We start from the raw sequence: 115,100 nt of genomic DNA on the forward strand, positions 1-115,100 counted from the left end.
CTAAGGTGTCATGTAGGGTGCGGCCTGATGCCCTCACCCTGACCCTCTCCCACGGGGAGAGGGAACAAACATTAAAAACGGCAACCAGGTTGCCGTTTTGCTTTTACCTCGCCACCCGGCTTTTTTTAGCGATTAAGCCACTCGGCAATTTCTGCGAACGTCCCGCGATAGACAATCTTCTCCGCTTTCTTCTCCAGCTGATAGCCGTACATCGGGTCGTAATAGTCCTTCAGCAGCGGTACAAGCCAGCTGAAGTGCGCGTCGGTGCTGCCCATTCGCTGTTGTTCGGCAAGGGCCGCGTCCAGCAGCGCTGTAAATTCCGCAAAACGCTGTAGCCCAAGCCGACGGCGAATGGCAAACAGGCCGTGGTGCAGGTAATCGCTGTACTCCTTCCAGCCCGCCTCCTCACCGTACGCGGCAGAAAAATCCGCCCACATGTGGTCAAAATACTCTTCGCGCAGGCGCTCAAGTCGGATTTCAAACGGGTCTTCGACGACAACGATAGGGGCGTCAACCATGCAGTCGCGCAGGCACTCCGGCAGGTGGTTGGAGCCAATCATCCGGCCCTCGTCCTCCAGCACCCAGCGCGCGGCGTCTTTTTTCAAAAGCTCAACCGCAAGGTGATTCTCAAAGCTCGCCTGGGAAAGCTGCGGCGTAAGCGTGCGGCCAAACGACGAGCCGCGATGGTGCGCCAGCCCTTCCAGATCGATGCCCTGCGCGTGCTGCTTCACCAGCAGCGTTTTACCGTTGCCGGTACAGCCGCCAATAAGCACCATCGGCTTTTGCGACTGCTCAATGGTGACCTGAATTGCCGTCTGGCGCAGGGCCTTATAGCCGCCGCGGATCAGCGGGTAGTCGATGCCAGCCTCTTTCAGCCAGGCCTGAGAGATATGCGAGCGCTGACCGCCGCGCGCGCAGCAGAGATAGCCCTCGGGGTGCGCAAGGCTGGCTTCACGCCAGGCGTTAATGCGCGACTCCCGCGTCTCGCCGCTCACCAGGCTATGGCCGAGCGCCAGCGCGGCGTCGGATCCCTGGCGCTTATAGCAGGTACCGACGGCGGCACGCTCGTCGTCGTTCATTAAGGGCAGGTTGAGTGCGGCGGGCATCGCACCCTGGGCAAATTCGATCGGCGCGCGAACGTCGATTAAAGGGGTATCAGACGCGAGGATCGCGCGATAGTCCGTTCCATCGTTCATGGTGATTCCAGAAGAAAACTCAGCAGCAATGGGCGGGGATTGTACGCCGGGGAAGGGGAAGGTCAACTCCCCGGCGCAGATGTCTTACTTGAGCTTTGACTGTGCCCAGACAATTCCGCTCGCGTATTCTGGCGGCAGGAGAGGAACGATCGCCTCCAGGGTGGCGCTCAGGCGGTCGGTATCGCTGTCGTTCAGGTTGAGATGACCCACTTTACGACCCGCGCGAACCTCTTTGTCATACCAGTGCAGATGCACCAGCGGCAGCTTCAGCCAGTCGTAGTTCAGATCGGTCCCGATCAGGTTTATCATCACCGACGGGCTGTTAACGACGGGCTGTGGCAGCGGCAGGTCGGTGATGGCACGCAGGTGCAGTTCGAACTGGCTGATGGAGGCGCCGTTTTGCGTCCAGTGGCCGCTGTTGTGCACGCGCGGCGCCAGCTCGTTGATCAGCAGGCCCGACGGCGTGACGAAGCACTCCATCGCCATCACGCCCACGTAGTCCAGCTCGTGCATGATGGCGGAGAGCATCTCTTCCGCCTGCGCCTGCTGGTCGGCATTGGCGTGCGGGAAGGCGACGCTGGTGCGCAGAATGCCGTCCTGATGCAGGTTATGCGTCAGCGGGTAAAACACCGTGCGGCCATCGTGCCCGCGTGCGCCAACCAGCGACACTTCGCCGCTGAAGTTGATGCCCTGCTCAACGATGCACTCGCCGTAGCAGTCGTCCGGCAGCTCGGCGGTGTCGCCTGCGCGCAGGCGCCACTGGCCGCGGCCGTCGTAGCCACCCACGCGGCGCTTCACGATCGCCAGTTCGCCCAGCATGGCGAAGACGTCATTCCACTCGCTTTTATCAGACAACAGCTGCCACGGGGCGGTTGCGAGGCCCAGCTTGTCGAACAGCTGCTTCTGCGTCAGACGGTCGGCAATGATCGGGAACACGTCGCGGTTCACAAAGGCGTTATGGCGCGCCAGCTCGCGGGTCAGGGCGGTTTCCGGCCAGCGTTCAATTTCGGCGGTGATTACGCTCTGATGGAACGGCACCGCTTCCGGCTCGGCGTCCAGCCCGACGGGCCAGACGGCAATCCCCAACGGTTCGCCAGCCTGACGCAGCATGCGGCCCAGCTGGCCGTTGCCGAGGACGCAAACCTGCTTCATGCCGCACCCCGCGGGTCCGGATTATCCAGCACCTCGTCGGTCTGGGCTTTACGCCACTCCGCCAGGCGTTGGTGTAAATCTTTGTCGTGCGTTGCAAGAATTTGCGCGGCCAGCAGGGCGGCGTTCGCCGCGCCCGCTTTGCCAATTGCCAGCGTGCCGACAGGAATACCGCGCGGCATCTGGACGATGGAGTAGAGGCTATCGACACCGCTTAACGCGGCGCTTTGAACAGGGACGCCCAGAACCGGCACCAGCGTTTTGGCGGCAATCATGCCCGGCAGATGTGCTGCGCCGCCCGCACCGGCAATAATCACCTCATACCCGTTCTCTTCGGCGCTTTCGGCGAAGCTGAACAGTTTGTCCGGCGTACGGTGTGCGGAAACCACTTCAACGTGGTGCGGAACATTCAGGATTTCAAAGATTTCGGCGGCGAACTGCATGGTAGCCCAGTCGCTTTTGGACCCCATCACGATGGCGACACGCGCCGGATTATTGCGGGAAGACATGCGTCTTAAAACTCCTGTGGTGCGAAACACACTGCTTTCGAGGGCACAGAGAATAGCATGTTATACGGGCAAGGAAAACGGTTGCGTGGCTGAGAAACAAGCGAAACGACGAGAAAACGTTAAAACGGAAAAGCGATCAGTTCGACACTGTCGGGAGTGACTTTGACCATCGAACCCTCAGTATGCCATGCGCCCAATACCACGCGATGGGCCGGTTCACCGTTGGCGCTCAGAGAATGCACGTCAGGGCGATGGGTATGACCGTGGATCAGCCACTGAACGCCATGCTTTTCCATCACGCTCACCACAGCTTGCGGGTTGACGTCCATGATGGTCAGGGATTTGCTGCTGTTGGCGGCTTTGCTGCCCGCACGCATTCTGGCGGCGATGCGGTTGCGGATAAACAGCGGCAGGGCAAGGAACACCTTCTGGATCCACGGGGTGTGGACCTTAGCGCGAAACGCCAGGTAGCCGGTATCGTCGGTGCAGAGCGTATCGCCGTGCATGATGAGTACCTTGCGGCCATAGAGATCGAGCACCTGTTCTTCCGGCAGCAGCGTCATACCGCTTTCGCGGGCGTAGCGCTTGCCGAGCAGGAAATCACGGTTGCCGTGAATGAAGTAGCAGGGGACGCCGGAATCTACCAGCGTTTTAATGGCGGCAGCCATTTCACGATGCAGCGGGTTAGGATCGTCGTCGCCAATCCAGGCTTCAAACAGATCGCCCAGGATGTACAGCGCGTCGGCGCTTTTCGCTTCACCGCGTAAAAAACGCAGAAAACCGGCGGTTATCGCCGGTTCTTCTGTTTGCAGATGCAGATCCGCAATAAAGAGTGTCGCCACGAATTACTCGCTGACGGTCACGCTTGTAATCACAACGTCTTCTTTAGGAACGTCCTGGTGCATACCGCTGCGGCCGGTAGAGACGGCTTTGATCTTATCGACCACGTCCATCCCTTCAACCACTTCTGCGAACACGCAGTAGCCCCAGCCCTGCAGGCTTTCGCCGGAGAAGTTCAGGAAGTCGTTGTCCGCTACGTTGATGAAGAACTGCGCGGTGGCAGAGTGTGGTGCCTGAGTACGGGCCATTGCCAGCGTACCGCGGGTGTTTTTCAGGCCGTTGTTCGCTTCGTTTTTGATCGCCTCTTTGGTCTCTTTCTGGCGCATGCCAGGCTCGAAACCGCCGCCCTGGATCATAAAGCCGTTGATCACGCGGTGGAAAATAGTGTTGTTGTAGAAACCTTCGCGGCAGTAGTCCAGGAAGTTTTTAACTGTTTCAGGCGCTTTGTCATCAAAGGTCTTGATTACGATATCGCCATGATTAGTGTGGAAAGTAACCATTTTTGCATCCTGTTCCGTTATTGTGGTACGTCGACCCGCCTTCGGGTCATATATAGGGGCTTGTTATAGCATAACCACAGGACGCGATCACCTTGCATTGTGTGCTGATCCTATTCCGAATTATGGGTATTATAGGGAACAAACAACTCACACACGTGTTTACATGGAATCTTCGATGTTAAAAATCTTTAATACAATGACGCGCCAGAAAGAGGAATTTAAACCTATCCATGCCGGGGAAGTCGGCATGTACGTGTGTGGTATTACGGTTTACGATCTCTGTCATATTGGCCATGGCCGTACCTTTGTCGCGTTCGACGTGGTCTCTCGCTACCTGCGCTTCCTGGGCTATAACCTGAAGTACGTGCGTAACATCACCGACATCGACGACAAAATCATCAAGCGCGCTAATGAAAACGGCGAAAGCTTTGTTGCGCTGGTGGATCGCATGATTTTTGAGATGCACAAAGATTTTGATGCCTTAAATATTCTGCGTCCGGACAGCGAGCCGCGTGCGACCCACCATATCCACGAAATTATCGAGATCACCGAAAAGCTGATCGAACGCGGTCACGCCTATGTGGCAGACAACGGCGACGTGATGTTCTCCGTCCCGACGGACCCAACCTACGGCGCGCTTTCCCGTCAGGACCTGGACCAACTGCAGGCCGGCGCGCGCGTGGACGTGGTGGACGTGAAGCGTAACCCGATGGACTTCGTGCTGTGGAAAATGTCCAAAGAGGGCGAGCCGAGCTGGCCATCCCCGTGGGGCGAAGGCCGTCCGGGCTGGCACATTGAATGTTCCGCGATGAACTGCAAGCAGCTGGGCAACCATTTCGACATTCACGGCGGCGGTTCGGATCTGATGTTCCCGCACCACGAAAACGAAATTGCACAGTCCACCTGCGCCCACGGCGGCGAGTACGTTAACTACTGGATGCACTCCGGGATGGTGATGGTTGACCGCGAGAAGATGTCGAAATCGCTGGGCAACTTCTTCACCGTGCGCGACGTGCTGAAGTATTACGACGCGGAAACCGTGCGCTACTTCCTGATGTCTGGCCACTATCGTAGCCAGCTGAACTACAGCGAAGAGAACCTGAAGCAGGCGCGCTCGGCGCTGGAGCGTCTGTACACCGCGCTGCGTGGCACCGACAAATCTGTGCCTGCGGCGGGCGGCGAAGCGTTCGAAGCGCGCTTCGTTGAGGTGATGAACGATGACTTCAACACCCCGGAAGCCTACTCCGTACTGTTCGACATGGCGCGCGAAGTGAACCGCCTGAAGTCAGAGGACATGGCGGCGGCGAATGCGCTGGCATCTCATCTGCGTAAGCTCTCTTCCGTGCTCGGCCTGCTGGAGCAGGAGCCGGACGCGTTCCTGCAGAGCGGTGCGCAGGCGGACGACGGTGAAGTGGCGGAAATTGAAGCGCTGATTAAAGCGCGTCTGGAAGCGCGTCAGGCCAAAGACTGGGCGGCGGCGGATGCGGCGCGTAACCGTCTGACCGAGATGGGCATCATTCTGGAAGACGGCCCGCAGGGGACGACCTGGCGTCGTAAGTAAGTCTGTAACGCCCGGTGGCGCTAACGCTTACCGGGCCTACTTTTACCTTCTTTTCCACCACAACATCCCCATCAGCACCCCCCCCGGCAGCCACACCCACAGCAGTTCCGAGATAATGACCTCATGCCCGTACGGCGTGGCGTAGCGCGACAGCGCAAACGGCGCGACCTTAATCACCTGCCACGGCGCAAAGAAGCGCTCGTCTGACCACGGCCACAGCCAGCCGACGCCTTTTCCGCCGGTGGTAACGGAATCCAGCAGGCTGTGCGACAGCAGTGAAACGGTTAAGAACAGCCAGCAGCGCGTCAGGCTGGCCCGGAACCATCGTCGGCCAATCAGCACGCAGAGTATCGGTACCGCAAAGGCAAACAGCAGCGAATGGGTAAAGCCGCGGTGGCCGAAAATATTCCCGTAGGCGACGCCGAATTTGAACGCCAGCACGTCGGCGTCCGGCAGCATGGCGAGCACGATCCCGGCAAACAGCAGGCGGGGAGGGATGACTTTCGTTCCCAGACCTAAGCCCAGGCAAAGGGGAACAGCAGCGTGAGTGATAACGGTAGGCATTGCAATTATCCATGGCAAATCACAGCAATATAGCAGCGAATTCACTGCAGCAAACCTGTGTCAAATTCTGATTTTACGCCGACTCGCGGGCGATAAGCTGCCCGGACAGCGTAATGCGCTGGGTTTGCAGATCCGGCTCCTTCAGCTTGCGGATAATCAGCCCCGCCGCCTGTCGTCCGGTTTCATCGCTGGCCGAGGAGACGTAGGTGAAGGAAGGGGAGGTGAGGTTGACGTGGAGCATATCTTCAAAACCGATCAGCGCCACCTGCTGGGTCAGGAACACGTCTTTCCCCACGGTGCGACCCACCTGATGAATGCCGGAAATGGAGCCGATCATCGCATCCGGGGAGTGGCAAAGCAGGGCGGTGATGGAGCTGTTTTTCTCCAGCAGCTGGCGCGTTGCCATCGCGGCGGCCTGGGTGTCGTCGCTGCAGGCCGGTGAATAATCATCGCGCCAGACCAGCCCGTTTTGCGTCATCGCGCTGCGAAAGCCGAGCAGGCGCTGCTCGCGGATAAGACAGCCCTCGCGCCCGCCAATGTAGGCGATCGTGCGGTGTCCGCGTTCGATAAGATAGCGTGCGGCCAGATTCGCCGCCTGGCGATTATCGCGCATGACCAGATTGCATTTTTCGTCCAGCAGAGACTGCGAGACCGCCACCAGCGGCAGCGGGCACTGGCGGATCTGCTCCGGTAAAGCGTCGTTACGGGTGTCAGACGCCAGATAAATAACGCCCGCGACGCCCTGCTGCTTAAACGACAGCAGGGTCCGTTCCAGATGTTCCTGGTCGTTCAGCGGCTGGCCGAGAAACACCATATAACCCTGCTTCTCCAGCTCCTGAACGATGCTCGCCATCACCTTGATGGAAAAGCTGTCGCTGAAGTCGCGCAGGATCAGGCCGATAAGATTGGAGGTGTTGGCGCGGAGGTTGGCAGCGGCAACGTTATGAACATAGCCCAGCGTCGTGATGGCGGCATTGACCTTCTCGATCGTCGCCTCTGAGATTTTCCCTTTCTGACGTAGCACCAGCGACACGGTAGAGACCGAGACGCCCGCGTGCTTTGCGACATCAATGATGCTGACTTTCTTCAAAACCGCTCCCTGAAATTTACCGATTATCAGCCGGATAAGACACGTCTCCCAGCGTACAGGAGACGTGTCGTTCAGGCATCTTATTATTTGCCGATCATGGTGGACATGGTCTGGGCGATAAACTGTGCTCTGGCACCGAAAATCACCTGGATCCCGTTGTCGCCGACGAAGACCACGCCGCGTGCGCCAAGCCCGTTCAGTCCGTCCCTGTCCACCGCATCGCTCTTCGCGACTTCCAGACGCAGGCGGGTGATGCAGGAGCCGACGGAGTCAATGTTCTGCGCGCCGCCCAGCAGGCCGATGATTTCGGTGGCAAGTTCGGAATCGGACTTGTCATTCGCGCTGGCGGTCACCTCCGTACGGCCCGGCGTTTTCACGTCGAAGCGACGGATCACGAAGCGGAACGTGAAGTAGTAAATCAGCGCCATCGGAATGCCGATGATAATGGCACTCAGGAAGTTGGTCTGATAGCCGTTAAACGACGGCAGGATCCCGAACGACAGGTAGTCGATAAAGCCCGCCGAGAACGATTTGGCGATATGCGCGTGCAGCAGGTACATGGTCATGTACGCCAGGCCCGCCATGATGGCGTTGAAGACGTACAGAATCGGCGCCACGAAGATAAAGGTGAACTCTACCGGCTCGGTGATCCCCGTCAGGAAGCAGGTGAGGGCAGCGGAGAAGAGAATACCGGCCGCGATTTTCTTATTCTTCGTATGCGCTTCGTGGTACATCGCCAGGCATGCCGCGGGCAGCGCGAACAGCATCAGCGGGAACTCGCCCTGCATGAACTTACCGGCGTTCTGGTAGGTGTCGCTGCTGAAGGATTTCACCCCCTCTTCGAGCATTTTGAACCAGATGGTCTGGTCACCGTGGATCACCTGGCCCGCCTGGGTGGTGTAATCCCCGAACGAATACCAGAAGGACGGATACCAGATGTGGTGCAGGCCGAGCGGGATCAGCGCGCGCTCCACCAGCCCGAAGATAAAGGTTGATGCCGCCTGGTTATCACCGTTTACGATCACGGAGAGCGCGTCGATACCGGCCTGAATATGCTGCCAGACGTACGGTAGCAGCAGCCCCATCAGGAAAGAGAGGAACGCCGTGGCGATCGCCACAAAGCGCTTCCCGGAGAAGAAGCCGAGGAACTCCGGGAGCTGCATGGTGTGGAAGCGGTTGTAGCACCAGGCTGCGAGAATACCGCAGATAAGCCCGCCGAAGACGCCCATCTGCAGCGTCGGGATGCCGACCACCATGGCATATTTTCCGCCCTGTGAGGCCATTTCCGGCGTAATGCTCAGCACGGTGCTGATGGTGATGTTGGTGACAAACACCGACACCGCCGCCGAGAGTGCTGCAATGCCGGATTCCGAGGCCAGACCGACAGCAGAGCCGATGGCAAACAGCATCGGCAGGTTATCAAAGATAACCCCGCCAGCGTTCATCATCAGCGGCAGGTGGAACTTATCGCCGAAGGCCAGCAGCAGGCCCGCAGCGGGAAGCAGTGAAATTGGCAGCATTAAGGCGCGACCAATCATCGATAACTTAGACAGCGATTTAACAAACCCTGATATCAGACTCATGCTGATTTCCCCCGAGTAGCGCTTTTTAAGCGCTGTTATAGTAAGTAGAACGTTTTAGTAGAACGTTCTACTTATCGTGGGGAAAGAGTGAAAAACGCGCAACTGAAATCTCACCTTTCAACAGATGAAATAGTGATTATTTGAAGTTGATCGATAAATAACCGTGATGGTTGTGGGGGATTTTTATCCCCTCTCCCTGTGGGCTGAGGAATCCCCACAAAATAATACCTGCACGGACAACCCCCTCTCCCTTGAGGGAGAGGGCTGGGGTGAGGGGGAACATACGGCTCTGGTGGTCATTCCGTTCACTTTATGTTACTTGCTACTCTGTAAGGACATGGCCGGTGAACGTGCCAGGGCGGCTCAATCGCCGCCGCCCTGGCGACCCGGGCTCCCGGCGGTAAATCGCCGCTTCGCGGTGCCTTCGGCTTATTCCTTTCGGCTTGTCGGAGGCGGGCGGAGGTAACGTCCCTGTAAAGCCCGCCCTCTCGGCGCATCCATGCGCCTCGCCCCGGCCTACAGGAAACGCCTCAGCGATTTACAGCCGGACCAGGACATCGCTGTAAGTTATTCATTTCTCTGAAGCAATGTTCATCGCTTCAGGAAAAAATTACTGGGGATCCCTCTCCCTGTGGGAGAGGGTTAGGGTGAGGGCATCAAACAGCTCAGCCAGTAACGGTCACGCTCTGCCCTTCAAAGCTCACGGTCTGGCCGGCGACAATCTTGCAGCGCTTGCGGGTTTCCACCACGCCGTCGACTAAAACCCGCCCGTCGGCGATAACGATTTTCGCCTGCGCGCCGCTTTCGCTCCAGCCTTCAAGCTTGAGCAGATCGCACAGCTCAACGTGCGGGTGTTTGCCTAATGAAAATGTGGCCATCTTATGCTTCCTCTACATCGTGGTACTCTTCGCATGCCTGCAAAGTATTCTGAATCAGCGTTGCTACAGTCATCGGGCCAACGCCGCCCGGCACTGGCGTAATGTAAGAGGCGCGAGCCGCCGCATCTTCGTACACCACGTCGCCGACCACTTTGCCGTTTTCCAGACGGTTAATCCCGACGTCCACGACAATCGCGCCCTCTTTGATCCACTCGCCCGGAATAAAGCCCGGCTTGCCGACCGCGACGATCAGCAGATCGGCGTTTTCAACGTGGTGACGCAGGTTTTTGGTAAAGCGGTGGGTCACGGTGGTGGTGCAGCCGGCCAGCAGCAGCTCCATGCTCATCGGACGGCCCACGATATTGGACGCGCCGATGACCACGGCGTTCAGGCCGTAGGTGTCGATGTTATAACGCTCCAGCAGCGTCACGATGCCGCGCGGGGTGCACGGGCGCAGACGCGGCGCGCGCTGGCACAGGCGGCCCACGTTGTACGGATGGAAACCGTCGACGTCTTTATCTGGCGCGATACGCTCCAGCACCTTCACGTTGTCGATGCCCGCAGGCAGCGGCAGCTGAACCAGAATGCCGTCGATCTCTTTATCGGCATTCAGGGTGTCAATAAGTTCCAGCAGTTCCGCTTCGCTGGTGGTTTCCGGCAAATCGTAAGAGCGGGAGACGAACCCCACCTCTTCACACGCTTTGCGTTTGCTGCCGACATAAATCTGTGATGCCGGGTTGCTGCCAACCAGCACAACGGCCAGCCCGGGAGCGCGTTTTCCGGCGGCTTTACGCGCCTTCACTTTTTCCGCGACCTCAGAGCGCACCTGCTGCGCAATCGTTTTACCGTCAATAATCTTTGCTGCCATCAGAGAGAAGATTCCGTCTGTAACGTTTGAAGGGGGGATTGCCTGTATTTTGTCAGAAGCGAGCGCCGCTGTCAGTCACCCTTTACGAGTTTTCATCCGGGAGGCGCAAAAACCCTTCTTAAGGGATGGTCAATTTCTTAGACGGGATTAGGATGTGACCTGGCGAAATGGCAGTGTTTTGACATATTTAAAAATTACATCCTGAGCTACTTTGTCTCCTCCGAAATAAGTTTTCAATTATGCAATTGAACGTATTTCTTATTCCCGATTTTTCGCGGGAAGGGTTATTTACATTTTAAAGGAATAGACATGAAACTCAGCAACATTGCTTCTTCTGTTATTGCAACACTGGCCCTGGTCGCGGGTGCCGCTAATGCAGCCGATCCCGTTACGCCGGTTACCGTAAATGGCGGTACCGTGCATTTTAAAGGTGAACTGGTTAATGCTGCTTGTTCAGTAAATACCGATTCTTCCGAGCAGACGGTTAATCTCGGTCAGTATCGTACCGCGAAATTCACCAAAGTCGGCGACACCACCTCTAATATTCCGTTCAACATTGAACTGAATGACTGCGATCCACTGGTTGCGAAAACCGCTGCCGTTGCTTTCACCGGCCAGATCGACGCGACCGACAAAACCCTGCTGGCCGTGACGTCCGGTAACAACGACAACACCGCGAAAGGCGTGGGTATCGAGATCCTCGACAGCAAATCCAGCGTGCTGACCCCGGACGGTGCCACCTTCTCTGCCGCGAAAGACCTGATTAAAGGGACTAACACCCTGCAATTCACCGCGCGCTACAAATCAACGGCTGCAACCACCGAGCCAGGCCAGGCGAACGCTGACGCCACCTTCGTAATGAAATACGAATAATACCCTCGCACAGGGATGTTCAGGCCTCAGGGACGAGGCCCGTCATACGCTACTGCCAGGAACGAAGGATGACAAGGACTGGAACACTACTGCTTTTAACCCTTGCGATGGCCTGCCCGGCATCGGCGCATACCGTGGTGATCGAAGGCGGCAAGGTGCATCTTCGTGGGGAGCTGGTAAACGGCGGCTGCGCCGTGGCGCCCGACAGCCAGAATATGCGCATCGACATGGGGCAGTACCGAACCAATTCATTTTCCGGTGTGGGCAGCTTTTCAACGGTTAATGTGCCGTTCACCGTGCGGCTGCTGGACTGCAGCGTGGATGTCTCCCGCATCGTGGGGATCCAGTTTCAGGGCGTGACGCCTGCGGAAGATCCGCAGGTTTTTCTGGCGACATCGCGGCCAGGTGAAACGCCTGTCAGCAGCGGTGTAGGGCTGGCGCTTTTTGATGAGCAGCAGCGTCAGATTATCCCGAATGCGACGGCCGTCAGCTGGTTGCCCGTGAATACCAGCGAGCTCGCATTTCATTTTAGCGCCCGCTATCGCGCTATTTCCGAACACCTCGTGCCAGGCAATATTCAGTCGGATGTCTGGTTTACGTTGATTTATCCATAACACCTGCGAACACATTATTAAAGGTACGGTTTTGATGAATATGCTAATTAAACCAGGACTGCTTTTATCGTTTATTTTAATGATGGTTTCTGCTTGCGCGAATGCTTCCGGCGGTATTGCGCTGGGGGCCACGCGCGTTATTTATCCGGCGGATGCGAAGCAAACGTCGCTGGCGATCACCAACAGCAATAAACAAGAACGCTACTTAATTAACGCGTGGATCGAAAATGCCAGCGGGCAAAAGGAAAAAACCTTTGCCGTCACGCCGCCGCTGTTCGTTAGCGAGCCGGACAGCGAAAACACGCTGCGTATTATTTACGCCGGGCCCGCGCTGCCCGCCGATCGCGAATCGCTCTTTTACATGAACGTGAAGGCGATCCCGTCAGTGAACAAAGCGAAAACGGAAAATAATAACGTGCTGCAGCTGGCGATCCTTTCGCGCATCAAGCTGTTTGTGCGCCCGAATAACCTGGCGATGCAGCCGGATGAGGCGCTTTCCCAACTGCGCTTTGAGCGCGTGGGGAACCATCTCAAAGTCAGCAACGCCTCGCCGTATTACATCACTCTGGTCAACCTGAAGCTGGGCGGTCAGACGCTGGAAAACCTGATGGTCGCGCCGAAAAACTCGGCTCAGCAGGTGCTGCCCGCCGGGGCCGGCGGTACGCTCTCCTGGCAGAGCGTGAATGACTACGGCGCCATTACACCGGCGCGCAGCGTCAACCTGTGAGCAGAGTCAGGGCGATGAAAAACCACCAGGGACGTTACTGCCCGGTTGCACTGGCGCTGATGGCCGCGCTCTGGCCGCAGGCTGGCTGGAGCGAAAGCTACTTCAACCCGGCCTTCTTATCCGACGACACCGCCAGCGTGGCGGATTTGTCGCGTTTTGAACAGGGGCACCAGCAGGCACCCGGCATCTATCGCGTGGATATCTGGCGTAACGATGAGTTTATCGGCACCCAGGACGTGCGTTTTGAACAGGCCGAGAACACGCCGCCGGTGGCGGGCGGCCTGTCGCCGTGCATTACGCGCGCGATGCTCGATCGCTTTGGCGTCAACGTTGCCGCATTTCCCGAGCTGGCGAAGGTGCAGGGTGAAACGTGCGTTCCATTGACCACGGCCATTCCCGGCAGCGAAACGGTATTTAACTTTGCTTCACAGCGCCTGAACGTCAGCCTGCCGCAGGTGGCAATGCAAAACAGCGCGCGCGGCTATATTCCGCCTGAACAGTGGGATGAAGGCATTCCCGCCGCGCTGGTGAACTACAGCTTTACGGGCAACCGGGGAAGCGAAGACGACAGCTATTACCTGAACCTGCAGAGCGGGCTGAACTATGGCGCCTGGCGTTTACGCAACAACGGCGCATGGCGCTACACGCAAAATAACGGGAAGCGGCGCAGCGAGTGGCAGAATATTGGCACCTGGGCGCAGCGCACCGTTATCCCACTGAAAAGTGAGCTGGTGCTGGGCGACAGCAACACCGGGAATGACGTTTTCGACAGCGTCGGTTTTCGCGGCGGGCGGCTCTATTCGTCTGACAGCATGTATCCCGACAGCCTGCAGGGTTACGCGCCGACCGTGCGCGGTATTGCCCGTACGCCTGCCAAAGTGGTGGTTCGCCAGAACGGCTACGTTATCTATCAAAGCTACGTCCAGCCCGGCGCGTTCGCCATTACCGATCTTAACCCGACCTCCTCCAGCGGTGACCTTGACGTCACGGTGGAAGAGAAAGACGGCAGCCAGCAGCGCTACACCGTGCCGTACTCCACCGTGCCGCTCCTGCAGCGTGAAGGGCGCTGGAAATATGACCTCGTGGCGGGGGATTACCGCAGCGGTAACAGCGACCAGGATACACCGTTCTTCGCCCAGGGCACCCTGATTACCGGCCTTGCTAACGGCTTTACGCTCTATGGCGGTACCCAGCTGGCGTCACGCTATACCGCAGTGGCCGTCGGGGCCGGAAAAAACCTCGGTGACTGGGGCGCAGTCTCCGTCGATATCACCCACGCCCGCAGCCAGCTCGCGGACGACAGCAAACATGAAGGTCAGTCCCTGCGTTTTCTGTATGCAAAATCGCTGAACGGGTTTGGCACCAACTTCCAGCTGCTGGGCTACCGCTACTCAACGAAGGGGTTTTACACCCTGGACGACGTGGCCTGGCGCTCAATGGAGGGCTACCAGTATGCCGATAGCCAGGACGATAACGATGTGCCGGACGTGCAGAGCTATCACAACCTGACGTGGAATAAAAAAGGCCGCTTCCAGCTCAATATTTCCCAGTCGCTGGGGGATTACGGCTCGGTCTATATCTCCGGGAGTGAGCAAACCTACTGGGGGACGGACGAAACGAACCTCTGGTATCAGCTGGGCTACGCGGGGGGCGTTAAGGGGATCAACTACTCCCTGTCATGGTCGTGGAACAAATCCGTCGGGATCGACGGTACCGACCGGATCGCGTCGTTTAACGTCTCCGTGCCGTTTAGCCTCTTTACCCGCCAGGGCTATCGCCGGGACAGCGCGATCGATCGCGCCTATGCCACCGCATCCGCCAGCCGAAACAGCGATGGCGACACGAGCTGGCAAACCGGCGTCAGCGGCACGCTGCTTGAGGACCGCAACCTGAACTACAGCGTGACCCAGGGACACGCCAGCACCAACGGCTCAAGCGGAAGCGCCAGCGCCAACTGGCAGGCAACCTACGGCACGCTGGGCGTGGGCTACAACTATTCCCGCGATCAGCACGATCTCAACTGGCAGCTCTCCGGTGGGGTAGTTGGCCATTCAGACGGCGTGACCTTCAGCCAGCCGCTGGGCGATACCAACGTGCTGATTAAGGCGCCGGGGGCATCAGGCGTCAGCGTGGAAAACCAGACCGGCGTGAAGACCGACTGGCGAGGCTACGCGGTCATGCCGTACGCCACCGTCTACCGCTACAACCGCGTGGCGCTGGATACCAATACCATGAGCAACAACACCGACATCGAAAACAACGTGAGCAGCGTGGTGCCGACCAAAGGCGCGCTGGTCCGCGCCAGCTTTGATACCCGCATTGGCGTGCGCGCCCTGCTGACGGTAACGCGCGGCAACCAGCCGGTGCCGTTCGGCGCCGTGGTGCGCGAAACCCAGAGCGGCGTGACCAGCATGGTGGGGGATGACGGGCAAATTTACCTGAGTGGGCTGCCGCTGGAAGGCGAACTGCTGGTCCAGTGGGGTAACGGGGCGCAGTCCCAGTGCCGTGCGCCTTACAGCTTGCCTGAAAAGAGCCTGCAACAGGCGATCACACTTAAGGGGATCCGCTGTGATTAAAATCCATATCTTTGCCTTGTCGCTTCTGGCAATCCTGCCCGCGACAAACGCGTTAGCCACCGTGTGCGTCAATGAAAAGGGCGTGCCGACGGAGGTGCATTACGACCTGACGGATAAATTCAACAGCTCGAATAACCAGGTTGGGCAGGTTGTCACCCTCAGCGAGAAATCGCAGTGGGTGGGGGTAAACGCCGTCTGCCCGAAGGGCACCGTCGGGAATACCACCAAGCGCAGCTACGTGACGGATTACCCGATCACCGGGACCAGCGATGGCTATCAGTATCTGAAGCTTAACGACTATCTGGACGGGGCGATGAAGATCACGGACAGCTATGCTGGCGCGTTTTATCCACCCAAAAACTATATCCAGATGGGGAGCCATCCGAACGTTTCAAAAAACAAACCGTTTGGCGTGCAGGATTCCAGCCTTATTTTCCGTCTTAAGGTGACCCGACGCTTTATCAATATGGTGGTGATCCCGCGTGCCACCATGTTCCGCGTTTACGTCACCACCACCTCCTCCGATCCGTTGACCACGCCGGTCTACACCATCAGCTACAGCGGAACCATTCAGGTGCCGCAGAGCTGCGCCATCAACGCCGGCAATGTGGTTGAATTTGATTTCGGCGACATTGGCGCCTCCCTGTTCAGCAAGGCGGGCGTGGGTAACAAGCCGGAGGGCGTCTCATCGCAAAGTAAAACCATCGCGATTAAATGCACCAACGTGGAGGCAAACGCCATGCTGACGATGCGCGTCGAGGCTGAAAAGGTCTCCAATAATGTGGTGGTGTCGGATAACCCGGATGTGGGGTTTATCATTGCCAACGAGAGCGGTGCGCCGCTCACGCCTAACAACCTGACGAGCAAAATTCCGTTCCGCCTGGACGACAGCGCGCAGGCGCAGGTGGGGATCCGGGTCTGGCCGGTGAGCGTGACGGGCAACAAGCCAGCGGAAGGACGCTTTACCTCGCGCGGATATTTGCGTGTGGATTACGACTAAGGAGCAGACATGCGAAACGGGATCCGTTTTATCACCGTGGCGCTCTTTGCGCTTTGCACCCAGGCTCAGGCGGAAACCGCATTGGGCGAAATTAATATTCGGCTCTACGGCAATATCGTCGATTTTACCTGCGTGGCAGAGGGTAACGATAGCGACAAAACGGTCACGCTGGGCACCTGGCCCACGAAGCAGCTCAACACCACGGGGAGCCGCACGCAGCCTATGCCCTTCACGCTGAAGCTGACCGGCTGTCCGCCCGGGGCGGCGTCCATTACGTTCTCGGGTAAGGCAGACGGGAGCAATAGCGGGTTGCTGGCACTGAATGATGCCAGTACAGCGAGCCACGTCGCCGTCGAGATCAGGGATGCGGATAAAACGCGTCTGGCGCTTCAGCAGGCCAGCCAGCCGGTCACGGTTGATGCACAGGGGAATGCGACCCTATCATTTTATGCCAATTATATTGCCACGGCCGATAACCCTCAGCCCGGACGGGCTGATGCGGATGCTACCTTCATGATTAATTATAATTAGCGCTGACCGCACTCCCTGCAGCTCGGATAAACTGCAGGGAGTGAATTCAGGTTATAGCAGCTCGTGCGCTTTGGCGTAATCTATTAATTCCACGATGCTTTGTACGCCAAGCTTGGAATAAATATTGGATTTGTGCGCACTGATGGTCTTATTGCTCAACAGTAACTGTTCAGCAATCTCCTTATTGGATAATCCATTCGCCAGATAACGTAATACCGTGACCTCGCGATTCGATAATGGCATATCCGCTGCCATCCCTTTTCCCGAACCCATATGGTTTATAAAATTCAGCGTTTCCGACGGGAAAAAAGAATAACCCATCAGAATCATCTCTACGGCGTTGTAGATCTCACCCAAATCTTTTCGTTTACTGACGAAGCCGTTGGCCCCGGCGCGAATCGCACGACCCGCGTAAAATAACTCTGATTTAGAGGAGAGGAACAGAATCTTGATGTCTTTGTTTAAGTTTCTGATTCTCTTCAGTAAAGCGAAGGCGTCTGTGCCCGTAAGTTCGATGTCAAGGATCACCAAATCGATAGGATGATTGCGAATGCAGTCAAGAACTTCATGGCTATCGCCAGACTTAAGCTTGACTGTGATATTTTTATTTTTCTGTAGCAGGACCTCTATCGACATTCTGACGATAGGATGTTCGTCCATAATGATAACGGATGCCGGTTTCATTTTTAATGCCTCAGATTGTTAAAAGCGTTATGCAGAGTTTTGTAAAACTCTCGAAATGCCGGAAGGATATAAAGTGCAGATCCCTATACCGTAGTATTTCCCTGGAAAGAGCGAAAGCATCCTTGTTTACGTAATGAAAAGAACAGTGCCTCAGCGCGGTCATCTCATTTGGCTGGTGTTGGCAAAAAGATTTTTCTTATTCAGATTTGGTACGCATCTTATTATACAGAGTAAGTTTTTTCCGAAAACCCTCTAAATTAGTCTCCGCTTATTGGTTTGTATTATCTTCTGGATCTTAATGGCTATTTTTTTAAATTTAGCGGAAATATCCTGTTATCCCATTTACCGCATCTTTTCATCTTTATGTAATAACAAAAAATAACAGATGTCTCTTTATGTTGCGTAATTGTTAATAAAAAAGGCCGTCGATTCGGCGGGCGACCCAGGGTCAAAGAGGCGAAAAAGTGCCCTCGCAAGGTGTCAAACCTTCATCTGAAAGTGCTTAAGGCGCATCAACGTCACGCCATCATCGCGCAGGAGAACATGCTATCCACTTTGCTTTCCGCTCCTGAAGAGTGAAGCGAAGCTGCTTGTTTTTACATCATTATCATCTTATTAACGCATTCTGCATTCACTTAACGGATGGAGGAAAGTGCTGCCTTTGGTTCATTCTGTGACATTTCACATGGTTCCGAACCATAAATTAGGAATAGTTATAAAATCGAATACATTGTTAAAATTTAACCATTTCATAACATGCGTGGTAAGTAAATTCCTAAAGCGCTTTAGGAAATAAGAAGTTAGTGCGTAAGTTAAAACGTGCAGTCAGAGAGGTTATTAAGAAGGTGTAACAATTCCTGGCGATGGCTCAGCCCCAGCTTAAGCAGGATGCAGCTAAGACGATAGATAATGCGGCTATAGGGGCGATTCTGCAGAAGGGCAATCTGACGCAGCGTCTTACCGCGGGCAAGCTCCTGCAAAATGGGCCATTCATTGCGGGAAAACCAGTCTTTATCGGACCCCTGCGGCGGGCGGGCATCCATCAGGCTGTGTTGAAGCCCTGCCGCGTTCATCTGACGTTCCAGCACGTGAAAAGGCCCCGCCGCTTTGCAGAAGAGGCGGGTATCATAATTATCTGCCCGGACCAGTAGCCACGGCGTCAGGAAGGGGGGATACAGGCTATGCCTTCTTAACTGATCCAGTTGATCAATCAGCCCGGTGGAACGGCTTTCTACATCCACCACCAGACGCGCTGAAGGCCATTGTGCCTGAGCGCCGAGCGCATCATCCAGTGAAATATAGTCGCAACAGCTGCTCAGGGGAAACTGCCCATTGAGAAAACCGGTGCGCAGAAAATGATCCTCCGTGACAAGAATGATAAACGGAGCGTCGGTTTTTCGGGGCTGGCTGATGGACTGGCTCAAAAACTCGAGCCGGTCGAAAAAGGGGGGAGCAAAAGGTGAGTGCGTAAATCCCAGTGCATCACTTCCTGTACGCCGCCGCCGGTAACGGCGCACTGTCATTCGCATGGTCTCCCTCCTGGAAATGGCTCTTTAATCCTCCGGCCATGTCCAGGACGGCCAGTAATATCCCTGGCCGAGATCTGCGCCTGCCTGCAGTGCCCAGGTGCGATCGCGTTCAGTCTCAATACCTTCGATGAGCACGCTCCCGGCCAGCTGAAAGCAACGTGAAACCAGCTGCCTCAGCGCGGGTGTGGCGCGTAAACGCCAGAATGCGCCCTTATCAATTTTGATGCCGTTCAACGGTAATCGACAAAATAAAAACGGCTGAATGACCGTTTCGTCGATGTCATCCAGCCATATACTGTGCCCCTGTTCCCGGAGTTTCGACAGGTTTTGAATGACGCGCTGCTTCTGTGCGGCAGAGAACGCCAGAAAGGCAGAGAGGTCAACAATCTCGATATTCAGCGGCGTGTTTTTCAGATTGATGAGCCGCTGAAAAGACGCTGGCTCTGTCAGAACGGTTATCGGCAGATTAATAAAAAGGTTATTACCGTGCGGCGTCTTTTTTAGTGCGGCAAGCTGCGCTTCAAGCAGCGTCATTGACCAGCCTGCCGACTGATGGCGGAAAAAATCCTCGCTGTGCTGCGTTTCGGACAGAATGCTAAGCACCTCCACGCCAACCTGACGCTGAGAGGTGAGGGCGACGACAGGCTCCAGTTTGATGCCGACGATGTCCTGAGAAATAAACTGTAACCGGGGGGGCGTATCGAACGGGTTTTGCGCTGTCACTCCATTGTCCTGTTGTCTGTCAGCCTCCAGGCGGCCGGGAAACCTCGCTCTAGTGTGACGAGCCGACGAGCAGGAAAACAGCAGGCGTTACTTAAATGCAACTAAGCCTTTTCGCAGCGCTAAATTTTACGGTGAAACAGCGAGAAATGTTGAGAAAATAGCCGTATTTACAATCGGCTAGCGGTAATTGCCCCCGAAAACGGAAAAGGCATTGACTCACCTGACATTGACCGTATAATTCTTCGCGTTTCACCACCGCGAAGTTCACTCTTCTCAGTGCGCCCTTAGCTCAGTTGGATAGAGCAACGGCCTTCTAAGCCGTAGGTCGTAGGTTCGAATCCTACAGGGCGTGCCATTTAGAAACAGGCACTTACGCCAGTTTCAAACCAGCCTGATTTTCTCCTTGTGTCGTATTTGCGTCATGGTTGCCAAAATGGCCTCAATTTTCCGTGCGTGTTCACTTAAATGGTTCAGCGCAAGGTGAGCATCCCCTTTTATCACGCATTAACTTGAGCAGGATCCTGCAGAGATTTGCGCTTGCCAAAGCATAGATAATGCGTATAGTTCTCATTTGCATTGCAACCAATATATTCTAAGGCCCGTCCACGGGCTATTTTTGCGCGCACTTTCAAACGAGTTAACGATGAACAACACCAAAATGCACAAAACGCTGCTGGCGCTCGCCATTGGCGCGGTTACACATTCCGCCTGGGCGGCAGAGGATAAAAAAGAAGACACCATCGTTGTGCAGTCTGCACCTGCCGGCGACTTTAAACCCGGTGGCGACCAGCTGGTGCCGGCCTTCCTTGACGGACAGGTGGCGAACGGCGGGCGAATGGGGATGCTCGGCCAGCAGAACGCCATGGACGTGCCGTTCAACATCATCAGCTACACCTCAAAGCTGGTGGAAGATCAGCAGGCGAAAACCATTGCTGACGTGGTCGCCAACGACGCGGGCGTGCAGTTTGTTCAGGGTTACGGCAACAGCGCAGAAACCTTCCGCATTCGCGGCCTGAAGTTTGACGGCGACGACATGACCTTCGGTGGCCTCTCCGGCGTGCTGCCGCGTCAGGTGGTGGATGCCCAGATGGTTGACCGCATTGAGATCTTCAAAGGGGCCAACTCCCTGATGAACGGCGCGGCAAGCTCGGGCGTGGGCGGGATGATTAACCTTGAGCCTAAACACGCGGGCGACACCCCGCAGGCGAAAGTGGGCGTGGACTACACCTCGGATTCCCAGATTGGCACCACCCTGGATGCGGGCCGTCGCTTTGGCGATAACGACCAGTTCGGCGCGCGCGTGAACCTCGTGCATCGTGAAGGGGAAACCGGCGTACCGAACGACCGCCGCCGCACCACGCTGCTCTCTACCGGCCTGGACTACAAAGGCGACCGCTTCCGCACCTCGCTGGATCTGGGCTATCAGAAGAAAACCTTCCACGGCAGCCCGACCAGCGTCAACATCTCGGCGGTGGACTTCGTGCCTGAACCACCGAAAAACGATCGTAACTTCTCGCAGAAGTGGGCCTACAGCGATATCGAAAACGAGTTCGGGATGTGGCGCAGCGAGTATGACATCACCGATAGCTGGACGGCCTATACAGGCCTGGGCGCGCAGCACGCGCACGAAGAGGGGATCTACAGCGCGCCGAAGCTGGTGGACAAGAGCGGTAACGCAACGGTCAGCCGTCTGGATACCAACCGCATCAGCGATTCCGTCAGCGGGATGGCGGGCATTCGCGGTAACTTCACTACCGGCTTCGTATCGCACAAGGTCAACGTTGGCTATTCCGCGATGACCAAAAACGAAAAAATCGCGTGGAAAATGTCGGCGGCGAAGGATAACCCGACCACCAACATCTACCACAACACCGGCGTGGATATGCCGGACAGCACCAACTTCAACGGCTCCGGCGGTAAATACAGCGATCCGCTGACCAGCGGGCGCACCCGCACCCAGGGCTGGCTGCTGAGCGATACCCTGGGCGTGCTTGATGACAAGCTGCTGTTCACCGCAGGCGCGCGCCATCAGAAAGTGGTCGTTCGCGGGTATAACAAAATTACCGGCGCAGAGAACGACGCGGACGGCTTCGACGGCAGCCGCTGGATGCCAACCTACGGCGTGGTTTACAAACCGTGGGAAGAAATTTCCCTCTACGCCAACCACACCGAAGCGCTGCAGCCGGGCAAAACCGCACCTAACACCGCCACCAACTACGGCCAGAGCACCGGCATCGTTCACTCTAAGCAGAACGAAGTGGGCGTGAAGGCGGACTTCGGGCGCGTGGGCGGCTCTCTGGCGCTGTTTGAGATTAAAATGCCCTCGGCGATCCTCGATGCTAACAATCACTACGGCCTGGATGCGGAGCAGCGCAACCGTGGCGTGGAGCTAAACGTCTTCGGCGAGCCGATGCTCGGGATGCGTCTGAACGCCAGCGCCACCTGGCTGCAGGCGGAGCTAACCAAAACCAAAAACGGCGTGAATCAGGGCAACGATGCAATTGGTATTCCGAACTTCTACGCCGTGCTGGGCGCGGAGTACGACATCAAGCCGGTTGACGGCCTGACAGCGACCGCGCGCGTGAACCACTCCGGCACGCAGTATGCCGACCTCGCGAACAGCAAAAAGCTGGATAGCTACACCACGCTGGATCTGGGCATGCGCTATCGCTTCGCGGTGAACCACAACGCAAACCAGATGACCGTGCGCGCGGGCATCGACAACGTGACCAATGAGAACTACTGGGCCAGCGTGGACGATTCCGGTACCTACATCACTCAGGGCGAACCGCGTACCTTTAAGGTCTCGGTTGGCTACGAGTTCTAAGCGTTCCACCTCGTTATCCGGGGCACGGATGCCCCCATCCTTCCGTCATCGTGTTATAAAATTGTAATAAAAGCTTCTTACACTGGTCGCCAACTCTTTACCTCTTGGCCAATGACAGGAAGCCGCTATGGGCAGACCCCTCAAATCCGTTTTTAAAAAAGAACATCGCGACGACATCGCTAACCGCAGCGCAAACCCGGTATTCTCCGAGGTGGCAGAGGTGTTTCTCTCCCGCCGCCGTTTTCTCCAGATGGGGGCCGTTGCGGGGGCCGCCGTATCATTCCCGTTTCTGATCAAACCTGAGAACGCCATTGCCGCGGTATCGAAACCTTCCGCGCTGGCAAAAGCAGTTTCCCTGGGCTTTACCAGCATCGACGTCTCCACCGAAGATACGGTCAGGGTGCCGGAAGGCTATATTGCCCGCCCGTTCTATCGCTGGGGTGACCCGACGGGGATCAAAAACAACATGCCGGCCTTTAAGCCGGACGCCAGCAACACCACGGACGAACAGGCCGTGCAGGCGGGCATGCACCACGACGGCATGGCGTGGTTTAGCCTGCCGCAGGGGGAGCAAAACCCGGAGCATGGCCTGCTGGCGATGAACCATGAATACATCGACAACGGGATGCTGTTTACCGACGGTACGGCGAACTGGAGCCTCGACAAGGCCCGCAAGGGGCAGAACGCGATGGGCGTGTCGGTAGTGGAAGTGAAAAAAGCGGGCAGCGACTGGCAGGTGGTACGCCCGTCTTCATATGCCCGCCGCATCACCGTCAATACGCCGATGCAGCTTACCGGCCCGGCGCGGCATCAGGACTTAATGAAAACCGCCGCCGACCCGCAGGGGGAGCGCGTGCTGGGCACCATGCAAAACTGCGCTAACGGCCACACGCCGTGGGGCACCTATCTTACCTGCGAGGAAAACTGGTCGGATATTTTTGTCAAAAAAGCCGATCTCAATCCGCTGGAAAAACGCTACGGCATCAGCGACAGCGATGAATCCTACCGCTGGAACGAGGTGGACGAGCGGTTCAGCGTGGATAAAACCCCTAACGAACCCAACCGTTTCGGCTGGGTGGTGGAGATCGATCCCTACAACCCCACCTCCACACCGCGCAAGCACACCGCGCTCGGTCGCTTCAAGCATGAGGGGGCAGCCGTCACGCTCGCCGCCGATAACCGCGTGGTGGTCTACATGGGGGACGATCAGAAGTTTGAGTACATCTATAAGTTTGTCTCGGACAAAAAATACGATCCCGCGAACCGTGAAGCCAATATGCAGCTGCTGACCTCCGGCACGCTGTACGTCGCCAGGTTCAACGAGGACGGGAGCGGAGACTGGCTGCCGCTGATCTTCGGGCAAAATGGCCTGGATAAGAGTAAAGGGTTTGAAAGCCAGGGCGATCTGCTGATTAAAACTCGCCTGGCGGCCGACGCGGTGGGGGCGACCAAAATGGATCGCCCCGAATGGATAGCCGTCGATCCGCACGCCAGCGGCAGCGTCTACTGTACGCTCACCAACAACAGCGATCGCGGGAAAGAGGGGAAAGCGCCGGTGGATGCCGCCAACCCGCGCGCCAACAACGTGTTTGGGCATATCATGCACTGGCACGAAGACGGCGCGGACCCTGCTGCCGCACGCTTTAAGTGGGATATTCTGGTCATGGCCGGACGCACCGACGGCGACGATCCGAAGGCCAAAGGCTCCATGCAGGGCGCGGCATTCGGCAGTCCGGACGGACTCTCTTTCGATCATCAGGGCGTCCTGTGGATCCAGACCGACGTCTCCTCCAGCACCATCAATAAGAAAGCGTATGAGGGGATGGGCAATAACCAGATGGTGGCGACCATTCCGGGCACCAACGAGTATCGCCGTTTCCTGACCGGGCCGCGCGGGTGTGAGATCACCGGCATTGCGTTTACGCCGGACAACCGCACGCTGTTTATCAACATTCAGCACCCAGGGGAGGGCGGGGATGATATTACCGACCCGGCCAATCCTCGCGCCGTCTCTAACTGGCCGGACGCCAGTCCGAACGGACGCCCGCGATCGTCCACGGTGGTGATCGTTAAAGCAGACGGCGGAATTATCGGGTCGTGACGTTTATCCGCCGGGCGCACGCGCTGGCCCGGCGTTAAGCTTGCTACCACCAGCATGAAGTGTTAAAACGTGCCCCTTCTAAAAAAGAGACAGGGGTAGGGCGTGAAAGACGCGTCATCCGCTTCAGGCCATGGTCGCGCTGAAGCCTCGTCGGATCAGAATCCGACGCTGCAACGTGGTTTGCAAAATCGACATATTCAGTTAATTGCCCTCGGTGGCGCAATCGGTACCGGGCTGTTTCTCGGCATCGGCCCCGCCATTCAGATGGCCGGCCCGGCGGTTCTGCTGGGTTACGCTATCGCCGGGATTATCGCCTTCCTGATCATGCGCCAGCTCGGCGAGATGGTCGTTGAAGAGCCGGTGTCAGGCTCCTTCGCGCACTTTGCCTATAAATACTGGGGCCCGTTCGCAGGCTTCCTCTCCGGCTGGAACTACTGGGTGATGTTCGTGCTGGTGGGGATGGCGGAGCTGACCGCTGCAGGCATCTACATGCAGTACTGGCTGCCGGACGTGCCCACGTGGATCTGGGCGGCGGCCTTCTTCATCATCATTAACGCCGTTAACCTCGTCAACGTGCGCCTGTACGGTGAAACCGAGTTCTGGTTTGCGCTGATTAAGGTGCTGGCGATTATCGGCATGATCGGCTTTGGCCTGTGGCTGCTGTTCTCCGGCCACGGCGGCGAGCGGGCCACTATCGACAACCTGTGGCAGCACGGCGGCTTTCTGGCGACCGGCTGGAAAGGGCTCATCCTCTCGCTGGCGGTGATTATGTTCTCCTTCGGCGGTCTGGAGCTGATTGGCATTACCGCGGCCGAAGCGCGCGATCCGCACAAAAGCATTCCTAAAGCGGTCAACCAGGTGGTGTACCGTATTCTGCTGTTCTATATCGGCTCGCTGGTGGTGCTGCTGGCGCTTTACCCGTGGGTGGAAGTGAAGTCCGACAGCAGCCCGTTCGTGATGATTTTCCACGATCTCAACAGCAACGTGGTCGCTTCGGCACTGAACTTCGTCATTCTGGTGGCCTCTTTGTCGGTGTACAACAGCGGGGTCTACTCCAACAGTCGTATGCTGTTTGGCCTCTCCGTACAGGGCAACGCGCCGAAGTTCCTCACCCGCGTCAGCCGCCGCGGCGTGCCGGTGAATTCGCTGTTCCTTTCCGGCGCGATTACGTCTCTGGTAGTGCTAATTAACTACCTGCTGCCGAAACAGGCCTTTGGCCTGCTGATGGCGCTGGTTGTGGCGACGCTGCTGCTGAACTGGATCATGATCTGCCTGGCGCACCTGCGCTTTCGCGCGGCGATGCGCCGCAAAGGGCGCGAAACGCAGTTTAAGGCGCTGCTCTACCCGGCGGGGAACTACCTCTGTATCGCCTTCCTTGGGCTGATTCTGGTGCTGATGTGCACCATGGATGAGATGCGACTTTCAGCAATGCTGCTGCCGGTATGGGTGGTGTTCCTGTTTATCGCGTTTAAGCTTTCACGCAAAAAGTAGCGCGGTTTTCTCCCTCTCCCTGTGGGAGAGGGCCGGGGTGAGGGCAACAGACCGCACCTGCCTTCACGCCCGGTGGCGCTGCGCTTACCGGGCCTACAAAACACTGCTTCATCTTTATCGTGACCCCCCTCCCAAATCTTCTACGATCCACAGGATCTTTATTTTGTAATCGATTACTTTTCATCTGAGTTGTTTTGTAATCGATTGCTTTTTCCGGGTGAGGCTTATCATGGTGTCAACTGAAAGTAGTGAAAAGGCGATAACACAGCACCGGCTGCTGGTGCCGCGGCTGTCGCTGATGATGTTTCTGCAATTTTTTATCTGGGGTAGCTGGTCGGTCACGCTCGGCCTGGTGATGACCCAGCACAACATGTCTCTGCTGATTGGCGATGCCTTCTCCGCCGGGCCCATCGCCTCGATTCTTTCGCCGTTCGTGCTCGGGATGCTGGTGGACCGCTTCTTCGCTTCGCAGAAGGTGATGGCGGTGATGCACCTCGCGGGCGCGGCGATCCTCTGGTTCGTGCCGGGGGCGCTGATTGCCGAGAACGGCGCGCTGCTGATTGGCCTGCTGTTTGGCTACACGCTCTGCTACATGCCGACGCTGGCGCTGACCAACAACATCGCGTTCCATAGCCTGGCGAACGTGGATAAAACCTTCCCGGTGGTGCGCGTGTTCGGCACCATCGGCTGGATCGTGGCGGGCATTTTCATCGGCGTCACCGGCGTGGCGTCCAGCGTTACCATCTTTAAGGTAGCGGCGGCCAGCTCCGTGCTGCTGGCGCTTTACAGCCTGACGCTGCCGCACACGCCTGCGCCCGCGAAAGGCCTGCCGGTGAAGGTGCGCGATCTCTTCTGCGCGGATGCCTTTGCGTTGCTCAAAACCCGCCACTTTTTCGTCTTCTCCGTCTGCGCGATGCTGATCTCCGTCCCGCTCGGCACCTATTACGCCTACACCGCCTCGTATCTGGCGGATGCAGGAATTGCCGACGTCAGCACCGCCATGTCCTTCGGGCAGATGTCCGAGATCTTCTTCATGCTGGTCATTCCGCTGCTATTCCGCCGCCTGGGGGTGAAGGTCATGCTGCTGATCGGCATGCTGGCGTGGTTTGTGCGCTACGCCATGTTCGCGCTGGGCGTCAGCGAGGAGGGGCGCATTCTGCTGTATCTCGGCATTCTGCTCCACGGCGTCTGCTACGATTTCTTCTTTGTCGTCGGCTTTATCTACACCGACCGGGTGGCAGGCGAAAAGGTCAAAGGCCAGGCCCAGAGCATGATCGTGATGTTCACCTACGGCATCGGCATGCTGCTCGGCTCGCAGATTTCCGGCGCGCTCTATAACCGCCTGGTGGCAGGGCAGACCGTGCCGCAGGCGTGGGTGACATTCTGGTGGATCCCGGCGGTAGCGGCCGCGGCGATCGCGCTGATTTTCCTTCTCACGTTTAAGTATGACGATGACAAGGCGTAACGTTCAGGAGGTGGTATGAGGACGATGAAAGGACCCGGCATTTTTCTGTCGCAGTTTATTGGCGCAGAAGCGCCGTTTAATTCGCTCGACGGGCTGGCTGAATGGGCGGCAGGTAAAGGTTATAAGGCGGTGCAGATCCCCTGCAACCATCCGCACATCTTTGACGTCGAGAAAGCCGCAGAGAGCCAGGCCTACTGCGATGACATCGCCGCTACGCTGGCCGCGCACGGGCTGGTTATCAGCGAGCTGTCTACCCATCTGGAAGGGCAGCTCGTGGCGGTGAACCCCGCCTACAGCGACGCGTTTGACCACTTCGCGCCCGCATCAGTGCGCGGTAACGATGCTGCCCGTCGGGCGTGGGCCACGGAGAAGCTGAAGCAGGCGGCGGTCGCCTCGGCAAGATTAGGTCTGAAAGCGCACGCCACCTTCTCCGGCTCGCTGGCGTGGCCGTTTTTCTATCCGTGGCCGCCGCATAACGAGCAGCGTTTTCAGGAAGCGTTCGAGGAGCTGGCAACCCGCTGGCGGCCAATTCTGGATACCTTTGGCGAGCAGGGGGTGGACGTCTGCTTTGAACTGCATCCCGGGGAAGATCTGCACGACGGCGTGACCTTCGAGCGTTTTCTGGCGCTGGTGGATAACCATCCTCGCTGCAACATCCTCTTTGATCCGAGCCATATGCTGCTCCAGCAGATAGACTATCTGGCCTTTATCGACATCTTCCATGCGCGTATTAAAGCGTTCCACGTGAAGGATGCCGAGTTTCGCCCCAGCGGACGCAGCGGCGTGTACGGCGGCTACCAGCCGTGGATCAACCGCGCCGGTCGCTTCCGTTCGCCCGGTGACGGGCAGATCGACTTTAAGGGCATTTTCAGCAAGCTGACCCAGTACGACTACGACGGCTGGGCGGTGCTGGAGTGGGAGTGCTGCCTGAAGGATGGTGATACCGGGGCGAGTGAAGGCAGCGAATTTATTCGCCGCCATATCATTCCCGTTTCCGGACGGGCGTTTGACGATTTCGCCGCAGGGGGCAGTCATGATTAACGTCGGGATCGTCGGCAGCGGGTTTATTGGCCCGGCACATATCGAGGCGCTCAGGCGCCTCGGGTTTGTTCAGGTGGTCGCGCTGTGCGACGGCTCGCTCGTTAAGGCGCAGGAAAAGGCGCGCCTGCTAAACGTACCGCACGCGTACGGCAGCGTTGAGGAGCTGCTCGCGCACCCTGATTTGCACGTGGTGCACAACTGCACGCCGAACCACCTGCACGCACAGATTAACCGCCAGATCCTGCGCGCGGGCAAGCACGTGTTTTCCGAAAAGCCGTTGTGCATGACGCCTGAGGAGGCGCGCGAGCTGGTGGCGCTGGCGGAGCAGGCGGGCGTGGTGCATGGCGTGAGCTTCGTCTATCGCCAGTTTGCGATGGTGCGTCAGGCGGCGAGCATGCTGCGCGCAAGCAGCCTCGGGCGGATTTTTGCCTCACACGGCAGCTACCTACAGGACTGGATGCTGCTGGAAACCGACTACAACTGGCGGGTGGATGCCGCGCTCGGCGGCGCATCGCGCGCGGTGGCGGATATCGGCTCCCACTGGTGCGACACGGTGCAGTTCGTCACCGGGCGGCGCATTACCGAGGTGATGGCTGATTTATCCATCGTCTGGCCGACGCGCAGGGCCAGCAAGGGCGGGAATCAAACCTTCTCCCATGACGAACAGGCGGAGTATGAAGACAAACCAGTCACGACCGAAGACTTTGGCTCGGTGCTGTTCCGCTTTGACGACGGCAGCAAAGGCAGCTTTAGCGTCTCGCAGGTAAGCGCCGGGCGAAAAAACCGTCTGACCTTTGAGATCAACGGCAGCGAGCGGTCGGTGGCATGGGATCAGGAGATCCCGCAGCAGCTGTGGATCGGCCATCGCGACCGGGCAAACCAGACGCTCACCGACGATCCGGGGCTGATGAACCCTGACGTTGCCGACAGCGCCCATTTCCCTGGCGGGCATATTGAAGGCTGGCCGGATGCCTTCAAAAATATGATGGCGCAGTTCTACCGCGCCGTGCAGGCGGGCGCAATGCCGGAGACGCCGCAGTTTGCGACGTTTCACGATGGCGCAAACGTGATGTATATCATTGATGCCATTGTGAAAAGCCATCAGCAGCAGCGCTGGGTGCGCGTGGAATGCTGACGCATTGCCCGGTTCGCCGGGCAACAAATTTATGGTAGCCTGCACAAAACGCTAACCGCAGGATGTATCGTCGCTATGTCAATTCAGAAAATCGCTCAGCTGGCCGGGGTTTCCGTGGCGACGGTCTCCCGCGTGCTGAATAACAGCGACACCGTGAAGGCGAAAAACCGCGAGCGCGTTCTGCAGGCGATTCAGGAGAGCAACTACCAGCCAAACCTGCTCGCCCGTCAGCTGCGCACCGCCCGCAGCTATATGATCCTGGTGATGGTGTCCAACATCGCCAACCCGTTCTGCGCCGAAGTGGTGAAGGGCATCGAAGCCGAGGCGGAGAAAAACGGCTACCGCATTCTGCTGTGCAACTCCGGCTCGGACATCGAGCGCTCCCGCTCGGGCTTGAGCCTGCTCTCCGGCAAAATCGTCGACGGCATTATCACCATGGACGCCTTCTCGAAGCTGCCGGAACTTGCCGCGCTGATTGGTTCTGCACCGTGGGTGCAGTGCGCCGAATACGCCGATGCGGGCGCGGTCTCCTGCGTCGGCATCAATGATGTGGACGCTTCACAGCATGCCGTCAGCCAGCTGGCCGACGGCGGCCGCAAGCGTATCGCGATGATCAACCACGATCTCAGCTACAAGTATGCCCGCCTGCGCGAACGCGGCTACAAGAGCGTGATCCACCTGCGGGATCTGGACTATCAGGCGGTGGAGTATGCCAGCGATCTCAGCTCCGGGGCGGGCATGGCGGCGATGCAAAACCTGTTAAAAGATAATCCGCCGGATGCAGTATTTGCCGTTTCCGATACGCTGGCGGCAGGCGCGCTGCGCGCCATTCAGCAGGCAGGTCTGCGGGTGCCAGAGGATATTGCCGTGGTCGGCTTTGACGGTACGGAGCTGGCGGACATGATTTCACTCACCACCATCGAACAGCCGTCGCGGGATATCGGGCGCAAGGCGGTCAATCTTCTCTTAAACAAAATCGACAACCCGGATGCGCCCACGGAAAGGGTGATGATGGACTGGCGCTTTATTTCCCGCGCCAGCACCTGATTATCTGGCAATAACGCCTGCCAGGGAGCGAATATCGTTCCCGGTCGGCGACTGGTGAATACGCAGGCCAAACTCATCCACTACCGCGAAAATATGGTCGAAGATATCGGCCTGAATATCTTCGTATTCCGCCCAGATTACCGTATTGGTAAAGGCATATATTTCAATCGGCAGCCCGTTGGCATCCGGCGCCAGCTGACGCACCATCAGCGTCATATCTTTACGAATACGCGGATGGTTACGCAGATATTCATTCAGGTAGGCGCGGAAGGTGCCGATATTGGTCATCTTGCGCAGGTTTAATACCGATTCCCCTTCGCCGTTCTGCTGATTCCACAGGCTGATTTCCTCATGGCGCGCGGCCAGATAAGGCTTCAGCAGTTTTGCCTGAATCAGCTTCTGCTGCTCCTGCTCGTCGAGAAAATGAATGCTGGTGGTATCGATATTCAGGCTGCGCTTGATGCGTCGCCCGCCGGAGGCGGACATCCCGCTCCAGTTGATAAAGGCGTCGGAGACCAGCGCCCACGTCGGAATGGTGGTGATGGTGTTATCGAAGTTGCGTACTTTAACGGTCGTCAGGCCGATGTCCGTCACCGTACCATTAGCGCCGTACTTCGGCATCTCCAGCCAGTCGCCGAGCTTGAGCATATCGTTGGCGGAAAGCTGAATACCCGCCACAAGGCCGAGTATCGGGTCTTTAAACACCAGCATCAGGACGGCGGCCATCGCACCCAGACCGCTGATCAGAATCGCCGGGGACTGGCCGATCAGCAGGGAGATAATCAATATCCCCACCAGGATAGCGCTCACCAGCTTGATGCCCTGGAAGATCCCCTTCAGCGGCAGCTGCGAGGCGGTCGCCATCTTTTGCGACAGATTAAATATCACGTCCAGCAGCGAGAAGAAGGAGAGCAGGGCATACACCATCACCCACAGCTTCGCGCAGGTGGTGAGTATTTCCGCCGCTTCGCTGCCTTTTTGCAGCCACAGTACCGCCTGAACGTTGACGATTATCCCCTGCAGGGTAAAGGCCAGACGGTGAAATAATTTATTCTGGGTAATGATTTGCAGCCATAAATGGCTACTGGCCTGCGCGCGTTTCTCGAATGCGCGCAGCACCAGTTTGTGCAAAATAAAATGAACAATGATGGCGGTGAGAAAAATAATACCAAAGATAATCACTAAAGAGGTGGTGTGATTAATTTCAATCCCTAACTCTTCAACCTGAGCAATTAATTCCTGCATAACGTCTCCTGTATTGTTGCAGCCCCATAATGGCGGCTGCGGATCTATTATGCAAATTCACAGGGTTATTTGGCGGCCTCACAGACCTTCACTACCGGCAGGCAGAGACGATGACGCATGCGCAGCGTCGCCAGCGCCAGGATAACCATCAGGCCGGTTTCCACCGCCAGGAAAAGGTTAATCGCCTGCGCGTAATCCCCGTAGTAATGCTGCAGCCCGTGCAGCAAAATCGCCCCGAAAATGGCCGGTCCCAGACCCAGCGCGGCCTGCTGCAGCGTGCTGAGAATGGCGCTTGCGACCCCTGCGTCGTCAGGCTGGATGTCGCGCATCCCGATGCGGTAGAAGCTGTTTACAATCAGCGCCTGACCGTAGCCCACCAGCCCGGTGGCAGGGGCCAGCGTCAGCGCGGTATTGTTCACGCCCCAAAGCCGGAACGTCGCGATGAGCGCCAGCAGGCCGATTATCTGAATTGCCAGACCCGTCAGCAGAATCGTGCTGGTACTGTAGCGGGCAATTAACCGTGGCGCGAACCAGGCAGAGATAAAATAGGTCACGCCCAGGGCGATAAAGCTGTTCCCGGACTGCCACGGCGCCATCCCCAGACCGGTCTGCATGGTCAGCGCCATACAGAACATAAACCCGGACCAGACGCTGAAAAAGAGCAGCGCAATCACGATGCCAAAGCGAACGCTGCGAAGCTGAAGCAGGCGTGGCGGGATCAGCGGATGGGCATTCTCTCGCTCCTTTTTGCGTGCGTTCTGCGCCATCAGCCAGGCCAGCGGAATAATGGCAAGAAGCATAACCTTCAGCGACCACGGCCAGTGCCACTGCGGACCGAGCGCCATCGGGAACAGCAGGCAGCAAAGAATGAGGGCCAGCAGCACGGTGCCTGTCCAGTCGATGCGCGACGGCGTTTCACGTCGGGTTTCCGGCACGTAGCGGCGGCTTAACGCCAGCACCACCAGACAAATCGGCACGTTGATAAAGAAGGCGTTACGCCAGCCCAGCCCGGCAATATCCGCCGACACCAGCCAGCCGCCGCCCATCTGCCCGACGATAAACGCAATCCCGCCAATGCCGCCAAACAGGCTAATGGCTTTCGCGTGGGCGCTCCCTTTTAGCGTGACGTGCAGCGTGGCGAGGATCTGCGGCATGATGAGCGCTGCCCCCGCGCCCTGAACGATGCGTGCGGCCAGCAGTAGTTCAATATTTCCCGCCATCCCGCACAGCAGCGAGGCCAGCCCAAAAACTGCCACGCCCCACATAAACAGGCGACGGCGGCCACGGTTATCCCCCAGCTTGCTGCCGAGCGCAAGGCAGACGGCAAAGGCCACGCCGTAGAGAGCGACAATGAGCTCCAGCTCGGTGGCGGTGGCGTGCAGCGAGTGGGTGATGGCGTCCAGCGCCACGTTGGTGATTGAGGTATCAATCATCGGCAGCATCTGGCCGGTTAACAGCAATATCAGGCCTGCGCGACCCGGTGAAACAACTGACGTATTCATGGTAACTCCATTGCGTCATTCATCAGATGGTCGTAGCATCAACCATCTGATAAACGGGTACCAGTTCTTGCTTATACTGGTACTGGCACTACCATGCAGGGGGATTTATGGCCTTGATGTCTGAACCCGTCACCTCACTTCAGGATGACACCCGAAAACAGCTGGGGGCATTTTTACGCGCCCGGCGGGAAAGCCTCGATCCCCAGCGTCTCGGCCTGCCGCGCAGCGGTCGGCGGCGCACGCCGGGCCTGCGCCGGGAAGAGGTGGCGATGCTCGCTGACGTGGGCGTGACCTGGTACACCTGGCTTGAGCAGGGCAGGGACGTCAACCCGTCCAGCGCAGTGATGGCCGCCATCGCAAAAGCGCTGCAGTGCACCCCGACCGAGGCCCGGCATCTTTTCGTGCTCGCCGGCTTGCCGCCGGGTGAAGCCCCGCAGGCGGTCTGCTGCGAGGGCATCAGCGAAGGCACGCGCCGACTGCTGGATACGCTGATGCCAAAACCCGCCAGCATTCAGAAGCCCAACTTCGACATCGTCGCGTGGAATGACAGCTTCGGGCATCTCATGGGCGTCGATTTCAACGCCATCCCGCCGGAAGACCGCAACTGTATTTACCTGTTCCTTACCCATCCGGCGTGGCGTGCGCGTCTCGGCAGACGCGACGACGTGCTGCCGATTTTCGTTTCCTATTTCCGCGCGGCGATGGCCGAGCACCGGGGCGACCCGCGGTGGGAAGCCAAACTGGCGCGCTTCTTCGCGGTGTCCGAAGAGTTCAAAACCCTGTGGCACCAGCGCAACGACGTGCGCGGCGTAGAGAACCAGCTCAAGCTGTTTACCCATCCAGAACTGGGAGATTTTACGCTGCAGCAGATGTACTGGTACTCCGCGCCGCGAAACGGATCGCGGCTACTGGTGTATCTCCCGGTGGATGAGGCGGGGGAAAGGGCGATGGAATGGCTGGCGGCGCAGGGGAAGTAAGTTTTTTGCGAGGCGCTTTCAGGTAATCAAAGCGGCTCCGGTTCTTCCTGTTAAAAAATGGGTAAGGTGGGACACGAAAAGCTAAATTAGCCTTTAATGCAAATTGCCTTATATGCTAATATCATCAGGGATGAAATATCGTGTTCAGACTTATCGTTCATGAGGCGGTAAGGGAAGAGATTCTCTTACTACCTGCTGGGGTGAAGGCGAAGCTGATTCGCCAGCTTGATAAATTGCGTTTAAACCCGACGGCTCTTCGGGAACCTGACAGCAAACCATTGCCGCATGGCCTGTTTGAAATAAGGACCGTTGGGCTGATCCATACCCGAGGTATCTATGTTTACCAGCGGGAAAAGACGATTTTTCTTTTGCGCGTGTTTGTTAAGAAGACGCAAAAAACGCCCTCTGCTGAACTTCGTCTGGCACTGAAGCGACAACAGGAGATGTTGGATGAGCAAGAAGATTATTGACTGGGATGAACTCAGGGCTGAACTGTTAAGCGATTCAGAGGTTCAGGCTTCCTTTGATGCAGAAGAGCGCAAGGAGCGTTTGCGGGAGATGCTGGCGCAATGGCGCAATCATGCTGGCCTGACGCGCGCCCAGGTGGCGGAGCGGATGGGCGTCAGCGCACCAACGGTATCAAGAATGGAAGCGAATATTACCCGGGCGAGTCTCGATACATTAACGCGTTATGCGCTGGTGTGCGGGATAAAGCATCCGCAGATTACGCTCTATTGATGCTTAATCAACTTGCTGAATTTACGCGATTTCTATTGGAAGTTAAGTTGACTATACTTATGCGATGAGAAACAACTAATGTCGCCACTAATGATTGATTCCGCAGAGTTCAGCCAAAAACTCGGGCTTATCTCCCGAAACGTCGAACATACCGAAGCATTTCTGGCGCGGGGTACTGCGGATTTTCATCTGCCGGGGTTCTTGCTGCCTGTCGGATACCGGCTTTTAAAATCGCGTTATGGTGATGAATATCGTCTCGTGACTACCGATGACGGTAAGCCTTATACGGCGTATGCCGTGAAGCTTACATTTCATAAAGAAAATACCTTTCCCCACGGTGCCGCCACGCAGGTGATGGTATGGCGTACCCCGCGCGCCGTCCACCAGCGCGTAATAAGCGGATTACCGCAATTATTTTTCCAGTGGGTGCTCAGCGAATACGATATCGTAGTCTCAGACAGCGAGCAAACGGGGGACGGGCAACGGTTCTGGCTGCGCATGATCGACTGGGCGTTCACCATGAACTATCGCATTAGCGTAGCAGACGGTACAGTGGGAGAAGAATGGACGTTAACGCCCGTAAACTCTTACGCCGAGCTGGAAGAGCGCTGGATTGCCTTTGCCTGGGGAAGCGATCGCGATGTACATCCACACCGCAGGCTGGTCATCAGTAAAACGTAACGGGCCGCGTGCAGCGGCCCGTTTGAATCAGCACTCGGTCACAATCGTGCTCAGCGGCAGACGAGACTTCGGCAGCATGGCGTTAAAATCTTCCACGCTGTGATGCCCAACTGGCACCACCACCAGGCTGGTGAAGCCTTTCTCTTTCAGGCCAAACTCTTCATCCAGAATCGCCGCGTCAAAGCCTTCAATCGGCACCGCGTCCAGACCCATCGCGCCCACGCCCAGCAGGAAGTTACCGACGTTCAGGTAAACCTGTTTCGCCATCCACTGGTCGTCATCTTTCAGATCCACGCGGTGCATATCGGCGAAGTAGGTGCGGCCCTTATGGTTCGCGGCTTTAGCTTCCGGCGTGTTGAAACGGCCATCGGCCTCTTCCTGGTCGACAACGCGTTCCAGCCAGGCGTCGTCCATCGCGGTTTTCGCGCAGAAAACCACCACGTGAGAGGCGTCCAGCATTTTGCGTTCGTTGAACACGTAAGTGCCCGCGGCGGATTTCGCCACGCGGGCTTTACCTTCCTCGGTGCTGGCCACAATGAAGTGCCACGGCTGGGAGTTGGTGCTGGACGGGCTGTACTGCAGCAGGGTTTTGATTTTCTCTGCTTCTTCAGCGGTCAGTTTTTTGGTTGGGTCGAACGCCTTGGTAGAGTGGCGTTTCAGGGCGACAGAAATGATATCCATAACTACTCCTGGTAATGAAATTCGCCCGTGCGCGGGCGCGAAAGGAGAGCAGATTACCGCGCGAAGCGGCAAAAGATAAGTGCGATTCGAGCGGTTATACTGTTCGGCACAGACGAACAATCAGGCAGGGCGTATCCATTTCTGGTCTTTTTTCGGCAGCTTATCGACGACCAGGTTCCACGAATCCTCGATCAGGTCGGCGACCAGTTCTGGCGTGATGTCCTCGGTGCCGTAGAGCGAAATCCAGCGTTTTTTATTGAGGTGGTAGCCCGGCTCAACGCCACGGTAAATCTGCTGATTTAACAGGGATTTTTCCGGGTCGGATTTCAGGCTAACGTGGGGGCGTCCGTGAGCGGTGGCCATCAGCATAAAAATTTTCCCGCCCACCTTAAACACGTCGTACTCGGGGCCAAACGGCCAGCAGTGTTCGGTGAAAGGCATCTCCAGCGCGACGCGTTTTGCGTGCGCCTGCAGGGATTTACTGTCCATCGTTATCCTCCTGAGCCAGCCCGCGCCACATGGCTTCAAAACCCAGCGCTTTAAAATCGGTGGCGCGGGACGGATCGCGGGTGGCAAACTCCATGGTGGTTTCCGCCAGCGATAAGAAAAGCGCATCGCCAAACGTTTTGAATTCATCGGACATAAACACCGGGCGCACCGAACGGCGGCATAGCTCGTGAAGTTCCGGGAACATCTCTTTCACCGCCTGTTCCGTTTCAGCGCTTAGCTTTTCACTCACGCCAATCTGGCGGATCGCCGCATGCGCCACGGGGTTACGAATCCCCCAGTCCACGTAGCTGTTCCAGATATTGCGGGTATGCTCTTTAGGAAGCGTGAGGGTGCGATCGAGGTTCGCCAGCATGGTCTGGCAGAGATCCTGCTTGAGGTGCAGGTAAAGGGCATTCAGCAGATCGTCTTTTGTAGCAAAGTAGCGAAACAGCGTGCCTTCAGCGACGCCCGCATTACGGGCAATTAACGCCGTTGAGGCGGCAATACCTGACTGTGCAAATGCCACCGTCGCGGCTTCCAGTAAGGCCTGTTTTTTATCTTCACTCTTCGGACGTGCCACTAAATTTTTCCCCCTTTCAATTATAAAAACCCTGATTGAAACACGTGCTTTGACACGCTGCAACGCGGAATGTCAAAGATCGAAAACGTCTTGACGACTTTATCATCATATCTATAATGAGTGCTTACTCACTCATAATCAAGTTTCCCTCGCGTAAACCATCGGATGGCGCGCGTTTTCGGGTCAGGATATGAAAAAGCCTCTCTTCATCTGCGTGGTGTTCCTCATGATTATTGCTTCAGCTGCGAGTTTACCGTTTGTTCTGAATGCCGGATTTGGCCAGCCGCCGCAGGGTGCGCAGCTCACGGAAGTGGAGGCTTCTCCGCACTATCGCGACGGGAAGTTCCACAACGCGCTCCCGACGCCTGGCTTTACCGGGCAGCAAAACATGCTGGTGGCGTGGTGGCAGTTCCTGACCCGTAAAACCGAAAACGCTCGTCCGGCGCAGCCGCTGCCGCTGGTGAAAACCGATCTGGCGAGCCTGCCTCTGGAGCAGGATACGCTGGTGTGGCTCGGCCACTCCTCGTGGTATATGCAGCTGGCGGGAAAACGCATTCTGATCGACCCGGTCCTCGGCAACTACGCCGCGCCGTTCTCGTTCCTCAATAAAGCGTTTGCGGGAGAGTATCCGTGGCGCGCGGAGAGCATGCCGGAAATCGACCTGCTGATTATCTCGCACGATCACTACGACCATCTGGACTACGCCACCATCCGGGCGCTGCTGCCGAAGGTGAAGCGCGTCGTCACGCCGCTCGGCGTGGGATCCCACCTGCGCTACTGGGGAATGAAGCCTGAGATTATCGACGAACGGGACTGGAACCAGTCGGTGCACATCAGCGATGCGCTGACGGTTCACGTCCTGCCCGCGCGCCACTTCTCGGGGCGCGGCATTAAGCGTGACCAGACCCTGTGGGGCAGCTTCATGTTTGTCACGCGAGAGCAGAAGGTCTACTACAGCGGCGATTCCGGTTATGGCCCGCACTTTAAGGCCATCGGCGAACAGTTTGGTGAAGTGGATTTAGCCATCATGGAAAACGGCCAGTACGACCAGGACTGGAAGTACATCCACATGCTGCCGGATGAAACGGCGCAGGCCTCGGCGGACCTCAATGCGAAAGCGGTGGTGCCGGGGCATAACGGACGTTTCGTGCTGGCGAAACACACCTGGAACGATCCGCTGATCCAGCTGGCGCGGGCCAGCAAGGACAAAAATTATCGGCTGCTGACGCCGGAGCTGGGTGAGCCGGTCCGGGTGAGCGATAGCACGCAACAATTTCGTGAGTGGTGGGAATAATGTTGAACCAAGAAACAGAGGGGGAGAGCAGCATGACGATTTCCGCTCAGGTCATTGATACGATTGTCGAATGGATCGATGACAACCTACACCAGCCGCTACGCATCGAAGAGATCGCCCGCCACGCGGGTTACTCCAAGTGGCATTTACAGCGGCTGTTTATGCAGTACAAAGGCGAAAGCCTGGGGCGCTACATCCGCGAGCGCAAGCTGCTGCTGGCGGCGCGGGATCTGCGTGAATCTGACGAGCGCGTGTACGAAATCTGCCTGCGCTACGGCTTTGAATCGCAGCAGACGTTTACGCGCATCTTTACCCGCACCTTCCATCAGCCGCCCGGGGCTTACCGCAAAGAGAACCATAGTCGGGCGCATTGAAATTGACGAAACAAAGGCCGGGTAAGGCATCGCTGCTACCCGGCTTTTTTATTCGCCTACGACGCCAGTGAAAGCCAGCGGCGCCAGACGAAACGCAGGATGAAGAATTCGATAGCGCCGAGCAGTAAAAACCACACGCAGAACAAAATGGTGTAGAGCTGGTTCAGATCGACCATATGAAAGGTTTGAACCAGCTTCTGCGCCAGCACCAGACCCAGCGACGGCGCGGGTAGCAGTAAGCAAGAGATCAGGGCCATCAATAAAATGCCCCCCGCAGTCAGCAGCGATTCCAACGGGTGTTTCATCGTAATGTTAATCGTCAGTTAAAAATGTCATTGTCCAGCATCCTTTAACGTAAAGCAATATCAACCCGTCGGCCCTTTTTAAATTAAATAATTCCTTCCCCCGAAGAATAATGCGCGGAAGGAGAATAATTTAATCCTGATGATTAAATTAATATCGCGCTATGTAAATAAATGTCTGCATCACGAAAATAATTTTACAAACATATAGGTGCTATATCCAATTAACGTCGCAATAACAATGGCTGCGACAATGTATAACGCCAGGCGCCGTCCGCGATAAATACCAAACATGGTTCCCCCTCGTTTAGGATTGGTTTAGAAATATTTTGTAAAAATCAGCTCGTCGAAATAATTTTAATCAATTTTGAATAACCCAGTGGTAAATATATTGCGGTAGATCAATTTTACCCGCAAGACTTTAAAATCAATTTATTTAAGCCAGAAAGGAATTCAGGCTTCTGTTCACCGGATATTGAAGGAAAAATATGATGACCGAAAAAAAATACTCCCCAAACGTGCCGCCTTCCGGCGGGCTGGCATACCAGCAGACCGCAGAGCAGGTGCTTACCCACGTGCAGAGCCAGGCCAGCGGTCTGGATCGTGCAGAGGCGCAGGCGCGTCTGCAAAAAACAGGGCCGAACGCGCTGCCGGAGAAAAAAGGTAAACCCGCCTGGCTGCGTTTTTTGGCCCATTTTAACGATGTGCTGATTTACGTTCTGCTGGCCGCCGCGGTATTAACGGCGGTAATGGGTCACTGGGTCGATACGCTGGTAATTTTGGGCGTGGCGGTCATCAATGCGCTAATTGGCCATATTCAGGAAAGCAACGCGGAAAAATCGCTGAAGAGTATTCGCAATATGCTTTCCAGTGAGGCGCGCGTTATTCGCAACGGCAACCATGAAACCATACCAACGACGGAAATAGTTCCGGGCGATATTATTGTATTGCGCGCGGGGGATCGTATTCCGGCGGATATGCGTTTAATCGAAGCGCATAATTTACGCGTGGAGGAGGCGATTCTGACCGGTGAGTCCACCGTGGTGGATAAACACACGAATTCGCTGAGCGGCGAATTACCGCTGGGCGACCGCACCAATATGGTTTTTTCCGGGACGACCGTGAGCGCAGGCGGCGGCGTCGGCGTGGTCACCGCGACCGGTAAGGATACGGAACTCGGCCACATCAACCAGATGATGGCAGGCATTGAAAAGCACCGTACCCCGCTGCTGGTGCAGATGGACAAGCTCGGTAAAGCCATCTTCGTCATTATTCTGGCGATGATGGCCGCGCTGTTCGTCTTCAGCCTGATGTTCCGCGAGATCCCGATGGGCGAGCTGCTGCTCTCCCTGATCAGCCTGGCGGTCGCCTCCGTACCGGAAGGCCTGCCGGCGATTATCTCCATCATCCTCTCCCTGGGCGTACAGGCGATGGCACGCAAGCGGGCGATTATCCGCAAGCTGCCGACGGTTGAAACGCTGGGCGCGATGACCGTGGTCTGCTCGGATAAAACCGGGACCCTGACCATGAACGAGATGACGGTAAAAGCCATTATCACCGCCGACGTCTGCTACCGCGTGGACGGTAACAGCTACGAGCCGGTAGGCAATATCTACCTGGAAGGCAGCGACGAGCCGGTGCAGATCCAGCCGGGCACCGTCCTGGAGCAGTACCTGCGCACCGTTGACCTGTGCAACGACAGCCAGCTGATTCAGGACGAGCGCGGCCTGTGGGGCATTACCGGTGGGCCGACCGAGGGCGCGCTGAAGGTGCTGGCGGCGAAGGCCAGCCTTGAGCCGGTGGCGACCACGCTGGTTAACAAGATCCCGTTCGATTCTCAGTACAAGTACATGAGCACCCACTACCAGATTGGCTGTGAGGAGCAGATTTTGATTACCGGCGCGCCGGACGTCATTTTCGCCCTATGCAACCAGCAGCAGACGCGCAACGGTGCGGAAGCCTTCAACCGCGCGTACTGGGAAACGGAGATGGAGCGCTATGCGCGTCAGGGGCTGCGCATGGTTGCCGCGGCGTTCAAGCCGGCGAACGGCGAACAGGCGTTAACGCACGACGACCTGAGCCACGGCCTGATTTTCCTCGGCATTGCCGGAATGATGGATCCGCCGCGCCCGGAAGCGATTGATGCGATTAACGCCTGCCAGCAGGCGGGGATCCGCGTCAAGATGATCACCGGCGATCACCCGCAGACGGCGATGAGCATCGGCCAGATGCTGGGGATCAGCAACAGCGAGCAGGCGGTCACCGGCTATCAGCTGGAGAAAATGAACGATGCCGAGCTGGCGGAAGCGGCGGTGAAATATGACATCTTTGCCCGTACCAGCCCGGAGCATAAGCTGCGCCTGGTGAAAGCGCTGCAGGACAAAGGTGAAATCGTCGGCATGACCGGTGACGGCGTAAACGATGCCCCGGCGCTGCGCCAGGCGGACGTCGGCATCGCGATGGGCATTAAGGGCACGGAAGTCACCAAAGAGGCGGCGGACATGGTCCTGACGGACGATAACTTCGCCACCATCGCCAGCGCGGTGAAAGAGGGGCGTCGCGTTTACGACAACCTGAAGAAAACCATCCTGTTCATCATGCCGACCAACCTGGCGCAGGGGCTGCTGATTGTGATTGCGCTGCTGGCGGGGAACATCATTCCGCTAACGCCAGTGCTGATTCTGTGGATGAACATGGCGACCTCCGCCACGCTCTCCTTCGGCCTGGCCTTTGAGGCCGCCGAGCGCAACATCATGCGCCGCCCGCCGCGCCAGACCGGGCAGCACGTGATGGATGCCTACGCCGTATGGCGCGTGGCCTTCGTCGGCACCATGATTGCGATTGCGGCGTTTGCCCTGGAAGCCTGGCTGGCCCCGCGCGGCCACAGCGCGGAGTTCATCCGCACCGTGCTGCTGCAGATGCTGGTCTGCGCCCAGTGGGTGTACATGATTAACTGCCGCAACACCGAAGGGTTCTCCCTCAACCGCGGCCTGCTGGCGAACAAAGGGATCTGGCTGGTAACGGGCGTGCTGTTCCTGCTCCAGGCGGCCATTATCTACCTGCCGTTTATGCAGATGCTGTTCGGCACCGAAGCGCTGCCGCTGCGCTACTGGTTCGTGACGCTGGCGGTGGCTGGGGTGATGTTCTTCGTCGTCGAAATCGAGAAGCGACTGACCCGCAGGTTCCGTAAGGCTGCATAACGAAAATCTTACCCCTCACCCTAACCCTCGCCCCTTTGGGGAGAGAGCCGGGGTGAGGGGAGAAACAACGCTGAGGTACTCCCATGAAACTTCCACTCCTGTTCGCCCTTCTTGTCAGTACCCTGCAACCCGTCTTCGCCGCCGCGGTCCCCGTTCGTGTCGCCACCGTGGAGCAGACCGCCCATGCCGCCGAGCGCCAGATCCCGGGCCGCATCGAAGCCATTCACACCGTTGAGCTGCGCGCGCGTACGGAAGGCGTGATAACGAAAATCAACTTCCGCGACGGGCAGTACGTGAAAAAAGGCGACGTGCTGTTTGAGCTGGACGACGCCGAGCCGCGTGCCGCCCTGCGTCTGGCGCAGGCTGAAGTGAGAAGCGCTGAAGCCACGCTGCGTCAGGCGCAGCAGCAGCTTTCCCGCTTCGAAAGCCTGGGCAGCAGCAACGCCATCAGCCGTCACGACGTGGATAATGCCCGCATGCAGCGCGACGTGGCGAGCGCCGCGCTGGAGCAGGCGAAAGCCCGGCTCGACACCCGCAGCGTCACCCTGAACTACACCCGCATCACCTCGCCGATTGACGGTCGCGTGGGCCACAGCCAGTTCCACGTGGGCAGCCTGGTGAATCCTGCCAGCGGCGTGCTGGTGGAGGTGGTGCAGCTCGATCCCATCCGCATCGCCTTTGCGCTGGAGGAGGGGGCGTTTGCCGCCAAAGCCGGACAGCACGCGGATATCAGCGCCATGAAGCAGGCCTGGCAGGCGCTGATCGACAGCAACGGTCAGCGCGTCGGCGGGGAACTCACCTCCGTGGACAACCGCATCGATCCGCGCACCGCCAGCGTGATGCTGCGCGCCGAGTTTGCTAACCCGCGCCACCAGCTGCTGCCCGGCGGCAACGTGAATGTCTATTTGCGTCCGGCGAGCGAGCAGCCGGTGCTGACGCTGCCTGCCGCCGCGGTCCAGCAGAACGGCGACGGGTTCTTCGCCTGGGTGGTTAACGCCGACGGCAACGCCGAAAGGCGCCCGCTGAACGTGTCCGGGCAGATCGGCCAGCAGTTTCAGATTGCCTCCGGCGTGAAGCCCGGTGAGCGAGCGATTACTGACGGCGCGCAGCGCGTGCAGCCCGGCGCTGCCGTCCAGATACTCAATTAAGGAGCCATCATGCTGACGTTTTTCATCAAACGCCCGCGCTTTGCGATGGTGATTGCGCTGGTCATCACCCTGCTGGGGGCCATCGCGCTGAGGATTATCCCGGTGGAGCAGTACCCGCAGATCACGCCGCCGGTGGTGAATGTGTCAGCGTCATGGCCGGGCGCTAGCTCGGCTGACGTAGCGGAGGCCATCGCCACGCCGCTGGAGACCCAGCTGAACGGCGTGGATCACATGCTCTATATGGAATCCACCAGTTCGGACGAAGGCACCTATAGCCTGAACATTACCTTTGCTGCGGGCACCGATCCGGATCTCGCCGCCATCGACGTGCAGAACCGCGTGGCGCAGGCCGTGGCGCAGCTGCCGACCGAGGCGCAGCAAAACGGCGTGCAGGTGCGCAAGCGCGCCACCAACCTGATGATGGGGGTAAGCCTTTACTCACCGAACAACACCCACACGCCGCTGTTCGTCAGCAACTACGCCAGCACCCAAGTGCGCGAGGCGCTGTCGCGTCTGCCGGGCGTCGGGCAGGTGCAGATGTTTGGCGCGCGCGACTACAGCATGCGCATCTGGCTGCGTCCGGACCGCATGAACGCGCTTAACGTGACCACCGACGACGTGGCGCAGGCGCTGCGCGAGCAGAACGTGCAGGGGGCGGCAGGCCAGGTCGGCACGCCGCCGGTGTTTAACGGCCAGCAGCAGACCCTGACCATCAACGGGCTGGGGCGCTTAAACCAGGCCGAAGATTTTGCCGACATTATCATCCGCGCGGGTGAGATGGGTCAGCTGGTGCGCCTGAAGGACGTGGCCACCATCGAGCTTGGATCGCGCAGCTACAGCTCCGGTGCGCAGCTGAACGGGCACGACTCTGCCTACCTCGGCATCTACCCGACGCCGTCAGCCAACGCCCTGCGCGTGGCCGACGCTGTGCGCGCGGAGTTGGAGCGTTTGTCCACGCGTTTCCCGGACGATCTCGTCTATGAAGTCAAATTCGACACCACCTCTTTTGTTGCCGCCACCATTAAGGAGATCGGCGTCTCGCTGGCGCTGACGATGCTGGCCGTTGTGGTGGTTGTTTCCCTGTTTCTGCAAAGCTGGCGCGCAACGCTGATTGTCGCGCTCGCCATTCCGGTGTCGCTGGTGGGCACCTTCGCGGTGCTCTACACGCTCGGCTACTCCGCCAACACCCTCAGCCTGTTTGCCATTATTCTGGCGCTGACCATGGTGGTGGATGACGCCATCGTGGTGGTGGAGAGCGTCGAAACGCTGATGGCGGAAGGGCAGAGCCGCACGGCGGCGACCGCGCTCGCCCTGCGCCAGATCGCCGGGCCGGTCATCGCGACGACGCTGGTGCTGCTGGCGGTGTTTGTGCCGGTGGCGCTCCTGCCGGGGATCGTCGGCGAGCTGTACCGCCAGTTCGCGGTGACGCTCTCCACCGCCGTGACGCTCTCAAGCCTGGTGGCGCTGACCCTGACGCCCGCCCTGTGCGCGATGCTGCTGCGTCCGCGCCCGGAGAAACCTGCGGCAGTCTATCGCGCCTTTAACCGTGGGCTGGACGCCACGCGCAGTTTCTACACCCGCATTGTTCGTGTCTTAAACCTGCGCCCGTGGCTGGCGCTGCTGGCCACCGCAGGCGCGGCGGCCGTGGTGGCGTTCAGCTTTACGTCGATGCCCAAAGGCTTCCTGCCGCAGGAAGACCAGGGCTACTTCTTCGCCAGCGTCCAGCTGCCGGAAGCGGCCTCGCTGGAGCGCACCGAGGCGGTGATGACCACCGCGCGGGAGCTGATCGCCAGAGATCCGGCGGTGGAGGACGTGATTCAGGTGTCCGGATTTAACATCCTCAACGGCACCAGCGCCTCCAACGGCGGGTTTATCTCCATCATGCTGAAGGACTGGAGCGAGCGCCCGCCGCTGGACGAGGTGATGGGGAGCCTGCAGCGCCAGCTGCTGGCCCTGCCGGAGGCGACCATCATGACCTTCGCGCCGCCGACGCTGCCGGGGCTGGGCAACGCCTCGGGCTTCGACCTGCGTATTCAGGCGCAGGCGGGGCAGAGCCCGGCGGAGCTGGAGCGCGTGACGCGTGAGGTGCTGGCGAAAGCTAACCAGCATCCGCAGCTGAGCCGCGTGTTCACTACCTGGAGCAGTAACGTGCCCCAGCTGACGCTGACCGTTGACCGCGAGCGCGCCGCGCGCCTCGACGTGCCGGTGTCTCGCATCTTCAGCAGCCTGCAAACCGCCTTTGGCGGCACGCGCGCCGGGGATTTCAGCATCAACAACCGCGTCTACCACGTGGTGATGCAAAACGAGATGCAGTGGCGCGAGCGCGCCGAGCAAATCAGCGAGCTGTTCGTGCGCAGCAACGGCGGCGAACGGGTGCGCCTGAGTAACCTGGTCACTATCACGCCGACCGTCGGCGCGCCGTTCCTGCAGCAGTACAACCAGTTCCCTTCGGTGTCGGTGAGCGGCTCGGCGGCGGCTGGGGTGAGCAGCAGTACCGCGATGGCGGTGATGGGGCAGCTTCTTGCCGAGAACCTGCCAGCCGGGTACGACTACGCCTGGAGCGGCATGTCGTATCAGGAGCAGCAGACCGGCAACCAGGCGATCTGGATTGTGCTGGCGGCGGTGGTGATGGCGTGGCTGTTCCTTGTCGCCCAGTACGAGAGCTGGACGCTTCCGGCGAGCGTGATGCTCTCGGTGCTGTTCGCCCTCGGCGGGGCGCTGGTCTGGCTGTGGATAGCGGGCTATGCCAACGACGTGTACGTGCAGATAGGTCTGGTGCTATTGATAGCCCTCGCCGCCAAGAACGCGATCCTGATCGTCGAGTTTGCCCGCGCGCGGCGCATGGACGGGATGGCGATTGTCGATGCGGCGCGGGAAGGGGCGTCGCGCCGCTTCCGGGCGGTGATGATGACTGCCGTGTCGTTTATTATCGGCGTCCTGCCGATGATGCTGGCGACCGGGGCGGGTGCCCAGAGCCGCCGCATTATCGGCACCACGGTGTTCAGCGGCATGCTGGTGGCGACCGTGGTGGGGATTGTGTTCATCCCGGCGCTGTTCGTGCTGTTCCAGCGCCTGCGCGAGTGGGGTCACGGCCTTACGGACTCGTCGCCCACAGATCGCAGTGCTTCTGAACCAGAGAAATCAGCGAGCCGCCGTCAGAAATAAAGTCCCGCATGCGCTGCGCCTCGCTCTTGCCCTGCTTTAACAGCAGGGCAATTTCATTGATGGCGCTCGTCGCGCCGAGCTTCTCGGCCGACGGCGCAACCTGCTCCAGCAGCCAGGCGATATCTTCCGCCACGGTTTTGTGCTCGCCGCTATGCACGTCCGTCAGGATCCCCTCCAGCCCGTAGCGGCAGGCCTGAAAACGGTTAAAGCGGTACAGCAGAAAATCTTTTTCCTGATGCTTATAGGGCCGCGCGGTCAGCAGCCAGTGCGACGTCGCCTGAATCAGTCCGGCAATGTTGATCGCATGGCCGAGCGTCAGCGGCGTATCCATCACCCGCACCTCCACGGTGCCGAAGTGCGGGCTGGGGCGGATGTCCCAGTGCAGATCTTTAATGCTGTCGATCATGCTGGTGGAACTCAGGCGGCGGAACAGCCCCTCGAACTCCTGCCAGCTGTTGACCCACGGCATCTGGCCGTTATCCGGGAACCCGGAGAAGATGTTGAGCCGCGATGAGGCGAACTTCGTGTCCGTGCCCTGCATATAAGGCGAGGCGGCGGCCAGGGCGATAAAGTGCGGCACGAAGCGCGACAGGCCGTGCAGGAGGTAAATCGCGTCGTCCCCGGTTCGGCACCCCACGTGTACGTGCTGGCCGAACACCGTTGCCTGCAAAATCAGGTAGCCAAAGCGCTCCAGCGTGACGTTATAGCGCTCGTCGTCGCACACCTCCTGACGCTGCCACTTCTGGAACGGGTGCGTCCCGCCGCCGCAGATCTGAATGTGCTGATCCGCCGCCGCGCGCAGGATGCTCTGCTGCATCACCGAGAACTGTGCCGCCGCCTGGTCGATGTTCTGGCACACGCCGGTGGCGATTTCGAGCATGCTTTCGGTGATGTCGTGTTTGACTTCGCCCCCTTTGATGTCGTCTTTGACGGCGGCGATGAGGGCAGAGGAGTCCTGGCTCAGATCGTAGCCCGGCGGGTTAACCACCTGCAGTTCAAGCTCGATGCCGAGGGTAAAAGGTTCAGAGGATTTGAAATCAGGTAAAGGCATGGCGCACTCCGTTGTCTGTGAATGTTGAGTATAGACAACGGGTGTGGCGCGCTCGTCTCAGGGTGGTATAACTGATAGCAGGCTTAGCAAAAGGGGAGTGACTCATGTCTGACCATCCAACCATTGCGCTGATTGGTCCCGGTGCGATTGGCACCACCATTGCCGCGGTGTTGCATGACGCTGGCCGCACGCCGCTGCTGTGCGGACGCACAGCGCATCCGGAATTACGCCTGCGCTACGATGAGGGGGAAACGGTGGTGCCCGGTCCGGTATTAACCGACCCGACGGCCATCACGCATCACGTTGACCTCGTGTTTATCGCGGTAAAAACGACGCAAAATGCCGACAGCGCCGGGTGGCTGCGCGCGCTGTGCGATGAAAATACCGTGGTCTGCGCCCTGCAAAACGGCGTAGAGCAGAAGGCGCAGCTTGAGCCTTTGGTCAGTGGCGCAATGGTGCTGCCGTCGGTGGTCTGGTTCCCGGCGCAGCGCGAGCCGGATGCCTCCGTCTGGCTGCGCGCCAAACCGCGCCTGACGCTGCCGGACGTGCCCCAGGCGCAGCGGGTGGTCGAAGCGCTTCGTGATACGCGCTGCGCGGTTGAGCTCTCGGAAGATTTCCCCACCGTCGCCTGGCGCAAGCTGCTGCAAAACGCGGTCGCCGGGCTGATGGTGCTGGCCAACCGCCGCGCCGGGATGTTCAGGCGCGAGTATATCAGCGAGCTGGCCCTGGCCTACCTGCGCGAAGGGCTGACCGTCGCCCGCGCTGAGGGGGCGAAGCTGAACGATGACGTGGCGCAGGAGATCCTGGCGAACTTCCAACGCGCGCCCGTGGATTTAGGTACGTCGATTCTCGCTGACCGTCAGGCGGATCGCCCGATGGAGTGGGATATCCGCAACGGCGTGATCCAGCGCTACGGCCGCAAACATGGGATTGCGGTGCCGATTAGCGACGTGGTGGTGCCGCTGCTGGCGGCGGGGAGCGAGGGGCCGGGGTGAGATAGGGTCTGGTTAGAAGGAAAGACCCGGCCGTTGTGCGCCGGGTAACTCTCTTACTTACCCTGACGGGCTTTTTCTGCGTTTACCTCTTCCATTGTTGCTTCCAGGATCCAGAGGCACTGAGCACCCTCAACCGTATCCAGCAGCGCCCGGCGGGTGCGCTGATAGAACGCATCGACTTCTGCGGGGGATTTCTCTAAAGGCGGTGTGCAGACGATATCGGTGCCAACCATGTGTGGCCATTTTCCCGCGTCAATGGTCCGGAGCGCTTCCAGCGTGGCGCTGGTGTTTGTTGTGAGCGCTTCGGCCAAAGCATCCTCCAACTGTTGCGCCTGTCTGACGTCAGTCGTGGCAGCCAGCGTGGGTGCTTGCGCAATCCAGTTTGCATCACCTGAGGCAATACCATGAAGCGCTGATGGCCAGTCAATGCTGGCTGCAATGGCTGGGACGGTAAGTGTAAAAAGCAGCAGGACGAGCGGGTATTTCATCGCACAACCTCAAGCTCACCGCCGTCACGAAGGATTTTACGTCGCGTTGACGGTGAGAGAATGATGCACCCCTCAGAAGCAAATCCGGCTGGACCGTACTTATGGTCACCATGAATGCGGAACTCTGAGCGACCAAAACTCTCTCCGGAGATTTGCTCAAGAATGATAGTAATTGGTCCTTTTGAATTCGAATGACCCGCAATTTTATATGTACCGCGCGGTAGTGGACCCAGCCCCTTCACATGCTGACGGTCCGGGTTGTTTTTATTGGTGAGGGCGCCAGAATATCCTGTCTCAATTAATTTGCCGTCTTTATACATCTTGCCGGTTGATTGCTCATACTTCCATCCCATAACGTTCTCCTTATGCCGTCTTGCGGTCGTTCCAGCTATCTGAATGCATGATGTTACCGTCCACGTAGCGCCAGGTTATTTTTTCATACAGCAACTCTACCAGCTCAATATGGTTATGCTTCTCGTAGTCAGGATCTTTGATATCAAGCATCATTGGACAGACGCTGGCTATCTTTACGCCTTCCATAAGGGTGGAAAAATATTCCACTTCCTGACCAGCATCGTTGATACGGTAGAACTTTATCTCTGCGGATTTTAGCTTCTGGCCCGTGCTAACAGCCTTGTACAAATAGGGGCTGGAAGCGTCGATTTCTTTATCGAAAGAATAGGGGGAATGGATGCGCAGACTTGTCGCCTTGCCGTTATGCTTGTCCGTGGGCTGCATTATGCCGTGGTTCAGCGCGATAATTTCGATACTGCCTGCACGACCATATATATCGACAGAACCTTTTATGTCCGCGCCTCCGTCGTCTTTGAGCCATAAATAAGCGGGAATAGCCATTTGTTTAAAACTCCTTTAAAGGAAATCCTGATAAGATCTTATGGTTTAGTTGGTTATGTAACCAGCGCAACGCTAGCGCTTATAAAATAGGCCGTCAATTTTGTACAGTGTGGATATAAACCGATCTGCGGTTTCGTTGATACAAATTAAGAAAGGATGGGATCTTGCAGTTTGGATCTGAATAAATTCTTAATGATTAATACGGAGGCTTTGCTTAAATAATAATTAAGTGAATGTTGATTGAAAATGTAATAAATACTTGAACGGTTATTGGATATTTTATCTGTTTGACGATTTGTTAGTTGTTTAAAAACTCATAACGGCTCGTCAGAATATCCGCTAATCCATAGCGATACGCCTGGTAATGGTTTACGAGGTACAGCAGAAATTCCCGTCCTGATACTCATAAGGCCACGTGGTCAGCGGCCAGTACGACCACGCGGCCGCGGGGCAATAATCTGGGGATAGTCAGCCTTAAACACATATGCGAAACTTACCGCTTCTGAAAAAATGTGGTGGGACCCGCTCAATGTCAGAACCAACTTCGCAGTGCCTTTTCAGTGAAGGACTGATCGCTTTTCCTGAAGGTTATCAGGATCGTACCGTCAACGTATTCGCGCTGCCCGCTGCGGATGCGCCAGCGTTCAACATCTCCCGCGATGCCCTCAACCCCGGCGAAGCGCTTGCCGCGTATATCGATCGCCAGCTCGCCCTGATGGAAAAACACATCAAGGGCTGGAAGCAGGGGGAGCGCAGCGCCGCTACCCTGGGCGACGGCCTTTTGCAGGGTGAAACCGTCCATGCGAGCTACCTGCGCGACGGAAAACGCATCTGGCAGCAGCAGGCCGTATTTAACGTCGACAACGATAAAATTCTGGTGTTCACCATGACCTGCACCCGCGCGCCGGGCGATGCCGACCGCGCGCTGTTTGGCGATCTTCTCAGGAGCTTCCGTTTCCATCATTAACATCAGGGACCGTTGTTATGTTTGAAGCTGCACGCGTAGGTGATGATATCGGCCACTCCGGTGCGCTGGCCGGGATGATTGCCGGAACGATTGTCGGGGGCCTGATTGCCGCCGCCGGGGGCATTCTGGCGGGGGCGATGTTTATTGCGGGACTCGGCGCATCCTGCCTTGGCGTGGGCGTCCTGCTCGTCGGCGCCAGCCTGGCCGTGGGGTACTACACCGGGGAGCTGGCGACCGCCGCCCGGGACAGCATCGCGGACGCCGGGGCATCCAGCATGACGAAGAAAGGCGTCATCACCTCCGGCTCGCCCAATGTGTTTATCAACGGTAAACCCGCCGCCATGGCCACGGACAGCGCGGTGAAGTGCTCTGACGACGGCTCGCAGCAAATGGCCGAAGGCTCCTCGCGTGTTTCCATTAACGGCCTGCCTGCGGCCCGCATCGGGGATCGCACCACCTGCGACGCGAAGGTGATGACCGGTTCGGACAACGTCATTATCGGCGGCGATCCGCAGCAAACCCTGCCCATTCAGTCTGAAGTCCCCGAGTGGCTGTATAAAGTCTCCGATCTTACCCTGCTGTTCGCCGGGTTGATTGGCGGGTGGGGCGGTGCCGCCGGCAAAGTCGGGGCGCTCTCTAAGCTGCTGGGGAAAATTCCCGGGATCAATAAGCTGGCCCGTATCGCCTGCCGCGCCGGCACGCTGATGACCGGCGTGGCCGCCGCGGGGATCATCGCCCGCCCGGTGGATATCGTCAGCGGACAGAAGTTTCTCAGCGGGGATGATGAGCTGGACTTCATCCTCCCTTTCCGTCTTCCTGTGCGCTGGCAGCGTTACTGGCGCAGCGGCAACCCCGGCGACAGCGTGCTGGGCCGCGGCTGGAGCCTGTTCTGGGAAAGCCGCCTGGAGCCTTATCAGGACGGCCTGGCGTGGCGCGCGCCGTCCGGCGATTACGTCGCCTTCCCGAAGGTCCCGAAAGGGATGCGCACCTACTGTGAAAGCGAAAAGAACTGGCTTGAACACCATCAGGACGACAGCTGGTCGGTGTATGACGTCAGCGGCGAGCGCTGGCACTATGCGCCGCTGCGGGAGGATGCTCCGTCACTGCTCCAGCGCGTCTCTGAACCCTGCGGCAACGATATCCTCTTCGAGTGGAATGCGGATAATACCCTGCATGCTCTGACCGACAGCGAGGGCCAGCGCGTGGTCTGCCGCTACGACCGCGACAGGCTCGTCGGCGCCTGGCTGGATGACGAGATCTGCCTGGTCAGTTACGCTTATGATGAACAGCGCCAGCTGGTCTGTGTGACCGGCCGGGGCGGTAGCGTGCGCCGACGCTTCCGCTGGCAGGACGGGCTGATGAGCGCCCACGAGGACGCCAACGGCCTGCTGAGCGAATACCGCTGGCGGGAGATTGACGGCCTGCCGCGCGTGGTCGGCTTCCGCCACAGCGGCGGCGAACAGCTGACGTTCGAATACGATTTTGATAACGGCACCCGCCGTGCGACCCGCGAAGACGGCGCGCAGGCGCACTGGCTGGTTGATGACGACGACAACGTCGCACGCTTCACGGATTACGACGGTCGCCAGACGACATTTGTCTACCGCGACGGCGAGCTCTGCGACGTCATCCTGCCCGGCGGGGCGATGCGCCGCAGCACGTGGGACAAATACGGCCGCATGACCAGCGAGACGGACCCGGCGGGCCGCCGCACGGAGTATCACTGGTATCGTCTGACCGACCGCATCACCCGCACGGTGTACCCGGACGGTACCTCATCGCAGGCCATGTACGATCTTCGCGGTCGCCTGCTGTCGGAGACGGATCCGGCCGGTAGCACCACCGCGTATCGCTATCCCGATGATGAAGAAAACCTGCCGGAGAGCATCACCGACGCCACGGGCGGCGTGGTGCGTCTGGTCTGGAACCACCAGGGGCTGCTGACGCAGCGCACCGACTGCTCCGGCAGCGTGACCCGCTTCACCTACGACCGCTTCGGGCAGCTGATTGCCAGCGAGGATGCGGAAGGGAACATCACGCGCCGGGAGTGGAGCCGTGCCGGGCTGCTGAGTGCCGTGATCCACCCGGACGGCAGCCGCGAGTCGCTGGTGTGGAACGAACGCGGCCAGCTCACGGGCTGGCGCGACCCGCTGGAAAGCGAGGTGAACTGGACCTATAACGCGCTCGGCCTCCCGGTCAGCCTCACCGACCGTATTGGCCGCGTGCGCCAGTGGCGCTACGACCCGCGCGGTAACCTGCTGCGACTCGATAACGGCAACGGGGCGGAATACCGCTTCACTTACGACGCCGTGGGCCGCCCGCTCAGCGAAACGCGCCCGGACGAGACCGTGCGCCATATGGAATGGGACGCGCGAGGGTTCCTCTGCGCGCTCGAAGAAAACGGCCGGCCTGCCGCCGACGGCGGTATTGCCCGTCGCGTCCAGCAGTTTAGCTATGACGACAGCGGGCTGCTGATCGGGCGCACTCAGCGCCACGCGGAGTACCGCTACTTCCGCGACCTGAGCGGCCAGATCGCCCGCATCCGCCGCACGCCAACCGCTGAAGGCGTTGCCCTGGGTATCGAAAGCGATGAGATCGCTTACCGCCACGACGCCGCCGGGCGCGTGCTGAGCGAATCCGGTATTAACGGTGAGGTAAGCTACGAATGGGATGCCCTGAGCAACCTGACCGGCCTGACGCTGCCCGGCGAGCAAAAGCTGGCCTGGCTGCACTACGGCTCCGGCCACGTCAGCGCCATCCGCTTCGGGCAGCAGCTGGTGACCGAGTTCACCCGCGACCGCCTGCACCGCGAGGTGCGCCGCACCCAGGGCGCGCGCGAGCAGTTCCGTCAGTATGACAGCCTCGGCAGACGCACCCTGCAGCGCAGCGAATTGAGCACGGACGTGACCCTGCCGGAGCAGGCGATACTGGAACGTCTGTATCGCTATACCGCGCGCGGTGAGCTTTCCGGCGTCAGGGACACCCTGCGCGGTGAGGTGGACTACGGCTACGACGCCGAAGGGCGCCTGCTCAAGCACTACGAGGCCCGACAGGGGCACAGCCGGGCGCAGTTCAGCTATGACGCCGCGGATAACCTCGCCGCCGGTGACGATGCGGTACCGGTCACGGATAACCGCCTGCAGCACTGGCAGGCGCTGTTCATGAAATACGACCACTGGGGCAACCTGGTCAGCCGCCGCAACGGGCTGTATGAACAGCATTATGCGTATGACGCCGAGAACCGTCTGGTGTCCGCCCGGGGAACCGGGCCGGAAGGGCGGTTTGAGGCGCGCTATCACTACGACGCGCTGGGCCGCCGCACGCGCAAAATCGTCACCACGACGCACGGCACCACCGACACCCGCTTCCTGTGGCAGGGCTACCGCCTGCTGCAGGAGCAGCAGGAGAGCGGGCTGTGCAGCACCTATGTATATGACCCGAATGAAGCCTGGAGCCCGCTGGCGCGGGTGGATCATCTTCGTGACCAGAGCAGCGGTGAGATTTACTGGTTCAATACCGACCTGAACGGCGCGCCGCTGGAGGTCACAGACGAGCATGGTGCGGTGCGCTGGAGCGGCCAGTACGGCAGCTTTGGCGAGGTGCGCCATCAGAGCGAAGGGTTCTCTCGGGTTGTGAATCGCACGGCGATGGCGCACCAGCCGCTTCGCTATGCCGGGCAGTATGCTGATGGTGAGACGGGGCTGCATTATAACCTGTTCCGCTACTACGACCCGCAGGTCGGGCGGTTTATTGTGCAGGATCCGATTGGGTTGAATGGTGGGTGGAACCTTTATCAGTATGCGCCGAATCCGTTGGGGTGGATTGATCCGCTTGGATTATGCAAGACAGAATCTAATGCTGGTGGAAAAAATCCTAATCCTCCAGGGCAGGGGTACCACAATGAGACTTATGCTCCTAAGCCAGTTAAACCAGAGGATGCCCTTAATCGTTGGGATGATTTCCTTGGCCCCGGCCCCCATACAAATATCCATCCAAGAACTGGATTACCAGACCCAGACCGAATCGTATCGGCTGACGGTAAGAGAAGTATCCGTTATGGTAACCATGAAATGAATAGTAAACCAACTAAACATCATTACCATGAAGAAACGTGGACATTAGACCCTGCAAATAATGTCATGAATGTTGATAATCTTGTTGTGAGAGTACCGATACTAAAATGACAAACATAACAGTAGTAAAATTTGATGGAAATAAAGTAGAGTTCACTTCATCTTTAGGCAATGGAGTGGCTGTATGGTGTGGTGAACCACCGGAAGTAAGTGGTAGTTATAATGTCGAATTTGATGTAGATGACATTTTTAAATGGGGCTTGAATATTAATGATGTTTGTCAGGAGACACCTGAAATCAAGGTGGATGGTGATGGAATGTTATTTGTTTCTCAGGTCATCTCTTATGAGAGTGACGGGGTTTTAACTGTTTCATTAGGTGGTCAGATCATTTTTTTAGATGTTGAGTCCTACCCAGGTGGTAGTAAATTTGTTTCGTTTTCAACAGCCATAAAAAATATCTCATTGTATCCTTTTGAAGTGTAGATTGAAACTGAGAAGAACTTACCTGTACCACTACTAAGACCTAAAGGTTGGGCAGTTAATTGTGCAGGATCCGCTTAGGTTGAATGCAGTGTGGAATCTTTTACAGTATGCACTGAATCCGCTGGGGTGGTTTGCTCCGTGCGGGTTATGTAATGGTAATATTGTCATAAGAGCGGTGACGCCTAGAAACCCGAGAGTATGTGAGCGGATAAAAAACAATAAGTACAACAGATTAGCATAAAATAATACCGGCCTAACATATTGCAGGTGCTACGCATTCGCGTGACTCTTGGATTTCCTCCACCAAAAGCCAGGCATCAGCAGAGAATTTACAAACACCGTTTACTCGAAATGCTGCTGCGGCGCATCAGGAAGTATTGATTTTTGGTGAGATTCCTCACGAAGCCATCATATTTAAATAGGTGATTTATGTTAAGTAATGTAAAGAAAAAAATAATTGATAATGATTTTGTTAATAATGTTAGAATTCATATGGTTTTCAATGATGAACAGTATAATGACTTGGTTTCTAGTTTAGAGGAGCTTGCTAACTTATTGAAAAATAATGAGCCCATAGATAAAGAATTAGCTTTGTATTTATATACAATACCTCAAAATGATAAGAAATGCGTACGCGAGTTTTGAAAAAGTGGAAAACAAACCAGATTTGCTTTTTAAATTAGAAGATGCATGGATAGAGTTAGACTCGCTGGTAATAAACTGTTTAAGCTAAAAAGAATGAAGGCCGGGTGAGAGATTCGTCCGGCTTTGATATGATATAATCCTTTCTTGAACCACAAACATATAATTAATAATCCATCCTCTACTACGACCCGCAGATCGTACGGTTTATTGTGCAGGATCTGATTGGGTTATGTAAGGAATATGAAGTTAGAGGTAACAATTCATACCAGACGCGGGTTGAACCTCATTATCCCGGAAGACCTCATTATGCATTCTAAATAGATAACAGAACATGAGTATCAGGAGTACTTATTTCAAACTGCGATATAAGAAATACCAAGAGCTTTGGAGTCAATAATCTGATATGCATAGGGTTCATTAAGTAAAAGCAAATTATATAGAATAAAAGGAGTGGGACAGTTACCGAAAATAAAGTAAACCTAGATTAAAGCATTTCCTGAGCATGTGAATTATAAAGGAGATGCAATAATACATTAACATGTCGATTTTGGAACATATGGTATACCCGAATCTAGACGTACTCATGTTGGCAATGGTGATGTTTGTGCCATTCGGCTCGCGCTGGATGGATACCCGCCGGGCTAAATCTATTTCATTGTATCGAGGCATGGTGAACCTTTCCAACGACTGTGTATGTATACAGTATAAATCGTTCAGGATTATCCGCAAGATGTCCTTCAGGCTGACATTGTTGTCCTGAAAAAGTGTGTAACATTACACACCAAAAGAACCCCTTCGGCTCCTGCCTGTTCCGGGCAGTCGTCAAGCCGCACTTCGCTAACCCGCTGCCCGCACCGGCTAAGCTACGCCGAACCCCCTGCGGGGTTTCGGGCTGCTCGGTAGCGTCTGAGGTATTTCAACCCGCCACGCCCTGCGCCGGACTCGCCTAAAAGGTTAACCGTTCGCCCCGCCCGTGTGGGATAGCTTCGCTATCCTCTGACTAAACCCTTTCAGCGCCGCAGCGTAAGTGGCGCTACGTCCGGGCGTGCTGGCTCTCATTTTCTCCTGTGTTCCCTTCCCCTTCGTATCAGCTTCCGGTAATCCTGAAAGGATTGCACGTCAGGGGATAAAAGCCTGGTTGGAGTCGAATAAAAAAAGCCCCATCCGGAGACGGAGCTTTCAACAATGTGTTTGTTAATGATTTACCATAGTTATGATCCATCCAAAAAATGAGATAATGGATAGAACATATATTGCTAATGTTATGTTTATATTGGTTTTATAACTAACCAATCCAACTATCCAGACTATTAAATAGATTAATGAAACTATGTAAATGTTAAATCCTGAAAGCGTTGCCATATAAATGCAGACAACATGAAAGATTGCCAGCGGAAAGCCAATTTTTGCTATCAACTTGTTACGATTATAATAATATATTGCGCCAATAACTATTATAATAATGTAAAATATGTATCGAAATTCCATTGAAAAATCCTTTTTAATACAAGTGTGAAATTATGCATCTGGATAATATCACTCTAGTTATAACTGGTTAAGGTTATTTACCAGTTTTCAGATTCTGTCCAGGGCCTGTTAAATTCCCCGAGGTATGTTGCGGCCAGCTCCGGAACATCCTTAATCAGCAGAACGTTTTCGGCGTTGCGGCTTACGGCACTGGCCGTGTAGTTAAACGAGCCTGTTTGTACCGTAACGTCACCGATCACCATAAATTTATTGTGCATGATGGCGTACTGACCGTTAAGGCGCACCGGCACGCCCTGATTAGCCAGGAACGTAACTGCAGTGTACCTGTCGTAATTGGCCTTTTCATCGGTCACAACCCGGACAGAAACCCCGCGCCTTTTGGCGGCAACCAGTGCTGTGGCTATCTGCTTACTGGGGAAGCTGTACGCCGCAACATCAATACAGTTACGGGCTTTCCTGATACCGCTTAAAACGACGTCTGATGCGCTGTGACTTGTTGCCAGGGAAAATCCCACCTCGATCTATTGGACAGTATGAGGAACGCTTTCCAATCAAGTTCTTAGTAAGCGGTTGGGAAAGTTTGGAATGGAAGCCCCATTATATTTCTGGCGATAGGGATGATGGCTGGAAAGAGAAGCTCTTGAAAGACTTTTTTTGAAGCCCTGGATGAATAAGGGCTTCAAAATTAACAATATTTTCAGTAACTGCCTACAAGCCCCAAAATTTCAAGGGAAGAGTCTAGTCAATACAGAAAAGCTTTATTAGATATATGCTCAAGACTACCCCGACAAGAAGAAATACCTTACCGTTGTCATGTCTGAAGTTTGCGATACCTGTTATTAAGCAAATTGGAGTAATTAATAAAATAATTGCATGCAGGAAAAGAAACATTCCCATGCCACTAAAATCAACACTTGATAGCATTCAGTTCACCATATCCCTGTTATTTTTGGTGTTATTATGCTCATGGATCACGCTATGTCCAGCTATTAAGATTGTCTGACTTCCTTTCAGATTCGTTCCAGAGCCTGTTAAATTGCCCCAGGTACGTCGCTGCCAGCTCCGGAACATCCTTAATCAGCAGCACGTTTTCGGCGTTGCGGCTTTCGGCACTGGCCGTGTTGACCTGCCCCCAGTATTAGATATAACCGTTAGTTAGTAATGTCGGTTTGTTTACCTTCACATTTTCCATTCTGCCACCGTGCTGCAAACTCTGATGGCGTCTGATAATTCATTGCTGAATGTGGACGACACTCATTATTATCCTGGCGCCAGTTATTAATGATTTTCCTTGCATGAACGATATCGCTGAACCAGTACTCATTCAGACATTCATCGCGAAATCGTCCGTTAAAGCTCTCAATAAATCCGTTCTGCGTTGGCTTGCCCAGCTGGATTAAACGCAACTCAACACCATGCTCAAAAGCCCATTAATCCAGTGCGTGGCAAGTGAACTCCGGCCCCTGGTCAGTTCTTATCGTCGCCGGATAGCCCCGAAACAGTGCAATGCTGTTCAGAATACGCGTGACCTGAACACCTGAAATCCCGAATGCGATGGTAATTGTCAGACACTCCTTCGTGAAGTCGTCCACACAGGTCAGGCACTTGATCCTGCGACCGGTGGCCAGTGCGTCCATGACAAAATTCATCGACCAGGTCAGGTTGGGTGCCGCCGGACGGAGCAGCGGCAGACGTTCTGTCGCCAGCCCTTTACGACGTAGCCTTCGTTTTACGCCCAGCCCGCTCAGATGATAAAGGCGGTACACGCGCTTGTGATTAACATGAAGGCCTTCACGGCGAAGTAACTGCCAGATGCGGCGGTAGCCAAAACGCCTGCGCTCCATTGCCAGCTCAGTGATGCGCCCTGATAAATGCGCATCACCCGCCGGACGCTGAGCCTCATAGCGGCAGGTCGACAGGGACAAACCTGTAAGCCTGCGGGCACGACGTTGCGACAGACCGGTCGCATCACACATAAACTCAACGGCTTCCTGCTTCTGGTCTGTCGTCAGTACTTTCGCCCCAGTGCCACCTGAAGTGCCTCCTTATCCAGCATGGCTTCAGCAAGCAGCTTCTTGAGTCTGGCGTTCTCTTCCTCAAGCGACTTCAGGCGCTTAACCTCGGGAACCTCCATACTGCCATACTTCTTACGCCAGGTATAAAAGGTGGCGTCGGAAATAGCGTACTTACGGCAGAGCTCACGGGCAGAAACCCCGGCTTCAGCCTCGCGGAGGATACTGATGATCTGTTCGTCGGAAAAACGCTTCTTCATGGGGATGTCCTCATGTGGCTTATGAAGACATTACTAACATTTTGGTGTGTTAATCAACGGGGAGCAGGTCACGCCAACCTTACCAGAAATTCAACAAAAAACATTGTATTTTGCGCAAGGCCGAAATCCCGCTTTTTACCCAGCAGAACCCCGGCCCCCATCACCCGCCTCAGTGCGCCGTTATATACGGCTCCTTCACAAACTCCGCCAACAGCCAGACCATATCATGCAGCAGTCCGGTGAGTTCTTTCGCCACGCTCGCAGGCAGTGTCCCGCCCATCACCGCCAGCGTTAACGCCAGAGCATAATCCACCTGCAACGCCGTCTCCTGCCAGCAATCCGGTACGCAGGAGGTAATCTTTTCCCCAGCAATCAGCTGTTCAACCAGATAATGCGGCAGTTCAGCATCACAGCATTCCCGCAGCCGCTTCAGCGCAGCCAGCAATCGCTTACAGAGAGTGGTAAACGTCACCGCGTCGTCCGTTTCTACCAGCACGCTAACGTATGCCGTGCAGGCGTCAGCCAGTTGAAAGAGATCCGCAGAGTCAGGAAGCTGCAGGTGGAGAAGGTGATGAACAGCGTTTTCTTCAGCGCGTAAGTACGAAAATCCAGGGGTAGTCGCCATTTAGCATCCTCTTTGTCCAAAAAATGTCATGTTATGCTAACGGGTTCCTACGCCCGGTTACGGATGTGCCGCAACGCAGGCACTTTAAAACCGCGAAGAAGGGATGAAAAGAGATAACCCTGAATTACATAAGGTTGCTTGCAGGTTTGCGAGGCGGCTTCCAGAAGGGCATTGCCGGGTAGCGGCTACGCCTTCCCCGGCCTACAAAAACCACCAACCAAACTGGCCGCTACCCCTCGCTCATCATCGCCAGAAACCGCTTCACCGTCCGCGAACGTTCAAAACGCCGCCAGCAGAGCGCGATATCGGTATAGAGCTCCGGTGAGCTTAGCGCATGATAGGTCACATTCGGCGGTGAAATGGCCGCCATGGATTTCGGCACCAGCGCGAACCCGCCGCCGGCGGAGACCATGCTCAGGGAAGAGGAAAGCTGCGACGACTGCAGCGCGCGCTGCACGTTTATTCCGGCCCGCTCGCAGCAGCCGTAAACCCGGTCATACAGACCCGGCGCGACCTCCTGCGGGAACAACACCACCGGCGTATCCTGCAGTTGTTCTAACGCCAGCGAATCGCACGCCGCCAGCGGATGATCGCGGTGCAGCGCCACCACCATCGGCTCCCGGTCGAGGATTTTTAACTCAAACACCTTGCTGCTTTCGCACGGCAGGCGCACGAAGGCAATATCCAGTTCACCCTCCGCCAGCATCGTCGTCAGCGACGACATATTGGCTTCCACCTGGTGAACCTGTACCGCCATGTTCTGCACCTGAAACTGGCGGATCAGCGCGAAAATTTTGGGATGGAAAGCGTCGGAGCTGGTGATGCCAATCGACAGGCTGCCGTTCAGCCCGCGCGCAATGCCGCGGGCCTTTTCCAGCGCCGCGTCGCTCAGCGCCAGGATCTTGCAGGCATCCTCATAGAACGCTTCTCCCGCCTCGGTCAGCTCCACGCCCCGCGTCAGGCGTCTGAACAGCGGCGTGCCCACTTCCTCCTCAAGCCTTTTGATCTGCTGGCTCAGAGGAGGTTGTGAAATACCCAGCGCTTCGGCCGCCCTGGTGAAGTGTCGCTCGCGTGCAACCGCGACAAAATAGCGCAGATAACGAAGTTCCATATCTAAAACGTCTCAAACCAGCATGGTTTCTATATTGGAACTCTCTGCTGAATCGGGTCAACATTTATTTAACCTTTCTAAATAAAGTTGAAGAGGACGAGCATGATGATGCATTCATCTGCATGCGACTGTGAGGCGAGTTTATGCGAGACCCTGCGCGGGTTCTCGGCTCAACATCCTGACAGCGTGATCTATCAGACATCGCTAATGAGCGCCCTGCTAAGCGGCGTCTACGAAGGGGAGACCACCATCGCCGACCTGCTGGCACACGGCGATTTTGGTCTGGGCACCTTCAACGAGCTGGACGGCGAAATGATTGCCTTCAGCAGCCAGGTGTACCAGCTGCGCGCCGACGGCAGCGCCCGCGCCGCGAAGCCGGAGCAAAAGACGCCGTTCGCGGTGATGACCTGGTTCCAGCCGCAGTACCGCAAAACCTTCGACGGGCCGGTCAGCCGTCAGCAGATCCACGACGTGATCGACCAGCAGATCCCCTCCGATAACCTGTTCTGCGCGCTGCGCATCGACGGCAATTTCCGCCATGCCCACACCCGCACCGTACCGCGCCAGACGCCACCGTACCGGGCGATGACCGACGTGCTGGACGACCAGCCGGTGTTCCGTTTTAACCAGCGCGAGGGCGTGCTGGTGGGGTTCCGCACGCCGCAGCATATGCAGGGCATTAACGTGGCGGGCTATCACGAACACTTCATCACCGACGACCGACAGGGCGGAGGCCATCTGCTCGATTACCAGCTGGAGAGCGGTGTGCTCACCTTCGGTGAAATTCACAAGCTGATGATCGACCTGCCCGCCGACAGCGCGTTTTTACAGGCCAACCTGCACCCCAGCAACCTTGATGCGGCTATCCGCGCCGTCGAAAACTAACAGGAGAACTACCGTGAACAGTGAGAAACAGTCACGTCAGTGGGCGCACGGCGCCGATTTGGTTGTCGGCCAGCTGGAAGCGCAGGGCGTGAAGCAGGTCTTCGGCATCCCCGGCGCGAAAATCGACAAGGTCTTTGACTCCCTGCTGGACTCCTCCATCGAGATTATTCCTGTACGCCACGAGGCCAACGCGGCGTTTATGGCGGCGGCAGTGGGGCGGTTGACCGGCAAGGCCGGGGTGGCGATGGTCACCTCCGGACCGGGCTGTTCAAACCTGATCACCGGCATTGCCACCGCCAACAGCGAAGGCGACCCGGTGGTGGCGCTGGGCGGAGCGGTGAAGCGGGCGGATAAAGCCAAGCTGGTGCACCAGAGCATGGACACCGTCGCCATGTTCAGCCCGGTCACCAAATACGCCGTGGAGGTGAGTGCGCCGGACGCAATTGCTGAGGTGGTTTCCAACGCCTTTCGCGCCGCCGAGCACGGCAGGCCGGGGGGCGCGTTCGTCAGCCTGCCGCAGGATATTGTCGACCAGCCCGCGACGGGAGCCATTTTGCCTGCCAGCGGCCCGGCGCTGATGGGTCCGGCACCGGAGTCAGCCATCAACGACGTGGCGAAGCTTATCGAAAAGGCCAAAAACCCGGTCATCCTGCTGGGGCTGATGGCCAGCCAGCCGGCCAACAGCGCCGCGCTGCGCAAGCTGCTGGAGAAAAGCCGTATTCCGGTTACCAGCACCTATCAGGCCGCCGGGGCGGTGAACCAGGAGCACTTCACCCGCTTTGCCGGACGCGTCGGTCTGTTCAATAACCAGGCGGGCGACCGGCTGCTCCATCTGGCAGATCTGATTATCTGCATCGGCTACAGCCCGGTGGAGTACGAGCCGTCCATGTGGAACGGCGGCGACGCGACGCTGGTGCACATTGACGTGCTGCCCGCCTATGAAGAACGTAACTACGTGCCGGATCTGGAGCTGGTGGGGGACATCGCTGAAACCCTGAACCTGCTGGCGAATCGCATCGATCACAAGCTTGAGCTAAGCCAGCGGGCCTCCGAAATTCTGGTCGATCGCCAGCATCAGCGGGATCTGCTCGATCGCCGCGGCGCCTCACTCAACCAGTTTGCCCTGCATCCGCTGCGCATCGTGCGGGCCATGCAGGACATCGTGAATAACGACGTGACGCTCACCGTCGACATGGGCAGCTTCCACATCTGGATCGCCCGCTACCTCTACAGCTTCCGTGCGCGTCAGGTGATGATCTCCAACGGTCAGCAGACCATGGGCGTTGCCCTGCCGTGGGCCATTGGTGCGTGGCTGGTGAACCCGGGTCGCAAGGTGGTGTCGGTCTCCGGTGACGGCGGCTTCCTGCAATCCAGCATGGAGCTGGAAACCGCGGTGCGCCTCAACGCTAACGTGCTGCACATCATCTGGGTGGATAACGCCTACAACATGGTGGCCATCCAGGAAGAGAAAAAATACCAGCGTCTTTCCGGCGTCGAGTTCGGCCCGGTCGATTTCAAAGTCTATGCCGACGCCTTCGGCGCGAAGGGCTTTGCCGTCGAAAGTGCGGATGCGCTGGAGCCGACGCTGCGTGCGGCAATGGATGTTGACGGCCCGGCCGTGGTGGCCATTCCCGTCGACTACAGCGATAACCCGCTGCTGATGGGCCAGCTCCATCTCAGCCAGATTTTGTGAATCAACATAAGGACAGAGAAATGCAAAAAGTGGCTCTCGTAACAGGCTCAGGCCAGGGGATTGGTAAAGCGATTGCGCTTCGCCTGGTGAAAGATGGCTTTGCCGTCGCCATCGCGGATTACAACGAGGAGACGGCGAAAGCGGTAGCCGATGAAATCACCCGCAACGGCGGTAAAGCCGTCGCCGTGAAGGTGGACGTATCCAACCGTGACCAGGTGTTCGCGGCGGTGGAGAAAGCCCGCACCGCGCTGGGCGGCTTCGACGTGATCGTTAACAACGCCGGGGTTGCGCCGTCTACCCCTATCGAATCCATCACGCCGGAGATTGTCGACAAGGTCTACAACATTAACGTGAAAGGGGTGATCTGGGGGATCCAGGCCGCGATTGACGCCTTCCGCAAAGAGGGACACGGCGGCAAGATCATCAACGCCTGCTCTCAGGCGGGCCACACCGGTAACCCGGAGCTGGCCGTCTACAGTTCCAGCAAGTTCGCGGTTCGCGGCTTAACCCAGACCGCCGCGCGGGATCTCGCGCCGCTGGGGATCACCGTTAACGCCTACTGCCCGGGCATCGTCAAAACGCCGATGTGGGCGGAGATCGACCGTCAGGTCTCCGAGGCGGCGGGTAAACCGCTCGGCTACGGGACCGAGACCTTTGCCAAACGCATTACGCTTGGCCGCCTGTCCGAACCGGAAGATGTTGCCGCCTGCGTTTCATATCTTGCGGGGCCAGACTCTGACTATATGACCGGACAGTCTCTCCTCATCGATGGTGGGATGGTGTTCAACTAAATTCTAATAAGCTCTGACATGAGTTTTCCCCTGCCCCCGTGCAGGGGCTTTTTTTTGTCTCCTCCGCCATTGTGCATTACACTGCGCGCTGCAAAACTTTAGTCATTACGATCTGACAGGCGGTAACAGCGATGAACGGTACAATCACAACGTGGTTTAAAGATAAAGGCTTTGGATTTATCAAAGATGAAAACGGCGACAACCGCTATTTTCATGTGATTAAGGTCGCCAACCCTGATCTGATTAAGAAAGATGCGGCGGTGACCTTCGAGCCAACCACCAACAACAAAGGCCTTTCCGCCTATGCGGTGAAGGTGATCCCCGAAAGCAAACATCTCTTTATTGCGGGCGAGCGCGTGAAGCTCACCTCGATCAAATCCTTCGTGGTGTTTAACGAAGAAGAACCGGTTGATACCAAAATCGACAAAGAGAATGCGGTGCTGTCGGTGGGGCTGCTGATGAACAGCATCAAGCCGAAATCCGAGAAAAAGCCGGGCGAAATGCGCACGGTGAAGAAGCTGGCGATCACCACCTTCCAGAACACGACGATGATCTTTACCGAAGACGAGATCGACATCGATGCCACGGTGAAGCTGCTGAAGTAATTGTTTGCCGGGTGGCGGCGATGCCTTACCCGGCCTACGAAAAACACTCAACGCGATACGAAACGTAGGCCCGGTAAGCGCAGCGCCACCGGGCACCGCCGCGCGCACTTAACCCATCCTGTGCTCGCCCCGTAACATCGCCTCCCGGTCAAATACCTGCTGGATCTCCCCGTGCGCCATAAACGCCGCCCGGTCGGACATATGGGCAATCACGTCCGCATCATGGCTCACCAGCAGATAGGTCATGCCGTGCTCGGCTTTCAGGCGGTTCAAAAGATTGAGTATTTCCGCCTGCACGGACATATCCAGCGCCGAAGTCGGCTCGTCCAGCAGCAGAAGCTGAGGGCGCAGCAGCAGCGCGCGGGCAATGGCCACGCGCTGGCGCTGCCCGCCGGAAAGCTGGTGCGGATAACGTTTACCCGCGTCGGCTGAAAGCCCTACCTGCTGTAGCGCATCCGCCACCTTTTCGGCAACCTGGGTTTCGCCGCGAATGTTTAACGGCTCCGACAGGGTGCGCGCAATGGTGTGGTTTGGGTGCAGCGACGCCCACGGATCCTGAAACACCATCTGCACGTTGCGGCGAATCTCGCCTTCAAAACGTCGTCCTGGCCGTAAATTTTCCCCGAGGACTGAAATGTGGCCGTTCCACTCGCGCTGCAGCCCCGCCAGCACGCGCAGAAGAGTCGATTTCCCGCAGCCGGATTCGCCAATCAGGCTGAAGGTTTCACCTTTCTTGACGGCAAAGCTGGCGGCGGACACCGCCATTTTCTCCCCGAAGCTCACCTGGAGATCCTTAACTTCAACGAGCGTCATTATCGGTCTCCTTCCACCGCTGCGAGCGGTCAAGCGTCGGCAGCAATTGGCCATAGGTACTGGCGTTCGGACGGCAGGTCCACAGGGTGCGCGTATACGGGTGCATCGCCTGCGGGAGACGGCTCGCCGCCATCTCATCGACCTTTTCGCCCTGATACATCACCAGCACGCGGTCGCAGTGTTCCGCGACGAGCGGCAAATCGTGGCTGATTAACAGCATCGCCATCTGGCGTTCTTCGCTCTGCTGCACCAGCAGTTCGAGGATCTGGTTACGCAGGCGGGCGTCCAGCGCGGAAGTGGGTTCGTCGGCAATCAGCACCTGCGGGTTGTTGATCAGCGCAATGGCGATCATTACCCGCTGGCCCATGCCCCCGGAGAGTTCGCCGGGATAGCGTGACAGCACGTTCTCGCCCAGCCCGACGGCGCGGATGATGTCGTGAATGCGAGCCAGGCGTTCAGCGCGGGGCAGGCGCTGATGGAGGGTCAGCGCCTCATCAAGCTGAGCGGCGACGTTTTTCGCCGGATTCAGCGCGTAGCGCGGGTCCTGAAGGACCATCGCAATTCCGTTGCCGCGCAGCGCCTGCCAGCGGCGGGTGCTCAGGGTCAGCAGGTCGTTGCCGAGCACGTTAAGCCGGTTCGCGCTTACGATGCCGGGCTTGCGCACCAGCCCCATAAGCGCGCGGGCGGACATCGATTTGCCCGAGCCGGATTCCCCCACCAGCGCCAGCCGCTCGTTGCCAAGCGTGAAGCTCAGGTTGTTGACCACGCGCGCGGCGGGGTAGTCGATATTCAGCGCATCGACGATAACGCGTTGTTCAGTCATGCTGTGGCTCCAGTACGTCGCGCAGGCCGTCGCCCAGCAGGTTAAAGGCCAGGCTGGCAAACAGAATCGCTCCGCCCGGAATGGCGGCAATCCACCACTGGTCGAAAATGACCTGCATGCCGTCGGCGATCATTGCGCCCCATTCGGCCATCGGCGGACGCGCGCCAAGACCGAGGAAGCCCAGCCCGGCGGCCGCCAGAATAATCCCCGCCAGATCCAGCGCCAGCCGCACAATCGCGGACGGCAGGCACAGGGGCAGAATATGGCCGACCAGCAGGCGCGGGCCGCGAATGCCCATCATCTCGGCGGCGGCGAGATAGTCGCTGTGGCGCAGACGCTGAATTTCACTCCGCGCCTGACGCGCGTAGGCAGGCCAGGTGGTTAAGGCCAGCGCCAGCGCGCCGTTGACCAGCCCGGGGCCGAGCATCGCCACAAACGCGAAGGCGAGGATCAGGCGCGGCATCGACATCACCACGTCGGTAAAACGCATCAGGATGCGCTCCATCCAGCCGCCGTAGTAGCCGGACAAAATCCCCACCAGCAGCCCGGCGGGCAGGGTGATAACGGTGACTAACGCCACCAGCCCGAGCGCCGGACGCGTGCCGTAAATCAGGCGCGAAAGCAGGTCGCGCCCGTAGCTGTCGGTACCCAGCCAGTGCTGGATATTGGGTGCCTGTAAGCGCGCGGCGGCGTCCTGCCAGTTCGGGTCAAGCGGCGCAAGCCACGGCGCGAACAGGGCGATAACGACCAGCAGCGCGATGGCAACCAGCCCGCAAAATGCGGCAGGAGAGCGGCGCAGGCGGCGTAAGAAGAGATAGAACGGCATCAGCGCACCCTGGGATCGGTCGCCCGCACAAGCAGGTCGGTAAGGTTATTGATCAGGACAAAGCAGACGCCAATCAGCAGCGTGCCGCCCATGACCGCCGTCGTGTCTCCGGCGAACAGGGCGGTGGTGAGATAGCGTCCGATGCCCGGCCACGAGAACACGGTCTCTGTTAATACCGCACCTTCCAGCATGCTGGTATAGGCCAGGGCGATCACCGTCAGCAGGGTGCCGCGAATGTTCGGCAGCACGTGGCGCAGCAAAATAGTCATCTCCCCGGCACCCTTGGCGCGGGCAAGCAGGATGTACTCTTTGTTCATCTCGCTCAGGCAGGCGGAGCGCGTCAGGCGGGTAATGCTTGCCAGCGAATAATAGGCCAGCAGCAGCACCGGCAGCACCAGGTGGCTGATGGCGTTGCGGAACGCCTCGCGGTCGCCGGAAAGCCAGGTATCAATCAGCGCAAAGCCGGTGCGCGTCTCCACGGTGAACTGCCAGATGTCGTCCAGCCTGCCGGGGCCAGCGCTCCACTGCAGCTTCGCATAGAACAGGGCCAGCATCAGCAGGCCGAGCCAGAAAATCGGCACCGAATTGCCGAGCAGGGTGAGGGTTCTGATGGCGAGATCGAGCGGCGAACCGGCGTAGCGGGCGCACAGTACCCCGGCAATCACGCCGAGCACGGACCCGATGATTAACGCCAACGTCGCCAGCTCCAGCGTGGCGGGGAAGGCGTGCAGCAGGTCCTGCAACACCGGCTGCCCGGTGGCGCTGGCGGTGCCTAAATCCCCGTGGGCAAGGTTTTGCAGGTAGTGCCAGAACTGCACGGGCAGGGGCCGATCCAGCCCAAGCTGGTGGCGAACCTGATCGTAGGTTGACTGGCTGGCGTGATCGCCGACGATCTGCAGCACGCGATCGACCGGTGAAAACGCCGAGAGCGCAAACGTGACGAGCAGCAGCCCGAAGAGCGTGAGCAGCAGGGTCAGCAGACCCTGAAGCACGCGGGTGGAAAGATGTGGCATGGGAAATCTCTTCACGCCGGGTGGCGGCTTCGCCTTACCCGGCCTACAAAAACCGAGAACACAGGCCGGGTAAGCGCAGCGCCACCCGGCAACAAGGGCTACTTCGTGACGCGATCGTACCAGACCATATCCGCGTTCAGCCCCTGCTGATACCCCTTCACGTTATCGCGCACCACGATCTGGGTTTTACCCTGATCGACGAACACGTACGGCGAGCTCTGCTGCAGCTGTTCCTGCATCTTCTTATACAGATCCAGTCGCTTCGCCGGATCCGGCTCGGCTACCGCCGCCAGCGTGGCCTTGTTCAGCTCCGGAATTTTCCAGCCGTTAAGCCCGGCCACGGTGCTGGATTTCCCGTCGTTCCACGCGAAGGCGCTGGCGTTAGAGTGCGCATCGAAGTAGTCCGGGATCCACAGACGAATCGCCGCCTGATGCTGCTTCGCGCGCACGCGGGCATAGACCTGACTCCCGGCGGCAGGCAGCAGATCCACCTTCACGCCACCCTGAGCAAAGCTCGCCTGCATCGACTGGGCGATGGTGATAAACGGCGGCTTGTTCTCTACGTCCAGCGTGAAGTGCGCGTCCTTAATGCCCGCTTTGGCGAGAATGGCCTTCGCTTTTGTCGGGTCAAATTTAAACGGATTGTCTTCCAGCGCGCCCGGCAGACCGACCGGCAGGAAGCTCTGGTGAACAAAATACTGGCCTTTCAGCAGATTTTTAGTGATGCCGTCATAATCGACCAGCCAGCGCGAGGCTTCCCAGAAGGCCGGGTTATTCAGCAGCGGGTTAGCGCTGTTGCCGGTGTTAAACACCAGGTAATTCTGCTCGGCGGACGGAATGCTCAGCACCTTCACGCCCGGCTTGCCGTCCAGCGCGCTTATCTGATCGGCCCCCAGATCGCGCGCCACGTCCGCATCACCCTGCTGGATCAGCAGGCGGCGTGAAGCAGGATCGGGGACGTTTTTAATGATGATGCTTTTGAGCTTCGGCGCGCCGCCGGGCGCGGCGTCGTTAGCTTCCAGCACGATGGCCTGATGCGGCTGGTAGACGCGCATTTTGAACGCGCCGCTGCCCGCCGAGTGCATTTTCAGCCACGCGTTGCCGAAGTCATTATCCTTCACGTTCGCGGCGACCTGCTTTTCATCGACGATAGAGGCAATCGGCGTGGAGAGAATATTGAGCGCCACCGACGGGCTGACGTCCGCCGTCCAGTGCAGCTGGAGGGTGTGATCGTCCACCTTTTTCAGCTGGCTGGCGATGTTGCTGGCGTCCCAGCCCAGCACGTTGAGGATGAATGCCGGGGATTTGTTCAGCGTCACGGCGCGGGTATAAGAGAAAATCACGTCTTCCGGGCGCAGCGGGTTGCCGGAGGCGAATTTCGCATCCGGCTTAAGTTTAATCGTCAGGGTTTTTGCTGCCGCGTCGGCCTCCCAGCTTTCCGCCAGAATCGGGGTGATTTTTTCCGGGTTATCGCGGTCCGGCTGTACCAGACGCTGGTACAGGCTCGGCACGGTCTGGATGCTGGAAAGCTCGTTGGCTTCGGCCGGGTCAAGGCTCACGATATCATCAAGACCCTGGGCGACAACCAGCGTGTTGGGCGGAGTAGCAGCGTGGGCAACGCTTGAGAGCGCAGCCAGCACCAGTAACGGCAGCAGTTTTTTAGTCATAGCGATCCCTGAAAAAATATATTGTGATTGTTATATGCTTCGTTACGTTAGGCTGACTGAGGATTTCCTCAAAGTCGAAATTCTGCTTTGCTTATACCATCCGGATATAACGCATACAGGCTGGTTATTAGGCGCTTATCTTCCTGGGAGTCACCGTCGTGCCCGAAATCAATCAACATGGTCAAACCGTTAACGATATCGTCCCGGACTGGAAATGCGCCCGGGTCTTAACCCGCACGCCGCTGTTCGGCCAGTACTGCCGTCTGGAGCCGCTGGATGCTGACCGCCATTCGGCTGATTTGTTTGAAGCCTATGCGCTGGGTGACGACAGCGACTGGACGTGGCTTGCCAGTACTCAGCCCATGAGCGTTGAGGCCACGGCGCACTGGGTGCTCGGAAAGGTGCTGGATGACGACCTGGTGCCCTTTGCCGTCATCGATCTGCGTACCGAAAAGGCGGTCGGGCTGGTGAGTTATATGGCGATTGAACGTTTTCAGGGCTCGGTGGAAATTGGTCACGTCACCTGGTCGCGTAAAATGAAAGGCACTCGTTTGGGTACCGAAGCGGTGTGGCTGTTGCTGAAAAATGCCTTTGAGCATAAGTACCGTCGACTGGAATGGAAATGCGATTCGATGAACACCGCCTCACGAAATGCGGCGGAGCGGCTGGGGTTTATCTGGGAGGGACGCCTACGCCAGAAGCTGGTGCGCAAAGGGCGTAACCGCGACAGCGATATGCTTTCTATTATTGACGGCGAGTGGCCGCAAAGAGACGCGGAGCTGCGCGCCTGGCTGGCGGCAGAGAATTTTGACGAGGAAGGGCGGCAGATAAAGCGGCTTGAGGCGTTTCGGTTATAAGTTTTTTATGTAGGGTACAGCGTAAACGCGCGGTTAATCCGCGGAAATCGCGATTTCAATCAGGTTGGTTTTTCCTGACTGCAGGCCGCGCGTTACCGCTTCGGCGATATCCGCAGCCTCGGTCACCCGGCAGCAGTGGACGCCCATGGCGGTGGCCAGCGACTGAAAATCGATATGCGGGTTCACCAGGTCCATCCCGATAAAACGCCCCAGCCGCGTTGAGCTGTAGTCAGCCTGGCTCTTCATAAAGTTTTTCAGGATGTTGTACTCCCTGTTATTCATGACGATAAAGGTGACCGGCAGATTTTCGTGTGCCGCCGTCCAGAGCGCCTGCGGCGAGTAGAGGGAGGCTCCGTCTCCAACTAAACACACTACCGGCTCGCGGCCCAGCCCCAGCGAGTGACCTACTGCTGCGGGCATCCCCCAGCCCAGTCCGCCGCCGCGCATAAAGTAGTAGCGCTGGTGCTGCTGGTCAGAGATGAACCGGCGGACATGCCTGGCGGTCGCTATCGCCTCATCAACGATGGTGGTACCCGCCGGAATGGATCGGATGACTTCCCAGGCTGCGACCATCGGCGAAAGGGCCGGGCGAAGCCGCTCGGCGGCGAGACGTTCTTCCTGCTGCTGCCACTCCTTCTCTCGTTCGTCGCGGGCCGTAACCAGCAGCCGCTTGTGGACCAGCCTGCTGGCGATCAGGCGCTGATCAAGCTTCGGCAACAGTTCGTGCAGGGAGAGCTTGATATCCCCCATCACCGAAAGGCGAGTGGCATAGGTGCGGCCAAGCTCGTGCATATCCGCCGAGAGCTGATACACCGCGCAGGTCGCCGGAATAGCCTCCCCCTCGCTGTACAAAATGGTGATCAGGCTTCTGCCGCCGATGATAAATACGGCATCGTAGGCATTGATGACGCTGGCGATTTCGCTGGCGGTGGTGGGCATATTGCCCCGCCAGAGCGCGTGCTGAGTGGGAAAAGGCAAATTCAGCGGCCAGGAGGAGCCGTAGACGTGGGCGCTGAGCGCTTCCGCCAGCTCGACAATCTCCTGCGTCGAGCCGCTGGAGTGCACCTCATCGCCCGCCACAATCATGATCCTGCCCGGCGCGATCTCGCTGAGCGCCTCCGCCAGCTCGTCCAGCGAGCCCGCCACGGTGTGGTAGTTCACTCTCGACGCCGTCTGTATCCCGGCATCGCTCAGCTCTTCCATCACGTTCATCGGCAGGGAGAGCAGCACCGGACCGGCCGGAGGATAGCTGGCAGCGTGAAACGCGCGGCGCACCAGCACCGGGAGCTGGTCGGCGCTGGTAACCTCCTGCGCCCACTTCATGACCGGAGAGCCGATGGACACAATATCGTCATACAGCAGCGGGTCGCGGACGTAGTGTCGCGTATCCTGCTGTCCAACGGTCACCACCAGCGGGGTTTTCATGATCCGCGAATTAATCAGATTCCCCATGCCGTGCCCCAGGCCGCTCGCGGTATGCAAATTGATAAAGCCCGTTTTGCCGGAGGCTTTCGCGTAGCCGTCGGCAATCGCCACCACGGTGCTCTCCTGAAGCGCCAGAATATAGTGAATATTTTCATGGCGAAGCAGGGCATCAATCAGAGGAAGCTCGGTGGTACCGGGGTTGCCAAAAATATATTCCACGCCTTCACTCTCTAGCACTTCAAGAAGAATATCGGCACCCGTTCGCATATTGAGATCTGATAAGGACGTTAATGATTTAATCATACTGACACCTCATTCAGTATTATTTAACCCAGGCTAAAATTCTTCCTGCGTTGGACGCACAACAATTTCATTAATATCAACGTCGCCAGGCTGTTCAATAGCAAATAAAACCGCGCGGGCAATTGCGTCAGCCGGAATAGCCTGCTTATAAAACTCATGGAGAAATTTTTTGCTCTCTTCGTCAGAGCTACCGAATTGCAGCTCGCTTTCGACGGCACCGGGCGAAATAAGCGTCGTGCGGAGGGTTTTACCCGCCTCCTGACGTAAGCCTTCACTCAGCGCGCGGACGGCGAATTTTGTGGCGCTGTACACCACGCCGCCAGGTGCCAGCACCTTGATGCCCGCGACGGAGGCAACGTTAATAAAATGCCCGCTGCCCTGACGCTGGAACACCGGCCACGCGGCCGCGATGCCGTACAGCACCCCTTTCAGATTGGTGTCAATCATCTTGTCCCATTCGTCGGTTTTCAGCTCGCTCAAGGGAGCGATAGCCATAAAGCCCGCGTTGTTGATTAGCACATCCACGCGCTGGTAGGCGGCAACGGCAGCGTCAATGGCGCGCTGAATCTCTTCCTGACGAGTCACGTCGGCCTTCACGGCTATCGCCTTGCCGCCTTGCTGAATAATCTGATCCACCAGGGCATTAATTCTGTCCAGACGGCGCGCCACCAGCACCAGCGAAAACGCGTTATTCGCTAAATGGAGGGCAATCGCCTGACCAATACCGCTGCTGGCACCGGTGATGACAACCACCTTGTTTGCACTATTATTCATGATCTTATCTCGCTATTGAGTGATGCAAAAAATAAAAGGCAGAGAAGCATTAATGAATAATGACAAATTCATTAATGCGGTTTTTTGATATATTGTGTATCGGAAATAAAATGATGTTCGTTTAAAACTTAATGGAGTACGCAAGAGTCTGTCAATGTCGTTTTCTAATAATTAAATTATTTACAGGCTTAATATTTAATTCTTATAGGTAACCGAGAATAGTATATAAATGAAATGGGGTCACGATAGCGGCCCTGCGAACAGGGCCTGAGAATTACAATTTGCCACTGTAAAGCACCGGGCCTGTGGGGAGTCCAGTGGGCGATCCGCCCTCTGGTTCAAGGCTTATGGCTATCGTGGCGTCAGGAGGGAGCGTTGTGTTCCTGAGGGTGACGCGTGTCGGTATGTCGTTATGCAGCAGCCCCATGGAGACTGGCGCCTGCCCGCCAGGGATCAGCCAAAGCTGGAGGCTGTGTTGCGCCGCGACGGCCGTCGGCCGAAGAGGGGCAATGCTCAGGTGCTGGCGGCTGGCATCCGCGCTGACGACCCATTCCCCGTGCTGTTGGGCATCGTTGAGGACCATCAGCGGAACGAGTTCCGGTGTACGGGTGGCATACCAGGCAACGACCGACAGGGCGGCGAGGGAGGCCGCAACCATCCAGCCGACATAAGGCCGACTTTTGCGTAAAGGCTTTTTGGGCGGCAGGTCGAGGGCGATTCTTTTCCACACCGTCTCGGGTGGAGGGACGGGCACAAGATGACTATCCAGCGTGCTGAACATGTCCTGCCAGTACGCCACGCGGGCGGCCAGAGCCGGTTCACGGAGGACCCTTTTCTGGAACTGAAGCCGTGCTCCTCCCCGCAGCGTGCCGAGGGCATACTCTGCTGCCAGCATGTCGTCGCGTTTTTCTGCGTCATTCATAGCCCCACGCACTCCCGAAGATGATCCATTGCCCGACGTATCCAGCTTTTCACCGAGCCTACAGGCTGCTGGAGCCAGTCGGCAATGTCGCTGTGAGACATTCCCTGATAGTAGGCGAGCGTAATGCTCTGGCGCTGCTCGCTGCTCAAATGTTCGAGACAATGCCTGAGCCGCTCAGCCTGCGCATCGTCGTGCCAGTTATTCTGCTCATCGCTTTCGCTCAGCAGAATATCTTCCGAATACGCCTCTTCACGGGCTGCAGCCCGGGTTTGCCCGCTGCGCAGCCAGTCAATACAGCGGTTGCGAACAATATGCGTAAGCCAGGTCATCGGGGAGCTCAGGGTAGCGTTATAGGTTTCGGCTTTACTCCAGACGGTGACAAAACAGTCGTGAAGGATCTCTTCTGCCCAGGCGCGGTCGCGCAGCATGCGCAGCGCAACGGCAAACAGGTGAGGCGATGTGAGTCGGTAAAGTTGTTCAAATGCGCGGCGATCGCTTGCATTAATTTCAGCTGCTGTTCAGCCAGCGCGTTATCCATGTTTTTTCCGGAAGGCAACGTCACACTTCCGAAGTATAGACAACTACTTAGGCATCAGGACGGTATCAATCACATCGATCACGCCATTTTTCTGATGAACGTCATAGGTGCTGATGTTCGCCACGTTACCTTTACCGTCCTTAAGCTGAATATTGTGCGGGCCGTTACTCATGATCCACAGCGGTTGACCGTTAACGGTCTTCAGCTCCGCGTGACCGCCGCCCTGTTTAATTTTCTGCTCCAGCGCTTTCATATCGTAATTACCGGCGACCACGTGATAGGTCAGAATGCTGGTGAGCGTGGCTTTGTTTTCGGGTTTGACCAGGTTCTCGACCGTGCCGGCAGGCAATTTCGCAAACGCCGCATTGGTCGTCGCAAACACGGTGAATGGCCCTTTGCTCTGTAGCGTATCCACCAGTCCAGCCGCTTTGACGGCGGCCACCAGCGTGGTGTGATCTTTCGAGTTTATGGCGTTTTCAACAATATTTTTGCTCGGGAACATTTCCGTTCCGCCCACCATCACGGAGCCTGACGTCATGGCGGCTGATGCGCCTGCACAGAAGAGTAAAGCGCTGGTTACGAATGCAACACGGGTTAGCTTTTTCATCATCTTTCCTCGGATTGGTGAGCAAAGGGGTTGCTCGCAGACTCATATACGAGGGCTGATGAAAACTGGATGCAGGAGGATGAAAATATTTTTGGAAGGGGGCAAAGTGAATTTGAAAGTTGATTTTGGTTAAGTTCTGTTCGCGGGTTTTATGCGCTAATGCCCTTCTGGATCTCCAATATCAGGAACTTAACTCATGGATGACTCTGAAAATCGTGCTTATCATCGGCCCATCTGGGACGACAATGGACGGTTTTATTATGAATTGATCTCCCAGCCAAAAGAAAATAATTACGTGGCGGTTTGCCTTATGCCGCCGCATAAAATCATTCCGGTCATTTTTATTCCAGGAGTGATGGGGTCAAATTTAAAAAATAAAGACAACAAAGTCTGGCAGTTCAGCGTCGAATCGCTTAAAAAATGGCCGTTAGCAGGCCCGGAGAAAAGAAAACAGCTTCTGGACCCAAAAACCACATCCGTTGATGACAGCGGGAATATCTTCAATGAGGGGGCAGATGGCAAAAAATTCCCGTCCCGCCGTGCACGGGGGTGGGGAAGTGCGTTTTATATGAGCTACGGCGAGGCGCTTGACCGGTTGCAGTATCTACTCAGTGACGACGATATCCTGTTAGATAATTATTTCCGTGAAGCGCAATTACAAACGGCGCGGCAGCGTTTTACCGGTGTAAGGATCGGTGACGAACCTGCAGAGCAAGTACTGACGGAAGAAGAAACTGCGCACTGCCACCACTTTTTATACCCGCTTCACGTTTTTGGCTATAACTGGCTACAGTCGAATGCTGATTCGGCGGCGTTGCTTGGCCAATATATCAGCAAGGTTCTGGGGTTATATCACGGTCGTCTCGCGGTGGATAAAGTCATTCTGGTTACCCATTCGATGGGAGGCCTGGTTGCCCGGCATTATTCAGAAAACATGAACGGTCAGGGCAATATTCTGGGGATTGTCCACGGGGTGATGCCGGACCTTGGCTCGCCAGCGGCTTATCGACGTATGAAAACCGGCGAACGGGGAATTACCGGGATAATTATCGGGGACAGTGCCGAGAAACTGGTGCCTGTCCTGGCCCAGTCTCCCGGTCCGTTACAGTTGCTGCCGGGCAAGGCTTACGGTCCTGGCTGGCTGAAAATCGAGAGCGGTGGTACGCAACAATCTCTGCCAAAAAGCGATCCATACACGGAAATATACCTGAACAAAACTGACTGGTGGCGGCTGTGTGAGAAGGATTTGCTGCTGGGGGATACGAATAGTGAGTGGCAAGATTTTGTTTACCGGATAAAGAATCCAGTTAAAGAATTCATTGAAAAACTGAATGGAAAATACCACCCGCAGACCTGGCTGTTTTATGGCGCGAGTGCAGACAATAAGTCTGATGCTTTTCTGACGTGGAAAGAACGGCCTGTTCTGCGGCCTGTACCGGTGATGGGCTATCCAGAGCCATCGTCACCGACATATCGGTATGATGCAGGAACAACCTTTGAGTTGATTTCCGCAGGAACGCCCGGCGATGGCACGGTGCCAGTAAAGGCGATCCGGACCAGGTCCCCCAGAATTCTTGGGGTGCTGGCGACCAATGTTGACCATGAAGGGGCCTATGCCGTTGATCCTGTAGATCGCTCCCGTTCAGTTTACAGCGATCTGTCCGACGCCCTGATGTTCACAGTCCGCTCGGTGGTAAAAATCGTGCAGCAGGTGCCGGCACCATGAAAAAATTCCCGTTTCCCCTGCTTATTCCGCTGGCGATGCTGTTGCTGGCGGCAGGATTCTATATTCACAACTTTGTGACGTTTGTTCATACGCCACCAGAATTGACTGCTAAGGAAAAACGTATGGTTGATACCCTGTTTGCCTCCACAAAAGCCCAGTGCGTGGGGCGCTATGTGTTTGAGGTTCCGACCTCTTTTGAAAACACCCGGACCGAAGATGCCAAAATCAATGAGATCAGCATCAGCAGCAAGCGACTTTATCGCCCGGCATTTGAACAACGTATCCGGCTACGAGAGCAGGAGTTGCTGAACGGGCATACAGTGAGGACAGTGGATCAGCCTTTCTTAAAGCAGGTGTACCGGATCAATGAGAATGCGGTGATATTTGACCGGAATAGAAATGGGAGTGAAGGAGGATATGGCCGCACTCTGGAAGGGCACCTGTATATAGATGGGGTAGCGTTTATCCTCAGTCAGGATATTATCGATTTATCAGATCCTAAATATCAACAAGATAAGGAGGATTTTATCAATGCTGGTGTTAGTCCTGGCCATATTAATAACAAACCTCAGAAACTAGCAGAGCTACAGGACTTAATGTCCCGTCTGAGCGGGCGAAAAGATGATGAAATCCCGACACACCCGGGCACCTGTATTTCAGAAGGGTTTATCCGTGACGGGAACGGAAAACCAAAGGAAGACATCACCTTTATTTATCCGCACAGTTCGGCATTTTCTTTTATCGTCTGGAGCAATAATGCTCTGAAAGAAAGCACAACCATGCTGGAGCGAACCGGGGAAATTCAGTCTTATATCAACAGCATTAATGGACGCACGCTGCGTAAGGGGGAAACGCAGATTGCCGATTTCACGGCCAGTGAATGGCTGATTACGGCCCCGCCGACAAGCTTATCCGATAATCCCTCAGCACAACTCATGTTTACCGCCGTAGCGAATGAGACAAATGCAGACTTCATGCATCCCAGTCTTGATCTGACGTTAAGCAACGAAATCCCACCCGAAGGCAGCGACACTGCTCCCCCATCAGCCTATAGCGACGCTGAGCTTGTGGCGATTTGGGATCGCATTACCCGTTCTTTTCATCTCAGGGACAATGCGTTCTGATTGGTACAAATCCCCGGTGGCGACGTCCGGGGAATTTAATCTATGAAACTGAGTTCCTAACCATTGTTGAAAGTAGTCAGGCAACTCAGCGCCTGACCGGTGCCCCGTTCGCCACATAATACGCCGCCGTGCTCTTCGCCAGCGGCTCGCGCCCGCGAATGGCGTCGGCAATCTTTTCGCCGATCATGATGGTGGTGGCGTTGAGGTTGCCGGTAATAATCTGCGGCATGATCGACGCATCCACCACGCGTAATCCTTCCAGCCCGTGAACGCGGCCTTCACCGTCAACCACCGCCATCTCGTCATAGCCCATTTTGCAGGTGCCGCACGGATGGAACGCGGTTTCGGCGTGGTTGCGCACGAACTCGTCCAGCTGCTCGTCGGTCTGGCACTCGACGCCGGGGCTGATTTCACGGCCGCGGTACTTGTCCAGCGCGGGCTGGTGCATGATCTCGCGGGTGATGCGGATCGCGTCGCGGAACTCCTGCCAGTCCTGCTCGTGGGACATATAGTTGAACAGGATCGCCGGGTGCTGGTGCGGATCGCGCGACTTGATGCGCACGTGGCCGCGGCTCGGCGAGCGCATGGAGCCGACGTGGCACTGGAAGCCGTGCTCTTTCACCGCGTTCGAGCCGTTGTAGTTAATCGCCACCGGCAGGAAGTGGTACTGAATGTTTGGCCACTCAAACTCCTCGCGGCTGCGGATAAACCCGCCCGCTTCGAAGTGGTTGCTCGCGCCCACGCCCGTGCCGCCAAACAGCCACTCCGCGCCAATCTTCGGCTGGTTCCACCACTGCAGGGCAGGGTAGAGGGAGACCGGCTCCTTACATTCATACTGAAGGTACATCTCCAGGTGATCCTGCAAGTTTTCCCCCACGCCGGGTAAATCATGTACCAGCGGGATATCAAATTGCTTCAGCAGTTCAGCGTTGCCCACGCCGGAGCGCTGGAGGATCTGCGGAGATGCGATGGCGCCCGCGCACAGCAGCACCTCTTTGTTCGCCGTCGCTTTGGACGGAATGGTGCTTTCGCCCTCCAGCCACTCGACGCCCACCGCGCGCTTGCCGTCAAAAATAATGCGATCGGTCATGGCGTGGGTGCGGATGGTCAGGTTCGGACGCGGTTTGGCCTGGTCCAGATAGCCGCGCGCGGTGCTGGCGCGTCGGCCCTGCGGCGTGACCGTGCGGTCCATCGGGCCGAAGCCTTCCTGCTGATAGCCGTTGAGATCGTCGGTGCGCGGATAGCCCGCCTGCACGCCCGCCTCCACCATTGCTTCAAACAGCGGGTTTACGCCCGGCTTAGAGGTGGTGACGCTCACCGGACCGTCGCCGCCGTGGTAGTCGTTCGGCCCCACGTCGCGGGTCTCTGCCTTGCGGTAGTAGGGCAGGCAGTTGAGGTAGCTCCAGTGCTCCAGGCCAGGCTCTTTCGCCCAGTGGTCGAGGTCCATCGCGTTACCGCGGATGTAGCACATGCCGTTGATCAATGACGAGCCGCCCAGCCCTTTGCCGCGTCCGCACTCCATGCGGCGGTTGTTCATGAAGGGTTCTGGCTCGGTTTCGTACGCCCAGTTGTAGCGCTTGCCCTGCAGCGGGAAGGCCAGCGCGGCAGGCATCTGGGTGCGGAAATCAAAACGGTAGTCCGGCCCGCCCGCCTCAAGCAGCAGGACGGTGGTGTTCGGATCTTCAGTCAGTCGTGTAGCCAGTACGTTGCCGGCAGAGCCGGCCCCGATAATGATGTAGTCAAATTGCAAATAAACCTCCCGGTTAAAATATGGACTGGAATTTACCCATCTCAACCTGGATGGACTTCACCTGGGTGTAGCTCTGCAGCGTCATCACGCCGTTCTCGCGGCCAATGCCGGAGTGCTTGTAGCCGCCAACCGGCATCTCCGCAGCGGATTCACCCCAGGTGTTGATCCAGCAGATGCCCGCTTCAAGCTGATGAATGGCGCCGTGGGCGCGGTTCAGATCGGCGGTGACGATGCCCGCCGCCAGACCGTAGTCGGTGTCGTTGGCGCGGCGAATGGCTTCTTCATCGCTTTCATAGGTGAGGATGGACATCACCGGGCCGAAGATCTCTTCGCGCACGATGGTCATCTCGTCGGTGCAGTCGGTGAACACGGTCGGGGCCACCCACGCGCCGTTATCAAACCCGTCGCCCTTCAGCACGTCGCCGCCGCACAGCACCCGCGCGCCTTCTTCTTTGCCTTTGGCGATGTAGCGCATCACGCTGTCGCGGTGCGGGAAGCTGACCATCGGGCCAAAGTTGGTGCGTTCATCGAACAGATCGCCCGCGCGGATGCGGCCCACGCGCTCGACGATTTTCTGCTCAAACGCGGTTTTAAATTTCGCGGGTACGAACACGCGGGTGCCGTTGGTGCACACCTGGCCGGAGCTGAAGAAGTTGGCCATCATGGCGATGTCTGCGGCGAGATCCAGATCCGCATCGTCAAACACAATCAGCGGGGATTTGCCGCCCAGCTCCATCGTCACCTCCTTCAGGGAGGAGGCCGCGGAGTTAGCCATCACCTTTTTGCCGCTGGCGACGCCGCCGGTGAAGGAGACTTTGGCAATGCCCGGGTGCTCGGTCAGGTACTGGCCGGTCTCCGCGCCTACGCCCGGCAGGACGTTAAACACGCCGTCCGGAACGCCCGCTTCGGTGTAGATCTCCGCAAGCTTCAGGGCGGTAAGCGGCGTGACTTCGCTCGGCTTGAAGATCATCGCGTTGCCCGCCGCCAGCGCCGGGGCCGATTTCCACAGGGCGATCTGGATCGGGTAGTTCCACGCGCCGATACCCGCCACAACCCCCAGCGGCTCGCGGCGGGTGTAGACGAACGAGGTATCGCGCAGCGGGATCTGGCTGCCTTCCAGCGCCGGGATCAGCCCCGCGTAGTACTCCAGCACGTCCGCGCCGGTGACGATGTCGACGGTCGAGGTTTCAGAAAACGCCTTACCGGTGTCGAGGGTTTCCAGCTTTGCCAGCTCGTCGTTGCGCTCGCGCAGGATGTCGACGGCGCGACGCAGGATGCGCGAGCGCTCCATGGCGGTCATCGCCGCCCAGATTTTTTGCCCGCGCTTTGCGCTCTCTACGGCGCGATTGACGTCTTCGCGCCCGGCGGCCTGCACGCTCGCCAGAACTTCACCGTTGGCCGGGTTGATGGTCTCGAAGGTGCGACCGCTGGTGGCCGATGTATAACCACCATTGATATAAAGCTGCTGTTCTGCCATTCGGGACATAAATTCTCCTCGGTTAGTCGGTCGGTAAATGCTGGCTGATAAAGTGGCTGGTGAGCGACTGGGCCAGGGTTTTATCCAGCGGTTTGCCGCTCAGCGCAGCGCGTAGCCACAGCCCGTCAATCAGCGCGGCGAGCCCGTAGCCCGCCTCCTGAGCCTGTTCGCGCGGCAACACACGGCGGAACTCGTACACCAGGTTCGACAGCAGGCGGCGGCTGCTCACCTGCTGTAAACGGTAGAGCATCGGCTGGTGCATGCTGCTCGCCCAGAAGGCCAGCCAGGCCTTCATCGCCGCGCTGCTGATTTGCGTTTCATCAAAGTTGCCGCCGACAATCGCCTGCAAACGCTGCTCCGCGCTGCCGTCCGGCAGGGCGTGCAGGCGGCTTAATACCGCATCGCGCAGCTGGCCGGTGATGTCGCGCATGGTCGCTTCCAGCAGACCGTTTTTGTCTTTGAAATAGTGGCTGATGATCCCCGTGGACACACCCGCCCGACGGGCGATCTGCGCGATGGTCGCGTCATGCATTCCCACTTCATTTATTGCTTCCAGCGTGGCGTCGATTAGCTGCCTGCGCCGGATCGGCTGCATCCCCACTTTGGGCATTGTTGCCACTCCATTCATCAGCGTTGGTTATACATTAAAGCGGTTTTTGATTGGACGTTCAATATAAAATGTGTCTTAATTGTTGCGGATTTGGATTTTAATAGTTACAAAAACAGTGGGGATACTGGATGACAGACCTTTCACAGGACAGAGAAAAAGACAAAATCAACCCGGTCGTTTTTTATACGTCCGCCGGGCTGATTTTGTTGTTTTCCCTGACGACCATCTTCTTTCGTGATTTTTCTGCCGAGTGGATTGGCCGCACCCTGAACTGGGTATCGAAGACCTTCGGCTGGTACTACCTGCTGGCGGCGACGCTCTATATCGTCTTCGTCGTCTGCATTGCCTGCTCGCGCTTCGGCTCCGTGAAGCTCGGGCCCGAGCAGTCGAAGCCCGAGTTCAGCCTGCTGAGCTGGGCCGCGATGTTGTTTGCCGCGGGCATCGGCATCGACCTGATGTTCTTCTCCGTGGCGGAACCGGTCACGCAGTATATGCAGCCGCCGGAAGGGACAGGGCAGACGATGGAGGCCGCGCGCCAGGCGATGGTCTGGACGCTGTTCCACTACGGGCTGACGGGCTGGTCAATGTACGCCCTGATGGGCATGGCGCTCGGATACTTTAGCTATCGTTATAATTTGCCCCTCACCATTCGCTCCGCGCTGTATCCGATTTTCGGTAAAAAAATTAACGGACCGATTGGCCACAGCGTCGACATTGCGGCGGTAATCGGCACCATCTTTGGTATCGCGACAACGCTCGGGATTGGCGTGGTGCAGCTCAACTACGGGCTGAGCGTGCTGTTTGATATTCCGGATTCGATGGCGGCGAAAGCGGCGCTGATTGCGCTCTCGGTGATTATCGCCACCATTTCGGTGACCTCCGGCGTGGATAAGGGCATCCGCGTGCTCTCTGAACTGAACGTGGCGCTGGCGCTGGGCCTGATCCTGTTCGTGCTGTTTATGGGCGACACGTCGTTCCTGCTCAACGCCCTGGTGCTGAACGTGGGTGACTACGTGAACCGCTTCATGGGCATGACGCTGAACAGCTTCGCCTTTGACCGCCCTGTGGAGTGGATGAACAACTGGACCCTGTTCTTCTGGGCGTGGTGGGTCGCATGGTCGCCGTTTGTTGGCCTGTTCCTGGCGCGTATTTCGCGCGGGCGCACCATTCGTCAGTTTGTGATGGGCACCCTGATCATCCCGTTCACTTTTACCCTGCTGTGGCTGTCGATTTTCGGCAACAGCGCGCTGCATGAGATCATCCACGGCAATGCGACCTTCGCGCAGGAAGCGATGGCGCATCCGGAGCGCGGCTTCTACAGCCTGCTGGCGCAGTACCCTGCGTTTACCTTTAGCGCCTCGGTAGCGACCATTACCGGCCTGCTGTTCTACGTCACCTCGGCGGATTCCGGCGCGCTGGTGCTGGGGAACTTCACCTCGAAGCTGAAAGACATCAACAGCGACGCGCCGAACTGGCTGCGCATCTTCTGGTCCGTCGCCATCGGCCTGCTGACGCTCGGCATGCTGATGACCAACGGCATTTCGGCGCTGCAGAACACCACGGTGATCATGGGCCTGCCGTTCAGCTTTGTGATCTTCTTCGTGATGGCCGGGCTGTATAAATCGCTCAAAGTGGAAGACTACCGCCGCGTCAGCGCCAGCCGCGACACCGCGCCGCGGCCAATGGGCGCTCAGGACAGGCTGAGCTGGAAGAAACGCCTGTCGCGCCTGATGAACTACCCGGGCACGCGCTACACTAAACAGATGATGGAGACGATCTGCTACCCGGCGATGGAAGAGGTGGCGCAGGAGCTGAGGCTGCGCGGCGCCTACGTGGAGCTGAAAAACCTGCCGCCGGAAGAGGGCGAAAATCTGGGACATCTGGATCTGCTGGTGCACATGGGCGACGAGCAGAACTTTGTCTACCAGATCTGGCCGCAGCAGTATTCGGTACCTGGCTTTACCTACCGGGCGCGCAGCGGGAAATCAACCTACTACCGGCTGGAGACGTTCCTGCTGGAAGGTAGCCAGGGGAATGACCTGATGGATTACAGCAAGGAGCAGGTGATTACGGATATTCTGGACCAGTATGAACGGCACCTGAACTTTATCCATCTGCACAGGGAAGCGCCGGGGAATAGCGTGATGTTCCCGGATGTCTAAACGGATTCTTAAAATACCTTTAAGCTGTATATAAATACAGTTATTTGGCGCAGCATTACTCAAGGAAGAGTAACCATGCAGAATGAGCCTGGTGTTGAAGCATTCGGGCTTTTGCTGCGTTTAGGGAAGGAACTATGGATGAGTCATGCGATAGAGTTTATCGAAACATCACTCTTTACCCGACAGATTAAAAGCATTGCTACGGATGATGAATTAAAGGATCTGCAAAAGGAACTTATTGCGTGGCCTGATAAAGGTGACCTGATCCAGCAGACGGGTGGTTTACGTAAAATAAGGATGGCGGCAGCCTCAAAGGGAAAGAGAGGGGGTATCAGAGTGATTTACTTTCTGGCCACGGAGGAGGTGATCTATTTCATTATGGCCTATCCAAAATGCATAAAGGACAGCCTGACAGAGGCAGAGAAAGCAGAACTTAAAAAGCTGACTTCCATTCTGAAAAATACTGCTTCCAGTGCCGTAAATGAGAGGTGTACTATGTACCCTAATCAGGCAGGTGGAGGCTAATAATGAGTATTTTTAATGAATTAAAATCTTCGCTTGAAGAGGCCGTTGAGATCCATAACGGAAGAAAAGCCGCTTCCCGAGTAACCCGCTATGAAGTTGCTGATGTGCGTGCCATCAGAGAGCAGCTCAATATCACGCAAAGCGAAATGGCGAAGGCGCTTGGCACGAGCGTCGATACGATAAAGAGCTGGGAGTCCAAACGCCGCAATCCAACCGGGCTGGCGGCGAAGGTACTTAATGTGATTCGGGAGAATCCTGCATTTTACAAGGCACTTGCCGGGCTGTGAGTCGCCCTTATGCCGGGTGGCGCTGCGCTTACCCGGCCTTCAAAACTGCTTTTCCGTAGGCCTGATAAGCGAAGCGCCGTCAGGCCCACCCTTCATTGACATAACTTTAATGATAACCATTTTCATTTAAATATAGCCTGTGCTATACCTTATAGCACGGGCTAATTTTGCTTTGAATTTCACCACCTCAGGAGACTTCTGCGATGCACCCACTGCAAGGATTAAAGCGTCTGTTGCTCGGCGCGCTGCTCACGGCTACGACCAGCACGGGCGCGCTGGCGGCTGAAAAGTTCCAGGTCATCACCACCTTTACCGTCATCGCGGATATGGCGAAAAACGTGGCGGGGGATGCCGCAGAAGTCACCTCCATCACCAAACCGGGCGCTGAAATCCACGAGTACCAGCCAACGCCGGGGGATATCAAGCGCGCGCAAAAGGCGCAGCTGATCCTTGCGAACGGCATGAACCTGGAGCTGTGGTTCCTGCGTTTTTATCAGCACCTGAACGGCGTGCCGGAGGTGATTGTCACCCAGGGCATCACCCCGATGGGCATCAGCGAGGGGCCGTACGACGGCAAGCCTAACCCGCACGCGTGGATGTCGCCGGACAACGCGCTGATTTACGTTGATAACATCCGCGACGCGCTGGTGAAGTACGACCCGGCCAACGCGCAGGTCTACCAACGTAACGCTGAAGCCTACAAGCAGAAGATCGTCGCGACCCTCGAACCGCTGCGCAAGCAGGTGGCGGAGATCCCGGAAGACAAACGCTGGATGGTGACCAGCGAGGGCGCCTTCTCCTATCTTGCGCGGGATCTGGGCATGAAGGAACTTTACCTGTGGCCGATCAACGCCGATCGGCAGGGGACGCCGCAGCAGGTGCGCAAGGTGATCGATCTGGTGAAGAAACATCGCATCCCGGCGGTATTCAGCGAAAGCACGGTCTCCGATAAGCCGGCGCGTCAGGTGGCGCGGGAAACCGGCGCCCACTACGGCGGCGTGCTGTACGTTGACTCCCTGAGTGCGGAAAACGGCCCGGTGCCGACCTATATCGATCTGCTGAACGTGACCACCCGCACGCTGGTGCAGGGCATTCGCGACGGCATGAAGGAGTGACCATGCAGAAGGGGATTGTCGTCACGGACGTAACCGTGACCTACCGCAACGGCCACACGGCGCTGCGCAATGCGTCGTTCAGCGTGCCCGGCGGATCGATTGCCGCGCTGGTGGGGGTGAATGGCTCCGGCAAGTCCACGCTGTTTAAGGCGGTGATGGGCTTTGTGCGGGCGGCGAGCGGCACTATCACCCTCCATGGGCTGCCGCCTCACCGGGCGCTGCGCCAGAACCTGGTCGCCTACGTGCCGCAGTCGGAAGAGGTCGACTGGTCGTTTCCGGTGCTGGTCGAGGACGTGGTGATGATGGGCCGCTACGGGCATATGGGATTTCTGCGGCGGCCTAAAGCGCAGGATCGGCAGATCGTGACCGACGCCCTGAAGCGCGTGGATATGCTCGAGCTGCGCCATCGGCAGATTGGCGAGCTGTCCGGCGGGCAAAAGAAGCGCGTCTTCCTGGCGCGGGCGATTGCCCAGCAGGGCGAGGTGATCCTGCTCGACGAGCCGTTTACCGGCGTGGACGTTAAAACCGAAGCCAGAATCATCAGCCTGCTGCGCGAGTTGCGCGACGAGGGCAAAACCATGCTGGTCTCGACCCACAATTTGGGCTCGGTCACGGAGTTTTGCGATTACACGGTGATGGTCAAAGGCACCGTGCTGGCGAGCGGTCCGACGGAAACCACCTTCACCGCCGAAAACCTTGAGCGCGCCTTCAGCGGCGTGCTGCGCCACGTGGTGCTCAGCGGTTCTGAAGAGCGCATTATCACCGACGACGAGCGGCCATTCGTGACGCACCGGCAGGAGGCCAAATGAACGCGCTTCTCGAACCCTTCAGCTATGAGTACATGCTTAACGCGATGTGGGTCTCGGCGATGGTGGGTGGGCTCTGCGCGTTTCTCTCCTGCTACCTGATGCTCAAAGGCTGGTCGCTGATCGGCGATGCGCTCTCGCACTCCATCGTGCCGGGCGTGGCGGGGGCTTACATGCTCGGGCTGCCGTTCTCGCTGGGGGCGTTTTTATCGGGCGGGCTGGCGGCGGGTAGTATGCTGTTTCTCAACCAGCGCAGCCGCCTGAAGGAGGACGCCATCATCGGGCTGATCTTCTCCTCCTTTTTCGGGATGGGGCTGTTTATGGTCTCGCTTAACCCGACCTCGGTGAATATTCAGACCATCGTGCTCGGCAATATTCTGGCTATCGCCCCGGAGGATATCGTCCAACTGGCGATTATCGGCGTGGTGTCGATGGTTATCCTGCTGTTCAAATGGAAAGATCTGATGGTGACCTTTTTTGATGAGAACCACGCCCGCGCCATCGGCCTGCGCCCGGAGCGCCTGAAGGTACTGTTCTTCACGCTGCTGGCGGTCTCCACCGTGGCGGCGCTGCAAACCGTCGGCGCGTTTCTGGTGATTTGCCTGGTGGTTACGCCCGGCGCAACCGCGTGGCTACTCACCGACCGCTTCCCGCGTCTGCTGATGATTGCCGTCGCCATTGGCAGCCTCACCAGCTTCCTCGGCGCGTGGGCTAGCTATTACCTGGACGGCGCCACCGGCGGCATTATTGTGGTCGCCCAGACGCTGCTGTTCCTGCTGGCGTTCGTTTTTGCGCCGAAGCACGGGCTGCTCGCCAGCCGTCGTCGCGCGAAGGAGGCACACCCATGATGGCGCTGCTCCTTGAACCCTTCCAGTTTGCGTTCATGAACAACGCGCTGCTGATTTCACTTCTGGTAGCCGTGCCCTGCGCGCTGCTGTCGGTTTTTCTGGTGCTCAAAGGCTGGGCACTGATGGGCGACGCCATGAGCCACGCGGTGTTTCCCGGCGTGGTGCTGGCGTGGGTGATGGGCCTGCCGCTGGCGCTGGGCGCGTTCGTTGCCGGTCTGTTTTGCGCGGTCGCCACCGGCTACCTCAAGGACAATAGCCGGATCAAGCAGGATACGGTGATGGGGATTGTCTTTTCCGGGATGTTCGGCGCGGGGCTGATCCTCTATATCGCCGTCAAACCTGAGGTGCATCTCGACCACATTCTGTTCGGCGATATGCTGGGCATTAACGGGATGGACATTCTGCAAAGCGGTCTCGTCGCGGGGCTGATTGCGCTGGTGATTGGCCTGAAATGGCGCGATTTCCTGCTGTTCTGCTTTGACTATCAGCAGGCGCAGGCGAGCGGCCTGCGCGCCCGCTGGCTGCACTATGGCTTACTGTGCATGGTTTCGCTGACCATCGTGGCGACGCTGAAGGCGGTGGGGATTATTCTGTCGATTTCGCTGCTGATTGCCCCCGGCGCGGTGGCGGTGCTGATCGCCCGACGCTTTCACATGGCGCTGCTGGTGGCAGTGGCGGTATCAGTACTGGTGTCGGTCAGCGGCGTGTATGCCTCGTTTTATCTCGACAGCGCGCCCGCGCCGACCATAGTGGTCCTGTTCGCGGTGGTGTTTATCGTGACGTTTGTGGTGACCAGCGTGAAGGCGCGTCGGCAGGAACGTGTGACAGCAGGGTGATCGCCTGCTCGCCGCGCAGTTGCCAGTGCAGGGGGAAGGGGGTGCCTTCGTTAAAGCCTGACAGTTGACGGGTCAATGCCAGCGTGAGCGTGTTATCGTCGAGCAGGGTGACGCGCGCGCTGTCAAACCCGATGTAAGCCTGCACCTGCGGAAAGAGGGCCTTAAACAGGCTCTCTTTGGCGCTGAAAACCAGCGTCAGGGCGAGGGCGAACGGGTAACCGGAACGGGAAATCACACGCTCTTCATGGGCATCTATAATGCCATCTTTGATTTCCCTTGCTTCATTTTCGGCGAGGATCGCTTCACTATCGATACCGATAAGCGCAGGGTATGGCGCGACGACAGCCATCGCCTCCGTGCCGCTGTGGGTGATGCTGCCGGAAATTCCGTCCGGCCAGAGCGGTTCCCCGCTGGGGCCGATGGCGGGAACGGTGTGGTCAGGTAAGGCGTGCGCGGCGGCGATGCGTCCTGCCAGATGGTCAGCCTTGCGTTTACGTCCGGCGTCAGCGAGCTGGGCGTGATGCGGGAGCCAGAGGAGATCGGCGTCGGTGAAGGTGGCGGGGGCGAAGGTGATGCGGTGGAGGGTGAGGCCGGCGAGAGAAAATGTGCTGTGGGTGGTGTGCATGGTTTTTCCCTCTGAATTGTGCGGACTGATGCCCTCACCCCAACCCTCTCCCACAGGGAGAGGGGGAAGTCACTGTCTGTATCAGAATCTTGTGTTTACGCTCATGTACCAGGTGCGACCCGGTTCATTATACGTATACGCACCCGCACCGTACATATACGCGCCGGTGGTGGCGTTCCCCGTGGTCTGGGCGTTACCCGCGCGCCACTGGCGCTTGTCGAAAACGTTGTCCACGCCGCCGGTCAGGCTGACGTTTTTCGTCATGTCCCAGGTCGCGCTCAGGCCAACGATGCTGTACGGGCTGACCTCGTCTTTCTCAGACCCGGTCACCGGCTGGCCTTTGTAGTTGTACTTCTTCGGCTGCTGCTTGCCGTACCAGGTGAAGGTCGACTGCAATGACACATCCTGGTGCACCTGCCAGCTCAGGGTTGAGTTCAGCGTGTACTCAGGAATGATCGACAGACGGTCGCCGGTCTCCTTGTTCTTGCTTTGCAGCATATAGGTGATGTTGTTGGTCCAGTTGATGGTGTCGCTGACCGGCACGTTCAGGGAGCCTTCCAGACCTTCCACCACCGCCTTCGGCACGTTTTCCCACTGGTAGATATCGGTAGTGACTTTACCGGTGGAGGTCTGGCCAATCGGCGCGTAGCCCGCCTCAATCTTGTTGCGGTAGTCGTTGCGGAACCAGGTCACGCCCGCCAGCCAGCCGTCGCGTTTCCACTCGAGGCCAATCTCTTTGTTGATGCTGGTTTCCGCTTTCAGATCGTCGTTACCCATCATGTAGCAGCCCACGCCGTCGGAACTGGCGTAGCAGCCCTGGCCTTTACTGTACAACAGGTAGTTCGGGTTAGTCTGGTACAGGCTTGGCGCTTTGTAGGCACGCGCGATGCCCATCTTCAGGGTGAAGTCATCCCCCAGACCCTGCGACAGGTTCAGGGACGGGCTCCAGTTATTGCCCACGATGGTGTGGTGATCGAAGCGCAGGGCAGGGGTCAGCATGGTGCTGTCGGTCAGCTCCATGTTGTTCTCAGCGAACAGGGAGAAGATCTCCGCTGACGTGTACGGGCTACGGTCTTCGCTCATGCCCGGGATGGTGCCACCCTGCTGGGTTTGCGAGAAGGAGGTTGAATCCTTCATGCGCTGCTGGTTCCACTCGGTGCCGAGCGTCAGGTTCTGGTTCACAATGAAATCAATCGGCAGGTTGATTTCGCTGTGCAGCATCACGTCGGCCAGATCGGTGTCGGTGAATTTATTGCTGTTGAACAGGCCTTCCGTACCGCCCGCCAGCCCTTCGCCCAGGCGGGAGTTGCGGGTGTGTTCGTACTGCGCCCAGTTGCTGGTGGTAATGCCGTTGTCCCAGCCGCCGTTCCAGGTCACGGCGAAGTTCTGGCGATAAATACGGTTCGTCTCTTTGCCGTAGTTCTTCTTCACCAGCGCGTTGTCGTTGTTGGTGTTTTGCGTGTCACCCGCATAGAGGTTGTTCTGGCGGCTGTAGCCCGCTTCAAACTCCAGCGACTGCATCGGCGCGAAGTCCCAGCGCACCACGCCGTTGATGTCTTTGTTCTCTACACCCTCGCGGCCCGCGGGCAGGGTGTTGGCGTAGGCTCCGGTACGCTCAGACTGATGGCCCTGGTTGATGTCCCATGCGTCGGCCTGAGTCTTATCCAGGTTACCAAACATGCGGAAGCTGAAGTCGCCGCCCAGCGGGCCGCTCAGGCTGAAGTTGGTGCGTTTGGTGGAACCTTCATCCTTGTGTTCAGGCGCATTCAGGTAGGTGTTCCAGGAACCGTGCCACTGGTCGTCGAATTTTTTGGTGATGATGTTCACCACGCCGCCCGCCGCGCCGTTACCGTAGCGTGCGGCGGCCGGGCCTCGAATGACCTCGATGCGCTCGATCATCTCCGGCGGTACCCAGCCGGTATCGCCGCGGGTATCACGCTCGCCGCGCCAGCCCAGGCGGATGGAGTTGCGGCTGGTGACGGGTTTGCCGTCGATCAGGATCAGGGTGTTTTCCGGGCCCATGCCGCGAATGTCGATCTGACGGTTGTTCCCGCGCTGGCCGCTGGTGGAGTTCCCGGTCAGGTTAACGCCCGGCATGGTGCGGATGATTTCCGCCACGTCTCGCGCGGGCGGGTTTTTGCGGATCTCATCGGCGGTGATGGTCGACACGCCAGGCGCCTGCAAATTCTGCTCGGCGGCGGTGATCACCATCGTGTCTTCGTGCTGCGCAGAGGCGGCGTTGTCGTCTGCCATGGCGGGCAGCGCGACGCCATAAATCCCTAAATTGACCAGCAAGGCCAGAGAGTGAATCTTCTTATTCATTGTACGTCCCGCTTTTATGGTTATTTATGAACGCGCTTCCCACAGCGCGGGCAATACGCTATTGCAAATGCAAATAGTTATCAATAATATTATCAATAAAATTTGCTCTGAAACAAAAAATATTGCTAAACATGGGGTTATAAGGGTGACGGCGTTAACAACCGGAAGTGAAGCGTGGTGGCAGTCGAAAAACGGGCCGGAATGGCAACGTCATGAGGAAAACTATCGCGTCACATTCTGGTGGCGGGACCCGGCAGGAACCCAGCAGACCTCGACGGTTAAACGCGTCTGGCTCTACGTTACCGGCGTGACCGACCACCATCAGAATGCCCGTCCGCAATCGCTTGAACGCATTCCCGATACCGACGTCTGGCAGTGGCAGGGGGAGTTCAGCCCCGAATGGCGCGGCAGCTACTGTTTTATCCCCTCCGATAACGAAAACGATTTTGCCGATGCAGTATTTGAAGGCGAGCAGCCGGACCGCATGGCGCTGCGCGAAGGCTGGCGCAAGTTGCTGCCGCACGCAATTTCAGACCCGCTGAATCCGCAGAGCTGGCGCGGCGGGCGCGGGCACGCCGTCTCGGCGCTGGAAATGCCGGAGGCGCCCGTACAGCCCGGCTGGAACCATCCCGATATGCCCTTCAACGCGCCCATTTGCATTGAGTGGGAAAGCGCACGCCTGAAAAATCGCCGTCGCGTCTGGATTTTCACCACCGGCGGGGACGACCGGGAACGCCCGCTGGCGGTGCTGCTTGACGGACAGTTCTGGGCCGAAAGCATGCCCGTCTGGCCTGCGCTGGCGTCGCTCACCGCCGAGCGCAACCTGCCACCTGCGGTCTACGTCTTAATCGATGTTATTAATATGGAGCACCGTAACCGCGAGCTGCCGTGCAATCCCGACTTCTGGCTGGCGGTGCAGGAAGAACTTCTCCCCCTTGTCCAACAACGCGCGCCGTTTAGCGACCGCGCCGACCGTACGGTGGTGGCAGGGCAAAGCTTTGGCGGTCTCTCTTCCCTTTATGCCGCACTTCACTGGCCGCAGCGTTTTGGCTGCGTGCTCAGCCAGTCCGGCTCCTACTGGTGGCCGCACCGCGGCGGGCAGCAGGACGGGCTGTTAATCGAACAACTTAAAACCGGCGAAATATCCCCTCGCGGGCTACGCATCCTTCTTGAAGCCGGGCGCAACGAGCCGCTTATCTTGCGCGCAAACCAGGCGATCCTCGCCGAACTACACACTCAGCAACCGGTTATCTGGCGTCAGGTTGACGGCGGACACGATGCGCTTTGCTGGCGCGGTGGGCTGACGCAGGGGCTGATGACCCTCTGGCAGCCGCTTATTCAATAACGGAGTCTGTATGGAATTCAGCAATCCTTTCGATAATCCGCAGGGACAGTTCGCTATTTTGCAAAACGACCAGGGGCAGTACAGCCTGTGGCCGCAGCAGTGCGAGTTGCCCGCGGGCTGGCGCGTGGTCTGCGAGCCGCACTCTCAGGAGGCGTGCCAGCAGTGGCTGGCGCAACGCTGGCAGACGCTTGAGCCGTCCTCTTTTGCGGGGGAGCGCACATGAACCGTCTTCCTCTCGTCGCCGCCCAGCCGGGTATCTGGATGGCAGAGCAGCTTTCCTCGCTGCCAAACGCCTGGAGCGTGGCGCACTACACCGAGCTGAAAGGAAATATCGACGCGCCATTGCTGGCAAAAGCCATCGCCGAGGGCATGAGGCAGGCCGATACCCTGCGCACGCGTTTCGCTGAAGATAACGGCGAGGTCTGGCAGTGGGTCGATGAGACCCTGATCCTGCCGGAGCCGTCCATCGTTCGCGTTGATTCTCACGACGCCGCCGTGGCGCTGATTGAAGCCGATCTCAGCCAGGATCTGCGCGTGGACAGCGGTCAGCCGCTCGCTTTCCATCAGCTGATTCAGGTCAGTGACAACCGCTGGTACTGGTATCAGCGCTATCACCATCTGGTGGTGGATGGCTTCAGTTTCCCGGCGATTACCCGCCAGATCGCCGCGATTTACGCTGCCTGGAAGAAAGGGGAACCCACCCCAGCCTCACCGTTTACCCCATTCGCTGATGTCGTTGACGAGTATCAGCGCTATCGCGACAGCGAGGCGTATCAGCGCGACGGTGCCTTCTGGGAGGAGGAGCGCAAACAGCTTCCTCCTCCGGTCTCGCTCTCCTCCGCGCCGCTGCCGGGACGCGCCGCCACTACCGACATCCTGCGCCTGAAAATTGCAATGGACGCTCGCGCCTTTAGCCAGCTGGCGCAGGCAGCCGGGCAGGCACAGCGCACCGATCTGGCGCTTGCGCTGGTGGCGCTGTGGCTGGGCCGCCTCACCGGACGGCTGGACTACGCCGCCGGGTTTATCTTTATGCGCCGCATGGGATCCGCCGCGCTGACCGCAACCGGCCCGGTGCTTAACGTCCTGCCGCTGGCGGTGAATATTAATCCGCTTGAGAGCCTGCCGGAGCTGGCGCTGCGCCTGGCGAACCAGCTGAAAAAGATGCGCCGACATCAGCGCTACGACGCCGAGCAGATCGTGCGCGACAGCGGGCGGGCCGCAGGAGACGAACCTTTGTTTGGGCCGGTGCTGAACGTGAAGGTATTTGATTATCAGCTGGATATTGACGGCGTGGAGGCCATCACCCACACGCTGGCGACCGGCCCGGTGAACGATCTGGAGCTGGCGCTGTTCCCGGACGAGCAGGGCGGATTAAGCATTGAGATCCTCGCCAACAGGCAGCGTTACGACGACGCGACGCTGAAGCGCCACGTTTCGCGCCTGAACGCGATGCTGACGCAGTTTGCCGCGAACCCTGACCTGCGCTGTGGCGACGTGGAAACCGTATCAGAGCAGGAATACGCCCGGCTGGCACGCATCAACGATACCGGCCTGGCGCTGCCCTCTACCACGCTGGCGGATCTGGTGGCGGAGCAGGCGAGCAAAACGCCGGACGCTCCCGCGCTGGCGGATGCCCATATTGAGCTGAACTACCGCCAGATGCGCGAGCAGGTGGTCGCGCTGGCAAACCTGCTGCGCGCGCGCGGCGTGAAGCCGGGCGACAGCGTGGCGGTGGCGCTCCCGCGCTCGGTGTTCCTGACGCTGGCGCTGCACGGCATCGTCGAGGCCGGTGCCGCGTGGCTGCCGCTGGATACCGGCTACCCGGACGACCGCCTGCGGATGATGCTGGAGGACGCGAAGCCCTCTCTGCTCATTACCACCGACGAGCAGCTCCCGCGCTTTAGCGATCTGCCAATTACTGCGTTTAGTTACAACACACTATTACCGGCCACCGATGCTGAACCTCTGCGCCTGGCGAAGCCGGAGCAGACCGCGTACATCATCTTTACCTCCGGTTCGACGGGCCGCCCGAAAGGGGTCATGGTCGGCCATACCGCCATCGTTAACCGCCTGAAGTGGATGCAGGATCATTATCCGCTGGCGGCGCATGACGTGGTGGCGCAGAAAACGCCGTGCAGCTTTGACGTGTCGGTGTGGGAGTTCTGGTGGCCGTTTATCGCCGGGGCGAAGCTGGTGATGGCCGAGCCGGACGCGCACCGCGATCCGCAGGCGATGCAGAGCTTCTTCGCAGAATATGGCGTAACCACCACCCACTTCGTGCCGTCGATGCTGGCGGCGTTCGTCGCCTCGCTGACGCCGGAAAACGTCGACTGTTGCAGGACGCTGAAACAGGTGTTCTGTAGCGGCGAGGCGCTGCCAACGGCGCTGTGCCGCGAGTGGGAGCAGCTCACTCATGTACCGCTGCACAACCTCTACGGCCCAACTGAAGCGGCGGTGGACGTGAGCTGGTATCCGGCGTACGGCCCGGAGCTGGCGGCAGTGGAGGGCAACAGCGTGCCGATCGGCTTCCCGGTGTGGAATACGGGGCTGCGCATTCTGGACGCGATGATGCGCCCGGTGCCGTTCGGCGTGGCGGGCGATCTGTATCTCACCGGCATTCAGCTGGCACAGGGGTATCTGGGACGTCCCGACCTCACTGCCAGCCGCTTTATTGCCGATCCGTTTGCCCCAGGCGAGCGGATGTATCGCACCGGAGACGTCGCCCGCTGGCTGGACAACGGGGCGGTGGAATATCTGGGCCGCAGCGATGACCAGCTGAAAATCCGCGGTCAGCGCATTGAGCTGGGCGAAATCGACCGGGCGATGCTGTCATTGCCTGACGTGACCCAGGCCGTAGCGCACGCGTGCGTGTTCAACCAGGCTGCGGCAACGGGCGGCGATGCCCGCCAACTGGTGGGGTACGTGGTTTCTGAATCCGGTTTACCGCTGGATCGCGACGCGCTGCTGGACTCGCTCAGGGCACAGCTGCCGCCGCATATGGTGCCGGTGGTGCTGCTGCAAATCAGCGCGTTGCCGCTGAGCGCCAACGGCAAGCTGGATCGCAAGGCGCTGCCGCTGCCGGAGCTGACCAGTAAAACCTCCGGTCGCGCACCCGAGACGCAAACCGAAGCCGCCGTGGCGCAGGCGTTTTCTGCGCTGCTGGGCTGCGAAGTGAACGATATCGATGCCGACTTCTTTGCCCTCGGCGGCCATTCACTGCTGGCGATGCGCCTCGCGGCTCAACTCGGCCGTGCGTTCAGCCGCAAGGTCACGCCGGGGCAGATTATGGTCGCCTCGACGGTCGGCAAGCTCAGCGCGCTGCTGGACTCGCAGATGAGCGACGAACAGGCGCAGCGTCTGGGGTATGAAACCCTTTTGCCGCTGCGTGAAAGCAACGGTCCGACGCTGTTCTGCTTCCATCCGGCGTCCGGCTTTGCCTGGCAGTTCAGCGTGCTGGCGCGCTACCTCAGCCCGCGCTGGGCAATAACCGGTATTCAGTCTCCCCGACCTGAGGGGCCGATGCAGCAGTGTGCGGATCTGGATGGAGTCATTGAGCACCATCTGAATACGTTGCGCGTACAACAGCCGAAGGGCCCATATTATCTGTTCGGCTATTCCCTCGGCGGTACGCTGGCGCAGGGTATTGCGGCCCGCCTGCGCGAGCAGGGTGAAGAGGTGGCCTTCCTCGGCCTGCTGGATACCTGGCCGCCGGAAACGCAAAACTGGGCGGAGAAAGAGGCAAACGGCCTTGACCCGGAAGTGCTGGCGGAGATCGAGCGCGAGCGTCAGGCGTTTATCGCCGCCCAGCAGGGACAGGGCTCCAGCGAATTGTTTAACACCATTGAAGGCAACTACGCGGACGCGGTGCGGTTGCTCACCACCGCGCACAGTTCACGCTTTGACGGTAAGGCGACGCTGTTTGTTGCCGAACGCACGCGAACGATGGATCCGCATACGGCCTGGGCGCCGTGGGTGGGCGAGCTGGAGGTCTACAGCCAGGACTGCGCCCACGTGGATATCATTTCACCGCAGGCGTTTGAAAAGATTGGGCCGGTACTGAAGGAAATTTTAGGATAGTGCAAATGCCCGGTGGCGCTGTGCTTACCGGGCCTACGGGAGCTGAATGTAGGCCGGGTAAGGCGTAGCCGCCACCCGGCAATTACCGCCGACCCAACGGCACCACCAGCGGCGTACCCGCCACCGGATCGTCAATAATCATGCAGCGCATGCTGTAGATCCGCTCGATCAGCTCTGGCGTCACAATCTCCTTCGGCGCGCCCTGCGCCACAATCTCGCCGTCGCGCAAGGCAATCAGATGCGTGGCGTAGCGGCAAGCCTGATTTAAATCATGCAGCACCGCCGCCAGGGTATATCCCTGCGTGCGGTTCAGCTCGCTCAGCAGCTCCAGCAGGTCAATCTGATGGCTGATGTCCAGCCAGGTCGTCGGCTCGTCCAGCAGCATAATGGCGGTTTCCTGCGCCAGCACCATCGCGATCCACGCCCGCTGTCGCTGTCCGCCAGAGAGGGTATCCACGCTTTGCTGAGCCAGATCGGTGATGCCCGTTGCCTCCATCGCGCGCTTCACGGCCTCGTCGTCCTCTTTGCGCCAGCGGGTAAACAGCGGCTGGTGTGGGTAGCGTCCGCGCGAGACCAGCTCCTGCACCGTGATATCTCCCGGCGTGGTGGCGTTTTGCGCCAGCAGCCCGATGCGCCTGGCCACCTCTTTGCTGGCGAAGCGCTGGATCTGCTCGCCGTCGAGGAATACGCTGCCCTCTGACGGCGACATCAGGCGGCTCAGAGTGCGCAGCAGGGTTGATTTGCCGCAGCCGTTCGGACCGATAATCGCGGTGAAGTGACCGTCCGGAATGGCGACGGTTAAATCACGGGCAATGATTTTTTTGCCATAGCCGAGGGTCAAGTTTTCGCCGCGCAAGCGGGTTGTTGAATCTGTCATTTCTTGCGTGACTCCTGAACGAGCAAGACGATGAGGTAAATCCCGCCGAGGCTGACGGTCACTACGCCCACCGGAAGTTGATAAGGCATAAACAGCCGCTGGGCGCAGAGGTCGGCGGCCAGCAGCAGCATCGCACCGCACAGGGCAGCCTGGGTCAAGCCCCAGCGCGCGGTGCCGCTAAGACGCCGCGCGATATGCGGCGCGACAAGGGCAATAAACGAGATCGGCCCGGCAATCGCGGTGGACGCAGCGGTCAGCAATACCGCCACCAGCATCAGCATCAGGCGCGAGCGCTCAACGCTCACGCCCAGCGCGCAGGCGCTGTCGTCGCCCATCTCCAGCAGCCGCATCCGGCGTACCAGCAGCAGGGCGCCGATAAACATCAGCAAAATCAGCGGCGCGGCGGGCCAGGTTTTGCCCCACGTCAGGCCGTTGAGGGAGCCTGCGTACCACAGCCCGGCGGAGAGCGCGGTTTCCAGAGACGCCTGCAACAAAAGCCAGGTGTTAAACGCCATCAGCATCGCGCGGATGCCGATCCCGATAATGATCAGCCGGAAGGTGTCAATGCCATTGCGCCAGGCCAGGGCCCAGATAAGCAGCGAGGTCAGAATGCCGCCCGCCATCGCCGTAAAGGTAATGGCCGTCAGATGTTGCCCGAACAGCACCATCGCCACCAGCACGCCGCTCCACGCGCCGGTATTCAGGCCCATCACGTCCGGGCTGCCGAGGGGGTTACGCATCAGCGACTGGAAAATCGCGCCGCTGACGCCGAGCGCCGCGCCTACCAGGATCGCCATCGCCACGCGCGGCAGTCGCCATTCGGTGACCACCATGGTGATGTTACGCGGCGCGCTGCCGGTGAGGGCGTGAAAGACCTGCGCGAAATCAAGCGTTACGGCACCGCTTTGCAGGCTCCAGACCGCCAGCAGAGTAATGGCGATAGCCAGCAGGAAGACGCTGGTGAGTAAACGACGGGAAGGAGCCATCATGCGCCACCTCCGCGTCTGCGACGTACCAGGAAGATCAGCACCGGCGCGCCGATAAACGCGCTCACCACCGAGACGCGCAGCTCGCCGGGCACCAGCAGGCGGCCCAGCACGTCGGCAAACAGCAGCAGGGCAGGGGTCGCCAGCAGCGTGACCGGCAGCGACCAGCGGTGGTCCGACCCCACCAGCCAGCGCGCCATGTGCGGCATCATCAGGCCGATAAAGGCGATCGGACCGACCACGGCGGTTGCGCTGCCGCTTAGCACGGTGATAGCGAGCAGGCCAGTCAGCTGCGTGCGCGCCACGCGGTTGCCGAGGGCGGTCGCGGTGTCGCTGCCGAGGCTCAGGCTGTTCAGCGACCGGCTTAAACACAGCGCCACGACGGCGGCGATAATGACCGGGATTGCCACCACGTTTAAGGTTTCAAGGGTGCGGATATCCAGCGAGCCGGCCTGCCAGAAGCGCAGCTGGTCATACACGTCCGGGTTGAGCAGGGCGATGCCGCTGGACATGCCTTCCAGCACCGCCGCGAGCGCTACGCCCGCAAGCGTCAGGCGAACCGGGCTCAGTTGCCCGCCGCCCTGGCTGCCGGTAAACGCGACCACCAGCGAGGCGGCCAGCGCGCCGCAGAAGGCCATCGCCAGCTGTTCAGAGGGTGACGTCAACCCGAACAGCGCCGCGCCGAGCACGATGGCAAAGCTGGCCCCGGAGTTGACGCCAAGAATGCCGGGGTCCGCCAGCGGGTTACGGGTAAGGGTTTGCATCAGGGCACCCGCAAGGCCGAGCGCGCCACCGGCCAGCAGTCCGGCAAGAGTGCGGGGAAGGCGGGCGTCGAGCACGATGGTGCAGTCCGCGCTCTGACAGGTTCCGGAGAGCGCATCAACGATAACGTAGGCGGGTAGCGGCTTCGCGCCGACCAGCAGGCTGAGTGCAATCGCAAGGATTAGCAGTAGCAATAATACGGGCACGGCAATGGCGCGCGCCGCAGAAGAGGAAAACGACATAGCAACATCCATGATTTGATAATGATAGTGATTATCGTTATCTATCTTATTTGGCTATGTTAGCATGTGCGCCCATGGAATGGGTAGAAATAGACTCAAGGCTTTGTCATGAATCAAAAATCCTGGCTGCTTAACCTCAGCCTGTTGAAAACGCACCCGGCGTATCGCGCCGTTTTTATCGCTCGCTTTATCTCCATTTTGTCCCTCGGCCTGCTCGGCGTCGCCGTGCCGGTACAGATCCAGTCTATGACGCACTCCAGCTGGCTGGTGGGGCTATCCGTCACCTTAACCGGCGGGGCGATGTTTATCGGTCTGATGGTCGGCGGCGTGCTGGCGGATCGCTACGAGCGTAAGAAGCTGATCCTGCTGGCGCGCGGCACCTGCGGGGTGGGCTTTATCGGGCTGTGTCTGAACGCCATGCTGCCGGAGCCGTCGCTGATGGCGATTTATGCCCTTGGCCTGTGGGACGGTTTTTTCGCCTCGCTCGGCGTGACGGCGCTGCTGGCGGCAACGCCCGCGCTGGTGGGCCGCGAGAACCTGATGCAGGCGGGGGCGATCACCATGCTCACCGTGCGCCTCGGCTCGGTGATTTCGCCGATGGTCGGCGGCCTGCTGCTGACTACCGGCAGCGTGGCGTGGAACTACGGGCTGGCGGCGGCGGGGACCTTTATCACCACCCTGACGTTACTGCGTCTGCCGCTCCTGCCCCCGCCGCCGCAGCCGCGCGAGCACCCGCTGAAGTCCCTGATGGCCGCGATTCGTTTTCTGTTCAGCAACCCGCTGATTGGCGGCATTGCGCTGCTCGGCGGCCTGCTGACGATGGCGAGCGCCGTGCGCGTGCTTTACCCGGCGCTGGCGGGCGAGTGGCAGATGAGCGCCTCAGAGATTGGCGTGCTGTACGCCGCCATTCCGCTCGGTGCGGCCTGCGGGGCGCTGACCAGCGGTAACCTGGCCCAAAGCGCGCGTCCGGGCTTGATTATGCTGGTGGCGACGCTGGCCTCGTTTATCGCCATCGGCTTCTTCAGCCTGATGCCGGTCTGGGCGTTGGGGGTGATGTGTCTGGTGATTTTCGGCTGGCTGAGCGCGGTCAGCTCACTTTTACAGTACACCCTGATCCAGACCCAGACGCCGGAAGGGATGCTGGGGCGTATTAACGGCCTGTGGACCGCGCAGAACGTGACGGGCGATGCGATTGGCGCGGCGATCCTCGGCGGGCTGGGGGCGATAATGACCCCGGTAGCGTCGGCGAGCAGCAGCGGGTTTGTGTTAGCGATGGTTGGCGCGATCTTACTGGTGGCGCTGGTGGAATTGCGGCGGTTCAGGCAGGAGGTCGTGTTGAACGACGGTGCGGCCTGATGCCCTCACCCCGGCCCTCTCCCACGGGGAGAGGGAGGGAAAATGCCTACTTAAACAACGCATTCAATCTGTCTATCACCAGCATCGCGCTGTAATAATCCAGGCGGAACGTCTCCGTTCCCAGCGCCCAGACGCGCTTGTTTTTCACCGACGGTAAATGCGCCAGCAGCGGGTTGGCGTAAATCGCATTCACGTCTTTCTCGTCACCGGCAAACACGAACAGCCCTTCGCCGTTCAGCCCCGTCGCCAGGTTTTCACCGCCCAGCTGGATAATGTCGTGGCGCTTGCCCTGGCTTGTTGAGGTCTGCAACCCGGCAGGCAGGTCCGCCAGCGTAAAGCCCAGCTGGTGCAGCAGCTTGCCCTGCGCCGATTCAGTGGTCCACAGGTTGGCGGAATGCGCGGCGGCGGTGTAGACGATGGCGTTCACCGGCTGCGGCGGCAGCTTCATCTGCTGTTTCACCTGCGCGAGCTGTTTATCGAACGCGGCGATGCGTTCAGCGGCCTGTTTCTCGTGCCCGGTCATCGTGCCCAGCTGGGTCAGCAGTTCCTGCCAGCTTTTGTCGTCGTAATTGATGATAAGCGTCGGGGCGATGGCGGAGAGCTGATCGTACAGCGCCAGCGCGGAATCCCCGCCGGTGGCGCTGATCAAAATCAGGTCCGGCATCTGGGCGGCCACCGCTTCGGCGCTTGGCTCGCCGATGTACAGCCGTGCAACCTTACGCTGTTTTGCAATATCCCCCCACTGACGCAGGAAACCCTGCGCGTCCGCCACGCGGTTGTTCGGCGTGGTTGCGCCGCTGGCAATGACCGGCGCGTCAATCGCCAGCAGGGAGCCGGTTAAGGTCACGCTGGTGGAGACTATGCGCGTCGGTTTGCTCTCAAGCGTATGCACGCCGCGGCTGTCGTTGACCTGGCGCGGCCAGTCGGCGGCGGTGGCTGAGGTTAGTCCTAAAACAAAAAGTCCTGTCAGAAGAAGGGCATTGCGGCAAACGGCAGCGATTTTCACAGAGCGGCATCCTGTTTTTATTGAAGATAATGCTTCTCATTTTCATGGTTGCCGGGAAGGGATGCAAGCGTTTGTCGCAGAAGTTAATGGCCCGACGGTTGACAGCGGGGCGCTGTGGGATTAGGTTAGCCGACGAAAATATAAATGATAATCATTATTGCTTCTTTTATCATTTTAAGGAGGATGATATGGACACGTCCCTGGCTGAGGAAGTTCAGCACACCGCGACCACGCTGCAATCAGACAGCTTTTTCTTTATGTCGCCTTACCGCAGTTTTACCACCTCAGGCTGTTTTGCCCGATTCTCTGAACCTGCCGTCGGCGGCGACGATCCGGCGGGGCAGTTCCAGCAGAAATTAGCCCAGGCTTTCCGGGATGCGAAAGCCAGCGGCATCGCCCATCCCGTCATGGTAGGGGCCATCCCGTTCGATACCCGCAAGCCGTCTTCGCTGTTTATTCCGCAACGCTGGGAGACGTTTTCCCGTCCCGCGCGTCAGCAGTCCGCACGCTATTTCTCCGGCGCGCAGGCGCTGAAGGTGGAACAGCGCACCGAGATCCCCGCTCAGCCCGTTTTTGAAGAGATGGTCGCGCGCGCCGCGTCGCTCACCGCCACGCCGCAGGTGAATAAGGTAGTGCTGTCGCGCCTGATTGATATCGCCACCGACAAAAAAATGGACAGCGGCGCGCTGATGGAGCGTCTGATCGCTCAGAACCCGGCGAGCTTCAACTTCCACGTGCCGCTGGAAGACGGCGGCGTGCTGCTCGGCGCCAGCCCGGAACTGCTGCTGCGCAAAGAGGGCAGGCACTTTAGCTCGCTGCCGCTGGCAGGTTCCGCGCGCCGCCAGCCGGACGACGTGCTGGATCGCGAGGCGGGCAATAAGCTGCTGGCCTCCGAAAAGGACCGCCACGAACACGACCTGGTGACCCAGGCGATGAAGGCCATTCTGGAACCGCGCAGCCATCACCTGAGCATGCCGTCTTCCCCGCAGCTCATCACCACGCCGACGCTGTGGCATCTGGCGACGCCGGTTGAAGGTGACGCGCGCGAGAACGAAAACGCCCTGACGCTGGCCTGCCTGCTGCACCCGACCCCGGCCCTGAGCGGCTTCCCGCATCAGGCGGCAAAAGAACTGATTGCCGAGCTGGAGCCGTTCGACCGCGAGCTGTTCGGCGGCATCGTCGGCTGGTGCGACAGCGAAGGCAACGGCGAGTGGGTGGTGACCATCCGCTGCGCGCGTCTTCGCGAAAATACCGTTCGCCTGTTTGCCGGCGCGGGCATTGTGCCTGCCTCCTCCCCGGTGGGCGAGTGGCGCGAGACGGGCGTGAAGCTCTCCACCATGCTTAACGTGTTTGGCCTGCACTAAGGAACGTTTATGACTATTCCCTTTACCCGCTGGCCGGAGGAATTTGCCCGCCGCTACCGTGAAAAAGGCTACTGGCAGGATCTGCCGCTGACCCACATCCTGACGGACCATGCGCAAAGCGATGCGGTCGCGATTATTGACGGCGATCGCCACATCACCTACCGCGCGTTTCATCAGGCGGTGACGAATCTGGCGTCTGCCCTCCAGGCGCAGGGGCTGCACCGCGGCGAGACCGCGCTGGTGCAGCTCGGCAACGTGGCCGAGTTTTACATCACCTTTTTCGCGCTGCTGCAGATCGGCGTCGCGCCGGTTAACGCGCTCTTTAGCCATCAGCGCAGCGAGCTGAACGCCTACGCCGCCCAGATCAAACCCGCCGTGCTGATTGCCGATCGCGAACATGCCCTGTTCGCGGGGGATGATTTTCTCAATACCTTTGTGGATGAACACCGCTCGGTTCGCGCCGTGCTGCTGCGCGGCGATAAGGGTGAACATGCGCTGGAAGCGGCGATTGCGCGCCCGGCGGACAACTTCATCCCCAACCCGACGCCCGCAGACGAGGTGGCGTTCTTCCAGCTCTCCGGCGGCAGCACCGGCACGCCGAAGCTGATCCCGCGTACGCACAACGACTACGACTACAGCATCCGCCGCAGCAATGAAATCTGCGGCATCACTGCGCACACCCGCTATCTGAACGCGCTTCCCGCGGCGCATAACTACGCCATGAGCTCGCCGGGATCGTTAGGCGTGTTCACGGCGGGCGGCTGCGTGGTGCTGGCGAACGATCCGAGCGCCACGCTCTGCTTCCCGCTGATTGAGCAGCATCAGATCAACGTGACGTCGCTGGTCCCTCCGGCGGTGAGCCTCTGGCTGCAGGCGATTGCCGACGGCGCGGGGAACGCGCAGCTGAAATCCCTCAAGCTGCTCCAGGTGGGCGGCGCACGCCTCTCCGCCACGCTCGCGGCGCGCATTCCGGCGGAAATTGGCTGCCAGCTGCAGCAGGTGTTCGGCATGGCGGAAGGGCTGGTGAACTACACCGCCCTCGACGACGCGCCGGAACGCATCATCAACACCCAGGGCCGCCCGATGTGCCCGGACGACGAAGTGTGGGTGGCGGACGAGCACGGTAACCCGCTGCCGCGCGGGGAAGTCGGGCGCCTGATGACGCGCGGCCCGTACACCTTCCGCGGCTATTTCAACAGCCCGGAGCACAACGCCAGCGTCTTTGATGCCAACGGTTTCTACTGCTCCGGCGATCTGATCGCCATCGATGAGCAGGGCTACATCACCGTGCAGGGGCGCGAGAAAGATCAGATCAACCGCGGTGGCGAAAAGATTGCCGCCGAAGAGATCGAAAACCTGCTGCTGCGCCACGAAGCGGTGATCCACGCCGCGCTGGTGAGCATGGAGGACAGCCTGCTGGGCGAAAAAAGCTGTGCGTATCTGGTGGTGAAACAGCCCCTGCGCGCGGTGGAGGTGCGTCGCTTCCTGCGCGAGCAGGGCGTTGCCGAATTCAAGCTGCCGGATCGCGTGGAGAGCGTGGATGCGCTCCCGCTCACGCCGGTCGGCAAAGTCGATAAGAAACAGTTGCGCCTGTGGCTTGCTGAACGCGCCCGGGGCTGAGGAACAGAGAATGGCCATTCCAAAATTAACCGCTTACGCGCTGCCAACCGCCGGAGAGTTGCCAACCAACAAGGTGAACTGGGCATTTGAGCCAGAGCGCGCCGCGCTGCTGATCCACGATATGCAGGAGTATTTCCTGAACTTCTGGGGCGAAAATAGCGACATGATGCAGCAGGTGGTGGCGAACATCGCTAAACTGCGCGCGTACTGCAAAGAACACAATATCCCGGTGTACTACACCGCGCAGCCGAAAGATCAGAGCGATGAAGACCGCGCCCTGCTGAACGACATGTGGGGGCCGGGCCTGACCCGCTCGCCGGAGCAGCAGCGTATCGTGGCTGAACTGGCACCGGACGAAGCGGACACCGTGCTGGTGAAGTGGCGCTACAGCGCGTTTCACCGCTCGCCGCTGGAGCAGATGCTGAAAGAGACCGGCCGCAACCAGCTGCTGATTACCGGCGTTTATGCCCATATCGGCTGCATGACCACCGCCACAGATGCCTTTATGCGCGACATCAAGCCGTTCTTTATCGCCGATGCGCTGGCGGACTTCACCCGCGACGAGCACCTGATGTCGCTGAAATACGTGGCAGGACGTTCTGGCCGCGTGGTGATGACCGATGAGCTGCTGCCGTCCGTTCCGGCAACGAAAGCCGCGCTGCGCGCGCTGATCCTGCCGCTGCTGGACGAGTCCGACGAGCCGATGGATGACGAAAACCTGATCGACTACGGTCTGGACTCGGTGCGCATGATGGCGCTGGCCGCCCGCTGGCGGAAGGTGCACGGCGACATCGACTTCGTGATGCTGGCGAAAAATCCGACCCTTGACGCCTGGTGGGCGCTGCTCTCCCGTGAGGTGAAGTGATGGCGGAGCTCGATTTTACCGGTAAAACGGTTTGGGTAACGGGCGCGGGTAAAGGTATTGGCTATGCGACCGCGCTGGCCTTTGTGGAGGCGGGCGCGCGGGTGACCGGGTTCGATCTGGCCTTCCCGCAGGACGATTATCCGTTTGCCACCGAAACGCTGGACGTGGCGGACGCGGCGCAGGTGGGCGACGTCTGCGGGCGTTTACTCGGCACCCTTGAGCGCCTCGACGTGCTGGTTAACGCGGCGGGCATTCTGCGCATGGGCGCGACGGACGAGCTTTCGCAGGAGGACTGGCAGCAAACCTTTACGGTTAACGTCGGCGGCGCGTTCAACCTGTTCCAGCAGACGATGGGCCAGTTCCGCCGTCAGCAGGGCGGGGCGATAGTGACCGTAGCTTCCGACGCGGCGCATACCCCGCGCATCGGGATGAGCGCCTACGGCGCGTCGAAGGCGGCGCTGAAAAGCCTGGCGCTGACCGTCGGGCTGGAGCTGGCGGGCAGCGGCGTGCGCTGTAACCTGGTGTCGCCGGGCTCAACGGACACCGACATGCAGCGCACCCTGTGGAAAAGCGACGATGCGGAGCAGCAGCGCATTCGCGGCTTTGGCGAGCAGTTCAAGCTCGGCATTCCGCTCGGCAAAATTGCCCGTCCGCGGGAAATTGCCGCCACCGTGCTGTTCCTTGCGTCCGATGCCGCCAGCCATATTACCCTGCAGGATATCGTGGTGGACGGCGGCTCCACGCTGGGGGCGTAATGATCTGGAAACGTCATTTATCGCTTGAAGAACTGAACGCCACCAGCGTGAACACCCTGGTGGCGCATCTGGGCATCGTCTATACCCGCCTCGGGGACGACACGCTGGAAGCGGAGATGCCGGTGGATGCCCGTACCCATCAGCCGTTTGGCCTGCTGCACGGCGGCGCCTCGGCGGCGCTGGCGGAAACGCTGGGCTCAATGGCCGGTTTTCTGATGACCCGCGACGGGCAGAGCGTGGTCGGCACTGAGCTGAACGCCACGCACCACCGCGCGGTCTCTCACGGTAAGGTGCGCGGCGTGTGTCAGCCGCTGCATCTGGGGCGTTCGAGCCAGAGCTGGGAGATCGTGGTATTCGACGAGCAGGGGCGGCGGTGCTGTACCTGTCGGTTGAGCACGATGGTGCTGGGGTAGGCCATTCAGCTGAAAGTGATCGGCTTAACACTGTGGTGTAAATCTCTGGTTTGACCACGCATTATTGCGTTTCAAAGTTGTTAAATTTTATCCGTTGTTCTAGAAACAAAATGTAACATCTCACTGTTTCACAACAACGGACAACAACTATGAACAACTCAGGGAAATACCTTACGTGGGCGGTGCTCTCCGTTGTGGGAGCCTTTGCCCTGGGCTATATCGCCCTCAACCGGGGGGAGCAGATCAATGCGCTCTGGATCGTCGTCGCCTCCGTCTGCATTTATCTCATTGCGTACCGTTTTTATGGCCGCTATATCGCAAAGACGGTACTGGGCGTAGACGGCACACGCATGACGCCTGCCGTGCGCCACAACGACGGGCTGGACTACGTGCCGACCGACAAAAAAGTGCTGTTCGGTCACCATTTCGCGGCGATTGCCGGTGCAGGCCCGCTGGTGGGGCCGGTGCTGGCGGCGCAGATGGGCTACCTGCCGGGGATGATCTGGATCCTCGCGGGGGTGGTGCTGGCGGGCGCGGTGCAGGACTTTATGGTGCTGTTCGTCTCCACCCGTCGCGACGGCCGTTCTCTGGGTGAGCTGGTGAAAGAGGAGATGGGGGCAACCGCCGGGGTGATTGCGCTGGTGGCGACCTTTATGATCATGGTGATCATCCTCGCGGTGCTTGCGATGATCGTGGTGAAAGCGCTGACCCACAGCCCGTGGGGGACGTATACCGTTGCCTTTACCATTCCGCTGGCGCTGTTTATGGGGATTTACATTCGCTACCTGCGCCCGGGGCGCATCGGTGAAGTGTCGGTGATTGGCCTGGTGTTTCTGGTGTTCGCGATTATCTCCGGCGGCTGGGTGGCGGAAAGCCCGACCTGGGCACCATTCTTCGACTTTACCGGCGTGCAGCTGACCTGGATGCTGGTGGGCTACGGCTTTGTGGCGGCGGTGCTGCCGGTGTGGCTCCTGCTGGCCCCGCGCGATTATCTCTCAACCTTCCTGAAAATCGGCACCATCGTCGGGCTGGCCATCGGCATTCTGATTATGCGCCCAACGCTGACCATGCCTGCGCTGACCAAATTCATCGACGGTACCGGCCCGGTCTGGACTGGTAACCTGTTCCCGTTCCTGTTTATTACCATCGCCTGCGGTGCGGTGTCGGGCTTCCACGCGCTGATTGCCTCCGGGACCACGCCGAAGATGCTGGCCAACGAGAATCAGGCCTGCCTGATTGGCTACGGCGGCATGCTGATGGAGTCCTTCGTCGCCATCATGGCGCTGGTCTCGGCCTGCATTATCGATCCGGGCGTGTATTTCGCGATGAACAGCCCGATGGCGGTACTGGCCCCGGCTGGCACCGTTGACGTGGTAGCGTCCGCCGCGCAGGTGGTGAGCGGCTGGGGCTTTGCCATTACCCCGGAAACGCTGACGCATATCGCTAATGAGGTTGGCGAGCAGTCAATTATCTCCCGCGCGGGTGGGGCACCGACGCTGGCGGTGGGCATGGCCTACATTCTCCACGGCGCGCTGGGCGGGCTGATGGACGTGTCGTTCTGGTATCACTTCGCCATCCTGTTCGAGGCGCTGTTTATTTTGACGGCGGTGGATGCGGGAACCCGTGCGGCGCGCTTTATGCTGCAGGATCTGCTGGGGGTGATCTCCCCGAACCTGAAGCGGACCGATTCGCTCCCGGCTAACCTTCTGGCGACGGCGCTATGCGTGCTGGCGTGGGGCTACTTCCTGCATCAGGGCGTGGTCGATCCGCTGGGCGGGATCAACACCTTGTGGCCGCTGTTCGGTATCGCCAACCAGATGCTGGCGGGCATGGCGCTGATGCTCTGCGCGGTGGTGCTGTTCAAGATGAAGCGCCAGCGTTACGCGTGGGTGGCGCTGGTGCCAACCGCCTGGCTGCTAATCTGTACCCTGACGGCGGGCTGGCAAAAAGCCTTCAGCCCGGACAATAAGGTGGGCTTCCTGGCGATCGCCAACAAGTTCCAGGCGATGATCGACAGCGGTAAGATCCCGGCGCAGTACACCGAGTCACAGCTGTCGCAGCTGGTGTTCAACAACCGTCTGGATGCCGGACTGACCATCTTCTTTATGGTGGTGGTTGTGGTGCTGGCGTTGTATTCTCTGAAAACCGCGCTGGCGGCGCTGAAGGTCGACACGCCGACGGCGAAAGAGACGCCGTACGAGCCGATGCCTGAAAACCTGGACGAGATTGTGACCCAGGCGAAAGGGGCGCATTAACCTGTGTGCCGGGTGGCGCTAGCGCTTACCCGGCCTACATTTCCAGTGAGACCAGAATGATGTTCGACACCCTCTCCAAAGCAGGTAAGTACCTGGGCCAGGCCGCCAAAATGATGATTGGCGTGCCGGATTACGATAACTACGTCGAGCATATGCGCGTCAACCACCCGGACCAGACGCCGATGACCTACGAAGAGTTTTTCCGCGACCGCCAGGACGCCCGTTACGGCGGCAAGGGCGGGGCGAAGTGCTGTTAACCCTCTTTCGGTAAATAGAGGCTGATTTGCTCCTGCTTGCAGCCATAAATTGCCGCCAGCTTTTCGCGGGTGCGCTTTTGCGGACGGGAGTCCAGCGCTTCCAGCTGTGATACGGCGGACTGGCTGATGCCGAGTTTTTCCGCCACCTCCTGCTGGGATAGCCCGCGCAGGATACGCCACGCGGCCTGCAGGCTGACATTCTCGCTATGCATGATGTCGCACACTTCACCAGGTAATCCTACGTCATCATAACAATCGTGTTCGACTTCAATATCCTCTAGATCATCATCGGTTTCGTCGTCAATTTCTGCCATCTGTAAGCACATACGAAAGTATTCATCATAGGGAATAACGACGTACTGCGCTTTTCCCTCATCGTCCTTAATTAGCTGAACAGCCATAGGGGGCTTTCTCCTCGTGAAGGTAGGTCGTTGATGTTCTGCGCTTGACGGCCAAAACATAACAATGGTTATCGGGATCGTCCCGAAGTGTAATCAGAATGCGGTAATCGCCAACGCGTAGCCGAAAATGATTTTCTGTTGCCGATATTTTTTTGATATCGGGCCGGGGAGCTGAGCGATCGTCCAGCTCAGCAAGTTTTGCTTTGATTCTTCGCTGATATCGGCCATCGATTTTGGAAAACTCTTTCTTTGCATTCTTTGACCAGACAATCTTCATCCGTACCTCCACTGTACGCCCACACAAATTATAAGGAAATAATAAGACTATTAGATAAATTCCGAATTTCTTATGGGGTACTGTAGAGCGGAAAAAAAGCGCAGGTAAGAGGCAAAACGCAAACCGTCGAGGCGGCTCGACAAGGCCTCTGCCGGGCGACAGAGGCTTTCAGGAAATTTGCGATCAGGCGTTCAACCCGCCGTCGACATCCAGCCCTGTGCCGGAGATCTGCCCGGCGGCCGGGCTGGCAAGGAAGGTGACCGCCGCCGCGATGTCTTCCGGCTGGCCGTAGTGACCGACCGCGATCATCTGGCGCTGGGCTTCCGCCTGTTCGCCGTCTTCCGGGTTCATATCGCTGTTGGTGGGGCCAGGGTGGACAAGGTTAACGGTAATACCGCGCGGGCCCAGATCGCGCGCCAGGCCGCGGGTGAGGGAGTTAAGGGCAGACTTGGTCATCGAGTAAACGGCAATACCCGGCATCGCCACGCGGTTGGCCAGACAGCTGCCGATGTTGATAATGCGCCCGCCGTCGGACATGTGCACCAGCGCTTCCTGAATGGCGATCACCACGCCGCGAATGTTGACGTTGATGAGCGCGTCAATGTCCGCCAGGGTCATGGACTCCAGCGGGCCGCCGCGCGCGATACCCGCGTTGTTGACCAGAATGTCCAGCCCGCCAAGGGAACGTGCTGCATGGGTGACGGCATCCTGAATCGCCTGCGCGCTGGCACTGTCGGCCTGCACAGCTTCGCTGTGTCGTCCCAGCGCCTTAATCTCCTCAGCGACCGCCTGGGCTTTATCGGCGGATTTTTCAAAGGTGATGACCACATCGGCACCGGCGCGCGCCAGCGACAGGGCAATCGCACGACCCAGCCCGCGGCTGGCGCCGGTAACCAGCGCCTTTTTACCTGTTAAATCGATCTGCATGATGACCTCGTTACGAGAGTGGTGAGAATCATCATTAGGTATAGCCCGTCGGCGCAATTAACGGCGGAAGGATTCTACTTTCTCAAACGCGGCGCGCAGAGCCTCAGGCGTTAACGTCACCGGCAGATAGTGAATTGACTCCAGCGGGCGTAGAGTGTGGGCGATGACCTTGTCGAGATCGTCGCGGTTATTGATGTCGACGTCCAGCTCGCGAAGCGTGGTTGGCAGGTTAAAGCGCCGGTATGCCGCCACCAGCTGCGCCAGCACGTCGTCCTGGCCGAGGAGGGCGCTCTGCACCAGAATGCCGTAGGCCACCTTGGTGCCGTGCAGGTATTTTTCCGTCTGCGGCAGCGCGGTTAAGCCGTTGTGCACCGCGTGCGCCGCCGCCACGCGGGTGTAGCGTTCGCCCAGGCCGCCAACCATCCCGCCACCGGCGATAATCGCATCCACCACGTCCCGGAACGCCTGGGTCTGTTCGCCGCGCTGCTGGTCGGCCAGCGCTTCCTCACTGTGTTCCAGCAGCACGTCGCGGATCGCCAGCGCGCCGTTAATGCCCAGCCGCACGGTCAGCGGCAGGGTTTCCGGCTCAGGTGCCAGCACCACCGCTTCGTACCACTTCGCCAGCGTATCGCCGATGCCCGCCAGCAGATACTCCGCCGGGGCGTTAAGAATGATTTGTGGCTCCACCAGCACCAGGAAGTTGGCGTCATCGAAGATCTCAAAATGCAGCGCCTGACCGGCGTCGTTGTACCAGACGGAGAGCGGGGTCCACGCCGCGCAGGTGGCGGCGATGGTGGGAATGCCCACGAACGGAACGCCTAAGCGGCGCGCCACGGCCTTGACGGTATCCATCACCGCGCCGCCGCCGACGCCAATCACCACGCTGGCATCGCTGCCGGATTCGTTCACCAGACGGGTGACGTCGCGCTCGCTGCAGTGGCCCTTAAACAGCAGATGTTTTGCCCCCGGCGCGTTAAAACTCTCCGGCAGGAACGGGCGTGCGCCCTCTATTGCGCGCTCGCCGTAAATCCATACCGCATGGGAAAGCTGTTCCGGGGTAAAGAAATCATCCAGGCGCGCAAGGCTTCCGGAATGGGAGAAGTAGTTCGCCGGGCCGGGCACGACGCGGATGTCGGTGTTGCTCATGGTGTTGTCCTTTTTTCGCAAGCGCTAACCCGATGTTATGTCTGGACATCCGGATGGCTAATAATATTTCGCTTTATCTTATGCCTTTTCCGTCGTTGTCAGTCAACCGGAGCTGTGAAAAATTCGCTAAATCAGAAGAGTAATGAAGGATTTACGCGGATGGTTTCCAGTCGTCTTGAAATGCGCGGTATCAGCCTGGCCTTTTCCGGCTTTCAGGCGCTGACGCGCGTGGACTTCACGCTGAACGGCGGGTCGGTGCATGCGCTGACCGGGGCCAACGGCGCGGGGAAATCGACGCTGATGGCGGTGCTGTGCGGGACGCATGACCACTATGAGGGCGAGATCTCCATCAATAACCAGCCGGTAAGCATCCGCGAGCCGCTGGACGCCAAACGGCTGGGCATCCACCTCGTGCAGCAGGAGGTAGACGTGGCGCTGATCTCGGGGTTAAGCATTGCCGAAAACATCATGCTCGACCAGCTGGCGCAGCCGGGGCATCGCTTCAGCTGGCGCGCCGTCCGCCAGCAGGCGAAGCAGGCGCTGGCGCAGCTGGATGTTTCTCTGGACGTTCGCCGCTCCATCGACGGCTGCACGCTGGCCGAAAAGCAGCAGATTTTGCTGGCGCGCGCCTTGTCCCACCACTGCCGATTTTTGATTCTTGATGAACCCACCGCGCCGCTGGACGCGCACGAGAGCGAGCGTCTGTTTGCCGTGGTGAGACGGTTAAAGCAGCAGGGAATCGGCGTGGTGTTTATCTCCCACCGCATTCACGAGCTGAAGGCCATCTGCGACACCCTGACGGTGCTGCGCGACGGCAAGCTGATCGAGTCCGGCCCGATGGCCGATCTTAGCGGCGAAGCGATCGTCGAGAAGATGCTCGG

General features: G+C 58.4%; 103 protein-coding genes, 1 tRNA gene and 3 pseudogenes (2 of these 107 cut by a window edge). 56 read left to right on the forward strand and 51 right to left on the reverse strand.

All coding sequences use genetic code 11. The features are described from left to right. Positions 1 to 4, forward strand: partial view of a porin gene (locus tag IM299_RS06350; protein WP_047367634.1) — the final stretch only. 1,142 nt of this gene lie to the left of the window's left edge; only the last 4 of its 1,146 coding nucleotides appear in the window; the start codon falls outside the window, past its left edge; it ends in the stop codon at positions 2 to 4. A 121-nt stretch (positions 5 to 125) separates the two neighbouring features. Here IM299_RS06350 and mnmH read toward each other — a convergent pair whose 3' ends face one another. The 5 genes from mnmH to ppiB all read right to left on the reverse strand — a co-directional run bounded on the left by mnmH (position 126) and on the right by ppiB (position 4,194). Beyond that, positions 126 to 1,196, reverse strand: coding sequence for a tRNA 2-selenouridine(34) synthase MnmH (mnmH, locus tag IM299_RS06355; RefSeq protein ID WP_193357184.1), 1,071 nt, complete (start codon positions 1,194 to 1,196; stop codon positions 126 to 128). An 84-nt stretch (positions 1,197 to 1,280) separates the two neighbouring features. Further along, complete coding sequence (purK, locus tag IM299_RS06360; protein WP_041911039.1) at positions 1,281 to 2,348, reverse strand: 5-(carboxyamino)imidazole ribonucleotide synthase; 1,068 nt, start codon at positions 2,346 to 2,348, stop codon at positions 1,281 to 1,283. Beyond that, entirely contained in the window at positions 2,345 to 2,854 is a 510-nt protein-coding gene (gene purE, locus IM299_RS06365) for a 5-(carboxyamino)imidazole ribonucleotide mutase (RefSeq protein WP_006809824.1), read from the reverse strand. The genes purK and purE overlap by 4 nt, the downstream gene beginning before the upstream one ends. Before the next feature lie 119 nt (positions 2,855 to 2,973). Then, the gene (gene lpxH / locus IM299_RS06370; protein WP_048957411.1) at positions 2,974 to 3,696 is read right to left on the reverse strand and encodes a UDP-2,3-diacylglucosamine diphosphatase; all 723 of its coding nucleotides are present in this window, start codon (positions 3,694 to 3,696) and stop codon (positions 2,974 to 2,976) included. Between the two features lie 3 nt (positions 3,697 to 3,699). Beyond that, on the reverse strand, positions 3,700 to 4,194 hold the full coding sequence (ppiB, locus tag IM299_RS06375) for a peptidylprolyl isomerase B (protein ID WP_000256009.1): 495 nt from the start codon (positions 4,192 to 4,194) through the stop codon (positions 3,700 to 3,702). A 175-nt stretch (positions 4,195 to 4,369) separates the two neighbouring features. On the opposite strand from ppiB, the gene cysS reads away from it, so the two are divergent. Next, positions 4,370 to 5,755, forward strand: coding sequence for a cysteine--tRNA ligase (cysS, locus tag IM299_RS06380; RefSeq protein WP_193357185.1), 1,386 nt, complete (start codon positions 4,370 to 4,372; stop codon positions 5,753 to 5,755). 42 nt (positions 5,756 to 5,797) lie between these two features. On the opposite strand, the gene IM299_RS06385 is transcribed toward cysS, so the two are convergent. The 5 genes from IM299_RS06385 to folD all read right to left on the reverse strand — a co-directional run bounded on the left by IM299_RS06385 (position 5,798) and on the right by folD (position 10,738). After that, on the reverse strand, positions 5,798 to 6,319 hold the full coding sequence (locus IM299_RS06385; RefSeq protein WP_048957409.1) for a metal-dependent hydrolase: 522 nt from the start codon (positions 6,317 to 6,319) through the stop codon (positions 5,798 to 5,800). Positions 6,320 to 6,392: 73 nt separating this feature from the next. Further along, positions 6,393 to 7,409: a Mal regulon transcriptional regulator MalI gene (gene malI / locus IM299_RS06390; RefSeq protein ID WP_048957408.1), complete on the reverse strand. Its 1,017-nt coding sequence runs from the start codon at positions 7,407 to 7,409 to the stop codon at positions 6,393 to 6,395. An 83-nt stretch (positions 7,410 to 7,492) separates the two neighbouring features. Continuing rightward, positions 7,493 to 8,992: a PTS transporter subunit EIIC gene (locus IM299_RS06395; RefSeq protein ID WP_028012223.1), complete on the reverse strand. Its 1,500-nt coding sequence runs from the start codon at positions 8,990 to 8,992 to the stop codon at positions 7,493 to 7,495. Between the two features lie 665 nt (positions 8,993 to 9,657). Continuing rightward, the gene (ybcJ, locus tag IM299_RS06400; RefSeq protein WP_047362405.1) at positions 9,658 to 9,870 is read right to left on the reverse strand and encodes a ribosome-associated protein YbcJ; all 213 of its coding nucleotides are present in this window, start codon (positions 9,868 to 9,870) and stop codon (positions 9,658 to 9,660) included. 1 nt (position 9,871) lies between these two features. After that, on the reverse strand, positions 9,872 to 10,738 hold the full coding sequence (gene folD, locus IM299_RS06405; RefSeq protein WP_028012225.1) for a bifunctional methylenetetrahydrofolate dehydrogenase/methenyltetrahydrofolate cyclohydrolase FolD: 867 nt from the start codon (positions 10,736 to 10,738) through the stop codon (positions 9,872 to 9,874). A 309-nt stretch (positions 10,739 to 11,047) separates the two neighbouring features. Between folD and fimA the strand changes: the two genes are divergently transcribed. From fimA to sfmF, 6 genes are all read left to right on the forward strand, one after another. Further along, positions 11,048 to 11,611: a type 1 fimbrial major subunit FimA gene (fimA, locus tag IM299_RS06410; protein ID WP_028012226.1), complete on the forward strand. Its 564-nt coding sequence runs from the start codon at positions 11,048 to 11,050 to the stop codon at positions 11,609 to 11,611. 68 nt (positions 11,612 to 11,679) lie between these two features. Next, positions 11,680 to 12,225: a type 1 fimbrial protein subunit FimI gene (gene fimI, locus IM299_RS06415; RefSeq protein WP_028012227.1), complete on the forward strand. Its 546-nt coding sequence runs from the start codon at positions 11,680 to 11,682 to the stop codon at positions 12,223 to 12,225. A gap of 34 nt (positions 12,226 to 12,259) precedes the next feature. After that, positions 12,260 to 12,952: a type 1 fimbria chaperone FimC gene (fimC, locus tag IM299_RS06420; protein WP_028012228.1), complete on the forward strand. Its 693-nt coding sequence runs from the start codon at positions 12,260 to 12,262 to the stop codon at positions 12,950 to 12,952. A 14-nt stretch (positions 12,953 to 12,966) separates the two neighbouring features. After that, a complete protein-coding gene (locus IM299_RS06425) occupies positions 12,967 to 15,528 on the forward strand; it encodes a fimbrial biogenesis usher protein (protein WP_041911034.1) in 2,562 nt (853 codons plus the stop codon). After that, positions 15,521 to 16,528 (forward strand): type 1 fimbria D-mannose specific adhesin FimH, encoded by a 1,008-nt coding sequence (gene fimH, locus IM299_RS06430; protein WP_045631416.1) that lies wholly within the window; start codon positions 15,521 to 15,523, stop codon positions 16,526 to 16,528. Before IM299_RS06425 ends, fimH begins: the two co-directional genes overlap by 8 nt. Positions 16,529 to 16,537: 9 nt before the next feature. Next, positions 16,538 to 17,059 (forward strand): fimbria assembly protein, encoded by a 522-nt coding sequence (sfmF, locus tag IM299_RS06435; protein ID WP_028012231.1) that lies wholly within the window; start codon positions 16,538 to 16,540, stop codon positions 17,057 to 17,059. Between the two features lie 51 nt (positions 17,060 to 17,110). Here the strand turns inward: sfmF and fimZ are convergent, their stop codons facing one another. The 3 genes from fimZ to IM299_RS06450 form a co-directional block, all read right to left on the reverse strand. After that, positions 17,111 to 17,743 (reverse strand): fimbria biosynthesis transcriptional regulator FimZ, encoded by a 633-nt coding sequence (fimZ, locus tag IM299_RS06440; protein ID WP_028012232.1) that lies wholly within the window; start codon positions 17,741 to 17,743, stop codon positions 17,111 to 17,113. Between the two features lie 812 nt (positions 17,744 to 18,555). Next, positions 18,556 to 19,272 carry a response regulator transcription factor gene (locus IM299_RS06445; protein ID WP_041911031.1) on the reverse strand — a complete coding sequence of 239 codons (717 nt, stop codon included), beginning with the start codon at positions 19,270 to 19,272 and terminating at the stop codon, positions 18,556 to 18,558. Between the two features lie 24 nt (positions 19,273 to 19,296). Next, the gene (locus IM299_RS06450) at positions 19,297 to 19,995 is read right to left on the reverse strand and encodes an EAL domain-containing protein (RefSeq protein ID WP_047362396.1); all 699 of its coding nucleotides are present in this window, start codon (positions 19,993 to 19,995) and stop codon (positions 19,297 to 19,299) included. Positions 19,996 to 20,273: 278 nt separating this feature from the next. On the opposite strand from IM299_RS06450, the gene IM299_RS06455 reads away from it, so the two are divergent. Next, positions 20,274 to 20,350, forward strand: a tRNA-Arg gene (locus IM299_RS06455). Between the two features lie 15 nt (positions 20,351 to 20,365). On the opposite strand, the pseudogene IM299_RS06460 reads toward IM299_RS06455, so the two are convergent. Continuing rightward, a pseudogene (locus tag IM299_RS06460) lies at positions 20,366 to 20,484 on the reverse strand (hypothetical protein); the annotation flags it as partial. Positions 20,485 to 20,638: 154 nt separating this feature from the next. On the opposite strand from IM299_RS06460, the gene IM299_RS06465 reads away from it, so the two are divergent. The 7 genes from IM299_RS06465 to IM299_RS06495 all read left to right on the forward strand — a co-directional run bounded on the left by IM299_RS06465 (position 20,639) and on the right by IM299_RS06495 (position 31,102). Beyond that, positions 20,639 to 22,822, forward strand: coding sequence for a TonB-dependent siderophore receptor (locus IM299_RS06465; protein WP_193357186.1), 2,184 nt, complete (start codon positions 20,639 to 20,641; stop codon positions 22,820 to 22,822). A gap of 127 nt (positions 22,823 to 22,949) precedes the next feature. After that, on the forward strand, positions 22,950 to 24,923 hold the full coding sequence (locus IM299_RS06470; RefSeq protein WP_028012236.1) for a PhoX family phosphatase: 1,974 nt from the start codon (positions 22,950 to 22,952) through the stop codon (positions 24,921 to 24,923). Between the two features lie 102 nt (positions 24,924 to 25,025). Beyond that, positions 25,026 to 26,414: a phenylalanine transporter gene (pheP, locus tag IM299_RS06475; RefSeq protein WP_045631412.1), complete on the forward strand. Its 1,389-nt coding sequence runs from the start codon at positions 25,026 to 25,028 to the stop codon at positions 26,412 to 26,414. A gap of 229 nt (positions 26,415 to 26,643) precedes the next feature. Further along, positions 26,644 to 27,879: an MFS transporter gene (locus IM299_RS06480; protein ID WP_048956981.1), complete on the forward strand. Its 1,236-nt coding sequence runs from the start codon at positions 26,644 to 26,646 to the stop codon at positions 27,877 to 27,879. Between the two features lie 15 nt (positions 27,880 to 27,894). Continuing rightward, positions 27,895 to 28,920 (forward strand): sugar phosphate isomerase/epimerase, encoded by a 1,026-nt coding sequence (locus tag IM299_RS06485; RefSeq protein WP_193357187.1) that lies wholly within the window; start codon positions 27,895 to 27,897, stop codon positions 28,918 to 28,920. After that, positions 28,913 to 30,055, forward strand: coding sequence for a Gfo/Idh/MocA family protein (locus tag IM299_RS06490; RefSeq protein WP_048956978.1), 1,143 nt, complete (start codon positions 28,913 to 28,915; stop codon positions 30,053 to 30,055). The genes IM299_RS06485 and IM299_RS06490 overlap by 8 nt, the downstream gene beginning before the upstream one ends. A gap of 75 nt (positions 30,056 to 30,130) precedes the next feature. After that, the gene (locus tag IM299_RS06495) at positions 30,131 to 31,102 is read left to right on the forward strand and encodes a LacI family DNA-binding transcriptional regulator (RefSeq protein WP_047362669.1); all 972 of its coding nucleotides are present in this window, start codon (positions 30,131 to 30,133) and stop codon (positions 31,100 to 31,102) included. On the opposite strand, the gene IM299_RS06500 is transcribed toward IM299_RS06495, so the two are convergent. Then, on the reverse strand, positions 31,103 to 32,347 hold the full coding sequence (locus IM299_RS06500; RefSeq protein WP_041911005.1) for a mechanosensitive ion channel family protein: 1,245 nt from the start codon (positions 32,345 to 32,347) through the stop codon (positions 31,103 to 31,105). Between the two features lie 65 nt (positions 32,348 to 32,412). Beyond that, positions 32,413 to 33,849, reverse strand: a complete 1,437-nt coding sequence (locus tag IM299_RS06505; RefSeq protein WP_193357188.1) for an MFS transporter — start codon at positions 33,847 to 33,849, stop codon at positions 32,413 to 32,415. A 107-nt stretch (positions 33,850 to 33,956) separates the two neighbouring features. On the opposite strand from IM299_RS06505, the gene IM299_RS06510 reads away from it, so the two are divergent. The 4 genes from IM299_RS06510 (at position 33,957) to IM299_RS06525 (ending at position 36,245) form a co-directional block, all read left to right on the forward strand. Beyond that, on the forward strand, positions 33,957 to 34,826 hold the full coding sequence (locus IM299_RS06510) for a helix-turn-helix transcriptional regulator (RefSeq protein ID WP_048956974.1): 870 nt from the start codon (positions 33,957 to 33,959) through the stop codon (positions 34,824 to 34,826). A gap of 140 nt (positions 34,827 to 34,966) precedes the next feature. Then, a complete protein-coding gene (locus IM299_RS06515) occupies positions 34,967 to 35,296 on the forward strand; it encodes a type II toxin-antitoxin system RelE/ParE family toxin (protein ID WP_028012246.1) in 330 nt (109 codons plus the stop codon). After that, positions 35,277 to 35,564 carry a helix-turn-helix domain-containing protein gene (locus IM299_RS06520; RefSeq protein ID WP_028012247.1) on the forward strand — a complete coding sequence of 96 codons (288 nt, stop codon included), beginning with the start codon at positions 35,277 to 35,279 and terminating at the stop codon, positions 35,562 to 35,564. Before IM299_RS06515 ends, IM299_RS06520 begins: the two co-directional genes overlap by 20 nt. Positions 35,565 to 35,642: 78 nt before the next feature. Next, the gene (locus tag IM299_RS06525; protein WP_045630342.1) at positions 35,643 to 36,245 is read left to right on the forward strand and encodes a hypothetical protein; all 603 of its coding nucleotides are present in this window, start codon (positions 35,643 to 35,645) and stop codon (positions 36,243 to 36,245) included. Between the two features lie 27 nt (positions 36,246 to 36,272). Here the strand turns inward: IM299_RS06525 and nfsB are convergent, their stop codons facing one another. The 3 genes from nfsB to IM299_RS06540 all read right to left on the reverse strand — a co-directional run bounded on the left by nfsB (position 36,273) and on the right by IM299_RS06540 (position 37,995). Next, on the reverse strand, positions 36,273 to 36,926 hold the full coding sequence (gene nfsB / locus IM299_RS06530) for an oxygen-insensitive NAD(P)H nitroreductase (protein WP_193357189.1): 654 nt from the start codon (positions 36,924 to 36,926) through the stop codon (positions 36,273 to 36,275). A 120-nt stretch (positions 36,927 to 37,046) separates the two neighbouring features. Further along, the gene (locus IM299_RS06535) at positions 37,047 to 37,415 is read right to left on the reverse strand and encodes an MmcQ/YjbR family DNA-binding protein (protein WP_193357190.1); all 369 of its coding nucleotides are present in this window, start codon (positions 37,413 to 37,415) and stop codon (positions 37,047 to 37,049) included. Then, positions 37,405 to 37,995: a TetR/AcrR family transcriptional regulator gene (locus tag IM299_RS06540; RefSeq protein ID WP_028012251.1), complete on the reverse strand. Its 591-nt coding sequence runs from the start codon at positions 37,993 to 37,995 to the stop codon at positions 37,405 to 37,407. Before IM299_RS06540 ends, IM299_RS06535 begins: the two co-directional genes overlap by 11 nt. Positions 37,996 to 38,185: 190 nt before the next feature. Here IM299_RS06540 and IM299_RS06545 point away from each other — a divergent pair, with 190 nt between their 5' ends. Together IM299_RS06545 and IM299_RS06550 are read left to right on the forward strand one after the other, a co-directional pair. Further along, on the forward strand, positions 38,186 to 39,289 hold the full coding sequence (locus IM299_RS06545; RefSeq protein WP_047362673.1) for a RomA family MBL fold metallo-hydrolase: 1,104 nt from the start codon (positions 38,186 to 38,188) through the stop codon (positions 39,287 to 39,289). Between the two features lie 32 nt (positions 39,290 to 39,321). Beyond that, complete coding sequence (locus IM299_RS06550) at positions 39,322 to 39,663, forward strand: RamA family antibiotic efflux transcriptional regulator (RefSeq protein WP_028012253.1); 342 nt, start codon at positions 39,322 to 39,324, stop codon at positions 39,661 to 39,663. A gap of 56 nt (positions 39,664 to 39,719) precedes the next feature. Here IM299_RS06550 and IM299_RS06555 read toward each other — a convergent pair whose 3' ends face one another. After that, positions 39,720 to 39,968, reverse strand: a complete 249-nt coding sequence (locus tag IM299_RS06555; protein ID WP_193357191.1) for a DUF1158 domain-containing protein — start codon at positions 39,966 to 39,968, stop codon at positions 39,720 to 39,722. A 488-nt stretch (positions 39,969 to 40,456) separates the two neighbouring features. On the opposite strand from IM299_RS06555, the gene IM299_RS06560 reads away from it, so the two are divergent. The 3 genes from IM299_RS06560 (at position 40,457) to IM299_RS06570 (ending at position 47,478) form a co-directional block, all read left to right on the forward strand. Further along, positions 40,457 to 43,165 (forward strand): cation-transporting P-type ATPase, encoded by a 2,709-nt coding sequence (locus tag IM299_RS06560; protein ID WP_193357235.1) that lies wholly within the window; start codon positions 40,457 to 40,459, stop codon positions 43,163 to 43,165. Positions 43,166 to 43,248: 83 nt separating this feature from the next. Continuing rightward, entirely contained in the window at positions 43,249 to 44,313 is a 1,065-nt protein-coding gene (locus tag IM299_RS06565; protein ID WP_193357192.1) for an efflux RND transporter periplasmic adaptor subunit, read from the forward strand. A 9-nt stretch (positions 44,314 to 44,322) separates the two neighbouring features. Continuing rightward, complete coding sequence (locus IM299_RS06570) at positions 44,323 to 47,478, forward strand: efflux RND transporter permease subunit (RefSeq protein ID WP_193357193.1); 3,156 nt, start codon at positions 44,323 to 44,325, stop codon at positions 47,476 to 47,478. On the opposite strand, the gene IM299_RS06575 is transcribed toward IM299_RS06570, so the two are convergent. After that, positions 47,408 to 48,529: a YbdK family carboxylate-amine ligase gene (locus IM299_RS06575; protein WP_048956957.1), complete on the reverse strand. Its 1,122-nt coding sequence runs from the start codon at positions 48,527 to 48,529 to the stop codon at positions 47,408 to 47,410. The genes IM299_RS06570 and IM299_RS06575 overlap by 71 nt on opposite strands. A 104-nt stretch (positions 48,530 to 48,633) precedes the next feature. On the opposite strand from IM299_RS06575, the gene IM299_RS06580 reads away from it, so the two are divergent. Beyond that, entirely contained in the window at positions 48,634 to 49,524 is an 891-nt protein-coding gene (locus tag IM299_RS06580; RefSeq protein WP_193357194.1) for an oxidoreductase, read from the forward strand. A gap of 53 nt (positions 49,525 to 49,577) precedes the next feature. Here IM299_RS06580 and IM299_RS06585 read toward each other — a convergent pair whose 3' ends face one another. Genes IM299_RS06585 through IM299_RS06595 form a run of 3 tightly spaced genes read right to left on the reverse strand, consistent with a single transcriptional unit; the run spans position 49,578 to position 50,867 of the window. Continuing rightward, positions 49,578 to 50,012: a hypothetical protein gene (locus IM299_RS06585; protein WP_193357195.1), complete on the reverse strand. Its 435-nt coding sequence runs from the start codon at positions 50,010 to 50,012 to the stop codon at positions 49,578 to 49,580. Continuing rightward, positions 50,009 to 50,365: a tlde1 domain-containing protein gene (locus IM299_RS06590; protein ID WP_193357196.1), complete on the reverse strand. Its 357-nt coding sequence runs from the start codon at positions 50,363 to 50,365 to the stop codon at positions 50,009 to 50,011. Before IM299_RS06590 ends, IM299_RS06585 begins: the two co-directional genes overlap by 4 nt. A 10-nt stretch (positions 50,366 to 50,375) precedes the next feature. After that, complete coding sequence (locus IM299_RS06595; protein ID WP_193357197.1) at positions 50,376 to 50,867, reverse strand: Hcp family type VI secretion system effector; 492 nt, start codon at positions 50,865 to 50,867, stop codon at positions 50,376 to 50,378. 529 nt (positions 50,868 to 51,396) lie between these two features. Here IM299_RS06595 and IM299_RS06600 point away from each other — a divergent pair. The 4 genes from IM299_RS06600 to IM299_RS06615 all read left to right on the forward strand — a co-directional run bounded on the left by IM299_RS06600 (position 51,397) and on the right by IM299_RS06615 (position 57,037). Further along, positions 51,397 to 51,834 (forward strand): DcrB-related protein, encoded by a 438-nt coding sequence (locus tag IM299_RS06600; RefSeq protein WP_045630349.1) that lies wholly within the window; start codon positions 51,397 to 51,399, stop codon positions 51,832 to 51,834. A gap of 17 nt (positions 51,835 to 51,851) precedes the next feature. Further along, positions 51,852 to 56,018, forward strand: a complete 4,167-nt coding sequence (locus IM299_RS06605) for an RHS repeat-associated core domain-containing protein (protein ID WP_227013048.1) — start codon at positions 51,852 to 51,854, stop codon at positions 56,016 to 56,018. Beyond that, positions 56,015 to 56,392 (forward strand): hypothetical protein, encoded by a 378-nt coding sequence (locus IM299_RS06610; RefSeq protein ID WP_193357198.1) that lies wholly within the window; start codon positions 56,015 to 56,017, stop codon positions 56,390 to 56,392. The genes IM299_RS06605 and IM299_RS06610 overlap by 4 nt, the downstream gene beginning before the upstream one ends. A gap of 429 nt (positions 56,393 to 56,821) precedes the next feature. Then, positions 56,822 to 57,037, forward strand: coding sequence for a hypothetical protein (locus tag IM299_RS06615; RefSeq protein WP_227013049.1), 216 nt, complete (start codon positions 56,822 to 56,824; stop codon positions 57,035 to 57,037). Between the two features lie 1,565 nt (positions 57,038 to 58,602). Here the strand turns inward: IM299_RS06615 and IM299_RS06620 are convergent. The 4 genes and pseudogenes from IM299_RS06620 to IM299_RS06635 form a co-directional block, all read right to left on the reverse strand. After that, entirely contained in the window at positions 58,603 to 59,040 is a 438-nt protein-coding gene (locus tag IM299_RS06620) for a phospholipase D family protein (protein ID WP_370567629.1), read from the reverse strand. Between the two features lie 636 nt (positions 59,041 to 59,676). Then, a pseudogene (locus IM299_RS06625) lies at positions 59,677 to 60,797 on the reverse strand (IS3 family transposase). A 169-nt stretch (positions 60,798 to 60,966) separates the two neighbouring features. Then, entirely contained in the window at positions 60,967 to 61,422 is a 456-nt protein-coding gene (locus IM299_RS06630) for a hypothetical protein (RefSeq protein WP_193357199.1), read from the reverse strand. 229 nt (positions 61,423 to 61,651) lie between these two features. Continuing rightward, positions 61,652 to 62,533, reverse strand: coding sequence for a LysR family transcriptional regulator (locus tag IM299_RS06635; RefSeq protein ID WP_193357200.1), 882 nt, complete (start codon positions 62,531 to 62,533; stop codon positions 61,652 to 61,654). A gap of 105 nt (positions 62,534 to 62,638) precedes the next feature. Between IM299_RS06635 and budA the strand changes: the two genes are divergently transcribed. From budA to IM299_RS06655, 4 genes are all read left to right on the forward strand, one after another. After that, a complete protein-coding gene (gene budA, locus IM299_RS06640) occupies positions 62,639 to 63,418 on the forward strand; it encodes an acetolactate decarboxylase (protein ID WP_028012263.1) in 780 nt (259 codons plus the stop codon). Next, positions 63,390 to 65,111 carry an acetolactate synthase AlsS gene (alsS, locus tag IM299_RS06645; RefSeq protein ID WP_227013050.1) on the forward strand — a complete coding sequence of 574 codons (1,722 nt, stop codon included), beginning with the start codon at positions 63,390 to 63,392 and terminating at the stop codon, positions 65,109 to 65,111. The genes budA and alsS overlap by 29 nt, the downstream gene beginning before the upstream one ends. Before the next feature lie 20 nt (positions 65,112 to 65,131). Beyond that, the gene (locus tag IM299_RS06650; protein ID WP_163333316.1) at positions 65,132 to 65,902 is read left to right on the forward strand and encodes a (S)-acetoin forming diacetyl reductase; all 771 of its coding nucleotides are present in this window, start codon (positions 65,132 to 65,134) and stop codon (positions 65,900 to 65,902) included. A 131-nt stretch (positions 65,903 to 66,033) separates the two neighbouring features. Continuing rightward, a complete protein-coding gene (locus IM299_RS06655) occupies positions 66,034 to 66,507 on the forward strand; it encodes a cold-shock protein (RefSeq protein ID WP_193357202.1) in 474 nt (157 codons plus the stop codon). A 108-nt stretch (positions 66,508 to 66,615) separates the two neighbouring features. Here IM299_RS06655 and IM299_RS06660 read toward each other — a convergent pair whose 3' ends face one another. The 5 genes from IM299_RS06660 to IM299_RS06680 all read right to left on the reverse strand — a co-directional run bounded on the left by IM299_RS06660 (position 66,616) and on the right by IM299_RS06680 (position 71,649). Beyond that, positions 66,616 to 67,320: an ABC transporter ATP-binding protein gene (locus IM299_RS06660; protein ID WP_193357203.1), complete on the reverse strand. Its 705-nt coding sequence runs from the start codon at positions 67,318 to 67,320 to the stop codon at positions 66,616 to 66,618. Further along, complete coding sequence (locus IM299_RS06665) at positions 67,307 to 68,143, reverse strand: ABC transporter ATP-binding protein (RefSeq protein WP_193357204.1); 837 nt, start codon at positions 68,141 to 68,143, stop codon at positions 67,307 to 67,309. The genes IM299_RS06660 and IM299_RS06665 overlap by 14 nt, the downstream gene beginning before the upstream one ends. Further along, positions 68,136 to 68,969: an ABC transporter permease gene (locus tag IM299_RS06670; RefSeq protein WP_193357205.1), complete on the reverse strand. Its 834-nt coding sequence runs from the start codon at positions 68,967 to 68,969 to the stop codon at positions 68,136 to 68,138. The genes IM299_RS06665 and IM299_RS06670 overlap by 8 nt, the downstream gene beginning before the upstream one ends. Next, entirely contained in the window at positions 68,969 to 69,982 is a 1,014-nt protein-coding gene (locus tag IM299_RS06675) for an ABC transporter permease (RefSeq protein WP_193357206.1), read from the reverse strand. Before IM299_RS06675 ends, IM299_RS06670 begins: the two co-directional genes overlap by 1 nt. 98 nt (positions 69,983 to 70,080) lie before the next feature. Next, positions 70,081 to 71,649: an ABC transporter substrate-binding protein gene (locus IM299_RS06680; RefSeq protein ID WP_193357207.1), complete on the reverse strand. Its 1,569-nt coding sequence runs from the start codon at positions 71,647 to 71,649 to the stop codon at positions 70,081 to 70,083. Between the two features lie 158 nt (positions 71,650 to 71,807). Here IM299_RS06680 and IM299_RS06685 point away from each other — a divergent pair, with 158 nt between their 5' ends. Then, positions 71,808 to 72,506, forward strand: a complete 699-nt coding sequence (locus IM299_RS06685) for a GNAT family N-acetyltransferase (protein ID WP_041910975.1) — start codon at positions 71,808 to 71,810, stop codon at positions 72,504 to 72,506. A gap of 33 nt (positions 72,507 to 72,539) precedes the next feature. Here IM299_RS06685 and IM299_RS06690 read toward each other — a convergent pair whose 3' ends face one another. The 5 genes from IM299_RS06690 to IM299_RS06710 all read right to left on the reverse strand — a co-directional run bounded on the left by IM299_RS06690 (position 72,540) and on the right by IM299_RS06710 (position 77,075). Further along, positions 72,540 to 74,234 carry a thiamine pyrophosphate-binding protein gene (locus tag IM299_RS06690; RefSeq protein ID WP_048956922.1) on the reverse strand — a complete coding sequence of 565 codons (1,695 nt, stop codon included), beginning with the start codon at positions 74,232 to 74,234 and terminating at the stop codon, positions 72,540 to 72,542. Positions 74,235 to 74,267: 33 nt separating this feature from the next. Continuing rightward, positions 74,268 to 75,008 carry an SDR family oxidoreductase gene (locus tag IM299_RS06695; RefSeq protein WP_041910973.1) on the reverse strand — a complete coding sequence of 247 codons (741 nt, stop codon included), beginning with the start codon at positions 75,006 to 75,008 and terminating at the stop codon, positions 74,268 to 74,270. 274 nt (positions 75,009 to 75,282) lie between these two features. Then, positions 75,283 to 75,930, reverse strand: coding sequence for an anti-sigma factor domain-containing protein (locus IM299_RS06700; RefSeq protein WP_041910972.1), 648 nt, complete (start codon positions 75,928 to 75,930; stop codon positions 75,283 to 75,285). Further along, positions 75,927 to 76,436 (reverse strand): sigma-70 family RNA polymerase sigma factor, encoded by a 510-nt coding sequence (locus IM299_RS06705; protein WP_193357237.1) that lies wholly within the window; start codon positions 76,434 to 76,436, stop codon positions 75,927 to 75,929. The genes IM299_RS06700 and IM299_RS06705 overlap by 4 nt, the downstream gene beginning before the upstream one ends. Positions 76,437 to 76,511: 75 nt before the next feature. Beyond that, positions 76,512 to 77,075 carry a fasciclin domain-containing protein gene (locus tag IM299_RS06710; protein WP_193357238.1) on the reverse strand — a complete coding sequence of 188 codons (564 nt, stop codon included), beginning with the start codon at positions 77,073 to 77,075 and terminating at the stop codon, positions 76,512 to 76,514. 196 nt (positions 77,076 to 77,271) lie between these two features. Here IM299_RS06710 and IM299_RS06715 point away from each other — a divergent pair, with 196 nt between their 5' ends. Continuing rightward, the gene (locus IM299_RS06715) at positions 77,272 to 78,801 is read left to right on the forward strand and encodes a triacylglycerol lipase (RefSeq protein WP_193357208.1); all 1,530 of its coding nucleotides are present in this window, start codon (positions 77,272 to 77,274) and stop codon (positions 78,799 to 78,801) included. Between the two features lie 122 nt (positions 78,802 to 78,923). Beyond that, positions 78,924 to 79,853, forward strand: a pseudogene (locus tag IM299_RS06720) (T6SS immunity protein Tli4 family protein); the annotation flags it as partial. A 157-nt stretch (positions 79,854 to 80,010) separates the two neighbouring features. On the opposite strand, the gene betA reads toward IM299_RS06720, so the two are convergent. From betA to betI, 3 genes are read right to left on the reverse strand one after another with little or no spacing between them, the layout of a single operon-like run. Further along, positions 80,011 to 81,675: a choline dehydrogenase gene (gene betA / locus IM299_RS06725; protein WP_193357210.1), complete on the reverse strand. Its 1,665-nt coding sequence runs from the start codon at positions 81,673 to 81,675 to the stop codon at positions 80,011 to 80,013. A gap of 13 nt (positions 81,676 to 81,688) precedes the next feature. Continuing rightward, positions 81,689 to 83,161 carry a betaine-aldehyde dehydrogenase gene (gene betB / locus IM299_RS06730; protein WP_193357211.1) on the reverse strand — a complete coding sequence of 491 codons (1,473 nt, stop codon included), beginning with the start codon at positions 83,159 to 83,161 and terminating at the stop codon, positions 81,689 to 81,691. Between the two features lie 13 nt (positions 83,162 to 83,174). Continuing rightward, positions 83,175 to 83,762, reverse strand: a complete 588-nt coding sequence (gene betI, locus IM299_RS06735) for a transcriptional regulator BetI (protein WP_041910966.1) — start codon at positions 83,760 to 83,762, stop codon at positions 83,175 to 83,177. 128 nt (positions 83,763 to 83,890) lie between these two features. Here betI and betT point away from each other — a divergent pair, with 128 nt between their 5' ends. The 7 genes from betT to IM299_RS06770 all read left to right on the forward strand — a co-directional run bounded on the left by betT (position 83,891) and on the right by IM299_RS06770 (position 90,341). Beyond that, on the forward strand, positions 83,891 to 85,924 hold the full coding sequence (gene betT, locus IM299_RS06740; RefSeq protein WP_193357212.1) for a choline BCCT transporter BetT: 2,034 nt from the start codon (positions 83,891 to 83,893) through the stop codon (positions 85,922 to 85,924). A 138-nt stretch (positions 85,925 to 86,062) separates the two neighbouring features. Beyond that, positions 86,063 to 86,449, forward strand: a complete 387-nt coding sequence (locus IM299_RS06745) for a type II toxin-antitoxin system RelE/ParE family toxin (RefSeq protein ID WP_041912044.1) — start codon at positions 86,063 to 86,065, stop codon at positions 86,447 to 86,449. Between the two features lie 2 nt (positions 86,450 to 86,451). Continuing rightward, positions 86,452 to 86,736: a NadS family protein gene (nadS, locus tag IM299_RS06750; RefSeq protein WP_041910964.1), complete on the forward strand. Its 285-nt coding sequence runs from the start codon at positions 86,452 to 86,454 to the stop codon at positions 86,734 to 86,736. Between the two features lie 203 nt (positions 86,737 to 86,939). Beyond that, positions 86,940 to 87,851, forward strand: coding sequence for a metal ABC transporter substrate-binding protein (locus IM299_RS06755; RefSeq protein ID WP_193357213.1), 912 nt, complete (start codon positions 86,940 to 86,942; stop codon positions 87,849 to 87,851). A 2-nt stretch (positions 87,852 to 87,853) separates the two neighbouring features. After that, positions 87,854 to 88,660: an iron/manganese ABC transporter ATP-binding protein SitB gene (gene sitB, locus IM299_RS06760; RefSeq protein WP_047362701.1), complete on the forward strand. Its 807-nt coding sequence runs from the start codon at positions 87,854 to 87,856 to the stop codon at positions 88,658 to 88,660. Next, positions 88,657 to 89,505: an iron/manganese ABC transporter permease subunit SitC gene (gene sitC / locus IM299_RS06765; RefSeq protein ID WP_041910961.1), complete on the forward strand. Its 849-nt coding sequence runs from the start codon at positions 88,657 to 88,659 to the stop codon at positions 89,503 to 89,505. The genes sitB and sitC overlap by 4 nt, the downstream gene beginning before the upstream one ends. Continuing rightward, positions 89,502 to 90,341 carry a metal ABC transporter permease gene (locus tag IM299_RS06770; protein ID WP_063438258.1) on the forward strand — a complete coding sequence of 280 codons (840 nt, stop codon included), beginning with the start codon at positions 89,502 to 89,504 and terminating at the stop codon, positions 90,339 to 90,341. The genes sitC and IM299_RS06770 overlap by 4 nt, the downstream gene beginning before the upstream one ends. Here the strand turns inward: IM299_RS06770 and entD are convergent. Both entD and IM299_RS06780 read right to left on the reverse strand, forming a co-directional pair. After that, a complete protein-coding gene (gene entD / locus IM299_RS06775) occupies positions 90,277 to 90,966 on the reverse strand; it encodes an enterobactin synthase subunit EntD (protein ID WP_193357214.1) in 690 nt (229 codons plus the stop codon). The genes IM299_RS06770 and entD overlap by 65 nt on opposite strands. Before the next feature lie 81 nt (positions 90,967 to 91,047). After that, positions 91,048 to 93,288, reverse strand: a complete 2,241-nt coding sequence (locus IM299_RS06780) for a TonB-dependent siderophore receptor (RefSeq protein ID WP_193357215.1) — start codon at positions 93,286 to 93,288, stop codon at positions 91,048 to 91,050. Between the two features lie 145 nt (positions 93,289 to 93,433). Here IM299_RS06780 and fes point away from each other — a divergent pair, with 145 nt between their 5' ends. From fes to entF, 3 genes are read left to right on the forward strand one after another with little or no spacing between them, the layout of a single operon-like run. Beyond that, positions 93,434 to 94,633: an enterochelin esterase gene (gene fes, locus IM299_RS06785; RefSeq protein WP_193357216.1), complete on the forward strand. Its 1,200-nt coding sequence runs from the start codon at positions 93,434 to 93,436 to the stop codon at positions 94,631 to 94,633. A 10-nt stretch (positions 94,634 to 94,643) separates the two neighbouring features. Beyond that, positions 94,644 to 94,856: an MbtH family NRPS accessory protein gene (locus IM299_RS06790; RefSeq protein ID WP_045631300.1), complete on the forward strand. Its 213-nt coding sequence runs from the start codon at positions 94,644 to 94,646 to the stop codon at positions 94,854 to 94,856. Further along, positions 94,853 to 98,710, forward strand: coding sequence for an enterobactin non-ribosomal peptide synthetase EntF (gene entF, locus IM299_RS06795; RefSeq protein ID WP_193357217.1), 3,858 nt, complete (start codon positions 94,853 to 94,855; stop codon positions 98,708 to 98,710). The genes IM299_RS06790 and entF overlap by 4 nt, the downstream gene beginning before the upstream one ends. 82 nt (positions 98,711 to 98,792) lie before the next feature. On the opposite strand, the gene fepC is transcribed toward entF, so the two are convergent. The 3 genes from fepC to fepD are packed head-to-tail and all read right to left on the reverse strand — an operon-like array spanning position 98,793 to position 101,577. After that, positions 98,793 to 99,587 (reverse strand): iron-enterobactin ABC transporter ATP-binding protein, encoded by a 795-nt coding sequence (gene fepC / locus IM299_RS06800; protein ID WP_193357218.1) that lies wholly within the window; start codon positions 99,585 to 99,587, stop codon positions 98,793 to 98,795. After that, positions 99,584 to 100,573: an iron-enterobactin ABC transporter permease gene (gene fepG, locus IM299_RS06805; protein ID WP_120266909.1), complete on the reverse strand. Its 990-nt coding sequence runs from the start codon at positions 100,571 to 100,573 to the stop codon at positions 99,584 to 99,586. The genes fepC and fepG overlap by 4 nt, the downstream gene beginning before the upstream one ends. Continuing rightward, positions 100,573 to 101,577, reverse strand: coding sequence for a Fe(3+)-siderophore ABC transporter permease (gene fepD / locus IM299_RS06810; protein WP_060573678.1), 1,005 nt, complete (start codon positions 101,575 to 101,577; stop codon positions 100,573 to 100,575). Before fepD ends, fepG begins: the two co-directional genes overlap by 1 nt. Before the next feature lie 108 nt (positions 101,578 to 101,685). Between fepD and entS the strand changes: the two genes are divergently transcribed. Beyond that, entirely contained in the window at positions 101,686 to 102,933 is a 1,248-nt protein-coding gene (gene entS / locus IM299_RS06815) for an enterobactin transporter EntS (RefSeq protein WP_193357219.1), read from the forward strand. A 46-nt stretch (positions 102,934 to 102,979) separates the two neighbouring features. Here entS and fepB read toward each other — a convergent pair whose 3' ends face one another. Continuing rightward, positions 102,980 to 103,939, reverse strand: a complete 960-nt coding sequence (gene fepB / locus IM299_RS06820; RefSeq protein ID WP_193357220.1) for a Fe2+-enterobactin ABC transporter substrate-binding protein — start codon at positions 103,937 to 103,939, stop codon at positions 102,980 to 102,982. Positions 103,940 to 104,127: 188 nt separating this feature from the next. Between fepB and entC the strand changes: the two genes are divergently transcribed. The 7 genes from entC to IM299_RS06855 all read left to right on the forward strand — a co-directional run bounded on the left by entC (position 104,128) and on the right by IM299_RS06855 (position 111,468). After that, positions 104,128 to 105,303 (forward strand): isochorismate synthase EntC, encoded by a 1,176-nt coding sequence (gene entC / locus IM299_RS06825; RefSeq protein WP_193357221.1) that lies wholly within the window; start codon positions 104,128 to 104,130, stop codon positions 105,301 to 105,303. A gap of 9 nt (positions 105,304 to 105,312) precedes the next feature. Further along, on the forward strand, positions 105,313 to 106,923 hold the full coding sequence (gene entE / locus IM299_RS06830; protein WP_193357222.1) for a (2,3-dihydroxybenzoyl)adenylate synthase EntE: 1,611 nt from the start codon (positions 105,313 to 105,315) through the stop codon (positions 106,921 to 106,923). A gap of 10 nt (positions 106,924 to 106,933) precedes the next feature. Continuing rightward, positions 106,934 to 107,788, forward strand: coding sequence for an isochorismatase (locus IM299_RS06835; RefSeq protein ID WP_193357223.1), 855 nt, complete (start codon positions 106,934 to 106,936; stop codon positions 107,786 to 107,788). Beyond that, positions 107,788 to 108,543: a 2,3-dihydro-2,3-dihydroxybenzoate dehydrogenase EntA gene (gene entA, locus IM299_RS06840; RefSeq protein ID WP_041910944.1), complete on the forward strand. Its 756-nt coding sequence runs from the start codon at positions 107,788 to 107,790 to the stop codon at positions 108,541 to 108,543. Before IM299_RS06835 ends, entA begins: the two co-directional genes overlap by 1 nt. Further along, a complete protein-coding gene (entH, locus tag IM299_RS06845) occupies positions 108,543 to 108,956 on the forward strand; it encodes a proofreading thioesterase EntH (RefSeq protein ID WP_028012300.1) in 414 nt (137 codons plus the stop codon). Before entA ends, entH begins: the two co-directional genes overlap by 1 nt. A 149-nt stretch (positions 108,957 to 109,105) precedes the next feature. Continuing rightward, positions 109,106 to 111,211, forward strand: coding sequence for a pyruvate/proton symporter CstA (gene cstA, locus IM299_RS06850; RefSeq protein ID WP_017694336.1), 2,106 nt, complete (start codon positions 109,106 to 109,108; stop codon positions 111,209 to 111,211). A gap of 59 nt (positions 111,212 to 111,270) precedes the next feature. Next, positions 111,271 to 111,468 carry a YbdD/YjiX family protein gene (locus IM299_RS06855; RefSeq protein ID WP_006809671.1) on the forward strand — a complete coding sequence of 66 codons (198 nt, stop codon included), beginning with the start codon at positions 111,271 to 111,273 and terminating at the stop codon, positions 111,466 to 111,468. Here the strand turns inward: IM299_RS06855 and IM299_RS06860 are convergent. From IM299_RS06860 to IM299_RS06875, 4 genes are all read right to left on the reverse strand, one after another. Next, a complete protein-coding gene (locus IM299_RS06860; protein ID WP_048956893.1) occupies positions 111,465 to 111,869 on the reverse strand; it encodes a helix-turn-helix domain-containing protein in 405 nt (134 codons plus the stop codon). The genes IM299_RS06855 and IM299_RS06860 overlap by 4 nt on opposite strands. Further along, entirely contained in the window at positions 111,850 to 112,146 is a 297-nt protein-coding gene (locus IM299_RS06865) for a type II toxin-antitoxin system RelE/ParE family toxin (RefSeq protein WP_023303272.1), read from the reverse strand. Before IM299_RS06865 ends, IM299_RS06860 begins: the two co-directional genes overlap by 20 nt. Positions 112,147 to 112,329: 183 nt before the next feature. Further along, the gene (locus tag IM299_RS06870; RefSeq protein WP_048956892.1) at positions 112,330 to 113,073 is read right to left on the reverse strand and encodes an SDR family NAD(P)-dependent oxidoreductase; all 744 of its coding nucleotides are present in this window, start codon (positions 113,071 to 113,073) and stop codon (positions 112,330 to 112,332) included. Positions 113,074 to 113,130: 57 nt separating this feature from the next. Then, complete coding sequence (locus IM299_RS06875; protein ID WP_048956890.1) at positions 113,131 to 114,219, reverse strand: oxidoreductase; 1,089 nt, start codon at positions 114,217 to 114,219, stop codon at positions 113,131 to 113,133. 159 nt (positions 114,220 to 114,378) lie between these two features. Here IM299_RS06875 and IM299_RS06880 point away from each other — a divergent pair, with 159 nt between their 5' ends. Further along, positions 114,379 to 115,100, forward strand: the beginning of a protein-coding gene (locus IM299_RS06880; protein ID WP_193357224.1) for a sugar ABC transporter ATP-binding protein. 781 nt of this gene lie beyond the right edge of the window; only the first 722 of its 1,503 coding nucleotides appear in the window; its start codon is at positions 114,379 to 114,381; its stop codon lies off the right edge, out of view.

This window comes from Enterobacter cloacae complex sp. P47BA (assembly GCF_014930485.1).
GTDB classification, from domain to species: domain Bacteria; phylum Pseudomonadota; class Gammaproteobacteria; order Enterobacterales; family Enterobacteriaceae; genus Enterobacter; species Enterobacter bugandensis.

Bases quoted from the DNA above. Each gene is read 5' to 3' on its own strand.
- IM299_RS06865 (WP_023303272.1), bottom strand. From the start codon at position 112,146: ATGAAGATTGTCTGGTCAAAGAATGCAAAGAAAGAGTTTTCCAAAATC.
- IM299_RS06655 (WP_193357202.1), top strand. From the start codon at position 66,034: ATGAACGGTACAATCACAACGTGGTTTAAAGATAAAGGCTTTGGATTT.
- IM299_RS06790 (WP_045631300.1), top strand. From the start codon at position 94,644: ATGGAATTCAGCAATCCTTTCGATAATCCGCAGGGACAGTTCGCTATT.
- ppiB (WP_000256009.1), bottom strand. From the start codon at position 4,194: ATGGTTACTTTCCACACTAATCATGGCGATATCGTAATCAAGACCTTT.
- IM299_RS06585 (WP_193357195.1), bottom strand. From the start codon at position 50,012: ATGAAATACCCGCTCGTCCTGCTGCTTTTTACACTTACCGTCCCAGCC.
- IM299_RS06875 (WP_048956890.1), bottom strand. From the start codon at position 114,219: ATGAGCAACACCGACATCCGCGTCGTGCCCGGCCCGGCGAACTACTTC.
- IM299_RS06470 (WP_028012236.1), top strand. From the start codon at position 22,950: ATGGGCAGACCCCTCAAATCCGTTTTTAAAAAAGAACATCGCGACGAC.
- IM299_RS06500 (WP_041911005.1), bottom strand. From the start codon at position 32,347: ATGCAGGAATTAATTGCTCAGGTTGAAGAGTTAGGGATTGAAATTAAT.
- IM299_RS06505 (WP_193357188.1), bottom strand. From the start codon at position 33,849: ATGAATACGTCAGTTGTTTCACCGGGTCGCGCAGGCCTGATATTGCTG.
- IM299_RS06520 (WP_028012247.1), top strand. From the start codon at position 35,277: ATGAGCAAGAAGATTATTGACTGGGATGAACTCAGGGCTGAACTGTTA.
- IM299_RS06465 (WP_193357186.1), top strand. From the start codon at position 20,639: ATGAACAACACCAAAATGCACAAAACGCTGCTGGCGCTCGCCATTGGC.
- IM299_RS06610 (WP_193357198.1), top strand. From the start codon at position 56,015: ATGACAAACATAACAGTAGTAAAATTTGATGGAAATAAAGTAGAGTTC.
- fimI (WP_028012227.1), top strand. From the start codon at position 11,680: ATGACAAGGACTGGAACACTACTGCTTTTAACCCTTGCGATGGCCTGC.
- IM299_RS06665 (WP_193357204.1), bottom strand. From the start codon at position 68,143: ATGACTGAACAACGCGTTATCGTCGATGCGCTGAATATCGACTACCCC.
- sitB (WP_047362701.1), top strand. From the start codon at position 87,854: ATGCAGAAGGGGATTGTCGTCACGGACGTAACCGTGACCTACCGCAAC.
- IM299_RS06555 (WP_193357191.1), bottom strand. From the start codon at position 39,968: ATGAAACACCCGTTGGAATCGCTGCTGACTGCGGGGGGCATTTTATTG.
- IM299_RS06525 (WP_045630342.1), top strand. From the start codon at position 35,643: ATGTCGCCACTAATGATTGATTCCGCAGAGTTCAGCCAAAAACTCGGG.
- ybcJ (WP_047362405.1), bottom strand. From the start codon at position 9,870: ATGGCCACATTTTCATTAGGCAAACACCCGCACGTTGAGCTGTGCGAT.
- entC (WP_193357221.1), top strand. From the start codon at position 104,128: ATGGACACGTCCCTGGCTGAGGAAGTTCAGCACACCGCGACCACGCTG.
- IM299_RS06535 (WP_193357190.1), bottom strand. From the start codon at position 37,415: ATGGACAGTAAATCCCTGCAGGCGCACGCAAAACGCGTCGCGCTGGAG.
- purE (WP_006809824.1), bottom strand. From the start codon at position 2,854: ATGTCTTCCCGCAATAATCCGGCGCGTGTCGCCATCGTGATGGGGTCC.
- IM299_RS06550 (WP_028012253.1), top strand. From the start codon at position 39,322: ATGACGATTTCCGCTCAGGTCATTGATACGATTGTCGAATGGATCGAT.
- IM299_RS06835 (WP_193357223.1), top strand. From the start codon at position 106,934: ATGGCCATTCCAAAATTAACCGCTTACGCGCTGCCAACCGCCGGAGAG.
- IM299_RS06700 (WP_041910972.1), bottom strand. From the start codon at position 75,930: ATGAATGACGCAGAAAAACGCGACGACATGCTGGCAGCAGAGTATGCC.
- folD (WP_028012225.1), bottom strand. From the start codon at position 10,738: ATGGCAGCAAAGATTATTGACGGTAAAACGATTGCGCAGCAGGTGCGC.
- mnmH (WP_193357184.1), bottom strand. From the start codon at position 1,196: ATGAACGATGGAACGGACTATCGCGCGATCCTCGCGTCTGATACCCCT.
- fimA (WP_028012226.1), top strand. From the start codon at position 11,048: ATGAAACTCAGCAACATTGCTTCTTCTGTTATTGCAACACTGGCCCTG.
- cysS (WP_193357185.1), top strand. From the start codon at position 4,370: ATGTTAAAAATCTTTAATACAATGACGCGCCAGAAAGAGGAATTTAAA.
- IM299_RS06780 (WP_193357215.1), bottom strand. From the start codon at position 93,288: ATGAATAAGAAGATTCACTCTCTGGCCTTGCTGGTCAATTTAGGGATT.
- IM299_RS06560 (WP_193357235.1), top strand. From the start codon at position 40,457: ATGACCGAAAAAAAATACTCCCCAAACGTGCCGCCTTCCGGCGGGCTG.
- entA (WP_041910944.1), top strand. From the start codon at position 107,788: ATGGCGGAGCTCGATTTTACCGGTAAAACGGTTTGGGTAACGGGCGCG.
- IM299_RS06855 (WP_006809671.1), top strand. From the start codon at position 111,271: ATGTTCGACACCCTCTCCAAAGCAGGTAAGTACCTGGGCCAGGCCGCC.
- IM299_RS06670 (WP_193357205.1), bottom strand. From the start codon at position 68,969: ATGCCGTTCTATCTCTTCTTACGCCGCCTGCGCCGCTCTCCTGCCGCA.
- IM299_RS06680 (WP_193357207.1), bottom strand. From the start codon at position 71,649: ATGACTAAAAAACTGCTGCCGTTACTGGTGCTGGCTGCGCTCTCAAGC.
- IM299_RS06630 (WP_193357199.1), bottom strand. From the start codon at position 61,422: ATGGCGACTACCCCTGGATTTTCGTACTTACGCGCTGAAGAAAACGCT.
- entH (WP_028012300.1), top strand. From the start codon at position 108,543: ATGATCTGGAAACGTCATTTATCGCTTGAAGAACTGAACGCCACCAGC.
- sitC (WP_041910961.1), top strand. From the start codon at position 88,657: ATGAACGCGCTTCTCGAACCCTTCAGCTATGAGTACATGCTTAACGCG.
- fepC (WP_193357218.1), bottom strand. From the start codon at position 99,587: ATGACAGATTCAACAACCCGCTTGCGCGGCGAAAACTTGACCCTCGGC.
- IM299_RS06710 (WP_193357238.1), bottom strand. From the start codon at position 77,075: ATGAAAAAGCTAACCCGTGTTGCATTCGTAACCAGCGCTTTACTCTTC.
- IM299_RS06545 (WP_047362673.1), top strand. From the start codon at position 38,186: ATGAAAAAGCCTCTCTTCATCTGCGTGGTGTTCCTCATGATTATTGCT.
- IM299_RS06650 (WP_163333316.1), top strand. From the start codon at position 65,132: ATGCAAAAAGTGGCTCTCGTAACAGGCTCAGGCCAGGGGATTGGTAAA.
- IM299_RS06570 (WP_193357193.1), top strand. From the start codon at position 44,323: ATGCTGACGTTTTTCATCAAACGCCCGCGCTTTGCGATGGTGATTGCG.
- fepD (WP_060573678.1), bottom strand. From the start codon at position 101,577: ATGTCGTTTTCCTCTTCTGCGGCGCGCGCCATTGCCGTGCCCGTATTA.
- fepG (WP_120266909.1), bottom strand. From the start codon at position 100,573: ATGGCTCCTTCCCGTCGTTTACTCACCAGCGTCTTCCTGCTGGCTATC.
- IM299_RS06510 (WP_048956974.1), top strand. From the start codon at position 33,957: ATGGCCTTGATGTCTGAACCCGTCACCTCACTTCAGGATGACACCCGA.
- betT (WP_193357212.1), top strand. From the start codon at position 83,891: ATGACAGACCTTTCACAGGACAGAGAAAAAGACAAAATCAACCCGGTC.
- IM299_RS06590 (WP_193357196.1), bottom strand. From the start codon at position 50,365: ATGGGATGGAAGTATGAGCAATCAACCGGCAAGATGTATAAAGACGGC.
- IM299_RS06660 (WP_193357203.1), bottom strand. From the start codon at position 67,320: ATGACGCTCGTTGAAGTTAAGGATCTCCAGGTGAGCTTCGGGGAGAAA.
- entF (WP_193357217.1), top strand. From the start codon at position 94,853: ATGAACCGTCTTCCTCTCGTCGCCGCCCAGCCGGGTATCTGGATGGCA.
- IM299_RS06605 (WP_227013048.1), top strand. From the start codon at position 51,852: ATGTTTGAAGCTGCACGCGTAGGTGATGATATCGGCCACTCCGGTGCG.
- IM299_RS06385 (WP_048957409.1), bottom strand. From the start codon at position 6,319: ATGCCTACCGTTATCACTCACGCTGCTGTTCCCCTTTGCCTGGGCTTA.
- IM299_RS06715 (WP_193357208.1), top strand. From the start codon at position 77,272: ATGGATGACTCTGAAAATCGTGCTTATCATCGGCCCATCTGGGACGAC.
- IM299_RS06485 (WP_193357187.1), top strand. From the start codon at position 27,895: ATGAGGACGATGAAAGGACCCGGCATTTTTCTGTCGCAGTTTATTGGC.
- IM299_RS06490 (WP_048956978.1), top strand. From the start codon at position 28,913: ATGATTAACGTCGGGATCGTCGGCAGCGGGTTTATTGGCCCGGCACAT.
- IM299_RS06495 (WP_047362669.1), top strand. From the start codon at position 30,131: ATGTCAATTCAGAAAATCGCTCAGCTGGCCGGGGTTTCCGTGGCGACG.
- IM299_RS06870 (WP_048956892.1), bottom strand. From the start codon at position 113,073: ATGCAGATCGATTTAACAGGTAAAAAGGCGCTGGTTACCGGCGCCAGC.
- purK (WP_041911039.1), bottom strand. From the start codon at position 2,348: ATGAAGCAGGTTTGCGTCCTCGGCAACGGCCAGCTGGGCCGCATGCTG.
- fimC (WP_028012228.1), top strand. From the start codon at position 12,260: ATGAATATGCTAATTAAACCAGGACTGCTTTTATCGTTTATTTTAATG.
- IM299_RS06445 (WP_041911031.1), bottom strand. From the start codon at position 19,272: ATGCGAATGACAGTGCGCCGTTACCGGCGGCGGCGTACAGGAAGTGAT.
- entD (WP_193357214.1), bottom strand. From the start codon at position 90,966: ATGCACACCACCCACAGCACATTTTCTCTCGCCGGCCTCACCCTCCAC.
- alsS (WP_227013050.1), top strand. From the start codon at position 63,390: ATGCGGCTATCCGCGCCGTCGAAAACTAACAGGAGAACTACCGTGAAC.
- sfmF (WP_028012231.1), top strand. From the start codon at position 16,538: ATGCGAAACGGGATCCGTTTTATCACCGTGGCGCTCTTTGCGCTTTGC.
- nfsB (WP_193357189.1), bottom strand. From the start codon at position 36,926: ATGGATATCATTTCTGTCGCCCTGAAACGCCACTCTACCAAGGCGTTC.
- entE (WP_193357222.1), top strand. From the start codon at position 105,313: ATGACTATTCCCTTTACCCGCTGGCCGGAGGAATTTGCCCGCCGCTAC.
- IM299_RS06580 (WP_193357194.1), top strand. From the start codon at position 48,634: ATGTCTGACCATCCAACCATTGCGCTGATTGGTCCCGGTGCGATTGGC.
- IM299_RS06425 (WP_041911034.1), top strand. From the start codon at position 12,967: ATGAAAAACCACCAGGGACGTTACTGCCCGGTTGCACTGGCGCTGATG.
- entS (WP_193357219.1), top strand. From the start codon at position 101,686: ATGAATCAAAAATCCTGGCTGCTTAACCTCAGCCTGTTGAAAACGCAC.
- cstA (WP_017694336.1), top strand. From the start codon at position 109,106: ATGAACAACTCAGGGAAATACCTTACGTGGGCGGTGCTCTCCGTTGTG.
- IM299_RS06860 (WP_048956893.1), bottom strand. From the start codon at position 111,869: ATGGCTGTTCAGCTAATTAAGGACGATGAGGGAAAAGCGCAGTACGTC.
- betI (WP_041910966.1), bottom strand. From the start codon at position 83,762: ATGCCCAAAGTGGGGATGCAGCCGATCCGGCGCAGGCAGCTAATCGAC.
- IM299_RS06395 (WP_028012223.1), bottom strand. From the start codon at position 8,992: ATGAGTCTGATATCAGGGTTTGTTAAATCGCTGTCTAAGTTATCGATG.
- IM299_RS06695 (WP_041910973.1), bottom strand. From the start codon at position 75,008: ATGAATAATAGTGCAAACAAGGTGGTTGTCATCACCGGTGCCAGCAGC.
- betB (WP_193357211.1), bottom strand. From the start codon at position 83,161: ATGTCCCGAATGGCAGAACAGCAGCTTTATATCAATGGTGGTTATACA.
- IM299_RS06770 (WP_063438258.1), top strand. From the start codon at position 89,502: ATGATGGCGCTGCTCCTTGAACCCTTCCAGTTTGCGTTCATGAACAAC.
- IM299_RS06745 (WP_041912044.1), top strand. From the start codon at position 86,063: ATGAGTCATGCGATAGAGTTTATCGAAACATCACTCTTTACCCGACAG.
- fimZ (WP_028012232.1), bottom strand. From the start codon at position 17,743: ATGAAACCGGCATCCGTTATCATTATGGACGAACATCCTATCGTCAGA.
- IM299_RS06755 (WP_193357213.1), top strand. From the start codon at position 86,940: ATGCACCCACTGCAAGGATTAAAGCGTCTGTTGCTCGGCGCGCTGCTC.
- IM299_RS06565 (WP_193357192.1), top strand. From the start codon at position 43,249: ATGAAACTTCCACTCCTGTTCGCCCTTCTTGTCAGTACCCTGCAACCC.
- IM299_RS06480 (WP_048956981.1), top strand. From the start codon at position 26,644: ATGGTGTCAACTGAAAGTAGTGAAAAGGCGATAACACAGCACCGGCTG.
- IM299_RS06690 (WP_048956922.1), bottom strand. From the start codon at position 74,234: ATGATTAAATCATTAACGTCCTTATCAGATCTCAATATGCGAACGGGT.
- IM299_RS06675 (WP_193357206.1), bottom strand. From the start codon at position 69,982: ATGCCACATCTTTCCACCCGCGTGCTTCAGGGTCTGCTGACCCTGCTG.
- budA (WP_028012263.1), top strand. From the start codon at position 62,639: ATGATGCATTCATCTGCATGCGACTGTGAGGCGAGTTTATGCGAGACC.
- IM299_RS06635 (WP_193357200.1), bottom strand. From the start codon at position 62,533: ATGGAACTTCGTTATCTGCGCTATTTTGTCGCGGTTGCACGCGAGCGA.
- IM299_RS06575 (WP_048956957.1), bottom strand. From the start codon at position 48,529: ATGCCTTTACCTGATTTCAAATCCTCTGAACCTTTTACCCTCGGCATC.
- nadS (WP_041910964.1), top strand. From the start codon at position 86,452: ATGAGTATTTTTAATGAATTAAAATCTTCGCTTGAAGAGGCCGTTGAG.
- IM299_RS06600 (WP_045630349.1), top strand. From the start codon at position 51,397: ATGTCAGAACCAACTTCGCAGTGCCTTTTCAGTGAAGGACTGATCGCT.
- IM299_RS06615 (WP_227013049.1), top strand. From the start codon at position 56,822: ATGTTAAGTAATGTAAAGAAAAAAATAATTGATAATGATTTTGTTAAT.
- IM299_RS06595 (WP_193357197.1), bottom strand. From the start codon at position 50,867: ATGGCTATTCCCGCTTATTTATGGCTCAAAGACGACGGAGGCGCGGAC.